The sequence below is a fragment of the Vibrio sp. Vb339 genome, from assembly GCF_902751245.1.
Taxonomy (GTDB): Bacteria; Pseudomonadota; Gammaproteobacteria; order Enterobacterales; family Vibrionaceae; genus Vibrio; species Vibrio coralliirubri.
In genome coordinates this window covers 1-115,343 of record NZ_CADDIS010000006.1, presented here as the reverse complement: position 1 = coordinate 115,343, position 115,343 = coordinate 1, and the positions used below count along the sequence as shown (strand labels likewise).

General features: G+C 45.8%; 98 protein-coding genes, 6 tRNA genes, 2 rRNA genes and 1 riboswitch (1 of these 107 running past the window's edge). Of the genes, 42 read left to right on the top strand and 64 right to left on the bottom strand.

Going from position 1 to position 115,343, the window contains the following annotated elements:
- The 3 genes from coaBC to lpxL form a co-directional block, all read left to right on the top strand.
- Positions 1-969, top strand: the 3' portion of a protein-coding gene (gene coaBC / locus HRQ85_RS21130; RefSeq protein WP_172380524.1) for a bifunctional phosphopantothenoylcysteine decarboxylase/phosphopantothenate--cysteine ligase CoaBC. It extends 273 nt beyond the left edge of the window; only the last 969 of its 1,242 coding nucleotides appear in the window; the start codon falls outside the window, past its left edge; it ends in the stop codon at positions 967-969.
- A 139-nt stretch (positions 970-1,108) separates the two neighbouring features.
- Positions 1,109-1,699 (top strand): nucleoid occlusion factor SlmA, encoded by a 591-nt coding sequence (slmA, locus tag HRQ85_RS21125; RefSeq protein WP_004741428.1) that lies wholly within the window; start codon positions 1,109-1,111, stop codon positions 1,697-1,699.
- 39 nt (positions 1,700-1,738) lie between these two features.
- A complete protein-coding gene (gene lpxL, locus HRQ85_RS21120) occupies positions 1,739-2,719 on the top strand; it encodes an LpxL/LpxP family Kdo(2)-lipid IV(A) lauroyl/palmitoleoyl acyltransferase (protein WP_048612461.1) in 981 nt (326 codons plus the stop codon).
- 93 nt (positions 2,720-2,812) lie between these two features.
- On the opposite strand, the gene pyrE is transcribed toward lpxL, so the two are convergent.
- On the bottom strand, positions 2,813-3,454 hold the full coding sequence (pyrE, locus tag HRQ85_RS21115; RefSeq protein ID WP_017059267.1) for an orotate phosphoribosyltransferase: 642 nt from the start codon (positions 3,452-3,454) through the stop codon (positions 2,813-2,815).
- A gap of 106 nt (positions 3,455-3,560) precedes the next feature.
- On the bottom strand, positions 3,561-4,277 hold the full coding sequence (rph, locus tag HRQ85_RS21110; RefSeq protein WP_019826449.1) for a ribonuclease PH: 717 nt from the start codon (positions 4,275-4,277) through the stop codon (positions 3,561-3,563).
- Positions 4,278-4,525: 248 nt separating this feature from the next.
- On the opposite strand from rph, the gene HRQ85_RS21105 reads away from it, so the two are divergent.
- Positions 4,526-5,392, top strand: coding sequence for a YicC/YloC family endoribonuclease (locus HRQ85_RS21105; RefSeq protein WP_048612459.1), 867 nt, complete (start codon positions 4,526-4,528; stop codon positions 5,390-5,392).
- 350 nt (positions 5,393-5,742) lie between these two features.
- Here the strand turns inward: HRQ85_RS21105 and cspE are convergent, their stop codons facing one another.
- The 3 genes from cspE to HRQ85_RS21090 form a co-directional block, all read right to left on the bottom strand.
- Complete coding sequence (gene cspE / locus HRQ85_RS21100) at positions 5,743-5,955, bottom strand: transcription antiterminator/RNA stability regulator CspE (RefSeq protein ID WP_017071067.1); 213 nt, start codon at positions 5,953-5,955, stop codon at positions 5,743-5,745.
- Between the two features lie 311 nt (positions 5,956-6,266).
- On the bottom strand, positions 6,267-6,692 hold the full coding sequence (locus HRQ85_RS21095; protein WP_017079068.1) for a phosphate-starvation-inducible protein PsiE: 426 nt from the start codon (positions 6,690-6,692) through the stop codon (positions 6,267-6,269).
- 208 nt (positions 6,693-6,900) lie between these two features.
- Entirely contained in the window at positions 6,901-8,271 is a 1,371-nt protein-coding gene (locus HRQ85_RS21090; protein ID WP_172380523.1) for an NCS2 family permease, read from the bottom strand.
- Positions 8,272-8,329: 58 nt separating this feature from the next.
- Positions 8,330-8,429: riboswitch (purine riboswitch) on the bottom strand.
- Positions 8,430-8,753: 324 nt separating this feature from the next.
- Here HRQ85_RS21090 and gmk point away from each other — a divergent pair.
- The 4 genes from gmk to recG all read left to right on the top strand — a co-directional run bounded on the left by gmk (position 8,754) and on the right by recG (position 14,256).
- Positions 8,754-9,377: a guanylate kinase gene (gene gmk / locus HRQ85_RS21085; RefSeq protein ID WP_017062466.1), complete on the top strand. Its 624-nt coding sequence runs from the start codon at positions 8,754-8,756 to the stop codon at positions 9,375-9,377.
- A gap of 116 nt (positions 9,378-9,493) precedes the next feature.
- Positions 9,494-9,766 carry a DNA-directed RNA polymerase subunit omega gene (rpoZ, locus tag HRQ85_RS21080; protein WP_009848003.1) on the top strand — a complete coding sequence of 91 codons (273 nt, stop codon included), beginning with the start codon at positions 9,494-9,496 and terminating at the stop codon, positions 9,764-9,766.
- A 39-nt stretch (positions 9,767-9,805) separates the two neighbouring features.
- A complete protein-coding gene (gene spoT / locus HRQ85_RS21075; RefSeq protein ID WP_048612458.1) occupies positions 9,806-11,932 on the top strand; it encodes a bifunctional GTP diphosphokinase/guanosine-3',5'-bis pyrophosphate 3'-pyrophosphohydrolase in 2,127 nt (708 codons plus the stop codon).
- A 245-nt stretch (positions 11,933-12,177) separates the two neighbouring features.
- Positions 12,178-14,256, top strand: coding sequence for an ATP-dependent DNA helicase RecG (gene recG / locus HRQ85_RS21070; protein WP_172380522.1), 2,079 nt, complete (start codon positions 12,178-12,180; stop codon positions 14,254-14,256).
- A gap of 259 nt (positions 14,257-14,515) precedes the next feature.
- On the opposite strand, the gene envZ is transcribed toward recG, so the two are convergent.
- Positions 14,516-15,811: a two-component system sensor histidine kinase EnvZ gene (gene envZ, locus HRQ85_RS21065; RefSeq protein ID WP_172380521.1), complete on the bottom strand. Its 1,296-nt coding sequence runs from the start codon at positions 15,809-15,811 to the stop codon at positions 14,516-14,518.
- Positions 15,812-15,964: 153 nt separating this feature from the next.
- Positions 15,965-16,684, bottom strand: a complete 720-nt coding sequence (gene ompR / locus HRQ85_RS21060; protein WP_008218409.1) for an osmolarity response regulator transcription factor OmpR — start codon at positions 16,682-16,684, stop codon at positions 15,965-15,967.
- Between the two features lie 178 nt (positions 16,685-16,862).
- Here ompR and greB point away from each other — a divergent pair, with 178 nt between their 5' ends.
- Positions 16,863-17,345, top strand: coding sequence for a transcription elongation factor GreB (greB, locus tag HRQ85_RS21055; RefSeq protein WP_048607646.1), 483 nt, complete (start codon positions 16,863-16,865; stop codon positions 17,343-17,345).
- A gap of 674 nt (positions 17,346-18,019) precedes the next feature.
- Entirely contained in the window at positions 18,020-20,350 is a 2,331-nt protein-coding gene (locus HRQ85_RS21050) for a Tex family protein (RefSeq protein WP_172380520.1), read from the top strand.
- A gap of 124 nt (positions 20,351-20,474) precedes the next feature.
- On the opposite strand, the gene HRQ85_RS21045 is transcribed toward HRQ85_RS21050, so the two are convergent.
- Complete coding sequence (locus HRQ85_RS21045; protein WP_048618565.1) at positions 20,475-20,948, bottom strand: hypothetical protein; 474 nt, start codon at positions 20,946-20,948, stop codon at positions 20,475-20,477.
- A 339-nt stretch (positions 20,949-21,287) separates the two neighbouring features.
- Positions 21,288-22,064: a pimeloyl-ACP methyl ester esterase BioH gene (bioH, locus tag HRQ85_RS21040; protein ID WP_050633877.1), complete on the bottom strand. Its 777-nt coding sequence runs from the start codon at positions 22,062-22,064 to the stop codon at positions 21,288-21,290.
- 93 nt (positions 22,065-22,157) lie between these two features.
- Here bioH and HRQ85_RS21035 point away from each other — a divergent pair, with 93 nt between their 5' ends.
- From HRQ85_RS21035 to cysQ, 4 genes are all read left to right on the top strand, one after another.
- Positions 22,158-22,871, top strand: a complete 714-nt coding sequence (locus tag HRQ85_RS21035; RefSeq protein WP_172380519.1) for a ComF family protein — start codon at positions 22,158-22,160, stop codon at positions 22,869-22,871.
- A gap of 109 nt (positions 22,872-22,980) precedes the next feature.
- A complete protein-coding gene (nfuA, locus tag HRQ85_RS21030; protein WP_029405734.1) occupies positions 22,981-23,565 on the top strand; it encodes a Fe-S biogenesis protein NfuA in 585 nt (194 codons plus the stop codon).
- Between the two features lie 298 nt (positions 23,566-23,863).
- The gene (gene nudE / locus HRQ85_RS21025; RefSeq protein ID WP_019826462.1) at positions 23,864-24,415 is read left to right on the top strand and encodes an ADP compounds hydrolase NudE; all 552 of its coding nucleotides are present in this window, start codon (positions 23,864-23,866) and stop codon (positions 24,413-24,415) included.
- A gap of 36 nt (positions 24,416-24,451) precedes the next feature.
- The gene (cysQ, locus tag HRQ85_RS21020; RefSeq protein ID WP_172380518.1) at positions 24,452-25,279 is read left to right on the top strand and encodes a 3'(2'),5'-bisphosphate nucleotidase CysQ; all 828 of its coding nucleotides are present in this window, start codon (positions 24,452-24,454) and stop codon (positions 25,277-25,279) included.
- Between the two features lie 101 nt (positions 25,280-25,380).
- Here cysQ and HRQ85_RS21015 read toward each other — a convergent pair whose 3' ends face one another.
- The 12 genes from HRQ85_RS21015 to gspC form a co-directional block, all read right to left on the bottom strand.
- Positions 25,381-26,160, bottom strand: coding sequence for a type II secretion system protein N (locus HRQ85_RS21015; RefSeq protein ID WP_172380517.1), 780 nt, complete (start codon positions 26,158-26,160; stop codon positions 25,381-25,383).
- Between the two features lies 1 nt (position 26,161).
- The gene (locus HRQ85_RS21010) at positions 26,162-26,650 is read right to left on the bottom strand and encodes a type II secretion system protein M (RefSeq protein WP_172380516.1); all 489 of its coding nucleotides are present in this window, start codon (positions 26,648-26,650) and stop codon (positions 26,162-26,164) included.
- A gap of 20 nt (positions 26,651-26,670) precedes the next feature.
- Entirely contained in the window at positions 26,671-27,900 is a 1,230-nt protein-coding gene (gene gspL / locus HRQ85_RS21005; protein ID WP_172380515.1) for a type II secretion system protein GspL, read from the bottom strand.
- Positions 27,869-28,918 carry a type II secretion system minor pseudopilin GspK gene (gene gspK, locus HRQ85_RS21000; RefSeq protein ID WP_172380514.1) on the bottom strand — a complete coding sequence of 350 codons (1,050 nt, stop codon included), beginning with the start codon at positions 28,916-28,918 and terminating at the stop codon, positions 27,869-27,871. The genes gspL and gspK overlap by 32 nt, the downstream gene beginning before the upstream one ends.
- On the bottom strand, positions 28,902-29,669 hold the full coding sequence (gene gspJ, locus HRQ85_RS20995) for a type II secretion system minor pseudopilin GspJ (protein ID WP_172380513.1): 768 nt from the start codon (positions 29,667-29,669) through the stop codon (positions 28,902-28,904). Before gspJ ends, gspK begins: the two co-directional genes overlap by 17 nt.
- Entirely contained in the window at positions 29,656-30,051 is a 396-nt protein-coding gene (gene gspI / locus HRQ85_RS20990) for a type II secretion system minor pseudopilin GspI (protein ID WP_172380512.1), read from the bottom strand. The genes gspJ and gspI overlap by 14 nt, the downstream gene beginning before the upstream one ends.
- Positions 30,038-30,631, bottom strand: a complete 594-nt coding sequence (gspH, locus tag HRQ85_RS20985; protein WP_172380511.1) for a type II secretion system minor pseudopilin GspH — start codon at positions 30,629-30,631, stop codon at positions 30,038-30,040. Before gspH ends, gspI begins: the two co-directional genes overlap by 14 nt.
- 64 nt (positions 30,632-30,695) lie before the next feature.
- Positions 30,696-31,139: a type II secretion system major pseudopilin GspG gene (gene gspG / locus HRQ85_RS20980; RefSeq protein ID WP_172380510.1), complete on the bottom strand. Its 444-nt coding sequence runs from the start codon at positions 31,137-31,139 to the stop codon at positions 30,696-30,698.
- Positions 31,140-31,227: 88 nt separating this feature from the next.
- Positions 31,228-32,448 (bottom strand): type II secretion system inner membrane protein GspF, encoded by a 1,221-nt coding sequence (gene gspF, locus HRQ85_RS20975; RefSeq protein ID WP_048661299.1) that lies wholly within the window; start codon positions 32,446-32,448, stop codon positions 31,228-31,230.
- 1 nt (position 32,449) lies between these two features.
- A complete protein-coding gene (gene gspE / locus HRQ85_RS20970) occupies positions 32,450-33,952 on the bottom strand; it encodes a type II secretion system ATPase GspE (protein WP_172380509.1) in 1,503 nt (500 codons plus the stop codon).
- On the bottom strand, positions 33,952-35,976 hold the full coding sequence (gene gspD / locus HRQ85_RS20965; protein ID WP_048618586.1) for a type II secretion system secretin GspD: 2,025 nt from the start codon (positions 35,974-35,976) through the stop codon (positions 33,952-33,954). Before gspD ends, gspE begins: the two co-directional genes overlap by 1 nt.
- Before the next feature lie 41 nt (positions 35,977-36,017).
- On the bottom strand, positions 36,018-36,899 hold the full coding sequence (gene gspC / locus HRQ85_RS20960; protein ID WP_059021855.1) for a type II secretion system protein GspC: 882 nt from the start codon (positions 36,897-36,899) through the stop codon (positions 36,018-36,020).
- 331 nt (positions 36,900-37,230) lie between these two features.
- Between gspC and hslR the strand changes: the two genes are divergently transcribed.
- The 4 genes from hslR (at position 37,231) to HRQ85_RS20940 (ending at position 42,617) form a co-directional block, all read left to right on the top strand.
- Positions 37,231-37,617 (top strand): ribosome-associated heat shock protein Hsp15, encoded by a 387-nt coding sequence (gene hslR / locus HRQ85_RS20955; RefSeq protein ID WP_048607611.1) that lies wholly within the window; start codon positions 37,231-37,233, stop codon positions 37,615-37,617.
- Positions 37,618-37,635: 18 nt separating this feature from the next.
- Complete coding sequence (gene hslO / locus HRQ85_RS20950) at positions 37,636-38,529, top strand: Hsp33 family molecular chaperone HslO (RefSeq protein ID WP_019826486.1); 894 nt, start codon at positions 37,636-37,638, stop codon at positions 38,527-38,529.
- Positions 38,530-38,866: 337 nt separating this feature from the next.
- The gene (gene pckA / locus HRQ85_RS20945) at positions 38,867-40,492 is read left to right on the top strand and encodes a phosphoenolpyruvate carboxykinase (ATP) (protein ID WP_172380508.1); all 1,626 of its coding nucleotides are present in this window, start codon (positions 38,867-38,869) and stop codon (positions 40,490-40,492) included.
- A gap of 154 nt (positions 40,493-40,646) precedes the next feature.
- Entirely contained in the window at positions 40,647-42,617 is a 1,971-nt protein-coding gene (locus tag HRQ85_RS20940; RefSeq protein ID WP_172380507.1) for an AsmA family protein, read from the top strand.
- A gap of 37 nt (positions 42,618-42,654) precedes the next feature.
- On the opposite strand, the gene HRQ85_RS20935 is transcribed toward HRQ85_RS20940, so the two are convergent.
- Genes HRQ85_RS20935 through HRQ85_RS20925 form a run of 3 tightly spaced genes read right to left on the bottom strand, consistent with a single transcriptional unit; the run spans position 42,655 to position 44,954 of the window.
- Positions 42,655-43,590, bottom strand: a complete 936-nt coding sequence (locus tag HRQ85_RS20935) for a bifunctional GNAT family N-acetyltransferase/hotdog fold thioesterase (protein WP_048612442.1) — start codon at positions 43,588-43,590, stop codon at positions 42,655-42,657.
- A gap of 16 nt (positions 43,591-43,606) precedes the next feature.
- Positions 43,607-44,041 (bottom strand): D-aminoacyl-tRNA deacylase, encoded by a 435-nt coding sequence (gene dtd / locus HRQ85_RS20930; protein ID WP_004735590.1) that lies wholly within the window; start codon positions 44,039-44,041, stop codon positions 43,607-43,609.
- A complete protein-coding gene (locus tag HRQ85_RS20925) occupies positions 44,013-44,954 on the bottom strand; it encodes a virulence factor BrkB family protein (RefSeq protein ID WP_019826491.1) in 942 nt (313 codons plus the stop codon). Before HRQ85_RS20925 ends, dtd begins: the two co-directional genes overlap by 29 nt.
- A gap of 221 nt (positions 44,955-45,175) precedes the next feature.
- Here HRQ85_RS20925 and HRQ85_RS20920 point away from each other — a divergent pair, with 221 nt between their 5' ends.
- Positions 45,176-45,817: a DUF2959 domain-containing protein gene (locus HRQ85_RS20920; RefSeq protein WP_029235679.1), complete on the top strand. Its 642-nt coding sequence runs from the start codon at positions 45,176-45,178 to the stop codon at positions 45,815-45,817.
- A 31-nt stretch (positions 45,818-45,848) separates the two neighbouring features.
- Complete coding sequence (locus HRQ85_RS20915; RefSeq protein ID WP_172380506.1) at positions 45,849-46,379, top strand: AAA family ATPase; 531 nt, start codon at positions 45,849-45,851, stop codon at positions 46,377-46,379.
- A 342-nt stretch (positions 46,380-46,721) separates the two neighbouring features.
- Here the strand turns inward: HRQ85_RS20915 and typA are convergent, their stop codons facing one another.
- A complete protein-coding gene (typA, locus tag HRQ85_RS20910) occupies positions 46,722-48,554 on the bottom strand; it encodes a translational GTPase TypA (protein WP_172380505.1) in 1,833 nt (610 codons plus the stop codon).
- Between the two features lie 562 nt (positions 48,555-49,116).
- Between typA and glnA the strand changes: the two genes are divergently transcribed.
- From glnA to HRQ85_RS20885, 5 genes are all read left to right on the top strand, one after another.
- Entirely contained in the window at positions 49,117-50,526 is a 1,410-nt protein-coding gene (gene glnA / locus HRQ85_RS20905) for a glutamate--ammonia ligase (protein WP_019826498.1), read from the top strand.
- A 226-nt stretch (positions 50,527-50,752) separates the two neighbouring features.
- The gene (locus HRQ85_RS20900) at positions 50,753-51,316 is read left to right on the top strand and encodes a DUF4124 domain-containing protein (protein ID WP_172380504.1); all 564 of its coding nucleotides are present in this window, start codon (positions 50,753-50,755) and stop codon (positions 51,314-51,316) included.
- Positions 51,317-51,484: 168 nt separating this feature from the next.
- Positions 51,485-52,561 (top strand): nitrogen regulation protein NR(II), encoded by a 1,077-nt coding sequence (gene glnL / locus HRQ85_RS20895; RefSeq protein WP_019826501.1) that lies wholly within the window; start codon positions 51,485-51,487, stop codon positions 52,559-52,561.
- Positions 52,562-52,681: 120 nt separating this feature from the next.
- Positions 52,682-54,085, top strand: a complete 1,404-nt coding sequence (glnG, locus tag HRQ85_RS20890; RefSeq protein WP_017059224.1) for a nitrogen regulation protein NR(I) — start codon at positions 52,682-52,684, stop codon at positions 54,083-54,085.
- Between the two features lie 108 nt (positions 54,086-54,193).
- Positions 54,194-56,776: an EAL domain-containing protein gene (locus HRQ85_RS20885; protein ID WP_172380503.1), complete on the top strand. Its 2,583-nt coding sequence runs from the start codon at positions 54,194-54,196 to the stop codon at positions 56,774-56,776.
- A gap of 83 nt (positions 56,777-56,859) precedes the next feature.
- On the opposite strand, the gene hemN is transcribed toward HRQ85_RS20885, so the two are convergent.
- The 5 genes from hemN to HRQ85_RS20860 all read right to left on the bottom strand — a co-directional run bounded on the left by hemN (position 56,860) and on the right by HRQ85_RS20860 (position 61,400).
- Complete coding sequence (hemN, locus tag HRQ85_RS20880; RefSeq protein ID WP_050648426.1) at positions 56,860-58,251, bottom strand: oxygen-independent coproporphyrinogen III oxidase; 1,392 nt, start codon at positions 58,249-58,251, stop codon at positions 56,860-56,862.
- Positions 58,252-58,534: 283 nt separating this feature from the next.
- The gene (locus HRQ85_RS20875; RefSeq protein WP_017060164.1) at positions 58,535-59,023 is read right to left on the bottom strand and encodes a DUF2489 domain-containing protein; all 489 of its coding nucleotides are present in this window, start codon (positions 59,021-59,023) and stop codon (positions 58,535-58,537) included.
- 6 nt (positions 59,024-59,029) lie between these two features.
- Positions 59,030-59,587, bottom strand: coding sequence for a Der GTPase-activating protein YihI (gene yihI, locus HRQ85_RS20870; protein WP_017060163.1), 558 nt, complete (start codon positions 59,585-59,587; stop codon positions 59,030-59,032).
- On the bottom strand, positions 59,587-60,225 hold the full coding sequence (locus tag HRQ85_RS20865) for a class I SAM-dependent methyltransferase (RefSeq protein ID WP_019826511.1): 639 nt from the start codon (positions 60,223-60,225) through the stop codon (positions 59,587-59,589). Before HRQ85_RS20865 ends, yihI begins: the two co-directional genes overlap by 1 nt.
- A 557-nt stretch (positions 60,226-60,782) precedes the next feature.
- Positions 60,783-61,400 carry a c-type cytochrome gene (locus HRQ85_RS20860; protein ID WP_012602993.1) on the bottom strand — a complete coding sequence of 206 codons (618 nt, stop codon included), beginning with the start codon at positions 61,398-61,400 and terminating at the stop codon, positions 60,783-60,785.
- A gap of 148 nt (positions 61,401-61,548) precedes the next feature.
- Between HRQ85_RS20860 and yihA the strand changes: the two genes are divergently transcribed.
- Entirely contained in the window at positions 61,549-62,208 is a 660-nt protein-coding gene (yihA, locus tag HRQ85_RS20855) for a ribosome biogenesis GTP-binding protein YihA/YsxC (RefSeq protein ID WP_172380502.1), read from the top strand.
- A 218-nt stretch (positions 62,209-62,426) separates the two neighbouring features.
- Complete coding sequence (locus HRQ85_RS20850; RefSeq protein WP_172380501.1) at positions 62,427-63,026, top strand: GTP-binding protein; 600 nt, start codon at positions 62,427-62,429, stop codon at positions 63,024-63,026.
- 266 nt (positions 63,027-63,292) lie between these two features.
- On the opposite strand, the gene HRQ85_RS26500 is transcribed toward HRQ85_RS20850, so the two are convergent.
- The 4 genes from HRQ85_RS26500 to hemB form a co-directional block, all read right to left on the bottom strand.
- Entirely contained in the window at positions 63,293-63,340 is a 48-nt protein-coding gene (locus tag HRQ85_RS26500; protein WP_438356636.1) for a hypothetical protein, read from the bottom strand.
- A gap of 193 nt (positions 63,341-63,533) precedes the next feature.
- Entirely contained in the window at positions 63,534-66,332 is a 2,799-nt protein-coding gene (gene polA, locus HRQ85_RS20845) for a DNA polymerase I (protein WP_172380500.1), read from the bottom strand.
- Positions 66,333-67,011: 679 nt separating this feature from the next.
- On the bottom strand, positions 67,012-67,446 hold the full coding sequence (locus tag HRQ85_RS20840) for a GNAT family N-acetyltransferase (RefSeq protein WP_048617757.1): 435 nt from the start codon (positions 67,444-67,446) through the stop codon (positions 67,012-67,014).
- 76 nt (positions 67,447-67,522) lie between these two features.
- Positions 67,523-68,566: a porphobilinogen synthase gene (gene hemB, locus HRQ85_RS20835; protein ID WP_050644470.1), complete on the bottom strand. Its 1,044-nt coding sequence runs from the start codon at positions 68,564-68,566 to the stop codon at positions 67,523-67,525.
- A gap of 208 nt (positions 68,567-68,774) precedes the next feature.
- Between hemB and HRQ85_RS20830 the strand changes: the two genes are divergently transcribed.
- The gene (locus tag HRQ85_RS20830) at positions 68,775-69,536 is read left to right on the top strand and encodes a TatD family hydrolase (RefSeq protein ID WP_172380499.1); all 762 of its coding nucleotides are present in this window, start codon (positions 68,775-68,777) and stop codon (positions 69,534-69,536) included.
- Positions 69,537-69,824: 288 nt separating this feature from the next.
- On the opposite strand, the gene tatC is transcribed toward HRQ85_RS20830, so the two are convergent.
- From tatC to rmuC, 7 genes are all read right to left on the bottom strand, one after another.
- The gene (gene tatC, locus HRQ85_RS20825; RefSeq protein WP_050644468.1) at positions 69,825-70,580 is read right to left on the bottom strand and encodes a twin-arginine translocase subunit TatC; all 756 of its coding nucleotides are present in this window, start codon (positions 70,578-70,580) and stop codon (positions 69,825-69,827) included.
- Positions 70,581-70,728: 148 nt separating this feature from the next.
- A complete protein-coding gene (gene tatB, locus HRQ85_RS20820; protein ID WP_048612432.1) occupies positions 70,729-71,136 on the bottom strand; it encodes a Sec-independent protein translocase protein TatB in 408 nt (135 codons plus the stop codon).
- 3 nt (positions 71,137-71,139) lie between these two features.
- Positions 71,140-71,394 carry a Sec-independent protein translocase subunit TatA gene (gene tatA, locus HRQ85_RS20815; protein WP_017060154.1) on the bottom strand — a complete coding sequence of 85 codons (255 nt, stop codon included), beginning with the start codon at positions 71,392-71,394 and terminating at the stop codon, positions 71,140-71,142.
- A gap of 54 nt (positions 71,395-71,448) precedes the next feature.
- Positions 71,449-73,083: a ubiquinone biosynthesis regulatory protein kinase UbiB gene (gene ubiB / locus HRQ85_RS20810; RefSeq protein WP_172380498.1), complete on the bottom strand. Its 1,635-nt coding sequence runs from the start codon at positions 73,081-73,083 to the stop codon at positions 71,449-71,451.
- Entirely contained in the window at positions 73,080-73,685 is a 606-nt protein-coding gene (locus HRQ85_RS20805; RefSeq protein ID WP_017631979.1) for a ubiquinone biosynthesis accessory factor UbiJ, read from the bottom strand. The genes ubiB and HRQ85_RS20805 overlap by 4 nt, the downstream gene beginning before the upstream one ends.
- Before the next feature lie 98 nt (positions 73,686-73,783).
- Positions 73,784-74,563: a bifunctional demethylmenaquinone methyltransferase/2-methoxy-6-polyprenyl-1,4-benzoquinol methylase UbiE gene (gene ubiE, locus HRQ85_RS20800; protein WP_026012235.1), complete on the bottom strand. Its 780-nt coding sequence runs from the start codon at positions 74,561-74,563 to the stop codon at positions 73,784-73,786.
- Between the two features lie 65 nt (positions 74,564-74,628).
- A complete protein-coding gene (rmuC, locus tag HRQ85_RS20795; protein ID WP_017063049.1) occupies positions 74,629-76,161 on the bottom strand; it encodes a DNA recombination protein RmuC in 1,533 nt (510 codons plus the stop codon).
- Between the two features lie 138 nt (positions 76,162-76,299).
- Here rmuC and HRQ85_RS20790 point away from each other — a divergent pair, with 138 nt between their 5' ends.
- Positions 76,300-77,193 carry a DMT family transporter gene (locus HRQ85_RS20790; protein WP_048612429.1) on the top strand — a complete coding sequence of 298 codons (894 nt, stop codon included), beginning with the start codon at positions 76,300-76,302 and terminating at the stop codon, positions 77,191-77,193.
- A 137-nt stretch (positions 77,194-77,330) separates the two neighbouring features.
- Here HRQ85_RS20790 and HRQ85_RS20785 read toward each other — a convergent pair whose 3' ends face one another.
- From HRQ85_RS20785 to ftnA, 3 genes are all read right to left on the bottom strand, one after another.
- A complete protein-coding gene (locus HRQ85_RS20785; RefSeq protein ID WP_172380497.1) occupies positions 77,331-78,524 on the bottom strand; it encodes an NAD(P)/FAD-dependent oxidoreductase in 1,194 nt (397 codons plus the stop codon).
- Positions 78,525-78,773: 249 nt separating this feature from the next.
- Positions 78,774-79,097, bottom strand: coding sequence for a universal stress protein UspB (uspB, locus tag HRQ85_RS20780; RefSeq protein WP_009848060.1), 324 nt, complete (start codon positions 79,095-79,097; stop codon positions 78,774-78,776).
- A 68-nt stretch (positions 79,098-79,165) separates the two neighbouring features.
- Positions 79,166-79,693: a non-heme ferritin gene (gene ftnA / locus HRQ85_RS20775; protein ID WP_017066029.1), complete on the bottom strand. Its 528-nt coding sequence runs from the start codon at positions 79,691-79,693 to the stop codon at positions 79,166-79,168.
- Between the two features lie 189 nt (positions 79,694-79,882).
- On the opposite strand from ftnA, the gene uspA reads away from it, so the two are divergent.
- Both uspA and HRQ85_RS20765 read left to right on the top strand, forming a co-directional pair.
- The gene (gene uspA / locus HRQ85_RS20770; RefSeq protein WP_017060149.1) at positions 79,883-80,317 is read left to right on the top strand and encodes a universal stress protein UspA; all 435 of its coding nucleotides are present in this window, start codon (positions 79,883-79,885) and stop codon (positions 80,315-80,317) included.
- A 52-nt stretch (positions 80,318-80,369) separates the two neighbouring features.
- Positions 80,370-81,248 (top strand): carboxylate/amino acid/amine transporter, encoded by an 879-nt coding sequence (locus tag HRQ85_RS20765; RefSeq protein ID WP_017060148.1) that lies wholly within the window; start codon positions 80,370-80,372, stop codon positions 81,246-81,248.
- Between the two features lie 112 nt (positions 81,249-81,360).
- Here HRQ85_RS20765 and HRQ85_RS20760 read toward each other — a convergent pair whose 3' ends face one another.
- The 3 genes from HRQ85_RS20760 to HRQ85_RS20750 all read right to left on the bottom strand — a co-directional run bounded on the left by HRQ85_RS20760 (position 81,361) and on the right by HRQ85_RS20750 (position 86,107).
- Positions 81,361-81,951 carry a hypothetical protein gene (locus HRQ85_RS20760; protein WP_048607554.1) on the bottom strand — a complete coding sequence of 197 codons (591 nt, stop codon included), beginning with the start codon at positions 81,949-81,951 and terminating at the stop codon, positions 81,361-81,363.
- Between the two features lie 141 nt (positions 81,952-82,092).
- The gene (locus tag HRQ85_RS20755; protein WP_017060146.1) at positions 82,093-82,872 is read right to left on the bottom strand and encodes a class I SAM-dependent methyltransferase; all 780 of its coding nucleotides are present in this window, start codon (positions 82,870-82,872) and stop codon (positions 82,093-82,095) included.
- Between the two features lie 112 nt (positions 82,873-82,984).
- On the bottom strand, positions 82,985-86,107 hold the full coding sequence (locus HRQ85_RS20750; protein WP_172380594.1) for an EAL domain-containing protein: 3,123 nt from the start codon (positions 86,105-86,107) through the stop codon (positions 82,985-82,987).
- A 126-nt stretch (positions 86,108-86,233) separates the two neighbouring features.
- Between HRQ85_RS20750 and asnC the strand changes: the two genes are divergently transcribed.
- Positions 86,234-86,698, top strand: coding sequence for a transcriptional regulator AsnC (asnC, locus tag HRQ85_RS20745; protein ID WP_008218581.1), 465 nt, complete (start codon positions 86,234-86,236; stop codon positions 86,696-86,698).
- Between the two features lie 102 nt (positions 86,699-86,800).
- Here asnC and prlC read toward each other — a convergent pair whose 3' ends face one another.
- Positions 86,801-88,843, bottom strand: a complete 2,043-nt coding sequence (prlC, locus tag HRQ85_RS20740; protein ID WP_172380496.1) for an oligopeptidase A — start codon at positions 88,841-88,843, stop codon at positions 86,801-86,803.
- 279 nt (positions 88,844-89,122) lie between these two features.
- Here prlC and HRQ85_RS20735 point away from each other — a divergent pair, with 279 nt between their 5' ends.
- From HRQ85_RS20735 to HRQ85_RS20720, 4 genes are all read left to right on the top strand, one after another.
- The gene (locus tag HRQ85_RS20735) at positions 89,123-89,962 is read left to right on the top strand and encodes a 23S rRNA (adenine(2030)-N(6))-methyltransferase RlmJ (RefSeq protein WP_172380495.1); all 840 of its coding nucleotides are present in this window, start codon (positions 89,123-89,125) and stop codon (positions 89,960-89,962) included.
- A gap of 188 nt (positions 89,963-90,150) precedes the next feature.
- Positions 90,151-91,506 (top strand): glutathione-disulfide reductase, encoded by a 1,356-nt coding sequence (gene gorA, locus HRQ85_RS20730; protein ID WP_172380494.1) that lies wholly within the window; start codon positions 90,151-90,153, stop codon positions 91,504-91,506.
- A gap of 202 nt (positions 91,507-91,708) precedes the next feature.
- On the top strand, positions 91,709-93,391 hold the full coding sequence (locus tag HRQ85_RS20725; protein WP_172380493.1) for a hypothetical protein: 1,683 nt from the start codon (positions 91,709-91,711) through the stop codon (positions 93,389-93,391).
- A gap of 41 nt (positions 93,392-93,432) precedes the next feature.
- Positions 93,433-93,786 carry a DUF6482 family protein gene (locus HRQ85_RS20720; RefSeq protein WP_301540145.1) on the top strand — a complete coding sequence of 118 codons (354 nt, stop codon included), beginning with the start codon at positions 93,433-93,435 and terminating at the stop codon, positions 93,784-93,786.
- Between the two features lie 92 nt (positions 93,787-93,878).
- Here the strand turns inward: HRQ85_RS20720 and HRQ85_RS20715 are convergent, their stop codons facing one another.
- The 11 genes from HRQ85_RS20715 to HRQ85_RS20665 form a co-directional block, all read right to left on the bottom strand.
- A complete protein-coding gene (locus HRQ85_RS20715) occupies positions 93,879-95,120 on the bottom strand; it encodes an NADH:ubiquinone reductase (Na(+)-transporting) subunit B (RefSeq protein ID WP_172380491.1) in 1,242 nt (413 codons plus the stop codon).
- 198 nt (positions 95,121-95,318) lie between these two features.
- Positions 95,319-96,287, bottom strand: a complete 969-nt coding sequence (locus tag HRQ85_RS20710; protein WP_172380490.1) for an SPOR domain-containing protein — start codon at positions 96,285-96,287, stop codon at positions 95,319-95,321.
- A gap of 186 nt (positions 96,288-96,473) precedes the next feature.
- On the bottom strand, positions 96,474-97,412 hold the full coding sequence (locus HRQ85_RS20705; protein WP_048607511.1) for an ABC transporter permease: 939 nt from the start codon (positions 97,410-97,412) through the stop codon (positions 96,474-96,476).
- 2 nt (positions 97,413-97,414) lie between these two features.
- Positions 97,415-98,392 carry an ABC transporter permease gene (locus HRQ85_RS20700; RefSeq protein ID WP_048612413.1) on the bottom strand — a complete coding sequence of 326 codons (978 nt, stop codon included), beginning with the start codon at positions 98,390-98,392 and terminating at the stop codon, positions 97,415-97,417.
- Between the two features lie 178 nt (positions 98,393-98,570).
- Positions 98,571-100,124, bottom strand: a complete 1,554-nt coding sequence (locus tag HRQ85_RS20695) for an ABC transporter substrate-binding protein (protein ID WP_048607508.1) — start codon at positions 100,122-100,124, stop codon at positions 98,571-98,573.
- Between the two features lie 94 nt (positions 100,125-100,218).
- Positions 100,219-101,946: a dipeptide ABC transporter ATP-binding protein gene (locus tag HRQ85_RS20690; protein ID WP_172380489.1), complete on the bottom strand. Its 1,728-nt coding sequence runs from the start codon at positions 101,944-101,946 to the stop codon at positions 100,219-100,221.
- A 950-nt stretch (positions 101,947-102,896) separates the two neighbouring features.
- A tRNA-Pro gene (locus HRQ85_RS20685) sits at positions 102,897-102,973 on the bottom strand.
- Between the two features lie 55 nt (positions 102,974-103,028).
- Positions 103,029-103,104, bottom strand: a tRNA-His gene (locus HRQ85_RS20680).
- A gap of 44 nt (positions 103,105-103,148) precedes the next feature.
- Positions 103,149-103,225 (bottom strand) — tRNA-Pro (locus tag HRQ85_RS20675).
- Positions 103,226-103,302: 77 nt separating this feature from the next.
- Positions 103,303-103,378: transfer RNA gene (locus HRQ85_RS20670), tRNA-His, on the bottom strand.
- A gap of 48 nt (positions 103,379-103,426) precedes the next feature.
- Positions 103,427-103,503 (bottom strand) — tRNA-Arg (locus HRQ85_RS20665).
- Between the two features lie 298 nt (positions 103,504-103,801).
- Between HRQ85_RS20665 and HRQ85_RS20660 the strand changes: the two genes are divergently transcribed.
- Complete coding sequence (locus tag HRQ85_RS20660) at positions 103,802-104,215, top strand: c-type cytochrome (RefSeq protein WP_017063036.1); 414 nt, start codon at positions 103,802-103,804, stop codon at positions 104,213-104,215.
- 81 nt (positions 104,216-104,296) lie between these two features.
- Here HRQ85_RS20660 and rep read toward each other — a convergent pair whose 3' ends face one another.
- A complete protein-coding gene (gene rep, locus HRQ85_RS20655) occupies positions 104,297-106,315 on the bottom strand; it encodes a DNA helicase Rep (protein WP_172380488.1) in 2,019 nt (672 codons plus the stop codon).
- Between the two features lie 180 nt (positions 106,316-106,495).
- Between rep and HRQ85_RS20650 the strand changes: the two genes are divergently transcribed.
- The 4 genes from HRQ85_RS20650 to ubiK all read left to right on the top strand — a co-directional run bounded on the left by HRQ85_RS20650 (position 106,496) and on the right by ubiK (position 111,707).
- Positions 106,496-107,077, top strand: coding sequence for a TetR/AcrR family transcriptional regulator (locus HRQ85_RS20650; RefSeq protein WP_017629442.1), 582 nt, complete (start codon positions 106,496-106,498; stop codon positions 107,075-107,077).
- Between the two features lie 18 nt (positions 107,078-107,095).
- Complete coding sequence (locus HRQ85_RS20645; protein ID WP_017629443.1) at positions 107,096-108,202, top strand: efflux RND transporter periplasmic adaptor subunit; 1,107 nt, start codon at positions 107,096-107,098, stop codon at positions 108,200-108,202.
- 11 nt (positions 108,203-108,213) lie between these two features.
- Positions 108,214-111,336: a multidrug efflux RND transporter permease subunit gene (locus HRQ85_RS20640; RefSeq protein ID WP_172380487.1), complete on the top strand. Its 3,123-nt coding sequence runs from the start codon at positions 108,214-108,216 to the stop codon at positions 111,334-111,336.
- 119 nt (positions 111,337-111,455) lie between these two features.
- On the top strand, positions 111,456-111,707 hold the full coding sequence (gene ubiK, locus HRQ85_RS20635) for a ubiquinone biosynthesis accessory factor UbiK (protein ID WP_017103425.1): 252 nt from the start codon (positions 111,456-111,458) through the stop codon (positions 111,705-111,707).
- A 274-nt stretch (positions 111,708-111,981) separates the two neighbouring features.
- On the opposite strand, the gene ilvC is transcribed toward ubiK, so the two are convergent.
- On the bottom strand, positions 111,982-113,466 hold the full coding sequence (gene ilvC, locus HRQ85_RS20630) for a ketol-acid reductoisomerase (protein WP_017061965.1): 1,485 nt from the start codon (positions 113,464-113,466) through the stop codon (positions 111,982-111,984).
- Positions 113,467-113,612: 146 nt separating this feature from the next.
- Between ilvC and ilvY the strand changes: the two genes are divergently transcribed.
- Entirely contained in the window at positions 113,613-114,503 is an 891-nt protein-coding gene (ilvY, locus tag HRQ85_RS20625) for an HTH-type transcriptional activator IlvY (RefSeq protein WP_102315369.1), read from the top strand.
- 117 nt (positions 114,504-114,620) lie between these two features.
- Here ilvY and HRQ85_RS20620 read toward each other — a convergent pair.
- The 3 genes from HRQ85_RS20620 to HRQ85_RS20610 all read right to left on the bottom strand — a co-directional run.
- Positions 114,621-114,711: transfer RNA gene (locus HRQ85_RS20620), tRNA-Ser, on the bottom strand.
- A gap of 69 nt (positions 114,712-114,780) precedes the next feature.
- Positions 114,781-114,896 (bottom strand): 5S ribosomal RNA (gene rrf / locus HRQ85_RS20615).
- 91 nt (positions 114,897-114,987) lie between these two features.
- A 23S ribosomal RNA gene (locus tag HRQ85_RS20610) occupies positions 114,988-115,343 on the bottom strand; the annotation flags it as partial.

Below are 115,343 nucleotides of genomic sequence, written 5' to 3'. Positions count from 1 at the left end.
GCAAAGTGGGCTGACCTCGTGCTGTTAGCACCAGCAACCGCTGATCTGATTGCTCGTATGACAGCTGGCATGGGTAACGACCTGCTGACCACTTTGGTTTTAGCAACCGATGCGCCAGTTGCGGTATCTCCAGCAATGAACCAACAAATGTACAGCCACCCTGCGACTCAAGAGAACATCGCGACACTAAAACGTCGTGGTTGTGAGATCTGGGGGCCAGCGGCAGGCGAACAAGCGTGTGGTGATGTCGGTATGGGTCGTATGTTAGAGCCAATGCAGCTCGTGCATCGCTGTGAAGACTTCTTCCAACCTAAGCCGCTTACTGGCCGTTCTGTGTTGATTACTGCAGGCCCGACTCGTGAAGCCATTGACCCTGTGCGTTACATTACTAACCACAGCTCAGGAAAGATGGGCTATGCACTGGCTGAAGCGGCCGCGAAACAAGGCGCAACAGTCACTCTAGTCAGTGGCCCTGTATCACTCGCGACACCAAATAAGGTTAATCGTATCGATGTCGACAGCGCTCAGCAGATGTTTGATGCGGTTGCAGCAAACGCTTCTCAACATGATATTTTCATCAGCTGCGCCGCGGTTGCCGATTATCGCCCTGAGACCATTGCAGACCAAAAGCTTAAAAAGGTTGATGGTAAAGACGACATGACCATTCAAATGGTTAAGAACCCAGACATCGTCGCTTCTGTCGCTTCGATGACGGAAGGACGCCCATTTACTGTCGGCTTTGCAGCAGAAACTCAAGATGTTGAGAAGTACGCACGCGGTAAACTGGAAAGAAAGAGCCTCGATATGATCTGCGCCAACGACGTCTCTGTAGAAGGTCAAGGCTTCAATAGCAATAGCAATGAACTACACCTTTATTGGAAAGGCGGCGATAAATCTCTGCCACTGGAAAGCAAAGACACACTTGGTTTCCAGATCCTCGATCAGATCCAACAGCTTATTGATGCATAAACGCACAAATTTGCTCTGACAATCTGCTGACACCTCTCGATTCTGTTGACCTAGGGCTCACAAAACTAGGAAACAGAATTGAATGGTGTTTATAATCCTTCTTCACTCAATCCTCATCTTTAGGAAAGGAAGTAAATAGATGGCTGGTACTCGAAAATCAAACCGTCGTGAAGAAATCCTACAAGCTCTCGCACAAATGTTGGAATCGACCGAAGGTGCTTCTCGTATCACAACGGTAAAGTTGGCCAAGCAAGTTGGTGTTTCTGAAGCTGCGTTATACCGCCACTTCCCAAGCAAAGCCCGCATGTTTGAAGGCCTGATCGAGTTCATTGAAGAAGCGTTGATGTCTCGAATCAACCGTATTCTGGATGAAGAGAAAGACACGCTAGAGCGCATACGCCTAGTACTACAACTTATCTTAGTTTTCTCAGAACGTAACCCAGGCCTGACTCGAATTTTATCTGGTCATGCTCTAATGTTTGAAAATGAACGCCTGCGTGATCGCATCAACCAACTTTTCGAACGCATTGAGACGCAACTTCGCCAGATCCTGCGTGAAAGAAAGCTTCGTGAAGGGAAATCATTCCCGGTTGATGAGAAAATCTTAGCCGCTCAACTGCTCGGTCAAGTTGAAGGCAGCTTGAATCGATTTGTTCGCTCAGACTTCAAATATCAACCAACAGAAAACTTTGATGCTTATTGGGCTCTGCTAAGCGCTCAGATTAAGTAACAATCAAATTAAGTAGCAATCAAATCTTAAGTGATGGTTATGACGACGAAAACTTCTCCGACAAACAGCACTGCACAACACGTTATTACTAAGCCACCCTTTACTCTGGCGTTACTCCACCCTAAATACTGGGGAGTATGGTTCGGTTTTGGGTTATTGGCGCTTATCGTTAATGTTCTCCCTTATCGCCTCTTACTGCTGTTAGGCCGATCGTTAGGCTCTTTGGGTGCTCGCTATGGTAAAAAGCGCGTCGCGGTAGCAACACGTAACTTGGAGCTCGCCTTCCCAGACAAGCCAGCAGATGAAGTCGCGGCAATGGTCAGTGAGAACTTTAAGAACACCGGTATGGCACTCATCGAAACCGGTATTACCTGGTTTTGGCCGACGTGGCGTTTCAAGCGAATCCTAGTAGATAAAGATACCCAAGCACTGCGTACGCACAAAGCCAACGGTAAAGGTGTTCTTCTATGCTGTGTGCATGCCTTAAACCTAGAGATCACTGCGCGAGCAATGGCTGTTCTTGGTATTTCTGGTTTAGGTGTTTATCGCCCGCACAACAACCCAGCTTACGAGTTCATTCAATACCGTGGTCGTACTCAGAACGGCAATCGTCTGATTCACCGTAAAGACGTGAAGCGTATGATTCGAATCCTGCGTCAGGGTGAGATCCTTTTCTACCTACCGGATCATGACTACGGTCGTAACAAGTCTGTGTTTGTGCCTTTCTTCGCGGTAGAAGATGCATGTACCACAACAGGCACCAGTATTCTGGCTTACACTAGCCGATGTGCACTTGTTCCGGGGTCTGGTTTTAGAAATGCCGATGGCAAGTATGAGATCATGGCCGATGAGTCAATTGAAGATAACTATCCACAAAAAGATGAGAAAGCCGCCGCTGCCTACATGAACAGCTACCTTGAGAAGATTATCTTAAGAGCACCAGAACAGTGGATGTGGCTACACAAGCGCTTTAAGACCATGGAAGACCCAGAAGCTGAGCGCGGCATTCGTTATAAGTAGAGTCGCCGCTACCAGTAAATACTTCTGAACCAAAAGAAAAGGGGCTGATGATTCATCAGCCCCTTGTGCATTCTATAGCTATAACAAATTGTATTAGATGCCGTATTGAGCGCGGTAGGCTTTTACAGATTCTAGATGCGCTGCGTCGGTGCCTTTCTCTTCAAGGAAAGTCACCAAGTCAGTCAGGCTAACGATTGAGATAATCGCACAACCGAAGTCACGCTCAACTTCTTGAATCGCAGACAGTTCGCCTTTGCCCTTCTCTTGACGGTCGATAGCAACAAGCACACCCGCTAAATCAGCGCCGTTAGCTTGGATGATTTCCATCGACTCACGAATCGCAGTACCTGCCGTGATCACGTCGTCCACTAACATGATGCGACCTTCAAGCGCGCTACCGACAAGGTTGCCACCTTCACCGTGGTTTTTCGCTTCTTTACGGTTAAAACAGTAAGGCGTGTCTACATCGTGGTGATCCGCCAGTGCAACCGCTGTCGTCGTTGCAATTGGGATACCCTTGTATGCAGGACCAAATAGTACATCAAACTCAATACCTGAATCTGCCAATGCTGCTGCGTAGAAGCGACCTAAGCGTGCTAGGTCACGACCTGTATTAAACAATCCAGCATTGAAGAAGTAAGGGCTCTTACGGCCAGACTTTAAAGTAAACTCACCAAACTTAAGTACTTCTTTCTCTAGTGCAAATTCAATAAATTCACGTTGATATGCTTTCATGTTTTTCCTCTACGTTTATTCAATAAAACTTAACTTACGCTCTGCACTACTCTTTCGAGTTTTACAGACAAAAAAATAGCCCCTTAAAAAAGGAGCTATCTAATAATTATTCTGCTAACGCCGACTTCTGCGCTTCAACAATATCAGCAATACCCTTATTCGCCAGGGCTAAAAGCTGCATCAGCTCTTCGTGGCTGAACGGTTCGCCTTCTGCTGTGCCTTGAATCTCAATCATCTTACCGTCTTCCGTCATTACAACGTTCATATCGGTATCGGCTGCTGAGTCTTCAACGTACTCAAGGTCACACAGTGCTTGTGCACCAACGATGCCCACTGAAACTGCCGCTACGTGGCCTTTCATTGGGTTCTTTTTAAGTTTGCCGCTTGCTAGTAGGCTATTGATAGCATCAGCCATTGCAACGCTTGCACCTGAGATAGACGCAGTACGAGTACCGCCGTCTGCTTGGATAACATCACAATCGACAGTGATCATGATTTCACCCATTACTTTCAGATCAACAACAGCACGTAGGCTACGAGCGATTAGACGTTGGATTTCCATCGTACGACCACCTTGCTTGCCGCTCGCCGCTTCACGACGGTTACGAGTGTGCGTTGCACGTGGCAGCATGCCGTATTCAGCGGTTACCCAACCCTTTCCTTGGCCTTTTAACCAACGCGGTACATTTTCTTCTACCGTCGCATTACATAGAACTTTAGTGTTGCCGAACTCAACTAATACAGAACCTTCAGCATAAGCTGTGTAGTTACGAGTAATTTTAATTGGACGAATTTGATCTACAGCGCGGTCATTTGGACGCATTGGTATCTACCTTATTAACAGTCTGAAGTGATTTACTATCGAAAGAGTGCATCACCTAAGAAAGGGGTGAGACAGTTTTGATTGGGGCAAGATTATATAGCAGTTTACCGTGCAAATCTATTTACCGTTCAAAGCTATTTGTCACGAAAGGCTATTTATAGTGAAAAGCGACAGGCTTCGAGAGCACACCATATCGTGATACTATGCGTGCGCGTTATTTTCAGAATGATAAAAGACAGGAAAATTCGATGATTTATAGTATGACCGCGTACGCACGCAAAGAAGTAAAAGGCGATTGGGGCACGGCAGTATGGGAAATCCGTAGTGTAAACCAACGCTACCTAGAAACTTACTTCCGTATGCCTGAACAGTTCCGTGGTTTAGAGCCAATCTTGCGTGAGCGTTTTCGTAAACGTCTTGCACGCGGTAAGGTTGAATGTAACCTACGCTTTGAAGCAAACCCTGCTGCAAAGGGCGAACTAAGCATTAACGAAGGTTTAGCTCAGCAAGTAATCAATGCGGCGAACCAAGTAATGACGATGACTGGCGAAGACAGCCGTTTGAACCCATTCCAAGTCATGAATTGGCCTGGTGTGATGGAAACGCCAGAGCAAGACATGGATGCCATCAACAAAGACCTGCTAGACGCATTCAACGATGCTATCGCAGAGTTCATTGATGCTCGTGCTCGTGAAGGTGAGAACATGAAGGCGCTAATCGTACAGCGCTTAGATGCAATCACTGAAGAAGTCGTGAAAGTTCGTGCGCGTATGCCTGAAATTCTAGAGTGGCAACGTGAGCGTCTTCTTACCAAATTTGAAGATGCGAAAATCGAACTTGAAGGTTCTCGTGTTGAGCAAGAGCTTATCCTACTGGCACAGAAGTCAGACGTAGCAGAAGAGCTAGACCGTCTAGACTCTCACGTGAAAGAAGCGAATGCAGTACTGAAGAAAGGTGGTGCTTGTGGCCGTAAGCTAGACTTCATGATGCAAGAGTTCAACCGTGAGTCAAACACGCTAGCGTCTAAGTCTATCAGCACAGACATCACTGCATCAGGCGTAGAGCTTAAGGTTCTTATCGAACAGATGCGTGAGCAAATTCAAAACATTGAGTAACAGTCTGTAAGCTAAACACGATAAAGAGTAATCAGCCTAATCTGTGTTGATTAACTAACAGTGTTGATTAGATCAAAATGAGCTCCTAGTTTTTTAGGGGCTTTTTTTATAGGTACAGTAATGACAATCAGGATGACTAAGTGAGCAGGTTATTACTTAGGAGATGTACTTAGCACAAAAGATAGATACAGCGATAGATAGAACGAGATAACGGACGTAAGACAGGATTTTTGAATATTTAGAGAGGGTATTGCAAGTGAAGGAGAGTATTACGGTAAAGCTGAGGGGAAAACAGATTTGAGAGAGAAAGTGACGCAAGTTGCTAATGCAACCTGCGCCGACTTAAAATCTTATAGAGCTACAACGTTTGCAGCTTGAAGACCTTTTTGGCCTTGCTCTACTTCGAAAGACACTTGTTGGCCTTCTTTAAGAGTCTTGAAACCTTCAGAAGCGATTGCACGGAAGTGTACGAATACGTCAGCGCCGCCGTTGTCTTGAGTTAGGAAACCGAAGCCTTTCTCTTCGTTAAACCATTTTACTACGCCGTTTACTTTGTTAGACATGATGTGTCCCTTATATAAAAATAAAAAATTAATCGCCAAAAGTGCGATGCGCTGAAAGCTTGAATTATTTAATGTATCTATGAAGCTAAGGGAAACACTGAGAATAACAATGAAGCAATACTAAGGGTTTTACTTTACAACTGGATGTTTCATTTAATAACCCTGAGAACAGAGCGACGCCATTCTTGGTGATCTGAGCCTGCTTGTAAAGCGTTATTTGGACAATTTGATGTTTTTTTGTTCAACCGGCTTAAATTAAAAGCCCAACGATATCGTTGGGCTTCATTTATAAAACTTTAACCTTCAAAGTGTTACTCATCTGGCTGCTTAGTTCTGAGGTCTACATACGGCCAATAATGATGTCCAACACGAATCAACAATGTCGCCGCGGCCAAGATAAATGCAGCTAAAGATAACCAAACGATCAATACCGCATCGAGTTCTTTCATGCCCAAAGTGATGTAACGAGCAATCGCCATCATCGCGATATAGATTGGGTATCGCACAGGGATCTTACCGTTCATCACAAACTGCTGAACCATTGCCAACACTTCTAAATAGATAAACATCAGCAGAATGTCGGTCAATTGCACTCGGCGTTCAGCGAAGACATGCATGAACTCTTCGACCATCGCAAACAAGGTCGCCAGCGTGATCGCCACCAGCAATACCGCTTCCATAATGTGGAATACTTTTAAAAACGGCTTACTAAAAGATTTAGGTAAGTTAGAAGGCATAGTCACTCTTCAAGAAATAATTAATCCAGTCTCTACAATAGCATGCATCAATATAAGTCGCGTACTGTCAAAGCACCGACTTTAGGGGAAAGCGATCTATTCATCAGTAACCAACCGTAAGAAGCAACAGATACAAAAACGGCCCCGCATTCACTGCAGAGCCATCTGTTTGTCTTTTACTTAGCAACTTGTTAGTGGCTAATTAGCCTTAAAGCAGAATCAGGTAAGTTAAGAACACCACACACAGTCCGTAGATAAGCGGGTGTACTTCTTTGCGCTTACCTGCCACAACCATTGTGAATGCGTAACTGATAAAGCCCATTGCCATACCGTTCGCTGGAGAGAAACTTAGCACTGTGAACATGATGGTAAAGAAGGCTGCAATGCGTGACTCTTTCTTTTCCCAATTGATCTGACCAAGGCGACCTACCATGTAAATACCCACTACTACCATCGCCGGTGCAACCATTGCAGCCGAGAAGATAGAGAAGATTGGGTATAGGAATAGCGAGATTAGGAACAAACCAGCAACCATCACCGCCGCTAAGCCCGTTTTTGCACCTTGAGAAGAAGCGATGCCAGACTCAGAGAAAGCAGTGATCGATGTGGTACCAAGAATTGAACCAATAACAGTACCGCCCGCATCTGCTACTAGAGCCGATTTCGCGTTTGGCACCTTGCCGTCTTTATCGATGATACCCGCATCGCGGCCAACGCCGACAATGGTGCTCAAGCCATCAAAGAAATCGACAATCAGGAAGATAAGTACAATGAACAGTAGGTCAAACATTTTCTCTGGCGTGAAAGCTGAGAAATCAAAGATAGCGCCAAAGCTGCCAGTCATGCTTGGTGGCATAGCAATAAACTGTTCTGGGATTGGTGCGTTTGAAGTGCCCATGAAGACGTCAGCAAGAATCGTCAACACGATAGCTGAAACAAACGAGATGAACGTTGCTAGCTTGATGTCGCGAACCATACAACCCAGTGCGATGAAGATGCTCACGTAAGCGATGATCACTTTTGGATCGGAAATATCGCCTAAGCCAACCAATACGAATGGGTTAGAAACGATAATGCCCGCATTCTTAAGACCTAAGAAAGCAATGAACAGTCCAAGAGACACGGTAATCGCCAACTTCAAATCTTCAGGAATCGATTCAATCATTGATTTACGAATATTGGTCAACGAGAACGCGAGGTACAGGATACCTGACAGGAAGATGCCGAACAGCGCCTCATTCCAAAGTACCGCGACTGAACCACTCAATAGTAAGCCTTTGAAGAAGCCATTCATGCTCATGCCCGGCGCAAGCATCACTGGATAGTTGCCCCAAATGCCCATGATGAGGGTTGCGATAGCCGCAGACAGAGCCGTTGCAGTAAACACGGCACCTTTGTCCATGCCTGGAATATCACCCAAAATTGCTGGGTTAACCGCCAGAATGTAACTCATCGCCAAGAAAGTAATGAAACCCGCGTACAGCTCAGTGCCAATCGTGGTTTTTCTTTCAGTGATTTTAAACATCGAATCAAGCGAGCCAGAGGTGTTCTGGGCTTTCAGGGTGGAATCGGTACTCACAACAAAACCTATGCAATAAATTAAGAATTTGGTGATTCAAATGCTGTGAGAATAGAGAGGTCTCTACACTAAAAACTGTAGTCACCAAGGTAGGCTCGGTAGTAGAAACATCTAGTCCATATCACTAGATATATACAGCATTTAATCGTTTGCGCGGATTGTAAGGATTGAGATTAAAACTTCAACAAGTTTTGTCCAGATCACATAAAAAAGTACCGATGATGAGTCATTACATTTATACAAAGATCCTTGGGAAGATCATTTGCTAATAAATAACGATCAAGCCAGTTGTTCTCAATCATCTAAATATGCTACTCTTCGCCTCCATTTTTCTGACCTAATTTTCACCAGTTGCTTCTATTAGTTTTACTCGTTATCTCTTTATAGACGTAACCAACGGAACAACAATTAGAGTCAGTGCTATCTTTTAAAGTGTAGGTTTATTGCCTTCACTCAATCCAACCAACAGTGGAAATATACAGATGGGCAAAGGTACTCTTTACATCGTATCTGCACCTAGTGGCGCAGGTAAGTCGAGCTTGATCTCAGCAATGCTAGAAACCAATCCAACCTACGCAATGAAGGTATCTGTTTCACACACCACTCGCGGTATGCGCCCTGGTGAAGAAAATGGTGTTCACTACCACTTCGTAGAGAAACATCATTTTGAAGACCTTATTACTAAAGGTGAGTTCCTAGAGTACGCTGAAGTGTTCGGCAACTACTACGGTACTTCACGCGTTTGGATTGAAGAAAACCTAAACCGCGGTATCGATGTATTCCTAGATATCGACTGGCAAGGTGCTCGTCAGATCCGTGAACAAATGCCTCAAGCGAAGAGTGTCTTCATTCTTCCACCATCAAATGGTGAACTAGAGCGTCGTTTGAATGTTCGCGGTCAAGACAGCGACGAAGTTATTGCGAAACGCATGAGCGAAGCAAAATCAGAGATTTCTCACTATGCAGAATATGATTATGTGATCGTGAATGACGACTTTGATGCAGCCCTAATGGACTTCAGAGCTATCATTCGTGCGGAGCGCTTAAAAGAAGATAAGCAAGCAGCGAAATACAGCGGCATGCTTACAGCACTACTGGCGGAATAATCTAGAACTAGATTTTCCATTGAGATAAGTATACGGTGATCTAGAAAGTCTCTAGTTAAACTTGTATACTTTCTCGTCATCAAAAATTTATTAGTTAATTACTATTTGGAGTCCTCATGGCACGCGTAACTGTTCAAGACGCTGTTGAAAAAGTTGGCAACCGTTTCGACCTAGTTCTTATTGCGGCTCGCCGCGCACGTCAAATGCAAACTGGCGGTAAAGATTCACTAGTGCCTGAAGAAAACGATAAGCCAACGGTTATCGCTCTTCGCGAAATCGAAGAAGGTCTTATCACTAAAGACGTGCTAGATGCTCGTGAACGTCAAGAGCAACAAGAGCAAGAAGCGGCTGAACTTGCAGCAGTAAGCAGCATCGCTCACACTCGTTAAGAACGTCATTCGAACTAATTAACCTTCCGGGCCTTTAATTTGTATCTATTCGATAGCCTCAAAGACGTTGCCCAAGAATACCTAACAGAGCCTCAAATTGAGGCTCTGCGTCAATCTTATGTGGTAGCGAGAGACGCCCATGAAGGGCAAACCCGCTCAAGCGGTGAACCATACATTATCCACCCTGTAGCTGTTTCAAGAATCCTGGCAGAAATGCGTCTGGATATCGAAACCCTGCAAGCTGCTCTGCTTCATGATGTCATCGAAGACTGTGATGTCACTAAAGAAGATCTAGAGGAAAAATTTGGCAATACCGTTGCTGAATTGGTTGATGGTGTATCTAAGCTGGATAAGCTTAAATTTCGTGATCGCAAAGAAGCGCAAGCAGAGAACTTCCGCAAGATGGTTCTCGCCATGGTGCAAGACATCCGCGTTATCTTGATCAAATTAGCTGACCGTACTCACAACATGCGCACGCTTGGGGCACTTCGTCCTGACAAAAAGCGTCGTATTGCTCGTGAAACCCTAGAGATTTATTCTCCACTAGCTCACCGTCTTGGTATTCATAACATCAAGACCGAACTAGAAGAGTTAGGCTTTGAAGCCCTCTATCCTAACCGTTATCGCGTACTTAAAAACGTAGTGAAAGCTGCGCGTGGTAACCGTAAGGAAATGATCCAACGTATCCATAGCGAAATTGAAGGCCGCCTTGAAGAGGTCGGTTTGCCTGCTCGCGTACTTGGTCGTGAAAAGAACCTGTTCTCCATCTACAACAAGATGAAAACCAAAGAGCAGCGCTTCCACACCATTATGGACATCTACGCTTTCCGCGTGGTGGTTGATACCCCAGATACTTGTTATCGCGTACTTGGTCAGGCTCACAGCCTGTACAAGCCTCGCCCTGGCCGCATGAAAGATTACATTGCGGTACCAAAAGCCAACGGCTACCAATCTCTGCACACATCAATGATCGGCCCTCACGGGGTGCCAGTTGAGGTTCAGATCCGTACTGAAGATATGGATCAAATGGCAGACAAAGGTGTCGCGGCGCACTGGTCTTACAAAGGCAATGGCTCACGCAGCAGTAACGGCACAACCGCACAGGTTAAAGCACAACGTTGGATGCAGAGCTTACTTGAGCTGCAACAAAGCGCGGGTAACTCATTCGAATTCATTGAAAACGTTAAGTCTGATCTGTTCCCAGATGAGATCTTCGTGTTCACGCCGAAGGGTCGCATTGTCGAACTTCCTGCAGGCGCAACAGCGGTTGATTTTGCTTACGCGGTGCATACCGATGTCGGCAACATGTGTGTAGGTGCTCGTGTAGACATGAACCCTTACCCACTCAGCAAGTCGCTGAAGAACGGTCAAACCATTGAGATCATCAGTGCTCCGGGCGCACGTCCGAATGCAGCATGGCTCAACTACGTGGTGACATCACGTGCACGTACTAAGATCCGTCAGGTTCTGAAAACCATGCGTCGTGAAGAATCGATCACGCTAGGCCGTCGTCTACTGAATCATGCACTTGGCGAACACTCTATTGCCGATATCGGCCAAGAGAATCTAGAACATGTATTGTCTGACTTACGTCTAGAAAGCGTTGAAGACTTACTGGCGTCGATTGGTCTTGGTGAGCTGATGAGTATCGTGATTGCACGTCGCCTGCTTGGTGATGCTGACGAACTGACTGAAGTAGAAAACAACAGCGACACACCGAGGAAGAAACTTCCGATCCGTGGTGCTGAAGGTCTACTACTGACGTTCGCTAACTGTTGTCACCCGATTCCAGATGATCACATCATTGCCCATGTATCTCCAGGTCGTGGCCTTGTGGTTCACCGTGAAACGTGTCCAAACGTTCGTGGTTACCAGAAAGAACCAGACAAATACATGGCAGTTGAATGGTCTGACGATTACGACCAAGAGTTCACCGCTGAACTTCAGGTTGATCTGCAGAATCACCAAGGTGCACTGGCTGAGCTAACTAACGTTATCTCGAAAACAGGCTCTAACATTCACGGTATTTCAACCGAAGAACGTGATGGGCGCCTGTACACAGTGACAATCTTGCTGACCACCAAAGATCGTGTTCACCTTGCAAGTATTATGAAGAAGCTACGTGTGATGCCACACGCACTGAAAGTAAGACGTCGTAAGAACTAGATCTAAAAGCAGACAAATAAAGCAGATGAGAGATACGAGTCTCGAGATGCGAAGAGCAAAAGCTTTTCACCACTCAACCTTTCGTATTTCGAGTCTGCTTTGATTTTTTATACCACCCTATTCTTTTCGTATCTCGATTATCCGCATCCCGCATCTGCTCCTAATCTGCTCTTACGCTTTATCCTGTACAAAAATCCAGTAAAATGCTTGAATAGATTATCTCTCTTACGTTTATGAGCCTTGTTATGTCACAGCTTTTATCTGCTATCCCTCTCAACTCTCTATCTGGAGTCGGCGCAAAAGTCGCAGAGAAACTGGAGAAGGTTGGGCTTAACAACGTACAAGACTTGCTGTTTCACCTCCCCTTACGCTACGAAGATAGAACACGCATCTATCCGATCGTAAAACTACACGCAGGCTTATGGGCTGCGGTGCAAGGCAAGGTGATGCACGTCGATACCATTTTCGGTAAACGTAAGATGCTCGCAGTAAAGATCAGCGATGGTAACGGCACTATTACGCTGCGCTTTTTCAACTTTACTGCAGGAATGAAGAATAACTTTGCCGAAGGCAAACAAGTACATGCCTACGGTGAAATCAAGCGCGGCAATATGGGGCTTGAGATTGTTCACCCTGACTACAAGTTCTTTGCACCAAGGCAGAAACCAGATGTGGAAGCGAACCTAACTCCGGTGTACCCAACCACCGAAGGGCTAAGGCAAGTCACACTGCGCAACCTCACTGACCAAGCGCTCGACCTAATAGACAAAGCGGCGGTTAACGAACTTCTTCCGTCAGGTTTATACGACCACCAAATCACCCTAGCGCAAGCACTGCATACCATTCACAGACCACCTCCGGGCATCGACCTAGAACTGTTTGATGAAGGTAAACACCCTGCGCAGCTGCGCCTGATTATGGAGGAACTGCTAGCTCAAAACCTGTCGATGCTGTCTGTTCGAAGCAAAGGACAGCAAGACAAGGCGATGCCTTTTCCTCCAGTAAATACTCTGAAAGATAAGTTATTGGCTCAGCTGCCGTTTTCGCCAACCAATGCTCAAGCTCGAGTAACTAAAGAGATCGAAGCTGACTTAGAAAAACCGCACCCTATGATGCGTTTAGTGCAGGGTGATGTGGGCTCAGGTAAAACCTTAGTCGCTGCACTCGCGGCGGTTCGCGCACTGGAACACGGTCAGCAAGTAGCACTGATGGCACCAACTGAACTACTCGCAGAGCAGCACGCAATCAACTTTGCTAACTGGTTTGAAGCAATGGGCATTCAAGTCGGTTGGCTGGCAGGTAAACTCAAAGGCAAAGCTCGTGAAACCGAACTGGCGCGTATTGCCAATGGCGAAGCGCAAATGGTGGTCGGTACTCATGCCCTATTCCAAGAGCATGTCGAGTTCAAAAACCTTGGTTTAGTCATCATTGATGAGCAACACCGATTTGGTGTCCACCAGCGACTAGAACTACGTGAGAAAGGCGCTAAGCAGGGCTATTACCCACATCAGTTGGTGATGACGGCAACGCCGATTCCGCGAACGCTGGCCATGACCGCCTATGCCGATCTCGAAACCTCAATCATTGATGAACTACCACCGGGACGAACACCGATTCAAACCGTAGCCATTCCTGATACTAAACGTGATGACATTGTCGAACGAGTGCGTAATGCGTGTCTCAATGAAGGCAAGCAAGCGTATTGGGTGTGTACACTGATTGATGAATCCGAAGTATTAGAAGCTCAAGCTGCTGCAGACACTGCAGAAGAGCTGCAACGCAAACTGCCTGACGTCAAAATTGGTCTAGTGCACGGGCGAATGAAACCTGCCGAGAAACAGGCGGTGATGCGAGAGTTCAAGGAGAACAAGCTGCACCTGTTGGTCGCGACTACCGTGATTGAAGTGGGTGTGGATGTGCCGAATTCGAGTTTAATGATCATCGAGAACCCAGAACGTCTCGGCCTAGCGCAACTGCACCAATTACGTGGCCGTGTTGGCCGTGGCTCGGTCGCAAGCCACTGTGTACTGCTGTATCACTCACCATTGTCTAAAACTGCTCAGAAACGCTTAGGTGTGCTACGCGAAAGTAACGATGGCTTTGTGATTGCACAGCGTGACTTAGAGATTCGCGGCCCTGGGGAACTGCTTGGTACTAAACAGACGGGTTTAGCGGATTTCAAGATTGCTGACTTGGTACGAGATCAACGTTTAATCCCAGAAGTGCAGCGTATTGCGCGTCATATTCATGATAGCTACCCAGACAACGCCAAGGCGATCATCAACCGCTGGCTGGGTGAACGCGATGTTTATTCGAAGGCTTAGTTAGCCCTCATATTCCGGCTTAAAACGCAAAAAGGCTTCCATCAGGAAGCCTTTTTCATACGCGTTACTTTCATCAATCAAGAGCGAGATTCCCTACTCGTTCGTTCCTCACGATAGAGAATGACGATCAAAGTAAACTTCCGTCATCAAGATCCATGGTTAGCAATTCGTCATCCCCGAGAGGGAAAAATGACCGACTCGGGGATCTCTTAACCATTCCCCGAACCGAACTTATCGTCGGCACACGGACCGATGGCAACTAGGGCTTAACCGGGAAACTGATCTGCGCCTTCAAGCCACCTTCACTGCGGTTATTGACCACAACGGCACCTTGGTGCTGGCTGACAATACGCTTAACAATTGCCAAGCCTAAGCCCGTACCTTCGCTGCCACGAGCCGTGTCACCACGCGTGAAAGGTTCAAACAGCTTACCAATCTGATCTTGCGGGATGCCCGGGCCATTATCTTCTACCGTCACCCAAGCAAGCTTGTTATCCGCCGTCATGCCAGTTGATACCTTGACCCAACCATTACCGTAACGCAGCGCATTCACCACCAAGTTACTCACCGCACGCTTCATCGCGATCGGGTTACCTAGCGCTGGCTTCATTGACTCTGGAATATCGGTTTCAATCTGAACCTCGTAGCCACCCTCAGAGCCTGATACCTCACGAGCAATATCATCGACAAACACCGCTTGGAATGAATCTCGGTCGACAGGCTTTAGGTAATCCATGAACTGACTGATGATCTCATTACATTCTTCGGTATCACTGATGATCCCCTCAGCTAAGTAGGCATCCTCTGGTGACATCATCTCAGTCGCTAAGCGAATACGCGTTAACGGAGTACGCAAATCATGGCTGATACCCGCCATCAACAAAGCGCGGTCTTCTTCTAGCTCTTGGATGCCTTTCGACATTTGGTTAAAGGCTCGAGTTACCGAGCGAATCTCTTGTGCGCCTTGAACTGGCAATGGCGGTGGAATATCACCTCGCCCGACACCTTGCGCCGCTTTCTCTAGCGCTATCAACGGCCGGTTTTGCAAACGAATAAACAACCAACCACCCGCAACAATCAACAACGCCATGATCAGGCTGTTACGAAATAGCGGGGCAAAGTCTTCTTCTTGCAGCTCAGACAGCGGAATACGAATCAAAGAGTTAGGCAGCTGCTCAATGTCCATCCACAACACATAGCTTTCATTGCCCAAGATCAGCCGCACTTCAGTTTCAGAGCCCAGCTCTTTGGTCATCTCCTCACTCATTAAGTCGATTGCGACCGCATGGTAATACTCACCCGCCGCTTCGCTGTCCTTGGCGTGAACGGTTACCCCAAGCTGTTCAAGCACACGCTGACGCAATGGCGCATCAATCTCGATATCACTGCCTTGGTCCAATACTAGGTTTAGCTCGTGAGCCAAAATCTTATTAAACTGCTGCAAACTTGGCATCAACGCATAGTTAAACACCGCGTAATAAGAAAAAATTTGGCTAGCGACCAATAGCGTTAAGAAAAGCACTATCGACTGAGTAAAGGAGCTACGTATACGCATGGGGTACCCGAGATGTAGAAAGATAAAGAAAGTGTTATATGACTATAACTCTAAACCATTGTGCTGAATAGAAAACGGGCCATCGCATATTAATGAGATGACCCGTAAGATTCACAGAATCGATAAAGCTGCTGTAGAGCTTATTAAGCTGAATTACACAGCTTTGCCATCTGGAACGAATACATAACCCAAGCCCCACACCGTTTGGATGTAGCGAGGTTTACTTGGATCTTCTTCAACTAGACGACGTAGACGTGAAATCTGAACATCGATAGAGCGTTCCATTGCTGAATACTCACGGCCACGCGCCATGTTCATCAGCTTATCGCGAGACATTGGCTCACGAGCATTCGTTACCAATGACTTAAGTACCGCAAATTCACCCGAAGTAAGAGGCATTGGTTCTTCACCGCGGAACATTTCGCGAGTACCTAGGTTCAAACGGAATTCACCAAATTCAACCACAGACTCTTCTGTGCTTGGTGCGCCCGGCGCTTCAATGACTTGGCGACGCAGTACCGCTTTAATACGAGCAAGCAGTTCACGTGGGTTAAATGGTTTTGGCAGGTAATCATCAGCACCCACTTCCAAGCCCACAATGCGATCCACTTCATCACCCTTTGCAGTAAGCATCAGGATTGGTAGCGAGTTGTTTGCGTTTCGTAGACGACGACAGATCGATAGACCATCTTCGCCCGGCAACATTAAATCCAATACCATCAAGTGAAAATTTTCACGGGTTAACAGGCGGTCCATCTGCTCACTGTTTGCCACGCTACGCACTTGAAAGCCCTGCTCTGACAGATAGCGCTCTAACAGTGCACGTAAACGAGCATCGTCATCGACCACTAAAATTTTGTAGTTTTCTTGCATGTAATGGTTCCACCTATTAAAGCTTAAACCTAAGGTTAAGCATTCTTGGTAAATTGTATATTGGTATAAGACATTAAAAATGTAACATTATTGGAGAAAAAGTCGCCTAAATAATTGTTAACGTATGTTGCCTTTCTATATATTCTATCTTAGATCATCATTTCATTAAGTAAGATTTATGAAAACCAAACTTATCACCCGAGAAGGTTATAACAAACTCAAAGCCGAACATGACCACTTGTGGCACGAGAAACGCCCTGAAATTACTAAGATAGTCACTTGGGCTGCAAGCCTTGGGGATCGTTCAGAAAACGCAGATTACACCTTCAATAAGCGTTTGCTTCGACAGATTGATCGCCGAGTGCGTTTCTTAAGAAAGTTCCTACCTGATGTCACGATCGTGGATTACTCACCACAACAAGAAGGTAAGGTATTTTTCGGTGCTTGGGTCGAAATTGAGAATGATGATGGGGAAATTAAGAAGTTTCGAATTGTCGGCCCAGAAGAGATCTACGGCGATGCTAAAGGCTATATCTCTATCGACTCACCAATGGCTAGAGCTCTGCTCAAGAAAGAAGTGGATGATGAGTTTACGGTAAAAACACCGGAAGGCGACAAAGAGTGGTTCATTAACTCGATCAGCTACGCAGACAACGAATAACCACACTGAATAAACACTGAATAAACACTTAGCGATGAGCTGCGTGTTCAGAAAACCCAAACTCCAGAAAAAAGAAAACCCCGCAAGGCTTTCGCCTAGCGGGGTTAAGTCTCTATCGCAGCAATCCGGCTACTGTTTATCTCTTCGAGATAAGGTGCTCCCTGCATCTTTCCTTGATAGTGGCTAAATCCTTTAACCAATTTCCTTTTTGTTCATCGCCATCCTAGCGGTGTCCATTCTAGCCTGTCATCCTGACTGGCGAATCTCATCCAGAGATTATCACTTCCTTGCTGACCACTCATCCTAAGTAATCAAATCTTCATCCTGAAGATACCTAGTCCATTAGGCTTTTTCCTGTTCCTGCCAACTCCCTGTCGACAAGTTAAATATTACGGTAATTGAGCGAGTTTCCTAGATAGTCGCAAAAAACATTTCAGGTGGGAAATACGCCCACAAACACACAATCAAATAAAATCAGTCACTTAGATTAACTTTGAGACGATTTCATCGGTTTAAAGCGACTTAGTCTCACATCACTTGTAAGAGATCTCGCACAAAGCAGGTATCAGAAACGGAAATTCGACTTCTGACAGGATAATTACACAGCCAAAGCTAGAAAAAGCGTACGCTCACCCCCATGTATTTGTCATGATATTAAATAAGAGATTCATCGGATGAGCCAAGCTATCTGTCGACTGATCGCTGAAGAACTGAATGTCCGTTCTGAGCAAGTCACTGCCGCAGTAAACCTAATTGACGACGGTAACACCGTTCCCTTTATTGCCCGCTACCGTAAAGAAGTTACGGGTGGCTTAGACGATACCCAACTACGTAACCTTGATAGCCGCCTTTCTTATCTTCGCGAGCTAGACGATCGTCGCCAAACGATTCTTAAGTCGATTCAAGACCAAGGAAAACTCACGCCAGAACTCGAGCGTGATATCACTCAAGCAGACAGCAAGACTCGCCTAGAAGATTTATACCTGCCATACAAACCAAAGCGCCGTACCAAAGGTCAGATCGCGATTGAAGCGGGCTTAGAGCCACTTGCCGATACGTTATGGAATGAACCACAGCACGATCCGGAAACGGAAGCCACTAACTTCATCAGCAACGATAAAGGCATTGCCGATACCAAAGCTGCACTCGATGGCGCACGTGCGATCATCATGGAGCGCATTGCGGAAGACGCAAACCTGCTTGAAAAGATTCGCCAACACCTAAACCGTAATGCAGAGCTTGGCGCTCGTGTTGTGGCGGGCAAAGAGAACGAAGGTGAGAAGTTCAAAGACTACTTCGAGCATAACGAAGCTCTGAGCAAAGTACCGTCTCACCGTGCACTTGCCATGTTGCGTGGCCGTAATGAAGGCTTCCTAACACTGGCAATGAATGCAGACCCAGAACAAGAAGAAGGTGTGCGTGGTTCTTACTGCGAGAACATCATCTCTGATCACTACGGTATTACCTTAAGCAGCGCACCTGCGGATGCATGGCGTAAGCAAGTGATTAGCTGGGCATGGCGCATCAAGGTTTCTATGCACATGGAAACCGAATTGATGGGCGCAATGAAAGAGCGTGCAGAGATCGAAGCGATTGAAGTATTCGCAACCAACCTAAAAGACCTGCTGATGGCGGCGCCTGCTGGCCCTCGTGCAACTTTAGGCTTGGACCCGGGTTTACGTACCGGTTCGAAAATAGCTGTCGTGGATTCAACCGGTAAGGTTCTGGCAGCAGAAACGATTTACCCTCACCCACCGCAAAAGCAATACGACAAATCGGCACACGTGGTTGAGCAGATGGTTCGTCAATACAATGTTGATTTGATTGCGATTGGTAACGGTACGGCTTCACGCGAAACCGACAGCTTTGTGGCTGATGTAATTAAGCGTGGCAACCTAAAAGCGCAAAAGATCATTGTTAGCGAAGCGGGCGCATCGGTGTATTCTGCGTCTGAACTAGCCGCAAAAGAGTTCCCGAACATGGATGTATCAATTCGTGGTGCGGTGTCTATTGCTCGTCGTCTACAAGATCCACTAGCAGAGCTAGTGAAGATTGACCCTAAATCGATCGGTGTGGGCCAATACCAACACGATGTGAGCCAAACCATGCTTGCTAAGCGCCTAGATGCGATTGTCGAAGACTGTGTAAACGCGGTTGGTGTTGATGTGAATACCGCTTCGGCTGCGCTACTGACTCGTGTTGCTGGCCTGTCTAGCACCATCGCTCAGAACATCGTGGACTTCCGTGATGAAAATGGTCGTTTTGAAGCACGTACTACACTGAAAAAAGTCGCTCGCTTGGGGCCAAAAGCCTTTGAACAGTGTGCCGGCTTCCTACGTATTATGGATGGCAAAAACCCACTGGATGCATCATCGGTTCACCCAGAAGCTTACCCAGTAGTGAAAAGCATCGCTGAGAAAAACCACAAAGACATCAAATCTCTGGTGGGTAACACAGACTTCTTACGCGGTTTACACGCCATTGATTACACCAATGAGAACTTCGGTGTACCAACGGTAAGCGACATCATTAAAGAGCTCGATAAACCGGGCCGTGACCCTCGCCCTGAATTTAAGACAGCAACCTTCGCCGATGGCGTAAACAGTGTTTCAGATCTAGAACCGGGCATGATTTTAGAAGGTGTGGTATCGAACGTAGCGAATTTTGGTGCCTTCGTTGATATTGGTGTTCACCAAGATGGTTTAGTGCATATTTCAGCGCTCACCGATCGCTTTGTCTCTGACCCGCGTGAAGTGGTGAAAGCCGGTGACATCGTCAAGGTGAAGGTAATGGAAGTCGATGTTCAGCGTAAGCGTATTGCGCTAAGCATGCGTATGAAAGATGAACCAGGCCAAGACAACCGCGCGCAACGTTCAAGTGCACCTCGCACGCAAAACCGCCCGAACCAAAATTCACAAGGTGGACAACGCCGTCGTGAGGAGCCGCAACAAAACGCGGCGATGGGTGGTGCGTTCGCTGCTGCATTTGCTAAAGCGAAAAAATAATCCGTTAGCTCATCTAAAAAACGGATTCGCCTAAAACAAAAAACCTGCATCCCTTAGGGTATGCAGGTTTTTATTATGTGTTCAAAAAAGACATCGAAGCTTGGTTGGGTCATAAGTTTTCGATTTACAACACGACCAGCATCTCTGATGGAGCATGAGGCGCAACAGCATGACCATAATGATATTTTATGACCTTACGTCGTTTCTCCATCTGTCCCTCCTGAATCGCCGCATCTAAAACATGCTTTGGCAGGCGAAAACGCATGGTATAGCCCTTTCCTTGGTCAGCACTGTATGTTCTCAGTGCCAACAAGCTGAACAACCTATCAAAAGGATCTTGTGGCTCTTCTTGGCTAATCGAATTGGCCTCTGACTCGTTCTCCATTTCATAACCAGGATGGTCTGAAGGATCCCAAGCCGACTGCTGCCTTCGCTTATCGTCCGACTTTACCTTTCGCTCTGCATTGGTTTTCGCCAACGCTACTGCGGGAGCTACAGGCTCTCGAACTCTATTATCACGCGCAACTTGCTCTGTTTGCACATTAACGGACGGGGCGATAAGTGGCACACTCACTGCAGTTGCAGGTGACACAATCATCGCGAACTCCTCAAGAATCGCCCATCGTTATTGCTATAACACTGTTGTACTGTGAGTCAGCACAACAGGCATAGCCCAACTTACTGCAATCAGCTCAGGAGAGAGTTAGGTCTGAGTATCATGCAACACGTTGGTGTTATACCAATCGTAGTAAATAACTGCTCATCCTAGCTTGTTAAAATGCTCGATAACGGCGTTAGAGCTTTTGATTGTAGAATAACTACTTATCAAAAAGCTCTGCCTTGTTCTCAAGCCTTTTTCCTACGCTATTTTTGAACACTTACTTACTTTGATTGGTATTAGGTTATATATCGACCAAGCCGGATATAAATTTAGCGATTATTTTTGGGCGAAGCTGACCAGTTCACTGCAAAAGGCATCCGCTTCAGTCATAAACGGTGCATGTGAAGACTGAGTAAAGATATATTGCTCGGTATGAGGCAAGGCTGTGCCTAAGTCTTTTGCAACCTTGATTGGCACCAATCCATCTAATCGACCATACAAGCGCAGCATTGGCACTGAAATCTCAGGCAGTTGCTCACGCAGATCGACATCCGACAACATTTTTAATCCTGCCAATAATGATTCAGGGTTCGGCAACGGGCGAGACAGCACCGCTTGCTTGAGCTGTTTTACATCTTGTCTTGCTGAAGGGCTGCCCATCGCTTGCAATGCCATAAAGCGTTCGATGGTAGTTTGGAAATCTTCAACCAGTTGTTCGGTGAATGCGGTTAATACGTTGGGCTGGATGCCTCGCCATAATACGGGCTCTTTAGCGGCCGCGAATTTCGGAGAGCTGGCGACAGTCACCAGCTTGCTCACGTAATCTGAGTGATGGAGAGCCATGTGCGTTGCGACCAAACCTCCAAGTGACCAACCTACCCAAATCGCTTGCTTTGGTGCTTCGGCCAACAGTTGCTGAGCAATCTCTTCAAGATCTTGAGCGTGGCAGTGCGCGCTGTGTCCATACCCTGGCAAATCGACAACATGCACTCGAAAATCAGCTTGTAATGCATTAACGGTTTGTTGCCATACCGCACCGTTCATTCCCCAGCCGTGAACCAGTACTAAATCAGGCCCTTGCCCAGAAACATGCCAATATAACGCGTCACTCATTCTCAATATTCCCTACTTTTTCCATCAGCGATAATCCGCGCTTTTCAGTATGGTTAGCAAAAGGAACACCATAACCCAAAAGCATCGCGAGCTATGTTATCCGATTGGCTACAAAAACACACACCACGTCTGGTCACACCTCAATGCCACCTGTGCAAACTCGATAAACTGCCCAGTGATACACACCCTCGATGGTGCAATTCTTGTCTCAAACTCTTTGAGCCAGTGCCACGCTGTCAGCGATGTGGCTTACAAACAATAATCACTGTCGATCAGTGTGGTGAGTGTTTATCTCAACCTCCACCGTGGCATCGCCTCTACTGTGTCGGCGACTACACCTTCCCTACAGCAGGTTACATTCAGCAAATGAAGTACGCTGATAAGTTTTGGTTTGCACGTGATCTATCTAAGCTATTGGCATCACGTATCGAACATCCTGCTCCGCTGATCACCAGCGTGCCGCTGCATTGGCGCCGATACACTCATCGCGGCTTTAATCAAAGTCAGCTGCTAGTCAACTACACGGCTCAAGAGCTTGGCGTTAAAAGTGATGTGATCTTTCGTCGAATTCGCTCAACTGCTTCCCAGCAGGGGCTGACTAAATCCGCACGATCACACAATCTAAAGAGCGCTTTTGCGCTGAGAAAACAAGACTTTCAAGGAACTATTCCCTCTCACGTCGCGATAATTGATGATGTTGTAACCACCGGCAGTACTGTGTATCAATTATGCCAATTACTACTTGAAGTGGGCGTTAAAAGGATTGATATTTACTGCATCTGCCGCACTCCTGAGCCCTCTGGATAAAAGCTGTGAATCACTACTTGTACAGCAATCCAACAAAAAAGGGCTGAATTACAAATCTGACAGGAGTAGAATGGCGCTAATAACCTACAAATCTACTCAGGTATTCGTCGTGTCAAATATTACTATTACAGAAACAGCTCAAACTCACTTTGCCAATCTGCTGTCACAGCAGCCTGAAGGTACAAACATTCGTGTGTTCGTGGTAAATCCAGGCACACAAAACGCTGAGTGTGGTGTTTCTTACTGCCCAACAGATGCTATCGAAGCGTCTGATACAAAGCTTTCTTTCGAAGCATTCTCTGCATACGTAGATGAGCTAAGCCTACCATTCCTAGACGAAGCTGAGATTGACTTCGTGACTGACAAAATGGGCTCTCAACTAACGCTTAAAGCACCAAACGCTAAAATGCGTAAAGTATCTGATGATGCACCACTTGTAGAACGCGTTGAATACGCAATCCAAACACAGGTTAACCCACAGCTTGCTGGTCACGGTGGTCACGTTAGCTTGGTAGAAATCACTGAAGACGGCGCTGCTATCGTTGCATTCGGTGGCGGCTGTAACGGTTGTTCTATGGTTGATGTAACGCTAAAAGAAGGCATCGAGAAAGAACTTCTTCAACAATTCGAAGGTGAACTGACTGCTGTTCGTGATGCAACTGAGCACGATCGTGGTGAGCACTCTTACTACTAATTACTCAGCTAGTATGTATGACTGATTAAAAGGTTGATGCGCAAGCATCAACCTTTTTTGTTTTAGGGCTAAACAGATACGCTCGAACACGATCTCACTATGCTCTTGTATTCCTGAACGAAATAACCCGAATTCTCGGTTGGTTACCATCTTGAGTAAGGTATTCAAGTGATCGCAATCGGTTCCTGCTCTAATAATTCTAGGATATGAAAACTCGGATCTAGGAACTCAACGTCATTTCCCCTATATTAGAATGACTTTATAAGAAAGAATTCCAATGAGCTAAGGAGCGAGCGCAATGACAAAAAGGACCAAGCCAGAGATTTTGGCTCAGCAAACTGTCGCTCAATCAAAACTATTCTCTATCGAGTCTCTCGATTTACGCTTTTCAAACGGCGAACAGCGCACTTACGAACGCATGAAGCCTAGCGGCCGCAACGCAGTAATGATGGTTCCGATTACTGAACAAGGCGATATTCTGTTGGTGCGTGAATACGCAGCGGGCACAGAACGCTATGAACTGGGCTTTCCGAAAGGGCTTATCGATCCAGGTGAGCAGCCAAACGAAGCCGCCGTTCGCGAACTCAAAGAAGAGATTGGCTTCGGTGCCAACAAGCTTACTCCGCTAAAGGAAGTGATCCTTGCGCCCTCTTACTTCTCTAGCAAAATGACGCTGTTTATCGCAGAAGACCTCTACCCAGAAAAGCTAGAAGGTGACGAACCAGAGCCACTCGACATTGTGCGCTGGCCACTTGCTCAAGCCGAAGAACTGTTAACACATCTCGATTTCTGTGAGGCTCGTAGTATTACAGCCCTGCTTTTAAGCCTTCGTGTATTAAACAATAACTAGAACATTCAGGCTCGCTCTAAGAGTAAGAGAACATTTATGCCAATAACAAAAGATTTGTCTCACCTCCTACCCTCTGTCATTGAGATTGCTCGCTCTGCTGGCCAACTCATCTTAGAGATCTACGAGAAAAAAGATTACGAAGAGTTCACCAAGAGTGACGACACACCTGTCACCAGTGCCGATCTAGCAGCGCATAAGCTGATCTCGAAAAAACTCAGTGAGCTCACGCCTGACATTCCAGTGTTGTCTGAAGAAGCCGCGGATATCAGCCTAGAGCAACGTTCTCAATGGGATCGCTACTGGTTGGTTGACCCACTGGATGGTACCCAGGAGTTCATCGCACGAAGTGGTGATTTCGCGACAATTATCGCCCTAATCGAACATAACAAGCCAGTAATGGGAGTGGTATACGCACCCGTTTCTGGTGTGAGCTATTACGCTTACAGTGGCAAAGGCGCTTGGAAGATCCCAGACCTTAATGACAATGTGAAAATCAAAACGCATCGTCACGAACTGCCAAACCAGTCAATCGCCATGGCGATCAGCCGTCGCCAAGACATCAATCGCATCACTAGCCGTATGAGCTCAGCCTGGAATTATGATTTGGTTCCTCTAGGCTCAGCAGCGCTTAAGGCATGTTTAGTAGCAGAAGGTGCTGTGGATTGTTATCTGCGCCTTGGACCAACCGGAGAGTGGGATACAGCAGCAACGCAGTGCATTGTTGAAGAAGCTGGCGGACGTATCTTAAGTACTCAGCTAGAGCCGCTTTCGTACAATGAAAGAGAAACGCTAGAAAACCCGAACTTCATTGTACTCGGTGATGCAGATTTACCGTGGGCAGAGATCTTACAAGGCAAAGACTAAAGCCAACTGTCTTTATAGCCATAGGATATTCAAACAAAACGGGCACCTCAATGAGGCGCCCGTTTTTATATCTCGTAATTTAGCGACCCTTAGCTGTTTAGCTAAAAACGACCTTGATAAGTAAACTGGTACTTACCTTGGCTATCAGGGTTACCCAACCACTTAAGCTGACTCTGCATCGCTGGTGGGAATTCCGCCCCCGGCTTAAACCATGCTGCCGACGTGTAGCGTTGGTTAGGTGTTAGGCTCGCTGAGAACTCACTGTCTACCTGTTCGCTCTTCTGAGTGCCTTTCGCTGCAATTGTGCTGTCTTCACAGGTTATGTCCGCAATCACAGGGCCAAGGTCTAACGAACCAACAGGAGAGTCGACTGCGGCACCAGACCAAGCCAGTGTACCTTCGCCAGATTGACACCAAGGCTGAGCGTGAACCGCATGCTTAATCGTCAGTTCAACTTGCCCACCAATAGAAACCGGTACTGGAATGGCTGGAGCGTATTTCATCACGTTCATAGCAGGCATTGAAGCTACTAAGTTCTCTGCGTACGCGCCGCTCATGCTGTACCCGACACGCCCTTTACCTGATAAGTTCATGTCGCTGTTACGACCAAAACGAACCGCCAGTTCTGCTTTGGCTTGAAATAGCTTGGAAAACTGGAAGTCCCACTGCACTGAACCGTAATTGATGCGCTGCCACACGATATTGTTGGCGCTGCCTTGCCAAACGGTGCCCTCAACGCCTTCGATACTCAAACCGCGCACAGCAGGAGCCTGCTTGAGAGCAAAAGAAGCCGGCAAGTGCAGCAACAAACTGACCGAGAAAAAGACGATAAAGATGCCACTGAAGAGCAGGCCATACTTAAAAGATAAACCGCGTTTCACATTAACCTCGTTTAAACTGTAGTCGGTTGACGTCAATAACCCCAGAGTTATCAGAGCGATCAATATCCATAAACTCAACTTCAACACCCTGTTTTTCTTTCAGGTATGTAAGCCAGTCAACGAACTTATTAAAAGGCACAGGTTTTACCCACACTTGCAACATCTCGCCACGTGGTTGTACACGTATAAGCTCGATATTAAAGCGACGCATAGAAGCAGGCACAGATTGATTCAGAGGTTGACTGGCACTGATGCCACCGCTGCCTCGTAGCTCAACCACTTCATTGGCTTTGTTGGTTACCCAAGCCAGTAGTTGCTTCTCACTTTGAATACGGGTCTGCGCAAGTTCAGCTCGCTGACTGAGTGGCTGGATTAGCCCCCAATAAACGACACCGACCACCAACAGAATTGAGCAACCAATAACTAATCGTTGCTCTCTTTGACTTATTGAAGTCCACCACGCTTGGAGTGGCTCAATCATATTTCTCATCACTGATCTCCTTACGCAGGTTATTGATGGGGTTTAAGAGTAAAGCTGCCAAATACGGCATCGCCATTACGGTTTAATGGACCTTGTTCGACGGTAAACTTCTCTTCGAGCTTCACTCTCGCGGTCTCAAAATGTTGGAAGTCAGAGCTTTTCGCCTGTAGTCGAATCTCAGAACGATTACCATCGTAACGAATGCTTTCAACTTCGATTGATTTCACCTGACCTAAGGTTTCAGGTAGCAATGCTAACCAACCCAATAAAGAATCACCATCGCCTGAGCCGCCATATTTCTTGGCTTCATCGTTCATCTGGCGCTTAAGGTAGCTGACTGTCGGAATGCGTTGTTTACCTGGCAGCACAGCTCTAAAGATACGCTCACTCTCCATGCGGTAAGCTTGTGCTTGAGCTTCGAATTGCTGAACCTTCAACACTTGTTGAGTCACGATCACAGCCACCAGCAAACAAGCAGCAATCGCGACTTTCTGCCATACGCGCCAATATTTACTGAATGAAGATTTGGTTTTAAAGGTGCCAGTCAGTAAATTTACGCCGCTTGTGATCGCTTGCTGGCTCAGCAAAGACATCACCAATTCCGCAGGCTTTGCTTGCCAATTCGCGCCGCTTTGCTGTTGAACGTCTTCGTTCGGCATCGCGGTATAGCTGAAGATAGTCGTCGCTTGCTCTTCATCATCAGCAACAACCCAATCACTTTGCAAAAACATCGGTAACCATGCTTCGCTGATCGATACCGCTTGATAATTGCCTTGACGTAATAGCCAATGCTGGTCGATCTGTAATGCACTAATGCCTTGCTCTTCAAAAGGCACGGCCAGTGTATCTGGCAACACCTTACGGAAGATAATATTGGCTTCGCGAAACAGGTCTAACGCTTGCTTTAACCATTCACGATCGACACCACACACTGTCGCGTGCGTTGCGTCTTTATCTAAAATAGTCAGGTGTAAGTCTTCGATATCTTGTGCGACTTCGTCTTCTAATAAAAACGGCAGCATAGAGTCGAACTGGCGAGCAGCACCTTTCGGGATCTCAACACGCTTAATTAAGCATTCATTTCCCGGCAATAAAGCGATACAGCTGCGCTTTTCAGCGTAAGGCGTTAACTCATCAAGCTGCTCCCAGCTAGACAGTTCGCCACTTGCTATCACTTCTTGTTGGCTTGTCGACCAAACTAACCACGGCACAGGGCTTTGTGGTTCGCTACTCAGTCGAACGGTCAGAAACTCGCTCACTGATTCCTCCAAAACGACGGCGTACTACCGTCACTGTTTCTCGATTACTACTATAGAAAAGCGTCCGTATACGTACACGTGACTGCTCAACTAATACCTCTGCATCTAGCTCAAAATAGGCGCTATCTACAGTTAAATATGCTTTCGCTTTTTTGCTGACTTCGGCACTCACACCCACAATGGCCGATTCAGCCATAAACGCATCCACCGTATCCCAACCATCAAATGGGCGTTTGTCTATCAGCTGTTTGGCATCCGATTCACTTAAGCCGGGGGCAAACATCGCTTCCAATAACGGCGCCTGCTTTTCCGTAAGAGTATTCACATTCAAACGAAAATCGTCACTCGGCAGAGCACAAACAAAGGGGCGAACCTTATTCATCACCTCACCGGTAACTTGATAAACCGCTCGTAGTTCGGACTCATCGGCCATTAAGCCATTCGCCGCCAAATAAGGTGGCTTCATCGCCTCATAAGTACTGTCTTCTACACCTGCTGAAGAGGTGGTTCGGGTATCGCTATCAACAAATTCCCAGCTTGAATGCGCGATAACCTCGGCCTGATAAGGCTCAACATCTTGGTTTTCTAATAAGGTTTGCCAAACCGAGATCAAATAAGGTGTCTGGTTACTTGAAGTGGTCGTCACTCCCGCTAATGCATTGAGATTAAAGCAAGCCTGAGCATCAACGATGCGTCCCCTAACTTGACCGTAATCCAATGGGTATACCTGTTCTTCTAACGCCCATGGTTGACTTAGGTTCACGGTATCACTGTCTTTGTAGCTTTGCCTAATGCCGTCTTGCACCAGCGCTTCTACGCCAATGCTGTACCAATAAGCCTGTTGGTAATTCAGTTGATTACCAACGCGCTTGAATTGCGTAAACAGACGTTCCGACATACTGCCAGCGATAGTTGCCATGATCGCCAATAGCATCAGGATAATGATCAGCGCGACACCACGCTGCTTACGACCCATAGCAGACCTTGTCCGTGCAAGCTTGTTAGTTCGATGAGTCATTATTCCCCTCATTACTGCCTGAAGAGTCACTGTTTGAAGCATCATCGGCCTGATCTAGCGTGCCACCGAGAGTGAGATAAACACGCTCTATCTCACCATAATCTTTCAAGGTTAGCTTTAACCTTACCGCTTTCGGTAGTGATTTGTCGGTTTGCCACTCTTTCCCCCAGCGGCTTCCGTCATAAAACTCGAATTCCAAGCTTTCAACATCATCAAGCAAAGGCGTAATCACACCTTCTTGACCTGCAGGGGTATCGGGGTAACGCCACCACACACGCTCAAGTGTTTCTTCTTTAATGCGGTAACCCACTTTGGTGACTTCTCCGCGAGGAAACTGCTGCTGTGGGTTATGCCAGCCAAGGCGAGTAAACATGATGCCAACGCTGTCGGAATCCAGTAAATACTCTTTAATTAAGATCAGCTTAGATGATGCTTCTTCACCGTTGGTACGAAATTGTCGTACCGCCATCTGGCGAAAATCATTATCTAAAATGACTAAGCTACGTTGCAGTTGATTTAAACGAGCACTGCGCTCGATTGAAAGCTCGTTGCTGCGCTGAACCTGATTGACTACCTGATAAGCCGCCATGCTTAACGTGGCAAAGATAGCGATCGAGACCAAAACCTCAATTAAGGTAAAGCCTCTCCCTTTCGAAGATAGTCCTTGTTTACGAGGCACACGTTTATTGGCGGACATGCTCTTACTTAGCGACTTGCTCTGAGCTAACGACACGCTTTTAATTAACCACATAACTGCGCACCGTGACCACTGGAGAAGCTTGTTTACTGGTTGCCACACTCACATCAAACGCCTTTAATAAATCATCGCTAGTATCGATTGGCGTGACCTTCCAAAACCACTCTCTCTCGGCCAACTCTTGTGTGCCCTGCGCTTTTTTTAGCTTCTCAGGATGCAGCATCACCAAAGCCATTTGATTATCAACGACCATCGCCGCGAAGGTTTTTTCTTCTAGATAACTGAGGGTATTGATGTGCTGAGTAACAGCACGAATCACACTGATCGCCGCAGTCGCAAAGATAGCGAGCGCAACCAATACCTCAAGCAGCGTCATTCCTCGAGAACCAAGGGGCATACCACGAGAACGATAAGAAGAACGGTTATTCCTCTTCATCTTCTTCTCCCGGTTCTAGCAGTCGAATCACACCATTGTCCAATACTCGAATACGCCAACCATCTTGTACGGTGTCTCCGGTATTTGGATAAAACGACAATACAAATGGCGTCATTTCAGCACTCGACAAGATGTAGATCTGTGGTGGTTTCGGCTTCTTTTCCTCTTCAAGATCAGCAAACATATCTTCATCAAACAAGCTTCCTGGATTGAACAACCGATCATCGTCTTCCCATGCGCCACCACCTAGGGTCAGTGACAAGGCGAGTTCTTCCGGTAGTTCAGTTAAAGAGGGGATTTTTTCAAAATCGACTTCTTGCCAGCCTTCAGACTTAAGCGCCATCAGTACATAGGTCGATTTCTTTTCATCAACACGAACGCCAAAATCTAAGCCGCTCAAAATCGCCTCTTCATTGAGTAATTGAACTCGCTGATAAAAGCTTTGAGCGTATTTTTTAGCAACATCTTTGCTATTGGTAGGAATGGTCGCGATCACCGCAACCGCCGTTACTGACAGTAATACCAACACCAAAAGAATCTCAATCAAGGTGAAACCTGGCTGTGTTTGCTTAGTTTTCACCTTGTAGACTCCATCTGTTTACGTCCTACCATCAATAACGTATCAAGCAACAATAAGCAGAAGCTTATTGGAAATCCTGCATGTTCCAGTTGCCGATATCCGCAGCAATACCTTCACCACCTTCTTGGCCATCAGCACCAAGAGTGAAAATATCGATAGTGCCGTTATCACCAGGGCTTAGGTATTGGTACTCGTTGCCCCATGGGTCGTTTGGCAGACGCTTGATGTAGCCACCGTCACGGTAGTTGCGAGGCTCTGGGCTGCTTGGCTTAGAAACCAATGCATCAAGACCTTGGTCCGTTGTTGGGTAAACGCTGTTATCCAGTTTGTACATATCTAGCGCGTTCTCTAACGCCACGATATCAGTGATCGCTTTTTTTTGGTCAGCCTTTTCTTTGTTACCCAATAGGTTAGGTACAACAAAGCTCGCCAATACGCCAAGGATAACCACAACAACCATCACCTCGAGTAGAGTAAAGCCTGATTGTTTCTTCATTCTGTTTTTCATTATTTTCTCCAAATTACAGACAGCGAGTTGAAGGTAATAATGTCCTTCTTCTCGATAATCCAAAAACTAACGTCATATAAGCGGTAGGTTAGCCGCTCATTAAATTATTCATTTCAAGCATCGGCATCAGAGTCGCCATCACAATGAACAGCACTAGGCCTGCCATCAAAGCGATAAGTGCAGGCGTAAAGATACCTAACGCGATATTCACGGTCGATTCAAAGCTTTGATCCTGGTTATCTGCCGCTCTTGTCAGCATTTGCTCCAATTGACCACTCTGCTCACCACTGGCGATCATATGCAGCATCATTGGAGGGAAGAGTTTGGTTTGATCGAGCGCTTTACGCAGGCTTGCCCCCTCTCTAACACTGTCTGACGCCTGCAGTACTTGCTGCTTCACATGGTGATTCGACATAACATCTACCGCAACCTTCATCCCTTCAAGGATAGGAATCGCACTCGAGGTACAGATAGAGAGTGTTCGTGCAAAACGAGAAGTATTAATCCCTTTCGCGATCTTGCCGATCAGTGGAATGCTTAATAGCTTGCGATCCCAACTCATGCGAACACCCGGCTTTTTCAGCGCGGTCTTAATCAACACAATCACACCAATGATCAACAACAGTAATTGGATGCCCCAATTCTGGATAAATTCACTCGATGCTAATAAAAATTGTGTCGATTGAGGAAGTTCTTGGCCCATTTGGATAATAGGCTCAACGATCTTAGGTACCACGGTTGCCAGCAGGAACGAAACAATCGTCACCGCAAACACCACCAGCACAACCGGGTAGATCATCGCTTGTAGCAACTTAGAGCGCATCTTCTGACGGTTTTCTGCGTAATCAGCCAGTCGCTCCAATACCGCATCTAAGTGACCCGATTTCTCACCAGCTGCGACCATGGCTCTAAACAGTTCATCAAAGATGTGAGGGTAATCAGCCAAACTATCCGCTAGCGAATAACCTTCCGTTACCTTCGAACGAACCGCCAGTAACATGGTTCGAATACGAGGTTTTTCAGACTGTTCGGCAACGGCTTTCAAGCACTCTTCTAGCGGCATGCCTGATTGCACCAAGGTGGAAATTTGGCGAGTAATCAAAGCAAGGTCTGGCGTGCTGATACCACGCTTAAAGCTGGTCGAAGGCTGAGCACCTTTCGCTGTTTTGGCCTTGGCTTCGGTCATCTCAACCGGCATCAAGCCTTGTTCCTTTAAGCGTTGGCGAGCCTGACGAGCGTTATCCGCTTCAATCGAGCCCTTTTTACTTTTACCCTTGGCATCCAGTGCTTTGTATTCAAATGCCGCCATACTAGACTTCCTTGGTCACGCGCATCACTTCTTCTAGGGACGTTACCCCTTTCAGAACTTTGCTCAAGCCATCATCTCGAATACTTGGTGTTGTGCCACGAATTGCTTTCTCAATTGCCTGTTCACCCGCTTCACTGTGAATCAGCTCTTGTACTGAGTCATCAATCATCAGCAGCTCATGAATACCGGTACGACCTCGATAACCCTTATGGCCACACTCTTCACAACCTTTGGCATGGTAAAGCGTCAGGCTGTCTTTCTTCTTCAATCCAAACAGTTTTTTCTGCTCTTTGTCCGCTTCATAAGGTTGTTTACAGTCGTTACACAGTGTGCGAACCAAGCGCTGAGCCAAAACACCCAGCAGTGAAGAAGAGATCAAGAAGGGTTCGATGCCCATATCACGTAGACGCGTAATCGCACCGATTGCCGTATTGGTATGCAGAGTCGACATTACTAAGTGACCGGTCAAAGAGGCTTGAACAGCGATCTCTGCGGTCTCTAAGTCACGTATCTCACCAATCATTACCACATCGGGATCTTGACGAAGAATGGCACGTAAACCACGCGCAAAGGTCATATCAACCTTAGGGTTTACCTGCGTTTGGCCAATACCATCAATATCAAATTCGATTGGATCTTCAACGGTTAAGATATTGCGCTCGTTGCTGTTGAGCTCTTGCAGGCCAGCGTACAAAGTCGTTGATTTACCAGAACCCGTAGGACCAGTAACCAAAATAATGCCGTGTGGGCGCTGAATAAGCTTACGGAAGTTTTCGTGGTTCTCTGCGGTCATACCTAAACTGTGCAAGTCTAGACGAGTAGCGTTCTTATCCAACAGACGCATTACCACACGCTCACCGTGCGAAGACGGCATGGTTGAAACACGAACATCAACCGCTCTACCACCAATACGCAGAGAAATACGACCATCCTGTGGCACGCGTTTTTCCGCAATGTCTAACTTAGCCATAACCTTCACACGCGAAACTAACAGCGGAGCCAATTTACGACTTGGCGCTAACACATCACGTAACACACCATCAATACGGAAACGGATAGACAGTGACTTCTCGAAGGTTTCGATATGAATATCCGAAGCGCCTTCTTTAATCGCCTCACCCAACATCGCATTGATTAACTTGATGATTGGCGCATCGTCTTCCGATTCGAGCAAGTCTTCATCTTGTGGCAACTCTTCTGCTAATGAGAAGAAATCGTCGTTGTCGGCACCAATGTCTTCCATTAGCTGACGAGCTTCCGACGAGTCACGCTGATACGCATCGGTTAATTTTTTATCAAATTCGTCTGCGCTGATCGCTTGTGGCGTGAAGCCATTTTTCACCACACGGCTTACTTCAATGATCGCCGCCGATTTTAGAGGCTCCACGTAATAAAGTACCGGCGCACGCTCTGGGTGCTGATATTCCAACACCATCTTGTAGCGATTCGCAAAGCTAAACGGCAAGCGCTGATAAGTACGTGCCGCCCCTACCAATTCAGCCATTATTCTGTTTCCATTTGATCGATGAAGGCTTGGATTTCAGCCGGGTGATTCATATCGGCACCAAATTTAGGCAATACCGGGATGTTATCGTCATCCAACAGTTTCAGACCTTGCTCTGCCTTGTACAACTGTTCCGCTCGGATGAAGTTGTATTTACGCTGAGTGATACCATCCGCCGTCATGCCATCACGAATGATGGTTGGCTTAATGAATACCATTAGGTTCTTTTTCTCAACCTGAGTGCTGGTAGATTTGAATAAGTGCCCTAGCACTGGGATATCACCCAAGAATGGCACCTTAGATTCACTCTCTAATGCGCGCTCATCGATCAGACCACCAAGCACTAACATTTGACCATCTTGAACTATTACTGATGTATTCAATTGACGCTTAGCAAAACGCACATCAACCGCGCCATTCGCGCCCAGTACGTTCGACACTTCTTGTTCAATATTTAGCTGAACCGAATCGCCTTCGTTGATTTGCGGCACGACTTTAAGCTTGATACCCACTTCTTTACGTTCAACCGTTTGGAATGGGTTATCGTTACTTGAACCCGCCGTCGAGCCAGTTAAAACCGGAACTTCTTCGCCAACGATAAACGATGCTTCTCCGTTGTCCATTACGGTAATACTTGGAGAAGATAGGATGTTTGAATTGGAGTCGGTTGCTACCGCACTGATCAAGGCAGTCCAGTCACCCATTACCACGCTCATGGCTGCGCCATTAACGCCAGAAAGAGCGGTGGCTAAGGTTGAGTAGTCACCGTCTTCAGTAGTCGTTTCGTTTCGTAGGAAGTTATTATTCTCATCATAAACCGCAGTTGTCGTTTCAGTATCTTTAGCTTCTTCTAAACCAACCATGACACCACCAATCGATGCACCAGTATTGCTGTACTGAATCATAGAACCCGTTTCTAGGTTACCCCATTGCACACCAAGGTTTACGCCGTCGCCTTCTGCCATTTCAACAATCAGCGCTTCAATCAATACTTGAGCACGACGGATATCGAGTTGAGCGATCACATCTTGCAGCGCGTTCATGATGTCTGGCTGTGCAGTAATAACCAAAGAGTTGGTATCACTGTGAGCTGAGATCATTACTTGGTTACGTTGCGATGAGCTGCCTTTGGTTGAAGATTGTTTCTCCGACTGTAGGTTGTCCGACACGCCTTTCAGTACATCGACTAAGTCTTCTGCTTTTGCGTATTTAAGGTAGATTACCTGGTTGTTGCCTTTGGTCGCCATTTCGACATCAAGCTGCTCGATAAGCTTTCTTAGACGGCTACGAACCTTAGGGTCACCAGAAATAAGAATCGCATTGGTACGCTCATCGGCCACCAGCTTAGGCTGAAGGAATGCAGGCGTATTCTTTGCATCTGTTGTTTTGCTTAGAGCGTCAACAATACGCACCATTTCTGCCGCTGATGCATTCTTTAGCTCAACGACTTCAATCTCTTTATCACCCGCTTGGTCAACACGCTTGATGATTTCAGCTAAACGGTTTACTACCGCCGCTCGGCCTGTAATAAGGATGATGTTGGCTGGGTCGTAGTGCACAACGTTACCCGCGCCAGCATTGTCGTTCAGTTGACGAAGCAGAGGAGAAAGTTCACGAACCGAGACATTACGTACCGTCACAACACGCGTGACTACGCTATCACCAGTGATCGAATCACGGTCACCAACAACAGGGATTGCCGAAGTTTTCGAATCTTTAGCTTTGATGATCTTAAGAACACCCGAATCCATTTCAACGACCGCGTAGCCATACACCTCTAATACGTTTAAGAAGAAGCTGTAATATTGCTCTTCATTCAATACGTCGTAGCTGCGTACATCGATTTTTCCGCGCACAGATGGATCAACGATGATGGTCTTCTCTAAGTTACGACCAACAATATTAATAAACTCTTGAATATCAGTGCCTTTAAAGCTGGCACTAAAATCACTCGCGATGGCTGCGGGTGTGCAGATTAAGCTTCCTGCCAATAACCATGCACTTTTCTTAAACCAATGCTTCACGTACTTCTCCTACACTTTCGTCCTTCGTTAGACGCAAAGTTTTAAAATTCAATAAACACTTCATGTTGTTGACCATCTCTCTCGACGACGAGGTTTAGCTCTGTCAGCTCGGAGATAGAACGGAATATGTTGCCCATAGCGGCGGGGTCAGTCAGGTCTTGACCATTTAACTGAGTAGCAATATCTCCGTTTTGGAGCCCTACTGAGTTAAAAAGTTCTGAATCTTTGCCAGGGCTCACACGATAACCAATAACGCTATCGTCGCGCTTCACCTGAGACAGTCGAACATATTGGAAGATTTGTTGCGGATCTTTCATTATCTTCGCTTTAATTTCATCAAGCTTCTCTTCTGCAGAAGCCGGGTTATTACCACGAACTGAAGAAGAGCTACGAGGTGCTGCGGGCGCTGATACGGCCAAACGCTTGTACTCGATACCTTCGAGCATCAAGGTTTCGTCTCGTCCTGAGTTATCAATGATCACGCGATCGATTAATACCGCTTTGAGCTTAGCTCGGGTGCCTTCAATCTCTTCATTAATTCCGTAGGTCGCTTGCGTGCCGCGATTGGCGATCACCGCTAAGCTCAGTTTTGGATTAGAACTGGCTACTGCACCCACTAAAACGAGGTTTAATCGCGTCTTAGGCGCATCTTGGATAACTTGCTGTTCAACCACAGCGGGCGTGCTTGGGTTATAAGCACCAAACATGTTGCTCTGCTGCAAAGAAGAGATATCAAGGGTCGATTGAGGTGCTGAAGACGATGAAGCGGTTGCAGCCCAAGGCGCGACAGTTTGCTCGGCAGGTTCGATAAACCATGCAAGCTGTCCTAAGATCCATGCGGAAGCTGCAATCAATACACAACAGGTCGCTAAGCTTAGTTTCTGCTGAAGTACAAACCCATTCTCTAATAAGCGGCTCAACATAGGAGAATTCCCTACGCGATTTTTGAGCTCTAAAAAGTTCACTTTCCTAGTCCCTTTTCATGACGACAAACGCTGCAAATCATTAAACTTTCAGCTTTTTTATTCATTCGTTCGATACCAAGCTTATTTAAGCAATAAGATCCTGAACTATATCATAGCAAATCGATAAATCGGCATAACATGGCTATTTTGTATTATGACTTGAAAAAAATGCCAACCGCCTCCACTTTAAGCTTCTACTTAATGTGATAAGCATCATCAAAAACATGTTGCGCACTGTTCATTACAGTTAAACCGCATTCATTTCTCACTTAATAAGGCACAGCCCTATATGAAAACTGCTAATGAAGCTGTCAGACTCGATAAATGGTTGTGGGCAGCTCGTTTTTACAAAACCCGGTCTATTGCTCGCAACATGGTCGATGGTGGCAAAGTCCACTATAATGGTCAGCGCAGCAAGCCAAGTAAAATTGTCGAACTTGGGGCTGTGATTACACTGCGCCAAGGTAATGAAGAAAAGACGGTAACGATCGAGAAAATCTCTGCCCATCGCGGTGGAGCTCCAATCGCTCAAACCCTCTATGAAGAAACCACCGAGAGCTTGGCAAAAAGAGAAGAGTTTGCGACACAGCGTAAACTGAATGCTCATAACCCAGCTCCAGAGCGTCGCCCTGATAAGAAGCAACGTCGTGACATCATCAAGTTCAAGCATCAATAAGCTAGAAGGAATAGCCAAATGGCAGACCCAATGTCTACAAGTAATGTTTTAAATCGCTACCTATTTGAAGACCTATCAGTACGTGGTGAATTGGTACAAATGGATGAAGCGTACCAACAAATTATTTCTAGCAAGGAATACCCAGCACCAGTGCAAAAGCTACTGGGTGAGCTATTGGTATCAACAACGCTATTAACTGCGACCCTAAAGTTTGAAGGTTCTATCACGATGCAATTGCAAGGTGACGGCCCAGTATCTCTAGCAGTTATCAATGGCGATCACGATCAGAAGATCCGTGGTGTTGCTCGCTTTGAAGGCGATATCGCAGACGACGCAGGTCTACACGACCTAATGGGTAAAGGTCACCTAGTGATCACCATCGATCCTAAGAAAGGTGAGCGTTACCAAGGTATCGTTGGTCTTGAAGGTGACACGCTGGCACAAGTGCTTGAAGGCTACTTCGCTAACTCTGAACAGCTTAAGACTCGTCTATGGCTGCGCACTGGCGAGCATGAAGGCAAAGCACACGCTGCAGGTATGTTGCTACAAGTAATGCCTGATGGTACTGGTACTCCAGATGACTTCGAACACCTAGAGCAACTAACAGATACAGTGAAAAACGAAGAGCTATTCACTCTAGAAGCGAACGAACTGCTTTACCGTTTGTACAACCAAGAGAAAGTACAGCTATTCACACCACAACCGGTTGAGTTCTTCTGTGGCTGTTCACGTGATCGAAGTGCAGCAGCAATCATTACTGTTGCTCAAGAAGAGATCTACGACATCCTAAGCACCGAAGGAAGCGTTGGTCTACACTGCGATTACTGTGGCACAAACTACTCGTTCGACAAGAATGATGTTGATGCACTGTACGCAGAAGCAGCAGATAAAGGCAGCAATACGGTTCATTAATTTACGGCGTACCAAAAACACGTAATTTACCCCAAAAAGGTCAGCACTCAGCTGGCCTTTTTTGTGATCAAAATAGCGCAAACTCCGTAACATCTCGTAATAAAATCACCGCTTAATTTTAATCAATTAATAATGTTCTCGCCCCTAGCGCAAAGGTTTGCGTACAGGATAGACTAGTTGGGCCAATATGTGACGAGACGCTTAAAACCCCATGGTTAATATGGATATTTTTTGAGCTGTATCCCTGTTTCCCCCGAGTCTCGTTGCTAGCATGGTGAGCAGATAACAATAAAAAATTAATACAAAATCCCTACAAAATATCCTACAAGGAGCACCTATGACCGTTATGGAACATACAAAGGCTGCACAAATTGATCTAACTAAGCACGGACTGACTGGCGTTACTGAAGTTCTTCGTAATCCTAGCTACGAGCAGTTATTCGTTGAAGAAACACTGCCAGGTTTGGAAGGCTACGAAAAAGGCGTAGTAACGGAACTAGGCTCTGTTGCGGTAGACACTGGTATCTTTACTGGCCGCTCACCAAAAGATAAGTACATTGTTAAAGATGACACGACCCGCGATACCATGTGGTGGTCAGATCAAGGCAAAAATGACAACAAACCGATTACAACTGAAGTATGGAATGAGCTGAAAGAGCTTGTGACAACTCAGCTATCTGGCAAGCGCCTGTTTGTCATCGACGGTTATTGTGGTGCTAACCCTGATACGCGCTTAAGCGTGCGTATTATCACTGAAGTAGCGTGGCAAGCACACTTCGTTAAGAACATGTTCATTCGTCCAACAGACGAAGAGCTAGCAACGTTCGAACCTGATTTCGTGGTAATGAACGGTGCTAAAACAACTAACCCTAACTGGAAAAAGCAGGGTCTAAACTCTGAAAACTTCGTTGCTTTCAACCTAACAGAGCGCGTTCAAATCATCGGTGGTACTTGGTACGGCGGTGAGATGAAGAAAGGCATGTTCGCAATGATGAACTACCTGCTTCCTCTGCAAGGCATTGCTTCAATGCACTGTAGTGCAAACGTCGGCGAGAAAGGCGATGTAGCGATCTTCTTCGGTCTATCTGGTACAGGTAAAACTACGCTTTCAACCGATCCTAAGCGTGAGCTAATCGGTGATGATGAGCACGGTTGGGATGACGATGGTATCTTCAACTTCGAAGGTGGTTGTTACGCGAAGACGATTCGTCTATCTAAAGAAGCAGAACCTGAAATCTACAATGCAATCCGTCGCGATGCACTACTAGAAAACGTAACGGTTCGTGGTGATGGTTCTATCGATTTTGATGACGGTTCAAAAACTGAGAACACTCGTGTTTCTTACCCGATTCACCACATCGACAACATCGTTAAGCCAGTATCAAAAGCCGGTCACGCTCAAAAGGTTATCTTCCTGACTGCTGATGCATTCGGTGTACTACCACCCGTTTCTAAACTGACTCCAGAGCAAACGAAGTACCACTTCCTATCTGGCTTCACTGCGAAACTAGCGGGCACTGAGCGTGGTATTACTGAGCCAACACCAACGTTCTCTGCGGCATTTGGTGCGGCATTCTTAACTCTTCACCCAACTCAGTACGCTGAAGTGCTAGTGAAGCGTATGGAAGCGGCTGGCGCTGAAGCTTACCTAGTGAACACAGGTTGGAACGGTACTGGTAAACGTATCTCTATCCAAGATACTCGCGGCATCATCGACGCTATCCTAGATGGCTCAATCGACAACGCTGAAACTAAGGTTATCCCTATGTTTAACCTAGAAGTACCGCTAGCGCTGCACGATGTTGACCCAGCGATCCTTGACCCACGCGATACGTACACTGACCCTCTACAATGGGAAAGCAAAGCGAAAGATCTAGCAGAGCGCTTCATCAACAACTTTGATAAGTACACTGACAACGCTGAAGGTAAATCACTGGTTGCGGCTGGCCCTCAACTGGACTAACCCAATCATCTGCTCGGGCTTAGCCAAAAGCGAACGCCCAATTTAAAGTGATATTTTTGTAGCAAGCCCCTCTTTTGAGGGGCTTTTTTGTTGCTGCTTGCCCCTTTTTGTTCCACTCTGTTTTGAGACTATTGAAATTTAAGGCTTTCAGGGAATGAAAAAGGTATTCATGGTGTTCGGCATTGTGTTAGCTATCGCCGTTGCAACTATCGCAGCGTTGCTATTAAGCCTGCAGACCCAATACCGTGCGGATGTTGCTAACTTTTTTATCAAACATACGATTGAACAACCTGTACTCATTGAAGATGTTGAGTATCAGGCGCCTTATCACATCACCTTAATGGGCATTACCCAAAGCCAACCAGAAAAGCAGACACCTCTGTATATCGACAAGATCGAGCTTTGGTTCAGCCCCAGCTCGATTACAGAAACCAAACTGGTCTTTGACTCTGTTTTGATCAGTGGCCTGCAGTTAGAAGCAAACGATCTAAAAACACTGACATTTTTATTTACCCAGCCAAACATCAAGCTCCACCAGCTGGCCATCAACAATCTCGACTTTTCGACGCCAGAGTTTAATGCGCGAGGCATCGACCTGCAGATCTCCGACCCAAAATGGAACAACGACAATTCACTTCTCCCTTATGGAAAAACCCAACTCTCTGCCTCACAACTGTATTGGCAAGGTGAGGCATTCGATAATCTGTTGATTGACCTAGAACTCAAGCCGAGTGACAGCACCCTTTATGGTGCTTCATTTGACTGGCGTGGCGCCAAGATATCCGGCCAAGCAGAGCAGTATCAACAAGATTGGTCGTTAGTGAATGTGACCGTCGATGGCTTACGACTCAATCAGGAACAGACTCAAAGCCTACTAAGCAAAGAGTGGGATGTAGCAGGTATTCAGATCAATCACATCAATAGCTTAGATATTCTACGCAGCGACGTAGAGTGGCAAGATGGCCACCTTGCAGCCTTTGATGCCTCACTAGAAAATATCCAATTGCCTTTTGAAATCTGGAAGCAGCAGAAAGCCATTTTCTCTCTGCAAGCAGAAGGAGTGACCATTGATGATGACATGTTCATCGAGCCAAGCCTCAAGCTCAACCTAGAACCAGACCAAATTTTGATTGAGGATTTCTATACTCAATTCCTACAAGGCACTGTTCAGCTCAATGGCGAAGTCACCCCTAGCAGCATTCAATTAGCGCAGCTCGACCTGCAAGGCATCAAGTGGATTACCGAAAACCAAGATAGCCCTCTCCCGGCCGCTCGCCTATTACCTTGGCTCACACAACTCCAGAACGTCGAGATTAACCGGCTTAATATAGAACGCAGTCAACTCATCCAACTCGCACAACAACCTTACTGGCAGGTCTCTGGATTACATGTCGAGGGGCATCAAGTTCAGCTGCTGCAAGATAGAAAACTGGGCTTGTGGCAAGGGAAGCTGATGGCGAGCGCCAATGATGCCAGCTACCAAAATATTCTCAGCGCACAGCCTGTGGTTGAGATGAATAGCGAACAAGGGAAATGGACGCTAACACGTCTGTTTGCACCACTCAGGAATGGCTACATTGAAGCCAATGCAACACTCGACTTTAACCAAATCAGCAAGCCATGGAGCTTAGATATTTCTGCCGATGGGTTACCGATAGCGCCTATGCTGCAGCGACTTGAATTACCACTCGATGCAACCGGTTATGGCGAGTTTGAACTTCAAGCTGCAGGTTTATATGGCGACTCACTGATGCTCGGTTACTCAACCACAGGGCAACTCACTGGCAGCGTTCGCCAGGGTGTGATGACCTTTAATGACAAGCTTTCTGAAACATCGACTGATAACGTGTTTGAAATTCCAGAGCTTAATGCGCATTTTGACCGTGGGCGCTTCACTCTCGAACCGATGCACATTATTGGTGCATCAGCAGCAGAGCAAGGCGAACAAAGGGTTCAAACGCTCAATGGCGAGGCTTCTGGAGAACTCGACTTGCTTAAAGCTGAGCAACACACCCTCTCGATTACCCTATCGGACCCATGTCATCAAATCTCAGGAAAGCTCACCCAAGCTGAGTATTCGGAGATTAACGACTGCCAACAAAAAAGCGCCACTCCTCAGGAGTAGCGCTTTCAGTCAATATCGACAGCATTACCGGTGTTAGCTATTCGCTCACATTGGTATCTGTCGAGAGTACCTTTTTGTAGTCAGGGATCAGCATATAGGTTCCCGTAAACTCTACCGCTTCCACATCGCCGCTATGAATGGTCACGTGAATGATGATACGTGCCTTTCTTCCTGACGCAAGGCGATCCAAGTCGCCACTGATCCCATCCAATGAAGTAGAGGCAACAGGGTTTTGCTCAACCGGGTGACGATAACGAATATTACTGTCTGCCAGCACGATATCACCGGTCAGCCCGCGTTCTTTCATCAATAACCAAGTCATCCCCCAACCAGTTAAGGTCGCTAAGGTAAAGGCAGAGCCTGCAAACATGGTGTTATGAGGGTTCAAGTTGGGATTCAGCTGAGCACTACACTCAAATTGGTAACCCGTGTATTGGTTGATCTTGATGCCCATCTTGTCACTGATCGGGATCTGATGTTCCCAGCGCTGCTGAAGCTCATTACACCACTCAGGCTTGCGTAGAACGTCTGCCATTGGGTCAAGATGCTTAACCATCTGTTGGTGACGCACAGGGCCACGTTGATCGTTAATCTCACCGCGACGTTCAAATTCATTCTTCTCATAGAATGAGATCGCATCTTCCCGTGCATTACACACCAAGCGCTTAGCACCCTCTTGGCGAGCCAATGACTCAAGTGCGACTAGAATCAACGAACCCATGCCTTTACTTTGGCGAGATTTTTTCACCGCCATGTAGCGGATCTGACCTTCCAGATCTGGGGTGATATACAGACGACCAATCGCCATCGGGCGACCACGACCATCAACAATCATGCGATGGTGGCTCATTGGGTCATATTCATCGCGCTCAGAACCTACCGGCATTCGCCAAGGTTCACGGAGCATCTGCCAACGAAAATGGTAATACTTGTTTAGCTGATTTTCGGTGGTTGGTGTTATGAGTTTAAACATGCTTATTCCTTTAAGCCTAAACCTGCAGCCAGAATGTCACTGGGCCATCATTAACCAAAGACACTTTCATGTCGGCAGCGAATCGGCCACGTTCCGTTGGCAACACTGATTCACACTGGTCAGAGAAATAGTTGTAAAGACGCTCAGCATCTTCTGGGTGAGCACCACGAGAGAACCCTGCTCGAGTCCCTTTCTTGGTATCGGCCGGCAGAGTGAATTGAGACACCACTAATACCTTACCTTCTACCTGCTTCACGTTGAGGTTCATTTTATCGTCTTCATCTCCAAAGACACGATAAGTGGTCACTCGTTCCATCAAACGTTTGGCTTTGGCTTCGTCATCACCTTTTTCTACGCCTAACAGAACCAATAAGCCTTGCTCAATCTCACCAACTACTTCGCCATCAACACGGACGGCAGCTTCACTTACTCTCTGGATCAGTGCTATCACTGTTGTTTCCTTGCTCTGTGATTTTGTCTTTATCCGACGAGTGTACCATTTCTTTCGAGTCACTCCACTGTTCCTGCTCACCCAATGCAGCGGTCACCTCAGCACCCACCAGCACAATCAACCAGCACAAATAAACCCACACAAAAAGAATTGGTATTGCCGCCAATGCACCATAAATCAACTGGTAAGAAGGGAATTGAGTAATGTAGGCCGCGAAGCCTTTCTTACTGAGTTCGAACAACAGAGCCGCCACTAGAGAACCTGCAGCCGCATGAGAAAAGTGTATCTTTTTGTTGGGAACCAAAAGGTACAGACCGAAAAACGCAAAGAAAGAGAGAATCAAAGGAAGTTTGCGAATCACGGTATTAAAGGCGCCAGACACCACCTCGTTTTGCAACAAGCTCAATGATGTCACATAAGAAGTGGCTGCAATGCTCGCCCCAACTAGAATAGGTCCTAGCGTAAGCACCATCCAGTACATAGAAAAAGACAGCACTGCACGTCGCTTCTCGTCGACACGCCAGATGTAGTTTAAGTTCTTATCAATATTCGAGATCAGCATCAGCGCTGCAATAAATAAGAACACACTACCCACCGCCGTCATTTTTCCGGTATTGGCAACGAACTCTAACAAGGCGCCGTGCACCGCATCCCCAGACGCGGGAACAAAGTTGGTAATAACGAAGTTTTGAATCACGATACCAACATCAGCAAAGATGGAGAATGACGACAAGATAGAGAGCAGAACCGTCAGCATCGGTACGATCGAGAGCAAGGTAATGTACGCCAAGTAGCCCGCATTCACATTGACTCTATCGTGCGTCATCCGCGCTAAAAGGTAGCGAGAAAACTGAATACTGAGTGTGGCGACCTTTTTTATCTTCAACTTGTAACTCCCTTGTAACTCGTTCATAGTCCTAATTAATATTCCGACATATCCATCACAGTAAGAAAATGTTCAAAAATAGCGTAGGAAAAAGGCTTGAGAACAAGGCACCCCTTCTCGGCAAAGAATAGTTTTGATAAGTAGTTATTCTACAATCAAAAATTCTAACGCTGTTATCGAGCATTTTAACAAGCTAGGTTGAGCAGTTATTTACTACGATTGATATTATTTAACTATAGGAAACTAGGATGCCTTATTTAATAGTTATAGTCCTCTCTATTTTTACTCTTACTGGATGCCAGTCAGCTTATTACTCCGCCATGGAGCAAGTGGGCTATCACAAGCGTGACATTATGGTTGATAGAGTGGAAGACGCTAAAGAGTCGCAGCAGGATGCTCAGGAAGAGTTTACCAGCGCACTTGAAGCACTCAGCAGCCTGACTAACTTCAGTGGCGGCGATCTTGAAGACATGTACAACCAAATCAACGATAAATACCAAGACAGCGAGAAAGCGGCGCAAAATGTCAGTGACCGCATTGCTGCGATTGAAGATGTGTCGGATGCGCTGTTTGAAGAGTGGCAGAGTGAGTTAGATCTCTACACCAGTGATTCACTGCGCCGCTCGAGCGAGCAAAAGCTTCGTGAAACTAAATCGTCTTACCAAAAGATGCTGTCAGCAATGAAGCGCGCCGAGAAGAAAATGGACCCCGTGCTCAATACCCTTCGCGACAACACGCTTTACTTAAAACATAACCTCAATGCGAGCGCTGTCGGTTCACTGCAGGGCGAGTTTATGAGCTTAGAAAAAGACATCGCCTACGCGATAGAACAGATGAATGCTGCGATCGCCGAATCGGATAAATTCCTTGCTCAACTGAACCAGAAATAACGCCCGTAGACACAAATAAATATAAGCCCGTATGAACCCAATCATTATTACTGGCGGCCCTGGCGCCGGAAAAACCACATTGATCAATGCCTTGGGTGATGCGGGTTACCCCACCTTCGCAGAGTCCTCTCGTCAGTTAATCGAACAGCAGAGCCAACTTGAGAACGGTATCTTACCTTGGTTAGACCTTCCGGGCTTTGCTCGCCTATGTTTAACCGTCATGAGTGAACAAAAAGACCAAGCCAGTCAGCATCCAGTTGCCTTTCTCGATCGCGCCATTCCAGATATCTGTGGCTACTTGGCTCAGGCGAAACTAGAGATAAACACAACCTACCGAGAAGCGAGCCAAGGTTATCACCCCCAAGTGTTGTTCTGTCGCCCTGAAGCTTCAATTTATGTGCAAGATGATGTGAGACCTTATCCGTTTGAGGAGGCGCTAGAGATTCACCACGCTTTAGTAACAGTCTACCAAGAACTTGGCTATGAGGTGGTTGAAGTGCCGTTTATGCCAGTCGATGAGCGGCTTCAATTCGTTGAGCGTTACTTAGGTATCAAAAGCTAGATCCCCAACTCGGTAGTGCCTCCCTCTTGAGGATGACGAATACTTGAATACTCTTCGTATCTAACATCTCACTTACTTGTATCCAGCCAAACTTTCGTCATTCCCTACTGTGATAGGAAGTCTTTTAGATGCCTTAAAAGAAAGATTCCAGATATCTCGCCCCTCGATTCTGTAATGACGATTCAATGAGTAAATGTTGAACACGCTCTTCGTATCCCGCATCTCGTTTACTCGGATCTAAACAAACTAAAAAACAAAAGCCCCGAGCAGCTAGGCTACTCGGGGCTTTCTTACTTATTCTAAAACATATGGCTTGTTAGCTAGAAGCTAACCTGCAGACAATTAGTCTTTAGCAGGACGAGCAGCACGCTTACGTTCGTTTTCAGTAAGAAGTTTCTTACGGATACGTACGTTTAGTGGCGTTACTTCTACTAGTTCATCTTCATCGATAAACTCAAGAGCTTGCTCTAGAGTGTGCTTGATCGGTGGAGAAAGAACCTGTGCTTCATCAGTACCAGATGCACGAACGTTCGTTAGCTGCTTACCTTTCAGACAGTTTACTGTCAGGTCGTTTGAACGGTTGTGAATACCGATTACTTGACCTTCATAAACTTCATCCGCGTGCTCAGTGAATAGACGACCACGAGCTTGAAGGAAGAACAGTGCGTAAGTCAGAGCTTTACCAGTCGCGTTCGAGATTAGAACACCGTTGTTACGCTGACCGATTACGCCACCTTTGTAAGGACCGTAGTGATCGTACGAGTGGTAGATAAGACCAGAACCAGACGTCATTGTTAGGAATTCAGTTTGGAAACCGATAAGACCACGAGAAGGCATCATGAAGTCCATGCGAACACGGCCTTTACCATCTGGAGCCATATCAGTTAGCTCACCTTTACGCAGACCGATGCTTTCCATGATTGCACCTTGGTGCTCTTCAAGTACATCAATAGTAACCGTTTCAAACGGTTCCATTTTCTGACCATTTTCTTCTTTAATGATTACTTCTGGACGAGATACTGCAAGCTCGAAGCCTTCACGACGCATGTTTTCGATCAGGATAGATAGGTGAAGCTCACCACGACCTGATACACGGAAACGGTCTGGACTGTCAGTTTCTTCAACACGTAGTGCAACGTTGTGTACTAGTTCTTTTTCTAGACGCTCAAGAATGTTACGTGAAGTAACAAACTTACCTTCTTTACCCGCGAACGGAGAAGTGTTTACTTGGAAAGTCATTGTTACTGTTGGTTCATCAACAGATAGCGCTTCCATAGCTTCAACATTGTTTACGTCACAGATAGTGTCTGAAATTTTCAGCTCACCAAGACCAGTGATTGCAATGATGTCGCCAGCGTTAGCTTGTTCAACTTCGTGACGCTCAAGACCTAGGTAACCTAAAACCGTACCGACTTTACCGTTACGTTTTTTGCCTTCTGCATTCACGATAGTTACTTGTTGGTTTGGTTTAACAGAACCACGAGTAACACGAGCAACACCGATAACACCTACGTAAGAGCTGTAATCAAGTTGCGAAATTTGCATTTGTAGTGGACCGTCAAGGTCAACAGAAGGAGCATCTACTGTATCAACAACAGCTTGGAACAATGGTTCCATATCTGTGCCAACTTCGCCTTCTTCCATTGTTGCCCAACCGTTTAGAGCTGAAGCGTAAACAACTGTGAAGTCTAGTTGCTCATCAGTAGCACCTAGGTTGTCGAAAAGGTCGAATACTTGATCCATAACCCAATCAGGACGAGCGCCTGGGCGGTCAATCTTGTTGATTACAACGATTGGCTTAAGACCGTGTGCGAATGCTTTTTGCGTTACGAAACGAGTTTGAGGCATTGGACCATCAACTGCGTCAACGATAAGCAGAACAGAGTCAACCATAGACATGATACGCTCAACTTCACCACCGAAGTCCGCGTGTCCCGGAGTATCTACGATGTTGATGCGGTAATCATTCCAGTTGATTGCTGTGTTCTTAGCAAGGATTGTAATGCCACGCTCTTTTTCGATGTCATTCGAATCCATGACACGCTCTTCAGCTTCACCACGAGACTCAAGAGTGCCTGACTGTTGTAGCAGTTTATCAACCAAAGTCGTTTTACCGTGGTCAACGTGCGCGATGATCGCGATATTTCTTAACTTATCAATCTGTGGAGTAGACATGGATTCTCGATTCACTCATAAAAGTAGCCGTCACTTATCTCAAAAGTTTGGATAATAACCGCTAGCTTGATTTAAAAAACGGTCAATAATATACCAGATTCTAGACAAAAACCCAGAAATATGTGATCTGAACCAAGGCTTTTTTCTTTATTAGCGATTCATATCCGCTTAACTTTGATTCAGTACAGTGTTGAGCAGCCAAATTCGTAGGACTCTAAAAAAGTATCACCTGCGAGTGGCGAGCCAAATCTCCCGCAAAATAACAAAAGTGGATTGACAACTTAGGCAATTCATTGCTGAATGGTGCTCGCTTATGTCTCATATTGGTGCACAGACAAACGATTGCACCAATAAAGTGCAACTAGAGATCATTTTGGTGCAAAAACCAGATTAAGCAAAATCGCAAAACAAGTAAATCATTGAAATTAATGGAATAATTTTTTTGGCACGTTTTTGGCAATAGATAAATCAGCATCGATTAATGCACTTATAGACATTAATCAATGCTAGTTTCAACCGAATCGAGCTAATACCGAATTAATAACACTGGAGGTTATCCAAGATGTCAGTAGAAAATGTACTATCCCTGATCCAAGAGAACGAAGTTAAATTTATCGACTTACGTTTTACTGATACAAAAGGTAAAGAGCAGCATATCTCTATTCCTTCTCACCAAGTTGATGCAGACTTCTTCGAAGAAGGCAAAATGTTTGACGGCTCTTCAGTAGCTGGTTGGAAAGGCATTAACGAATCTGACATGGTAATGATGCCAGACGCAGCATCTGCTGTACTGGACCCATTCACAGAAGACGCAACGCTAAACATCCGTTGTGACATCCTTGAGCCTGCAACAATGCAAGGCTACGACCGTGACCCACGTTCTATCGCTAAACGTTCTGAAGAGTACCTACGCTCTACAGGTATCGCAGACACAGTTCTAGTTGGTCCAGAGCCAGAATTCTTCCTATTTGATGACGTTAAGTTCTCAAACGACATGTCTGGTTCTTTCTTCAAGATTGATGACGTAGAAGCAGCTTGGAACACAGGTTCTGACATCGAAGGCGGTAACAAAGGTCACCGTCCTGGCGTTAAAGGCGGTTACTTCCCAGTAGCTCCAGTAGATTCATCTCAAGACATCCGTTCAGCAATGTGTCTAGTAATGGAAGAGATGGGCCTAGTTGTTGAAGCTCACCACCACGAAGTAGCAACTGCGGGTCAAAACGAAATCGCAACTCGCTTCAACACGCTAACAGCGAAAGCTGATGAAACTCAAATCTACAAGTACGTTGTACACAACGTTGCTCACGCATTTGGTAAAACAGCGACATTCATGCCTAAGCCACTAGTTGGTGATAACGGTTCTGGTATGCACGTTCACCAATCTCTAGCAAAAGACGGCGTTAACCTGTTTGCTGGTGATAAGTACGGCGGCCTATCTGAAATGGCTCTTTACTACATCGGTGGTGTAATCAAGCACGCTCGTGCAATCAACGCGTTTGCTAACCCATCAACTAACTCGTACAAGCGTCTTGTACCTGGTTTCGAAGCACCTGTAATGCTTGCTTACTCAGCACGTAACCGTTCTGCTTCTATCCGTATCCCAGTAGTACCAAGCCCTAAAGCACGTCGTATCGAGCTACGTTTTGGTGACCCAGCAGCTAACCCATACCTATGCTACTCAGCAATGCTTATGGCTGGCCTTGACGGCATCAAGAACAAGATTCACCCAGGCGAAGCTATGGATAAAGATCTATACGACCTTCCTGCAGAAGAAGCAGCTGAAATCCCAACAGTTGCAGAATCTCTACAAGAAGCTCTAGCAGCGCTTAGCGAAGACCGTGAGTTCCTAACAGCTGGCGGCGTATTCTCTGACGATTTCATCGATTCTTACATCACTCTGAAATCTGACGACGTACAACGCGTGAACATGGCTACACACCCACTTGAGTTTGAACTGTACTACTCAGTTTAATCTCCTGTAGAGATAAGCTATTTCTTACTGCAACCTTGTAAGAATCGCTGACTAAATATTAGGCTCGCCTCGCAGGCGGGCCTTTTTTATATTCTCCCGACGCTCCCCTCCTCGTAACATACCTTAGACAAAAGCCCTCAGAGGCTGTCGCGCTAAATTCAAAAAAACCAATAACAAAACCAACGCCAAACGTGAAATCACCTAGCGGTGAAAAGAGGCTAAAGATATGAAAAACATACTGTTCCTGATCGGGTTAACAGTCACGCTCTCGTGCTCTGCTCAAACTGTGTATACCTGGGTAGATGAAGATGGCGTGCTCCACTTTAGTGATAACCCTAGTGCTCAAGATGCCGAGGCTCTTCGCCTGCCAGATGTGCAAGCTTCAGCACCCGCCCCTAAATTTGAGGCCTCGACTCCGGTTGACGCCGCTGCTTCCTCTACAACTAAAACACCAGCTAAAACCCAGGCAGAAACCGAAACCACAGAGCGCGAGGTTCCCACTCAATTAGCCCTCACCATGTTGACTCCAGTTCATGATCAAACCATTCGTAGTAATCGCGGCTTAATCCCGATTCAGATAGAACTCAACCGAAAACTTGGTATCGGGGAGCAATTACAATTGATACTCGATGGCCGTCGATATGGCGCCCCACAGACCCAACCTATTTGGGAATTAAAAGGTATCGATCGAGGTACTCACACCATTGCAATTCAAGCACATAGAAGCGGCAAGCTTATTGCATCTACTAGTCCAGTCACCGTGTATTTACATCGAGCGACGCTCAAGTAGGCCAATGTGTTAAAAGAGTCCAAATAAACTCTACTTTTCACCTAATCGAAGCAGCTTTCAGCGACTCTAATGAATTATCTTTAGCTTCTGGTTGATATGCGCCATACTTGAACTTAGCTGCGCACCAATTTGGTGCAGTGAGAAAAACACCAGTTCAAGGACGAAATAGTGAATCGATCAGCCAAAAGCGACAGCATAGATACACATCATCTTTCCAGCGCCATTCTCGACAATATGGTGACTTCGACATTGATGCTCGATGAGCAATTGTATGTCCGATACGCCAATCCGGCGGCTGAGCAGCTCTTTTCACAGAGCGCACGACGCATCGTTGATCATCCACTGAGCCAACTTATCCAACACGCTTCACTTGATTTGGCGCTTCTGACGCAACCGCTACAAAGTGGCCAGAGCATTACCGACAGTGACGTTACCTTCGTTGTTGATAACCGCCCACTGATGCTTGAAGTCACGGTTAGCCCAATATCTTGGCAGCGAGAGACGCTGTTATTGGTTGAGATGCGCAAGATAGACCAGCAAAGACGCCTTAGCCAAGAGCTCAACCAACATGCACAACAACAAGCAGCTAAGCTGCTGGTACGCGGGTTAGCACATGAGATCAAAAATCCACTCGGTGGCTTAAGAGGTGCGGCGCAGTTACTTGGGAAAATGCTTCCTGATCAGTCTCTTAATGAATATACGCAAATCATTATTGAGCAAGCCGACCGCCTAAGAGCATTGGTCGACCGTCTACTTGGCCCTCAAAAGCCAGGAACTAAGTCAGAAGAGAACCTTCACCAAATACTTGAGAAAGTCAGACAGCTCGTAGAGCTAGAATCGGGGTCAACGCTCGCCATCGAAAGAGATTACGACCCTAGCCTACCGGACATCTTGATGGATTCGGCACAGGTTGAACAAGCGATGCTCAATATCGTGAGCAACGCGGCACAGATTCTAAAGACTCAAGATTCTGGAAAAATCACCATTCGCACCAGAACGGTGCATCAAGCAAATATTCACGGGCAGCGACACAAACTCGCGGCTCGTATTGAGATCAGCGATAACGGTCCGGGCATCCCCGATGATTTAAAAGACACCTTGTTTTACCCAATGGTCAGCGGACGAGAAGGTGGAACAGGGCTGGGGCTATCGATTTCTCAAAACCTGATCGATCAACACAATGGGAAAATTGATGTTGAAAGCTGGCCGGGCAACACCACATTCACGATTTACCTACCGATTTAGGTCACAAGAACCTCGTGATTGGACAGCGAGATTAAAGGCTTAGCTCGGTACACAAAGATTAAGACATCATAAAAACAACAATGATTATCACAATAGATTTGGCTGCAAAGGAATTGAATTATGAGTAAGGGATACGTTTGGGTCGTCGATGACGACAGCTCTATCCGCTGGGTAGTAGAGAAAACACTTTCATCTGCGGATATTAAGTGTGAAACATTTGCTGATGCTGAGAGCGTACTACTTGCGCTTGAGCGCGAGACACCTGATGTATTGGTGTCTGATATTCGCATGCCTGGCATTGACGGAATTGAGCTGTTACACCAAGTTCACCAACGCTCTCCCGACCTGCCCGTGATCATTATGACCGCGCACTCAGACCTTGATGCAGCGGTGAATGCTTATCAAAAAGGTGCCTTTGAATATCTTCCAAAGCCGTTCGATATTGATGAAACACTGACTCTAGTAGAGCGAGCAATCGCGCACAGCCAAGAACAGAAACGCGAACAAGCCAGCGAAGTCGCTGAAGACACCAACGCGCCAGAAATCATCGGTGAAGCACCAGCAATGCAGGAAGTTTTCCGAGCGATTGGCCGCTTGTCTCGCTCATCCATATCCGTGCTGATCAATGGTGAATCGGGTACCGGTAAAGAATTGGTCGCGCACGCTCTACATCGCCACAGCCCAAGAGCCAAGAAACCCTTCATTGCCTTGAACATGGCTGCTATCCCCAAAGATCTGATCGAGTCTGAACTGTTTGGCCACGAAAAAGGTGCCTTTACCGGTGCTAACAGCGTTCGCCAAGGACGCTTCGAACAAGCCAACGGCGGCACCCTGTTTCTTGATGAAATCGGCGACATGCCACTCGATATTCAGACTCGCTTGCTACGTGTACTTTCTGATGGCCAATTTTATCGTGTGGGTGGACACTCTGCGGTTAAGGTTGACGTTCGTATCGTTGCTGCAACCCACCAAGATCTTGAGCGCTTGGTACATGAAGGCGACTTCCGTGAAGACCTTTTCCACCGACTCAACGTTATCCGAATCCATATCCCGGCACTTCGTGAACGTAAGCAAGACATTGAAAAACTGACTCATCACTTCCTAGCATCCGCCGCCGAAGAGCTCGGTGTTGAAGTAAAAACACTCCACCCAGAGACGATCCTAAAACTCAATCAGCTGAATTGGCCAGGTAACGTGCGTCAGCTTGAAAACATTTGTCGTTGGCTCACCGTGATGGCGAGCGGCAGCGAAATTCTCCCTTCAGACCTGCCACCAGAGCTGTTGGAAGAAAAAGTGGTGACAACCTCAGGAACTGGAGATAACTGGCAACAACTGCTCGCTAATTGGGCAAAGTGTGCGCTTGATTCAGGAGAAAAAGAGCTGCTGACTTATGCTCTGCCAGAGTTTGAACGTATACTGCTAGAGGCTGCACTCCACCATACTAATGGTCATAAACAGGATGCAGCTAAGGTTTTGGGATGGGGAAGAAACACCCTAACTCGTAAACTCAAAGAACTGTACTAGACCTTATATGACTCTCGATGCAGCTACTTTTTAACCAAAAAAGTGTCGCTTGGTTTGAATAGTGTCGGTACAATTACAGTACACTATTCACCAAAGTTGTAGCTAAAGATGTCTTTGAAAACACAAATTACTTTGAGAACCGCAGTGGTTCTGCCATTCGTGATGATTTTTCTGTTCACTATGGGCGTAATGGTTTTCACTCAAAAGCTAAGCTACAAAGAGATGGTGAGTGATGTTAGTGCACGCCAACTAACATCACTGACTGACAATGTTCATCAAAGCCTGTCTAATTTTTTAGAGAAGCCATTTCACGCGAACCTCTCACTCAGCCATAACATCGGCTACCACCACCTTTATCAGCCCGGTAATCTCAGTAAGGTCCAAGACTATATTTTTTATACGTTTTCAGACCATTACACAGCTGTACCTCAACTCGATGTGATCGGTTTTGGCTCTGAAGATGGTAACTACGTCGGTTTCCGCAAAGAAGCCAACAAAGGCTACACCTTGATGGTGCAAGACGAACGCACCAATGATCAGTTGGTCATTTACCGTGGTAGCAAGATTAGTGAAGACATTCGATCGGTAATTTCAGGTTACGACCCAAGAATCCGTCCTTGGTACACACCCGTTGCGACACAGAAAAAACCGTTGTGGTCACCAATTTATGCCAATGCTGACGAACGCCAAGAAATCACCTTATCGGCTCTCGCGCCTATCTATGATGATAACGAATTCAAAGCCGTCGTCGTCAGCGACATCAAGATCAATACCTTCAATGCGTTTCTCAGAAAGCTCAAAGATAGAACAGATGCCTCTGTTTACATCATCGATAAACAGCAACGTTTAGTCGCACACTCCGGCGGAGGCAGTGTCGTCTCATGGGGTACAGGAAAAACTAACAAAGGCCAACGCTTACTGGCAACAGAGAGTGCTAACCCCGTAATACGTGAAAGCGCCAGTTACGTAGACCAATTCCACCTAATCGATAATTTGGGCGAGCAGCGCTTTAGCTTTCGCCTAGACAACGAACGCTACTTCAACCAAATTACCCCTTACGAAGATGAACACGGCCTCACGTGGTTTATTGGAGTGTCGATTCCTGAAAGCAACCTGCTCGGTAAATTACCAGAAAATCAAAGAAACAGTTGGTTGCTCGGGCTAGCACTGAGTTGCCTTGGGGTCATTGCAGGATTAGTTGCCTTTAATCGCGTAACCCAACCCATCACCTCGACAGCAGATGCAGCCAAACGCCTTGCTAAAGGCGATTGGGACACGAGCATGCCAAAGACGGGGCATATCTATGAAACCAGCATGTTGGTGGAGTCATTCAATGAAATGGCCAACAACTTAAAGGCCTCGTTTCACGCATTACAGTCTCAGCTTACCTATGACTCATTAACCAAGCTATACAGCCGTGAAGGCTTTATTGATGCTGCCAAGAAACACCCTGACAACGAAAAAGGCACGCTGTATTTGATTGGTATTGATCGCTTCCGAGACATCAATGACAGCCTAGGTCATTACAATGGTGACCAACTGCTTATCATTGCGGCCGCTCGTTTAAGAGGCACACTGCCATCCGAATACCTATTGGCTCGCACTGGTGGTGATGAGTTTGCCATTTACGCACCAAACGTAACGCAAAGCGATGATGTTCAGCTGCTGACTAACCGCTTACTTCAAACCTTCGCTTCCCCATTTTCAATGGAATCAGAAAGCGTGGTGATCAAGGTATCGATGGGGATAGTGAATGTCTCGAATCTCTACGACATTACACTCCTGCTACGCAATAGCAGCATTGCATTGAGCAACGCGAAACAAGACAAAACCAGTGTCAGCATTTACAGCCCGGAGATGGGCAAAGCATCGAGACATCGCACCAAGATGCTAGCGCGAATGAGCCGAGCAATTGAGCTTCAACAGTTCGAACCGTTTTATCAGCCTATTATTGATCTGGAATCTGGCTCAACCATAGGTGCAGAAGCTTTAGCTCGCTGGATAACCGATGAAGGGGTGATCTCGCCGCTCGAGTTCATTCCTCTCGCGGAAGAGAGCGGGCTCATTTACGATATCGGAAAACAAATTCTGCATAAGTCCTGTCGAGATACAGCCATCGCTATTGAGTCAGGAAAATGGAGCAAAGACTTCTCGATTCACGTCAATCTATCAGTCGATCAGCTAAGCGAAAGTGGCTTTGTCGAACAGGTTAAGGGCACGCTAAGAGACACCAAACTGCCAGCAAGCAACTTGACACTAGAGATCACCGAATCACGCATCGTCGATAACGATCCGACCATCATCGATAACATGCTGACGCTCAAAGCGTTAGGGGTCTCAATCGCAATTGATGATTTTGGTACTGGCTACTCTTCCCTAGCCTATCTGCAAAAACTGCCATTTGATTGCCTGAAGATCGATCGTAGCTTCGTTAGTAAGCTCAGCAAAGAGAATCTCGACAGCTCCATCGTCGCGGCCATCGTTAACATCACTAAAGGTTTCAAAGTAAGCTTGGTCGCTGAGGGCGTTGAAACACAGCAACAGGCTGAACTTCTCAAGCAGCTGCAGTGCCCGCTTGCTCAAGGGTTCTTATACAGTCGCCCAGTTCCGTTTGATCAATGGCCTACTGACCTCAGTAACACCAATCAAAGTGCCAAGATCAAACAAAATACCACTGAGAACCTCACCTAAATCAGGCAGAAATCGAATGAGTCAGATACAAAAATGCCAGCATGATGCTGGCATTTTTTATTGTTCTATTCTCTATCGAGCGATTAGATCACACGAGAGAATTGCTGCTGGCGAGCCTTTGCACGTAAGTATTTATCAAAACACATGCAGATGTTACGGATCAGCAAGCGGCCACGCAGAGTAACGCGGATTTCTTTGTCATCGACTTCAACCAAATCATCGTTGATGAAGGTTTGTAGAAGCTCTAAATCTTCTTTGAAGTAGCGATTAAAGTTAACCGAGAACTCAGATTCGATCATGGTCTTATCAAGCTTGAAGTTACAGATAAGCTGCTTGATCACTTCACGACGCAGAAGGTCGTCACTGTCTAGTGCCACGCCTTTCCAAAGTGCATGGCGTAGGTCATTCACCTGAGCGTAGTACTTCTTCAGCTCTTTCTGGTTTTGAGCGTAAGCATCACCGACCATAGAGATAGCAGAAACACCGAAACCAATTAGGTCCGCTTCACCTTGGGTGGTGTAGCCTTGGAAGTTACGATGCAGAATGCCTTCACGTTGTGCTACTGCTAGCTCGTCTTCAGGCAGAGCAAAGTGGTCCATACCGATGAACTGGTAACCCGCCCCCGTTAGCGTCTCGATGGTATCTTGCAAGATAGCCATTTTCTCTTTCGCTTCAGGTAGGTCTTCGTCTTTAATCTTACGCTGCGCAGCAAACAGCTGAGGCATGTGTGCGTAGTTAAATACCGATAAACGACCTGGTTTCATCTCTAGCACTTGCTTCAATGTTTCAGCGAACAAAGCTTGAGTCTGCTTTGGTAGGCCGTAGATCAAATCAAGGTTGGTTGAACGGAAGCCTAGCTCTTTCGCACGCTGAACCATCGCAATGATGAACTCTTCATCTTGCTCACGGTTAACCAGCTTCTGTACTTCTTTATTGAAGTCTTGAACACCAATACTCAGGCGGTTGAAGCCTTCGTTACGCAGGTGGTCAAGTACGTCTAGCTCAATCTCACGCGGGTCGACTTCGATACTGATTTCAGCGTCAGCGGTGAAGTTAAACTCATCACGTAGAATCATCATCAAGCGAGTGATTTGTGTCTTGGTCAAGAACGTTGGCGTACCACCACCGAAGTGCAATTGCGTCACTTCACGGCCATTCAATAGAGAGGCGCGTTGGCGGATTTCATGTTCAATCACATCAAGATACTCATCCGCTTTATGCGAGTGACGAGTAATGACTTTATTACAACCACAGTAGTAACAAAGCTTGTGGCAGAACGGGATATGCACGTAAAGAGAGAGTGGACGCTCAGGATATTGAGTACACGCCATGTCGTAATCAGCGACGGTAAACGCTTCATGAAACTCCAACGCAGTTGGGTATGAGGTGTAACGAGGTCCCGAATAGTTGTACTTATTTAAGATCTCTTGATCCCAAACGATTTGCTGATTCGTTGTTACTGGCTTGCTCGACATAGCGGTATTTCCAATTTAGATCCGCGAGAACCTAAGGTCTCTCAAATCATTTCACATACATTAAAATATAGACGGGTTATTTTGCCACACGACCTGTAAGGTCGTTCCAAGACAAAATCAATTTTTTAGACAAAAACTCAGAACTGCTAGCTTGATCACTAACAAAGCGTCGGGATTAACGAGACGCAAAAGGTAAGAAGGCTCATTTAACACTATCTATAAAGATAAGGTGTCTCAAGAACACCCTGTATTAAACAAGCCTCTATTTTAAAAGTCTTAGCGACTAGATCATCTGAATGTTGATTTGGTTGTTGAGAGGTTTAACCTTCTCTTGCAACCTTTTCAGATCTTCAATGACCGCATCATTCAAGCGAGTCTCTGCCTTATGGCGCGTGAGATTCTGCTGCATACGTTCTTTCTTCGTCAGTTCCTGTCTTGCCTCTCCGCGAGCCATATCTTTTACGATATGGTACAGCTCAGAAAGAGCAGGATATTCAGAATCAAAATCGACACGCTCATCACCCTGAACATTATCCATAATGATACACACTCGGATACTGATCTCAGGTAAGTCACATTGCCCTTGAATGCCCGCTAAGCACAAAGTATTTACGTTTTCGTAAATCGTCGCGTTACGTTTTTCAATGGCTAGTGCTTGATGCTGCTTTTGCAACTCCGTCTGCTTCTTCACTTGAAGTAGAAGGTAACCTGCATAAGAGCCCAAGCCGAGAATGATAATTCCACCAGCAATTGCTAATAAGGTTACGTTCATTGGCTATTAACCTTTAAAGCTGTCTAAATCGAAATCTTCGAATTGAGATAGCAAGTCTTCGTCAGAGCTCGCTTTCTTCTTAGAGGCAACCGGTGCTTCTTCGAAGATCTCTTCTTCATCGTCTTCTGGCTCTAGTAGACCTAAGCGGCCCATTAGGTGTTCGATACGATCAAGTTTCTCATCAACAAACTTCTGTAGACCAGCACCTAGGTTTTCACCATTTTCGATACGATCTAGCAATGTGTTCAGTTGAGCATCATTCTCAAGCATCTCTAACTCTTGTTCGTTAGATAGCTTGCGCTCTTGTTTAGTCGGCTTCTTCGCTGGTTCAACGATCAGCGGAATTTTTTTCTTGCTGCCTAAACGAGGGTCACGAGCTTGTGCAGCTTTACGCTGTTTTGCTTCGCTACCATCTGAGTGACGGCTGCCAGACTTAAGGCCTTTACGCTTTTTAACACGCTTACGTTCACGACCTTCAACATCAGATTCACTACGGTTACGAGTAACCATAGGTTCCGGAGCGCCAAGTGCTCCCGGCTTTCTTGATTTCTTACTACGACCCATTACTGCACTTTCCTCAGTAAAATTACATCATTTCCAAAAAATTCTAGTTCGAGCTTATCCCGCTCTGCCAAAAACTGGAATGTTTGACGACTAAAGAAGACGACATGTGTCGGGTCATTCTTGTAGTGCCAACCAGCAAACGCGTCTACGTCTATTACTAGTTTAGTCATAAGACCAATCCAGCCCTTGGGTTTAACTAAATTCAACCATTGCTGCCACACTTTGTCTGGGTGATAAAGATGCTCTATCACCTCCGTGGCAGTCATAAAGTCATACGTTTTTTCCAACACAGAGGGTTCTGGGTGGTAATAGATATCGTACAACTCCATGGTGTGTCCGGCTTCTTCTAACATAATAGATAGCGTAGGGCCTGGGCCACAACCAAAATCCAACCCTTGTGAGTTAGATGAAATTTTGTCTGTTAGTGGATCCGCGATGCGAGATAAAAAGCGGCGATAGCCTGCATCACTAGGATCGTTCTCATGGAGATCATAGTGTGCTTTTTCTTCTTTTGCTTCTAACCTTTGTTCAGGTTTAACAAATACCAGTTCACATTGCTGACACTGCAGATAGGCTCTGCGTTTGTCTTCAAAATAGTGATTCACGCCTTGGTGATGGCATAAGGGACAAGTATACATAGCACATCCTTAAACAGGGATGCGAAACATACCAGAAACTGAGTTTATAGTGGAGAGGTATTGGGTGTTTTTTCATCAAATCAATAAAAAAAGCGATAGGAAAACCTATCGCTCTCTAAATCTGCCTATATCGGCCAAAATTTGCATACTCAACTTGGTACACAAATCTCCATTTGTTATTGGTGCTTTCCATGCCAAATTTGTTTGTTGTTCATCGTCCTGATGAGTTTTGGCTATCCTTTTCTAACACCTTGTTGCTGGGCTGTCCTAGCCTGATCCGTTTCTGTCTATACCGTTAGACTAGATGATCATCCATATCTAAGTCAGCTCCTAGCTGATGGCGGTTACTTTACCGTGTTACAAAAAGACTACAAGAGTGCGACTTCACACTTTTGTACACAAATCGATCACACATTGATAAATCAGACATAAACACAAAATGCATTAATAAAACCAATACAAAAGAAAACGCCCCGATCATTACTGATCGGGGCGTCTCTTCAATCTCGCTCGAACGTACATTCCTTTACTCTGGCTAAGAGCAAGAAACCGACAAATTAGTGTAAACCACCAACGTACTTCGATAAGGTATCAATATCAGCGTCTGTTAACTTTTTAGCTACATCACGCATCATCGCATTCATGTCGTTATTACGGTCACCATCGCGGAATTTCTCAAGTTGAGCCTTGATGTAATCTGCGTGCTGACCTGAAATCTTAGGGAAACCAGAAAGTTCGGTACCATTACCACGAGGGCCGTGACAAGCAATACACGCCGTTACGCCACGTTCTGCGTTACCCGCGGTGTAAAGAACCTTACCTTCATCTACTACATTTTCAGGAGTAGAATTACTAGAGATAGGTAGAGAGGCGTAGTATGCCGCTAGGTCAGCCATATCTTCTTCAGATAAAGGCATCGCCATTGCACCCATTACAGGTTCGTAACGACCTTGCTTACCACCACTTGTCATACCTAGCTTAAGCTCTTTTAACTGCTTCTCTAGATACTTCTCATGTTGACCGGCCAGCTTAGGGTACTGAGTGATCAGACTGTTGCCGTCAGCACCGTGGCAGGCAACACATGTTTGTGATTTGGCTTTACCAGCTTCAATACTACCTTGAGCCCATACTGAGCAGCTGGCTAAAAGACTCAAAATTAGCGCTAATTTCTTCATGACATTCCATTATAATTATCAAGCTTCCAGTACCACTCTATGTTGCCACTCATGGTACAATAGGCGACCTTATGCCGAGCACGGTTATTTTACACAAATTCACAAAAAAGTAATCAATCGACTACACAAAGTCGAGATGGAGTTAACAGTGAGCGTAAAAATTCATTATCAAAACACGCATTTCATTACCAGTGCACCTGATATTCGTCATTTACCAGAAGACGAAGGGATCGAAATTGCGTTTGCAGGACGCTCCAATGCTGGTAAATCTAGCGCGCTAAATCGCGTTACAAACCAAAAAAGCTTGGCGAAAACCAGTAAAACACCCGGTCGAACTCAGCTAATCAACCTATTTAAGGTAACGGACGGTTGTCATATCGTCGATTTACCTGGATATGGCTTTGCTCAAGTACCACTTGAGATGAAGAAAAAATGGCAGAAGTCGCTAGGTGAATACCTACAACGACGTGAAAGCCTGAAAGGTTTAGTGGTATTGATGGATATCCGTCACCCAATGAAAGACCTTGACCAACAAATGATCTACTGGGCTATCGATAGCCGCATCCCAGTACAGGTTTTGTTAACAAAAGCAGACAAACTGAAAAGTGGTGCGCGTAAAGCACAGCTACTGAAAATCCGTAACGATGCAAAATCTTTCGGTGGTGATGTTGCGGTTGATGTCTTCTCTTCAATGAAGGGCATCGGCGTCGACCAACTGCGTGCCAAGATGGATGAGTGGTTTGCTCCAGCGCTTGCTGATCAAATCCTTGATGAGTTAGCGGACGAAGAACATAACGACTCAGAGTAATTCCTCTACTTATCGCTACAGGTTAGAGCACTTACAACAGGTGATTTAGCCTTATCAATGCCCCTCCTTATATAGGTGGGGTATTTTTTTGCCCAAAAATTAGTGAGTTAAGCCTAAGTTTTTAGTGTTAAAGATCGGATTTAGCCACTAAAACCAATAGAAGTGAACCATACTAAAAGACACATCTAAATAATCAGAACAATGAGAAAGGAATACTCATGTGGAAAACACCATTGGCCATCATTGCACTTATGTTGGTCTCACTGACAGGGTTTGCCTCTGAAGCAGAACAAGAACAAGCCCCACTGATCAATGTCGATATGACATTAGACCTAGATGGCATGGAAAAGTACGCCCAAGATGCGAGTGAGTCTCTTGAGGTGATATCGCAATCTTTGCAGGCGATAGTCAACAACCCCAATCTAAGCGACGACCAGCAACAAGCCCTCAATCAAACCGTTGAAAGCATCAATAAGCTTGCGAGCTCCACCAAGACATCCCTCAATCAACTGCCACAGGCCTTAGACCAATCTCGCGTTGCCTTTAAGCAGACAAGCCAAACGCTGCTCGATGATATCCAAACCAAAGTCATCATTGCGTTGGTTGCTGTTATCTGTGTGATTATTATCGCCCTGACCGCTATTTATCTACTGATCTTAAAACCCATGCAGCAAACCTTGGTAAAAGCGACCAGCAATATCTCTTCGATGGCGCAATCCATCCAGATCACCGCCGAAGCACTGAAATACAGCACCGAGAAACAACAGAAAATCATAGATTACATTGAGCATTCACCGACTCAATACACTGATAAATAAGGCGTGGGCCATCAATCCTTTATCGATAACTTGTAAAATAAAAGTTATTTCAAGTGATAAAACAATCGACTTAGAGACGGATTTAAATTACCAAACGCTGATCGAATTCCAGATCTAAGGCAAATCAGGGGTTTATCACTGTGCTTGAGAAAGTGTAATAAAAGGCGCTAAAAATGAGAGGTTTTACGGGGGAATGGTAGGTTGGAAATATTTTTCTTTCGCACAAGAAAAAACGCCCCAGTCAAATACTGACTGGGGCGGCTGAATCAGCCTAATCCAATAACGTGAAACAAAAGGTCTGAAAGATAGAACATCTTACCTCTGTACCCTACGAGATTTAATGTACAACAATTGCTCAGAAATGAAAACAACTTTTGTAGTTTTTTTTCATGAATGTTTTATTAAAACACCTAAATTCTTATTGCGACTTAACTTTATTTGAGACAAAAAAAAGCCAGTGTTTGTGCACTGGCTCATACTAATTTGCTTATTAAGGTCAAAAACTGATTAGTGGGCTTGATCCCAGTTGTCACCGTGGCCAGCTTCCGCGACAAGCGGCACTTCTAGTTCTGCAGCGGATTCCATCAATTCTTGTACTTTACTTTCAATTTCGGCTAAAGATGACTCTTCCACTTCAAACACCAATTCATCGTGTACCTGCATAAGCAGTTTCACACGACCATCGCCTTCCGCTTGAATCCACTCATCCACCAACAACATCGCTTTCTTAATGATGTCAGCCGCTGTGCCTTGCATTGGCGCGTTGATCGCCGCGCGTTCAGCAGCCTTACGACGCATGCCATTACGAGATTGAATCTCAGGAAGGTGCAGACGACGACCGTAAATGGTTTCAACGAAGCCTTGCTCTGAAGCTGCACTGCGCGTGTCTTCCATATACTGCATTACGCCAGGGTAACGCTCGAAGTAAGTATCCATGTAGTGTTGTGCTTCACCACGAGGAATACCCAGTTGCTTAGCCAAGCCAAAGGCACTCATACCGTAGATAAGACCGAAGTTAACGGCTTTAGCACGACGACGTTGTTCAGTGGTCACACTCTCAATATCAACACCAATGATCTCAGCCGCCGTTGCCGCGTGGATATCTTTGCCTTGTTGGAATGCTTCCAGAAGCGCTTTATCACCCGAAAGGTGCGCCATGATACGCAATTCAATTTGAGAGTAATCGACCGCTAGAATCTTCCAGCCATGCTGTGCAACAAATGCTTGGCGGATACGACGGCCTTCTTCATTACGAATTGGGATGTTCTGTAGGTTTGGATCTGTTGAAGACAAACGACCCGTTGCTGTCACCGCTTGGTGATAAGACGTATGAACACGACCCGTTTCAGCGTTGATCATCTTCGGTAGTTTATCTGTGTAGGTCGACTTTAGTTTCGCAAGGCCACGATACTCAATGATCAGCTTAGGTAGCGGGTAATCAAGAGCCAACTCTTGCAGCACTTCTTCGTTGGTTGAAGGTGCACCTGATGGCGTTTTCTTAATAACTGGCAGGCCCATTTTCTCAAACAGGATCGCTTGCAGCTGTTTTGGAGAGTTCATGTTGAACTCTTGCTCTGCAATCTCGTAGGCTTTCTGTTCTAACTCATCCAGACGAACCGCAATCTCTTGCGATTGAGCGCCCAGCAGCATGTCATCGATGAATACGCCAGTACGTTCAATGCGAGACATTACAGGGATCAGTGGTACTTCGATTTCTTCATAGATGGCTTTTAGCTTTTCATCTTGCTCAATGTTTTCCATCAAACGGTTATGAAGACGTAGTGTCACGTCAGCATCTTCTGCCGCGTATGGAGACGCTTCACCCAGCTCAATCTGGTTGAAAGTAAGCTGTTTCTTACCTTTACCTGCGATTTGCTCAAATGAGATGCAGCTGTGCTGAAGGAAACGCAGCGCTAGGCTGTCCATATCATGCTTGCCACCTACGCTATTGAAAACGTAAGACGCCAACATGGTGTCGTGTTTGATGCCTTTCATCTCGATACCGTAGCGCGCTAGCACACTCATATCATACTTAAGGTTCTGACCTACTTTCGCTTGTGTATCATCTTCAAGAATCGGCTTAAGCTGTTCAAGTACCCAATCGCGATCCAGCTGCTGAGGTGCATCTAGGTAATCATGGGCAACCGGTACGTAAGCGGCAACGCCTTCTTCAGTCGCGAATGACAGGCCAACGAGGTTCGCCACCATGTAATCTAGGCTGTCTGTCTCGGTATCGAAAGCAAACACTTCAGCCGCTTTCAGTTTCTCTAGCCAAACATTGAATGACGCTTCATCGAGGATAGTTTCGTAGTTGCTACGATCAATCGTCACGGCAGAGGTGTTCATTTCTATGGTAGAAGTGGTTGATGCCGTATTGCTACGCACTGCGCCCGACTTTTCATCCGCCTCAACCACACCACTGCCACCTTCAAGTAGCTCGTTCAACCAAGACTTGAAGACCAGTTGACCATATAGCTTAATCAGCTCATCCGTGTTTGGTTGTGCTTTTACAAGCGACTCCGGTGTCTCTTCTAACTCGACGTCCAGTTTGATCGTTGCAAGCTCGTAAGACATCTCAGCGTTGTCTTTATTATCAATCAGCTTCTTAGCCATGGTTTTTGAACCACGGAAGCCAAGAGCGGCAATATCATCCAGGTTTTGATACAGCTTTTCGATGCTACCAATGCCTTGCAGCAGAGCAGTCGCTGTCTTATCACCGACACCCGGAACACCTGGGATGTTATCGACTTTATCGCCCATCAGCGCAAGGTAGTCGATAATCAGCTCTGGTGGAATGCCAAACTTCTCAATCACGCCTTCACGATCCATTACCACGTTGGTCATGGTGTTGATCAGAGTAACGTTGTCATCGACAAGCTGGGCCATATCTTTATCGCCAGTACTAATAAGCACAGGCATACCTATCGCAGAAGCTTGAGAAGCAAGCGTACCGATCACGTCATCCGCTTCAACGCCGGGAATAGAGATAAGTGGCAAACCCATTGCACGAATCACATTGTGCAAAGGCTCAATCTGGCAACGAAGATCATCAGGCATAGGTGGACGGTTTGCCTTGTACTCTGGGTACATGTCATCACGGAACGTCTTTCCTTTCGCATCAAAAATTACCGCAATACGATCAGAAGCAAATTGACGCATCATGCTGCGCAGCATGTTAACTACACCGTAAACAGCGTTAGTTGGGATATCACCATTGCTCATTGTGCCAGGGTAAGCATGGAACGCGCGATATAGGTAAGAAGAGCCATCGATCAGAATCAATGGATTATCAGGAATACGAGCCATAATGTTTGTGTATCCAGTAAGTACAGAAATTATCTGTTAAGAATGCCACGTCTGTTGGTTGGATTCCACGTTGTCGATCTGTATCCGTTCACTCGGTTGTGTTCGTTATAATCGATTTGTTGTTATTTTTTGTTCTTAGACGCAAGCGTTCTGTGGATAACTCTGTTTATATTATTTATCCACCCTGTTGAGAACTACGGTGAACAACTCAAAAAACACCAATAAACAACTGAAAATAAAGAATAATTTTACAGATCGAGCAGATGATCAACGATCTTTTCTCGATCTTGCGTTGTGGAAAAGAATGCTGATGGCGTTTTATTCATAAAAATACGTGCCACTAAATATGCATCTTGTTGAAATGGTAGGTATAAAAAAAGCGACACCCGAAGATGTCGCCTAGCAAAAACCGGTAAAGCCATTCAAATTGAATACCACAGCTTTACCTAAAAGCTATAAATTACACTGGAAGCAATGTGAGCAATGTCGTGTCAAAAAGAACTTAGTACAAGTTCGCGAGAATTCTGTTGGGTAACCAAGTAGATACTTGAGTACTTAACATCCTTGTGAACATTTCCTCATTCCCTAAGACGAAGTTAATAATAATGATTCTCATTTAATAGTCAACACTTAAATGATAATAAATCTCATTTAATTTATAAAACGTTAACAGCAGTGCTTAAATTTGCTTCAAAAAATGAATTCTGTGGTCATTAATGTCTTCTTTTTCTTCAAATTTTTCGATTAGGTAACCGTTTCTCAATAACAGGCGCAACATTGCAGGGAACTGGTTACGAGACTTAACCTTTAACTGTCTGTAGCCCTGCTCTTTCGCCCACTGTTCCTGAGCGTCTAATTGCGCCTGTGCAACGCCTTTGTTCCTCGCGAGCGGTGACACGCCACCAAACCAGCTGTAAAAAGTATCTTGATCCAATTCATAGCCGATCTTAAAACCGAGCAGCACGTCAGCTTCTTCAGCCACTAAAATAAGGTTCTTTTTTCCTGCCAGCCGCTCTGAAAGAGAAGCGACGCTCTCTTTTTTAGCGAACTCAGAGATCTGCTCGACCACAGACACCACTTCTTCTAACGAACCTTCACGTACGACAACTGACATCTTATTCATCCTTATAAACGAAAGGGCTGGCACAATGGCCAACCCTTTACTGATCACTTAAGTGAACCCTACACGATTACTTTTCTTTTAAGTGCTCTGCGGCTTGTGCGTTGTCTTCTGCAAGCCACTCAGCCACATCTTTAGCGAAGTAAGTAAGAATGCCATCAGCACCTGCGCGCTTAAAGCACAACAGTGATTCCATGACGGTTTCACGCTCTTTCAGCCAACCGTTTTGAATCGCTGCTTTGTGCATCGCATACTCACCAGATACTTGGTATGCAAATGTCGGCGCTTGAAGTTCATGCTTCACACGGCGCACGATATCTAGGTAAGGCATGCCAGGCTTAACCATCACCATGTCCGCACCTTCATTAAGATCCATCGCGACTTCGTGAATAGCTTCATCGCTGTTCGCAGGAGCCATCTGGTAGTTCTTCTTGTTACCACCTTTCAGGTTTGAAGCACTGCCGACTGCGTCGCGGAATGGACCGTAGTAGCACGATGCGTATTTCGCAGAGTACGCCATAATTTGAGTATGAATATGGCCTGCTTCTTCTAACGCTTCACGGATCTTACCAATGCGACCATCCATCATATCTGATGGTGCAACCACGTCAGCACCTGCTTCAGCGTGTGATAATGCTTGCTTGATCAAGACTTCAGTCGTCTCGTCATTCATCACGTAACCATCTTCATCGATGATGCCGTCTTGGCCGTGAGTGGTGAACGGGTCTAGTGCTACGTCAGTAATAACGCCAATGTTTGGCACATGCTCTTTTAGTAAACGTACAGCGCGCTGCACCAAACCTTCTGAGTTATGAGCTTCAGCTGCGCATAAACTTTTAGCATCTTGGTTCACGACTGGAAATAGAGCAATCGCAGGAACACCCAGTTTTGACAGGTAATCTGCTTCCTCGAGCATGTAATCGATCGACAAGCGTTCAACACCTGGCATTGACTCGACAGGCTCGCGGCGGTCTTTACCCATCAGGATAAACATTGGGTAGATTAGATCATCCACAGACAATTGATTTTCTGCCATTAGGCGACGGCTAAAGTCGTGCTTACGCATACGGCGCATACGGCGACCTGGGAATTGACCTTGAATTGAAACAGACACTAGATTCTCCTTGCCTAGTCTAAGCACCGAAATACTTAGATATGAAAAGTGCTAAATACAGGCAAAAGCATATCACTGATGGCTCAGGACGCTAGCAGTAAAATATGAAACCCACTCAAAAACAGGGATAAATGGCAAAAAATGACCTTCTCCTCACACTGCCGTATACTCATGACAACTCAGTAAAGACCGCTTTCAGGACAAAACAATGATCGACACCCATGCTCATATTTACGCTAGTGAATTCGATGAAGACCGCGAACAAGTCGTGCAGCGCGCACTGGCTCAAGGGATTGATACCATTCTATTGCCGAACATCGATTTAGAATCTATCGAGCCAATGTTAGCGACGGAAGCTCAGTTTCCTGATGTGTGCCGTTCAATGATGGGCTTACACCCTTGTTATGTGGATGCGAATATCGAGCAAACCCTCAAAACCATTCGAGCTTGGTTTGATAAGCATGACTTTATCGCCGTGGGTGAGATTGGTATCGACTTGTACTGGGATAAAACCTTCAAGGCTGAACAAGAGATGGCGTTTGTGACTCAACTGCAGTGGGCAAAAGAGCTTGATCTACCTGTGGTGATCCACACTCGTGATTCCATTGAAGAGACACTTGCCCTACTTCGTAAAGAACAAGATGGCAGCTTACGCGGGGTATTCCACTGCTTTGGTAGCAGCTTAGAGGAAGCTCAAGCGATCAACGAGCTAGGCTTTCATTTAGGTTTAGGCGGCGTTTCGACCTTTAAGAACTCAGGGATGGACAAGGTGATCCCACATCTTGATATGGATTACGTCATCCTAGAGACAGATTGCCCATATTTAGCACCAACACCAAATCGCGGTAAACGCAATGAACCAGCCTACACAGAATTAGTAGCAAAACGCATCGCTGAATTGCGCGGAATTACCCTTAAAGAAGTCGAAAACATAACGAGCACAAATGCTAAGGCATTGTTTAATTTATGATAAATCTATTAATAAGTAATTATTACGGATTTTTCCTGAATTTATTTGAGAAAGCTAAGTGACATGTATAGTATCAACCACCTGCATATGGAGGTAGTTGATTATGTGTGACCATTCACAACACTTACAACGTCAACATCGAACCCTATGGCATAAAATTTTGGGCATCAAAGAGCTCTATATATGTCAGAACTGTGGCTATCAGTTAAAGATTCGATAAACAGACATAATAAAAAAGCGGCCCTAGGCCGCTTTTTTATTATGTGATTTTTACTGAAGCATTCCGAATCAAGATTCAGCTTCTTCCTCTTCATCCGTATCTGGCTTACGCGTATAAAAACGTGCGAAGAACAGACCAATCTCAAACAGAATACACATTGGAATCGCCAACAGTGTTTGCGAGATCATATCTGGTGGTGTCAGCATCATACCTATGATGAAAGCACCCACAACAATGTAAGGACGCTTTTCAGACAGAGATTGAGGCGTTGTTGCCCCCGTCCAACACAGCAAGATAATCGCAACTGGCACTTCAAAGGCAATACCAAAAGCAAAGAACAGCGCGAGTACAAAATCAAGATAGCTTGAGATGTCGGTTGCGAACTCTACTCCCCCTAATGATATAGCTGTAAAAAAGCCAAATACCAACGGGAATACAATAAAGTAAGCGAACGCCACACCACAGTAAAACAGCAATGAACTTGAAGCCAATAGCGGCATGATCAAGCGTTTTTCATGCTTGTATAAACCCGGAGCAACAAAAGCCCACACCTGATACAAAATAAACGGAACCGCGAGGAATATAGACGCGATCAAGGTTAATTTCAGTGGTGTGAAAAATGGCGATGCAACATCGGTTGCGATCATCGTCGCCCCTTCAGGTAGACGATCTACCAAAGGTGCTGATACGAATTCATAAATATCATTAGCAAAATAAATTAGCCCGACAAATATCACTAGCACCGCGACAATCGCACGTAGTAGGCGATTACGTAGTTCTAGAAGGTGGCTAATTAAAGGCTGTGTCTGCTCAGTCGAAGACATGTCAAACCTCTTAAACAGGAAGATCGAAAAGGAGCCGCGCGTGTATCTATCCAGTTGAATTGGTATCCACTTGAATAGTTATTTACTTGAATAGCTATCTATTTAAACATCTAGCGACTCAAGTATCCGGCGACTCCTCCTTGCGAGACTATTCGGCTTTCTTATCTGACGGTGCTGAAGCTTCGCTGTTGACCTGAATGGTTTCAGATTCCACAGTTTCCGTGACACTAGGTTTAGTCTCACTTGGCTTATCAGACTCAGGCTTAGCATACGGACGTTGAACCTCAGCAGCGGCCTGCTTGAGTTCATCGACTGACGCTTTAAGGTCTGGAGATAAATCTTCCATTCCCATTTTTTCCGCCTTGCGTAGGTTTTCTTGCAGCTCTTGCACCTTAAGCTCATGAGAAAGTTCATCTTTCACACTATTTGCCATGCTTTTCGCTTGTCCAACAAACTTGGAAATACTGCGAATCGCCACGGGCAAACGCTCAGGCCCTAAAACCACTAACCCAACGACAGATATTAATACCAGTTCCCAAAAACCGATATCAAACACGATTTACGCCTGCTCTTTGTCTTTCTTTGTTTCAGCAGTTGTTTCAGCGTGAGCTTCTGTCTTCTGCTGTTCAATATTCTTTGGTTCGAAGTCTGCATCTTTCTTATCTGCAGGCTTGTCTTCATCGCTCATCGCTTTTTTGAAGCCTTTAACCGCTGAACCTAAGTCACCACCCATACCGCGCAGTTTCTTTGTTCCGAATAGCAAAATTACAATTACAGCAATGATTAGAAGTTGCCAAATACTGATACCACCCATTGTCATTGTCCTCGGGTCTGTCTACACATAAAAAATATTAAGAGAGTCTACTGTCTAACGACGGTAAGCTCGCCAACTAAGCAACCAAAATGTGACACCTGCGATGCCACAGCCCATAGATAGCTGCTCATAAGGGCTTGAAACTAATATTGCGGAGCATACGACTAAAGTGGCTCCAACGCCAAACAAAAACTTTCCAGTTGCTTGCTGACGCTTACTATCTCGGTAGCCTTGATAAAGCTGATCCATTCTGTGGTTCATCGCTTTACCTTGGCGCAAGCTGTCATAAAGTAGCTCTGGCAGCTCTGGCAGTTTTTCTGCCCAGAATGGCGCGCGCTCTTTTACTGCGTTGATCACAGCCTGCGGCCCCACCTGATTCATCATCCAGGTTTCAAGGAAAGGCTTGGCGGTTGCCCACAAATCAAGTTGCGGATACAACTGACGACCTAGGCCTTCCACATACAACAAGGTCTTCTGTAGAAGTACCAACTGAGGTTGAACCTCCATGTTGAAACGTCTTGCTGTATTAAATAAGTTTAGCAACACATGGCCAAATGAGATCTCGCCAAGTGGTTTTGCAAAAATTGGCTCACACACCATACGGATCGCGAACTCAAAATCATTGACGTTGGTGTCGTGTGGCACCCACCCCGAATCAACGTGCAGCTCAGCAACTTTACGATAATCTCGATTGAAGAAAGCCAGCAAGTTCTCTGCTAAATAACGCTTATCTTCGCTGTTGAGCGTGCCGACAATGCCACAATCCAAACCAATCCACTGAGGGTTATCTGGATTCTCTGGGTTAACAAATACGTTGCCCGGGTGCATGTCTGCATGGAAAAAGCTGTCTCGGAATACTTGGGTGAAGAATACCGTCACACCACGTTCCGCCAGCAGCTTCATGTTAGTGCCGTTGGCTTTTAAGGTCTCAACATCCGACACCTGAATACCGTAAATACGCTCTGACACCATTAGGGTTTCGCTGCTTAGATCAGGGATAACCTCTGGAACATACAGCTCTTCACTGCCTTCAAAATTACGTCGCAGTTGAATGGCATTGGCAGCCTCACGGCGTAGGTCGAGTTCATCGAGTAACGTTTTCTCGTACTCGTGAACCACTTCAACCGGTTTCAAACGACGTGCTTCAGGAAGCGACTTAGCGACTATACGCGCCATTCGGTGCATCAGTTTTAGATCTGCATCAATCACCGGGCGAATATCAGGGCGAATTACCTTGAGAACAATCTCGCGACCGCTCTCTTTGAGTTTCGCAGTATGCACCTGAGCAATAGAAGCTGAAGCCAAAGGCTCGATATCAAAGTCGGTAAACCAGTTATCTAGACTGCCACCGAGCGCCTTTTCCATATCTTGCTTAGCCAGTTCACCGTCAAATGGCGCCACTTGGTCTTGTAGCAGAGCAAGCTGATCCGCGATATGAGGAGGGAACAAATCGCGACGCGTCGACATCATCTGTCCGAACTTGATCCACACAGGCCCAAGTTCTTGCAGCGCGAGACGTAAGCGATGACCCAACTCTTTATCTTGATGCTTGTTCTTAAGCCAAAACAGTGACTTTCGCGCCAACAAAGGGGCTTTAGTCAGTTGGTGTTCCGGCATCAACTCATCAAGGCCGTACTCCAACTGTACCTTGATAATATGATAAAGACGTTTCAGTTCTGCTGGGGTCATGCTTTCTCCAACAGAGCGTTCAACTTAGCTTCAAGGCGTGCTGCTGAGCTTTTTACGTCATCAACCTGATCGCAAAAATGTGCCACTTCTAATGGCGCTGGAGCAATTTTCCACTCTTCCGTTAGTACCTGAGCGAGGTGATTTTGATGCTTAGTCGCTTGCTTAGCCACAAGGCCGCCAACATTCTTAACGCCTTGCACCAAGGTATGCGCTACCACATCACCCGTTACGCGCGATAACCACTCTTCCAAATCAGGCTTGCAGTCAGTCATCAGCTGAGCAAACTTCTGAGCCAGTTGAATATCACCCTCTAAAATCAGCTTATCTTGCTTGATCAGCTTGGTGATGTTCGATTGCTCACGCAGTTCAGGTAACACCGATAGGTTCAAAGATAGGTAGCAATCAGGCTGCCCTTCGTATTCCGACAACACATCGATTTGTTGGCTGAAAACGAAAGTGAGTGTTTTATTCAACTCTTTCAAATTAACTTGAATGATCTGCCCCTTTAAACGAGACAAACGACGAACCAAGGCTGGGTCATCGTTCACGAAAGTATTTAAAGAGGTTTCAATAACCGCGGTTACCAATGGATCAAATGGCATGACTGTCCTTACCTTTGAAAACGGATAAGCCTTAACCTATCCGTTCTGTCTTTATTCTTATTGTTTAGCACGCTCAGTGAGCCTGCTACCAAGTTCGACTAGAACTTGTAACCGCGGTGCAGCGCAACAATGCCGCCCGTTAGGTTGAAGTATTTTGTATTTTCAAAACCCGCTTCTTGCATCATGCCTTCCAAAGTCTCTTGATTTGGGTGCATGCGAATAGATTCTGCAAGGTAACGATAGCTGTCTGCATCGTTAGCAATCAGCTCACCCATTTTTGGCAACAGGTGGAAAGAGTATGCATCGTAAACCTTTGATAGTGGCTCAAGCACTGGCTTAGAAAACTCAAGAACCAACAGACGGCCACCCGGCTTAAGCACACGGTACATAGAACGCAGCGCTTGGTCTTTATCGGTTACGTTACGCAGACAGAAGCTGATGGTAATGCAATCGAAGTAGTTATCTGGGAATGGCAACTCTTCAGCATTCGCTTGTACGTAGTGTACGTTGCCAACAATGCCGCTATCACGCAGCTTATCACGGCCAACATTCAGCATTGAGTTGTTGATATCAGCAAGAACCACGTGGCCTTTTTCACCAACGATACGTGAGAATTTCGCAGTAAGGTCGCCAGTACCACCACCAAGATCTAGGATACGCTGACCAGGGCGAACGCCACTGCAATCAATCGTGAATCGCTTCCACAAGCGGTGAACACCACCCGACATTAAGTCATTCATGATGTCGTATTTAGCGGCTACAGAGTGAAATACCTCTGCTACTTTCGCGACTTTTTCGTCTTTTGCGACTGTTTCGAAACCAAAGTGTGTGGTTTCTGACTCTACTGCTGAATTTGTCTGCACGCTTGTGTCCATAATGCTGTTATCTACCATGGTAAGTTCTCATCGACAGCACACTCCGTGTTTAGAGGCGCTGCGGCCGATTAGTTTACTTTATCCTCAGCGGGTTGTCTTTCTACTAAGGAGGCATTTTCTGAAAAAGCCTCATTTTGCGCCATTTCGGCCAAACCAATCGAGATAGGTTTCTTCACCTCAACCCCAAGTTGCTTGAAGCTTTCAGCCTGACGAATCACGTTGCCCCGCCCTGTTACTAGCTTATTCATCGCACCTTGATAGCTTTGGTTAGCCCTATCTAACGAGCTGCCCAGGCCTTCCATATCATCAACAAACAAGCGCAGTTTGTCGTATAGCTTACTCGCACGTTCCGCGATAACTTGTGCATTTTGGTTCTGTCTGTCGTTGCGCCACAGATTATCAATGGTACGCAGTGCCACCAGCAGGGTGGTTGGGCTGACCAAGATGATGTTTTGCTCCATCGCATCTTTCACCAAGCTAGGATCAGCCTGAATCGCCACTTGGAATGCTGGCTCAACCGGGATAAACATCAACACGTAATCCAAGCTCTGTATGCCTTTGAGCTGATGATAATCTTTCTGGCTCAAGCCTTTAATGTGCGCTCGCAGTGACACCAAGTGATCACGCAGTGCGGCATCGCGTTGTTGGTCGGTTTCGGCATTAAAATAGCGCTCAAACGCCACCAATGCCATTTTCGAATCGACCACCACTTGCTTATCTTGTGGCAGATGAACGATTACATCCGGCTGGTAACGCTTACCTGCATCGTTTTGCAGGTTCACTTGCGTTTGGTATTCGTGGCCTTCTCGTAGCCCTGACTCAGCAAGCACGCGAGCCAGTACCACTTCGCCCCAGTTACCCTGCTGTTTGTTATCGCCCTTTAGCGCTTGAGTCAGGTTCACCGCTTCACGCGTCATACTCTCATTAAGACGTTGCAGGTTCTTAAGTTCGTGTACCAAGGTGTGACGCTCTTTGGCTTCTTGACTGAAGCTATCGTTCACTTGTTTCTTGAAGCCTTCCAACTGCTCTCTTAGTGGAGACAACAAACCTTCTAAGCTCTGCTTATTCTGCTGATCGACCTTAGCGGTTTTGGTTTCAAACAATTGGTTTGCTAATAGCTCAAACTGCTGCTTAAGTCGAGATTCCGCTTGTTCTAGCAACTGCAGCTTTTCGCTATTGGCGAGGTTTTCTTGGTCATGCCTTGCTTCTTGCTCGCGCAGCTCGGCTTCTAATTCAGACTTATGATCTTTAAGTACATTGATCTCATCGGCGTACTGCTGGCGCTCTTGCTTGACCGCCTCAAAGTAGCGCAGCTTTTCCATCGCAGCCATCACCTTACCGTGCGCCTGCTTGAGCTCGAATGCCGCTTTGTCTCGGTCATCATCTAACTCATCAAGCTCTTGTTGCGCCTCTGCGAGTGATGCTTTGAGCTGAGCTTGCTGAGATTCATGCAACAAACGATCGGACTCTAGCTGCTGCTCGAGCAATCGCTGCTGAAAAGAGAGCTTCTGTTTAATCCACCAACCCACGACACCGCCGCTGACGAGCGCACCAGAAATTGCAGCAATAAGCGTTGCTTGATGTTCGATAATCCATTGCATGATAATGATTTAGCCTAATTGGAAATAACTCGTTAAATGGTATTTTGATACTGGATAAATGTCCAGTTTGCCGTATTAAAATTCGACAGATAGACTAGGCGCTCCGTATTCTGTCCCATCAAATTAGAATGAGTTGCCATGAACGAACGTCGTGCCTTGGGCTTTGGCCTTTCCGCAGTACTGCTGTGGTCAACGGTCGCTACTGCTTTTAAGCTGACCCTTGCTGAGTTTTCACCTATTCAAATGCTGACCATCGCTAGCATTGTGTCGTCGATTGCGCTGATCGCAGTCTGCGCTTTTCAAGGCAAGCTTTCTCAGCTGAGTACAACGTTCCTTTCAAACCCTTGGTATTACCTACTGCTCGGCTTGGTTAACCCATTGGCCTATTACCTGATTCTATTCAAAGCCTACGACCTGCTGCCTGCTTCTCAAGCTCAAGCCATCAACTACAGCTGGGCTATCACGCTAACCTTAATGGCGGCGGTTTTTCTGGGGCAAAAGATTCGTAAGCAAGATTGGATTGCTTGTACCTTCAGCTATGCGGGTGTGGTAGTTATTGCGACCAAAGGCGATGTGTTAGGCATGCAGTTCGATAGCCCACTCGGTGTGGCACTAGCACTGCTTTCTACTTTACTTTGGGCGGGATATTGGATTCTCAACACCAAAAACAAGGCTGATCCAGTGGTTGGCGTACTGCTTGGTTTCTTAGTGGCATTGCCATTCGCGATCGGTTTAACCCTTTACGAAGGTGAAAGCTTTAGCCAAATCACAGCGAAGGGTTGGATGGCGGTGACTTACGTTGGCCTGTTCGAGATGGGCATTACCTTTGTATTGTGGCTATCAGCACTCAAGCTAACCAACAATACGGCGCGTATCAGCAACCTAATTTTTGCCTCGCCATTTATCTCACTGATGTTACTTTCAACCATCATTGGCGAAGAGATTCACCCGGCGACACTGTTTGGCTTGGTACTGATCATTGCTGGTTTGGTGATTCAACAGATCAAGTTTTCAAAAAACAAAGCTGTGTAAATAATCGCTAAAAGATTCAATTGAGCACGAAAAGCTATCGATAAAGTCGAATCTAGAGCTAGAACACAATGTTAGATACAAAAATGGCGAGTCGTATGACTCGCCATTTTTATATAATTTAAAATCTATGGGAAAACTTAAACCCACTGACCTGCTGCAAAGCCAGAACTCCAACACCATTGGAAGTTATAGCCACCAAGCCAGCCCGTTACGTCCATTACTTCACCGATGAAATAGAGGCCAGAAACGCTCTTACATTCCATGGTTTTTGAAGATAGGTGATTGGTGTCTACACCGCCTAGAGTTACTTCGGCAGTACGGTAACCTTCGGTGCCGTTTGGCGCGATTTTCCAGTTTTCTAGATGCTCTACGATGTCATTCAGCTGTTTTTCATTGAACTGCTTGAGCGGCTTGTCTTCCAGCTCTTTGCGGTCAATCAACACTTCCACAAAACGCTTCGGCAGTGCTTTCGCCAAGGTGTTTTTCAGGCTCTGATTTGGGTGTTTCTCGCGAGAGTTAGCCAGCAGCTCAGCTACATCGACTTCTGGTACTAGATTAATCGAAACCGACTGACCCGCTTTCCAGAACGAAGAAATTTGCAGCACTGAAGGACCCGATAGGCCGCGGTGAGTAAACAGCAACGCTTCTTTGAACAAGGTTCCGTCTTGCGCGGTGATCTCGGCAGGAATTGCGATACCAGAAAGCTCTGAGAAAGCTTCTTTATCTTCTTTATGCAGAGTGAATGGCACTAAGCCTGCGGTAGTTGGCATCACAGACAAGCCAAATTGCTCGGCAATCTTATAGCCAAATGGCGTTGCGCCCAGCTTAGGCATCGACAAACCACCTGTCGCGACAACCAATGAGTCACACTCAACTTCGTCAGTGTTGAGGTGCATCTTGAAGCCAGAATCAGTCTTTTCGATAGAGTGAACATCACAACGGTAGCGTTGTTCGACTTTCGCCTGCTTGCACTCGTCAAGCAGCATACTCACGATGTCTTTTGCGGTATGGTCATTCACACAGAACAATTGGCCGTGGTCTCGCTCTTCGAACTCAATACCGTACTTGCTCACCATCGAGATAAAATCCCAGTTGGTGTATTGAGATAAAGCTGACTTCACGAAGTGAGGGTTGTTACACAGGAAGTTGTTGGCTGAAACATCATAGTTAGTGAAGTTACAACGACCGCCACCTGAGATTAAAATTTTTCTGCCTGGTTTCTTTGCATGATCAACCACCAGCACTCGTCGGCCGCGTTTACCAGCTTCCGCAGCACACATTAAGCCTGCGGCGCCCGCACCAATTACGATTACATCAAATTTTTCACTCATGTGGTTCTGCTTTTCTTCACTTTTGCAGCCCGAGTACACCCTGTTCTCGAAATGCCATCAATAAAAAAGGATGTGCATAAACAGCACATCCTTACTAATTGTTCGCTATTTTAGCGGCAATTTTAAACTTTGCAATTGATGTTCAATTGTACAGTTTGCAGACAGCAGCAAAACCACTACTTGGCTTAGCGAACCAACAACCAAGCTTCACACCAAAACCTAAGCTCTACTTCACACGTACTAAAAAACTTAGACGATGAAAGAAGACAGCAAGGTTACACCTAGCAGAGCGGAAGAGAGTATGAATAACTGTCTTACACGATCGCACTTCGAAGTAAAAACTTCGTCATGATGATGGTGATACTCTTTGCTTTTGATGTAACTGAACAGGCGAACCTGTTTGGTCATATTGCCATGGGTTGTGAAAAAACCACCTCCGTCTACTTGTTGATAAAGTAGAGGATGCGCTTCTCGCATAATATAAATGAGCGTTCTTAGCGCAGTAAAATAACGCGCCCAGTTCACGCAAGTCACAACCATTAGTGCAAATAGAATAGTGTCGCCGCTGATCATCCTTTCCTCCCTACATCTTCATAAGAAAACTCAAAAGAAAAAGATAATCAGTGTCTTTCTCGTACTACCTAAACGGCAGGAGCTTCCATAATTGAAGATGAACCATCTTTTGCCAATTGCGCTAGGTCTTTATCAATAAAGAACAGTGCTTTACCGTCTTCACCAACAAGTTCTAGCTTATCCAATACACCTTTAAACAACTTCTCTTCTTCATGTTGCTCTGCAACGTACCATTGCAGGAAGTTAAAGGTTGAGTAGTCTTGTGTGCTGAAAGCAACGTGAGCCAGTTTGTTGATCTTTTCAGTAATCATCTGCTCATGTTCATAAGTTTCACGGAACACTGCGCCAAGGCTTTCGAATTCGTGTTTTGGTGCTTCAATTGCACCCAGAATTGGCATTGCACCTGTTTCGCTTACGTAAGTGAAAAGACGCTGCATATGTTCCATTTCTTCTACTGCATGAACACGCAGAAACTCTGCTGCACCTTCAAATCCTTTGTCTTCACACCAAGCACTCATTTGTAAGTATAGATTGGATGAGAAAAATTCTAGGTTAATTTGATCATTCAGTTGCTCAACCATAGTTTTTGACAGCATTTAAGACTCCTAATTACATCCTCAATTTTCTCTACTATATCACTATTTAATGAATATCTCGCAGGCCATTAGTTAACCAATATTTCGAGCTGTCATTACGCAAGACAGTGGATATGAGATCACTTCAGCAAAAAAAGCCATCGCATAGTGCTAATCTTTAAACAGACAATGAATAAAGGAGGTAGCGATATGAGTTACAAACATATTTTGGTCGCAGTCGATTTATCAGAAGACAGCAAATTAATTGTGGATAAAGCGGTAGCATTGGCAAAGCCATTGGAAGCCAAAGTCTCTTTTATCCATATCGATATTAACTACGCGGAGCTCTACACTGGCCTGATTGATATCAACATGGCCGAGACCCAGCACAACGCGATGGAAGCGTCTCGTATTCAGCTGCAAAATTTTGCGGAGCACGCCCAATACCCGATCACCCATACCCTAGTAGGCAGTGGTGATTTGAGTCATGAGCTGTGTGACACCATCAACGAGTTCAATGTTGACCTCGTGGTTTGCGGTCACCATCAAGACTTTTGGAGCAAGCTGCTCTCTTCAACACGCCAACTGATCAACGCCTCTCCGGTTGATATGCTGGTCGTGCCTCTAAGAGATTCAGAAGACTAATGATTTAAGGTTAGGTAACATACAGCTCATATCTTATTAACGAAGTTTTACTATGAGCTATTTAGCTGGTGTTACCCTACTATGGGCCTTCTCCTTTAGCCTGATCGGCGTTTACCTTGCGGGTCAGGTTGATTCTTGGTTCTCTGTTTTAATGCGTGTTGCCCTTGCTGGCGTCGTATTTCTTCCTTTCCTAAAGTTTCGCGGCGTATCGCGTAAGCTGATCGCTAAATTGATGGCAATTGGTGGTATCCAGCTTGGCCTGATGTACTGCTTCTACTATCAATCTTTCTTACTGCTATCCGTTCCTGAAGTCCTTTTGTTTACCGTTTTCACGCCAATTTACGTCACGCTGATTTATGACTTTCTCAAAGGGCAATTCTCTCCGTGGTACTTAGTGACGGCGGCAATTGCGGTATTGGGCGCGGTATTCATTAAATTCGCAGGCATCAACGAAAACTTTTTAGTTGGCTTCCTCGTCGTGCAAGGCGCGAACCTGTGCTTTGCTATCGGTCAGGTGGGCTACAAGGTGGTGATGGAGAAGGAATCGACCGAGTTACCTCAGCGAACCGTATTTGGTTACTTCTACTTAGGGGCGCTATGTGTCGCTTCGGTTGCTTTCATGCTACTAGGTAACCCTGAGAAATTACCCACCACCACACTTCAATGGGGAATCCTGATCTACCTTGGCTTGATTGCGTCGGGGCTGGGTTACTTTATGTGGAATAAAGGCGCGTGCATGGTGAATGCTGGCGCGCTGGCAGTGATGAACAATGCCTTGGTTCCTGCTGGTCTAGTGGTGAATATCCTGATTTGGAACAGAGATGTCGATTTGGTTCGCTTGTCTATTGGTGGCGCCGTTATCTTGTTCTCTTTATTCGTCAATGAGACCTGGGTGAAGAAGCGCGTAGCAAGATCCGCAAGCAACGCTTAGCTGATTTGAACGAGCTGCATGAGTCAGCTCGGATAACCCCAAAAAGCAAAAGAGCGACCTTAGGTCGCTCTTTTTAAATCATCGCTGTAGCAATAAACCATTCAAATCAACTTCAGTGGATGTGATTGTGGCTCACTACCTGAGTCTTGGTTTCAGTGAAGGCAACATCATCAAGTTGTAGGTTGATGCGTTCAAGATCACTTTCCAGTTTCTGGCTTTTCTTAAACAGCTTTTGCTGCTTCTTAATCATCTTCGCGAGCTTTTTGTTGTACTTCTCTTGTTTCTTAGCTGCTTTCTTCGCTTGTTTGAGTTCAGCTTTCTCATCACCGCTCGCCTTCGCCATCAGTTTTTTCAGCTTGGCTTTTTTCTGTGCGGCTTCTTTTTTGGCAAGCTCAGGGGCAATATCAGCGGCGGCAGGATCGAACATTTGTACGCTCGGTTCAATTGCCTCGTTGATTTCCGCAAGCGATAGCTCTGGTGCAGGTAATGTTTCCGCTAGCAGGCCGCATGCGACTTTCTCTTCAACGGGTTTGTTTTGACAACCAAGAGGTGGAATTGCGGTTGGTTTGCATAGATTCGCTTGATCCGCCGAAGAACGCGCGCAAGAACGACACACGAACTTAGGTTCAGTCACCAAGCTGTGGATCTCGCCCAAGTGTTCAGTGATATCTCGACGGTTTAACTTACAAAAGCGTTTAGCCATGCTACAACTCCAGCTAAGAATAATAATGATTCTTAGTTAGATATACATCCGTAACGCGACTATCGCAAGTGTTAAATGGCAATTTATCGTATTTATGACGGGAAATTTTCTTAGCGTGTTGCTAAGTTATTGATGCTTCCGCTAAGTCATTGATGCTTTCACATAGACGTCAAAACGGTTCTTTTTGGTTTCGATCGCCATGCTCGGTTTTTGCTCGTCTAACCAAGCTGCGTAATCTGGTCTTTTAACCACAACTCGCTTCGATGCCAACTTCATCGCCGGCTCAAATAGACCATCAGCATCCAGATCAGCACCCACCAAAGATTGGAATACGCGCATCTCTTTTTTAACCAAAGCCGACTTCTTTTTGTTCTCTGGGTGTGGGTACATTGGGTCGAGGTACACCACGTCTGGCTGTTCGAAGTCAGGATCGTTACTGAGCTTGTCTAAAGCATCGTGACTGGATGCGTGAATCAACTTCATACGCTCACTTACCCAACCACCGATGTCTGGGTCTTGTTGCGCTCGTTGTAAGCCATCATCAAGCAGTGCGGCCACAACTGGGTGACGTTCGACCATTTGCACCTTACAACCTAGAGAAGCCAACACAAACGCATCACGCCCTAAACCTGCAGTGCCATCGAGGATAGTTGGCGTTGCGCCTTTGTTTAAACCAGCTGCTTTGGCAATTGCCTGACCTTTACCGCCACCAAACTTACGTCGGTGACCGACTGCGCCTCCCACTAAATCAACAAAGATAGCGCCAAGCTTAGGCTCATCGACTTTACGTAGCTCAAGTCGCTCACTGGTCAGTACCAAAGCAAAATCGCTGCTTTCATCATGAGATAAGTTCCAGCGGGTCGCTAAGTCATTCAAATGATCGATTTGGGTAGCATCTTCGCAAATCAGTTGTAGTTGCAAGGTCGTCTCCAACAGACTGTAGTATTCAAAACAAAAGAGGCAACCAGTTTACCTGATTGCCTCAACAATACATATTAGCGGTGAAAAGTATTCCCAGCTAAAGTCGGCTTACCTAAACCAATGACTCTGTCTCTCGTTCTTGTCTTAACTCTTCAACGAGCTCTGCGAGTGGCTTAGGTCGGCCTATGATGTAGCCCTGCGCGTAGTTCACACCCAGCTCAATCAGCTTATCGATGATCTGGGTATTTTCAACGAACTCAGCCACGGTGTGCTTGCCCATCTGCTTAGCGAGATCATTGATCGAGCGAACCATCACATGGTCCATCTCATTCACATCAATATCACGCACAAACAGGCCGTCGATCTTCACAATATCGACGGGCAATTTTTTCAGATAGCCAAATGACGATAGCCCTGAACCAAAATCATCCAATGCAATCATGCAGCCAAGCTCTTTAATGCGAGTGAAGAACTTGATCGCCTGCTTCATGTTACTCATGGCGGCCGTTTCGGTGATCTCTAAACAAATCTTATGACACGGTATCGATGAATCGCTCAGGCTATCTATCAAGAACTCGACAAACTCACGGTTACCCATCGAGTGACCGGAAAGGTTGATTGAACACATCCCGAGTTCCTCAATAACCTCAGGGCGTTGTTCCAACCAACTCAAGGTTTGACTGACGACTTGGCGATCAATCAAATGCGCGATGTTATAACGCTCTGAGGCTGGCATGAAGATCCCCGGGGAGATGTATTCCCCTTGGATGTTCTTGATGCGCACCAAGATTTCAAAGTGCATTTTATCGCTGTCTTCATCTAGGCCAAGAATTCGCTGAGCAAACAGCTCTAAGCGATCATTAGACAAGGCCTCATGCACGAGGTTGACGCACTCCATCTCTAGATGACGACGACGCAGGTCTTCATCATCTTGATGGTAAAGATGATAGCGATTGCGACCTTCTTCTTTAGCGGCATGACAAGCTGCATCCGCCTGAGCGTGCACCATCTGCGGTGAAGCCGCAGTATGGTCAATCAATCGAATACCGATAGAACACGTCAGGTTGAGTCGAATATCATCCCACAAGAATGGATTCTCACTCATCATCGAGATAATACTGCGACACACATTCACCGCGTCTCGCTCAGTACAGTCTTTCATTAATACTGCAAACTCATCACCACCCATTCGTGCTAACACCGCATTGTAAGGCAGTACGTCTTCTAGAAGTTTGGCGCTAAACAAGATCGCAGCATCACCCGCTTCATGTCCTGCGGTGTCGTTCAAGACCTTCAACTGATCCAAGTCTAAGAACAACATCGCGTGAGTTCGCATATGACTCTCAACCTCTTTCAGCGCTTTTTGCAGCTCTTGCTCAAAGTGGTTGCGGTTAAAGGTGTCAGTCAGCAGGTCATAGCGAGCCTGATACTCTAGCTTTTCAGAGAGCTCGTGCGTCTCGGTGATATCTTCACCCACAATCAACAGCTGATCAGACTCGACCAGCGGGCGGATATTTTCACGAATCCAGATCTTGCTGCCGTCGGCATGACGATATTCGATATCACGACGCCACACACCACGAATCTTATGCTGTGGCTGCAGCAAGATGTGGCGAGGAATCATCGCGTTTTCATCAACATAGAACTCTCTAGGGCGATGACCCAACAACTGATTGAGTGGGTAACCTAAAAGCTCTTCGGCAAACTGGTTCACTTGTTGAATGCGATTATTGCCATCGAGCGTAATCATCATCACCGGCTGTTTGTCGTAATACAGCTTCAAGTTTGCTTCACGTTGGAACAGCTTATTCTCAGCAAGCTTACGCGAGGTCACGTCGCGCGCCTCAAAGAGAAACTGAATGTCTTCTTCTTCACTGCCCGGCATCGGCTTCAATGAAATATCCAACACCATCGCACCGCGATCTCGACACCACACTTCGGCTTCAAATCGTAACGCTGGGTGCTCACTTTTTGTGATGAAATAGTCGGCTAGTACTTCTCGCGCAGAACTTTCCCAATGTTGGTGTTGTTGCAGTGGCGTTCCCAGCTTATAGCCTTGATTATAAAGCAGCTCATGCAGCTTGCTGTTACTAGACAGCAGCACGCCACCCTTATCAATGATCCCCATGAACTGCAGGCTTTGGTCGAATATCGATTCCAGTAACAACTGACTTTGTCGGCTAGCACGTTCACTTTTTTTAAGACGATTAAGGTAGTACACCAAGGTCGCGATGACACACGACATCACCAAAAACAGCAAACCTATGGTGCGAATTTCATCGCGGTAACGTACTAAAAATGACTTCGGCTTATTGAGGAAGGTCACCGAGGCTTCATTCTCTGCGCCCAGATCCCAACGTGAGATCTGTTGGTAATCGAGTTTGATTTCTGGCGCGCCAGCAACCACCAATGGCAATGGAGCCTTAGGATTGTTCAGTACGCTCAACAATACGCGTCCTGTATCTCGACCTTGCGTTTCACCACTTTGAATTACACCACCAATCGCACCAAAACCTAGCCCGAGATCGTGCACCATGTACAGTGGCATTTGGGTCTTGATGTTCAGCTGTCGCCAATCTTCATCGCTACTCACTCTACCTTGCGCATCGCGGTAGTACGCCCAAAACAGCAAGCTCTTGCCTAGGTCAGCACGTTGAGAAAAGGCCATTAACTCTTGGTAGGAATCAGGCACATAGTGCTCAACGAGGTCAGAAAAATCCGGATGGGTTTTGATGAACAGATCGATTTGAGAACGAATGGCCTCACCTGTAACTGAATGATCGGTAACAATGTAGATCTTCTTTACGGTCGCTTGAAGGCGCTTGATCAGCTCGATGTTGCCAACCAAATCTATGTCTTCGGTAATACCGGTCGCATTTAAGCCTTCAATCATTTGAGGAGAGAAATTGTTGATACCGCCAAAGATGACGGGCGTATCTTTGAGATCGGGCGCGAGACGCTTCATTAGATTGAGCGCGTTATTATCACTCACCACAACTGCAGCGAATTCTTCATGCATTAACTTGGTGTGATAAAGCTGGTAGACACGCTCAAGGTATTCAGGATTTTGAGTACGTTTGCTATCAAGGTAAACGACACGATACGACAGCCCGTCACGATCGAGCTCATCAGATAATCCTTTATGGAAATCATCTGTCCAGAAAAAGCCTTGATGATAAGAGTGAATAACCAACACATCTTTTGCCTGAGCTGAAGCAAAAACACTCCAACACATCACAATAAAAAATAACGAAAATCGCACTGAATTCACCCTAACCCTATAGTTACTGCTAATATTATCACCCTTGGCTATGATGTGTACTCAAGCCGGTATGTTTTTCATTCAACCTAAGGATTATGCATGTCCACAACCACAGCTCGTCTAGATGATCTAGACCGTGCCATTCTCAAAACCTTGATGGAAGATGCACGTACTCCTTATGCTGAAATGGCAAAGCAGTTCGATGTCAGCCCTGCGACGATTCACGTTCGCATCGAAAAGATGAGATCGGCAGACATTATTGAGCGAACAGAAGTTGTGGTAAACACCAAAAAGCTGGGTTACGACGTGTGTTGCTTTATTGGCATCAACCTTAATGCTGCCAAAGATTACCACTCGGCGATCGCTAAGCTGAATGCCTTAGACGAAGTGGTTGAGGCGTACTACACCACTGGTGCTTACAATATCTTTGTAAAGCTGATGTGTAAGTCGATAGAAGAGCTGCAGTTTGTATTGATCGATAAGCTGCAAGCGATCGATGAAGTTCAGTCGACAGAGACACTGATTTCATTGCAGAACCCTATCAACCGCAATGTGAATCCATAACATTCATTCGCCTTGCTTGGCATTAAGCACAGACAAAAAAAGAGCCTCTAACTAGAGGCTCTTTTCGCAATTATCTCGCAATAAACTAGATAGTTACCGTGATTATGCGTTGATTCCCGCGTGATGCAGCATTGCGTCGATTTGTGGCTCACGACCACGGAAGCGTTTGAACAGCTCCATTGGCTCTTCACTGCCACCCATTTCAAGGATGTTATTCAAGAAACGATTACCGGTTTCAGTATTGAAGATACCTTCCTCTTCAAATGCTGAGAACGCATCTGCCGATAGCACTTCTGCCCACAGGTAGCTGTAGTAACCGGCACTGTAGCCACCAGCAAAGATGTGACCAAAGCTGTGTGAGAAACGGTTCCAATCTAGGCTTGGCAGTACCGATACCTTAGACTTAACATCCGCTAGCGTTTCTAGTACGCGCGCACCCACTTCAGGGTCGTACTCTGTGTGTAGCGTGAAATCGAACAAACCAAGCTCTAGCTGACGCAGGATAAACATCGCAGATTGGAAGTTCTTCGCCGCTAGCATCTTCTCTAGCATCTCTTTTGGTAGCGCTTCACCCGTTTCGAAGTGACCGGAGATGAACGACAGCGCTTCTTCTTCCCAACACCAGTTTTCTAGGAACTGACTTGGCAATTCAACCGCATCCCAAGGCACGCCATTGATACCCGCAACTGCGCCCGCTTCTACTTGCGTCAGCATGTGGTGGATACCATGACCGAATTCGTGGAATAAGGTCACCACTTCATCGTGAGTAAACAATGCAGGCTTATCACCGACTGGCTTGTTGAAGTTACACGTTAGGTAAGCAACTGGCGTTTGCAGCTCGCCAGATTCAGTAATACGACGACCACGACAGTCATCCATCCAAGCACCACCACGTTTGTGTTCACGTGCGTATAGATCTAGGTAGAAGCTACCACGCAATGTTCCAGTCGCATCAAAGATATCAAAGAAGCGAACTGACTCATGCCAAGTGTCTACGCCTTCACGCTCTGTTACCGACATACCAAACACACGTTTTAGTACCTCAAACAGGCCTGAAACCACATTAGATTCTGGGAAGTAAGGACGAAGCTCTTCATCAGAGATCTCGAACAGGTTCTGTTTTTGTTTCTCGCTGTAGTAAGCGATGTCCCAAAGATTCAATTCAGAAACACCAAACTCTTTCTCAGCAAATTGGCGTAGCTCTTCAACTTCGCGCTCACCTTGCGGTTTGGCTTTTACTGCTAGGTCGTTTAGGAAGCCAAGTACTTGGTCTGGCGTTTCTGCCATCTTAGTCGACAGAGATTTTTCGCTGTAAGTGCTAAAGCCAAGCATGCGTGCAATCTCGTGACGCAGTTTAAGTTGCTCAGTGATGATCTCAGTATTGTCCCACTTTCCTGCGTTTGGACCGCGATCTGAAGCGCGCGTTACGTATGCTTCATAAAGCTCTTTACGCAGTTCTTGGTTATCACAGTAAGTCATCACAGGTAGGTATGATGGGATATCTAAAGTCAGTAGGTAGCCTTGTTGCTCTTTAGACTCAGCCGCCGCTTGAGCTGCCGCCAGTGCTGATTCAGGCATACCGGTCAGTTCAGCTACGTCCGTGATCTGCTTGCTCCAACCCATGGTTGCATCAAGCACGTTATTTGAGAATTGAGAACCTAGCTCAGACTGGCGCTTGCTGATCTCGCCGTAACGATGCTGTTCGTCTGCAGGTAAGCCAATGCCCGACAATTCGAAGTCACGCAGTGCGTCGGTAATGGTTTTTTGTTGAGCTCGGTTCAGTGCAGAAAATGCTTCACTCGCCTTGATCGCTTTATACGCTTCGAACAAGCCTTTGTGTTGGCCAACCCAAGTGCCGTATTCAGATAGCACAGGTAAGCAGCTCTCATACGCTTCACGCAGTTCGTCACTGTTCACGACAGAGTTCATATGGCTTACAGGTGACCAAATACGACCTAAACGATCATCCACTTCTTCAATTGGAGCAACCAGGTTGTCCCAGCTTGGTGAAGTATTACCTTCAAGTACTTGTTCTATCTTGTTGCGACACGCTTCAATCACTTGCTCAACTGCAGGCTTTACGTGCTCTGGCTTGATCTGTGAAAACGGAGGTAAGTCCGTGAAGGTTAATAGCGGATTAGACATATAAACATTCCTTTGGCTTTAGAGACTTTCGTCTTTTTTGTAATGAGGTCGTCTTACAGTCATCAGGCTAAAGTTCGCCCTAAAAAATCACCTGCGAATAGTTATTAAATAGTGCCCAGCAAGGCAAATTTCAATAGTAGAACCAATAACTAACTGCATATTGCTAGCGACTGTTCCTGAATTGTTCGAGAATTTATGGTCCATTGAGGGTTATAATAGTCTGATTAACCCCACCTACACTAACCACACTCTAATTCGAGAGTGTTACGAGAGTTTAATTTGTTAAGTTATCGCCACAGCTTCCACGCAGGTAACCATGCCGACGTAGTAAAGCATATCGTACAGAGCCTTATTCTTAATTCTTTGAAACAGAAGGATAAGCCTTTTGTTTATCATGACACTCACTCTGGTGTAGGTCGTTACGACTTAACGCATGAATGGTCTGAAAAAACGGGCGAATATAAACAAGGTATCGCTCGCGTTTGGGAACAGCAAAATCTTCCTGAAGACATTCAAAGCTACCTTGAGTCTATTTCCATTCTAAATAATGGCGAGAAACTGCGTTACTACCCAGGTTCTCCACGTGTTGCACGTGCACACCTGCGTGACCAAGACCGCATGGTACTGACTGAGCTTCACCCAGCCGATCACCCTCTGCTTGAGCAAGAATTCCACCGTGATCGTCAGGTATCTATCTACAAAGAAGATGGGTTTAAGCGCTTAAAGGGCAGCCTGCCACCAAAAGAACGTCGTGGTTTAGTACTGATCGATCCACCTTACGAGCTAGCAAAAGAGTATCGTGATGTCGTGACAGCAATCGCTCAAAGCCACAAGCGCTGGGCAACTGGTATCTACGCAATTTGGTACCCGGTAGTAAACCGCTGTGATATCGAAGATATGATCGAAGGTCTCGAAGGCTTAGGCATCAACAAGATTCTACAAATCGAACTTGGCGTATCACCAGACACCAACGAGCGTGGCATGACAGCATCAGGCATGATCGTGATTAACCCGCCTTGGAAGTTAGAAAGCCAAATGCAAGAGATTCTTCCATTCTTGAAGGAAGCAATTGCTCCGGCGACCGGTCACTTCAAAGTAGAGTGGATCGTACCCGAATAATCTCGAACTTAACGTCATGCTCTGACGAATATTCAGCAGATTGTGACGTACACGAATAAATTTTAAACAGGGAGATTGAGTTCAACCGATCTGCCCTCAATATAATAATTAGACAATTTAAGAATCTATAGGACGTAGGTGTTCAGTGCGCTCACTGTACCCACAGCCTTCAATAAATGGAGAAAGTAATGGCGACTCATTTTGATTACATCTGTATCGGCGGCGGTTCAGGCGGCATCGCATCAGCAAACCGCGCAGCAATGCACGGTGCAAAGGTTGCACTTATCGAAGCTCAAGACCTTGGTGGTACTTGTGTAAACGTTGGTTGTGTTCCTAAAAAAGTAATGTGGCACGGCGCTCAAGTTGCTGAAGCTATCAACCTATACTCTGAAGATTACGGCTTCGACGTTGACGTAAAAGGCTTCAACTGGAGCAAATTGGTAGAAAACCGCCAAGCGTACATTGGCCGTATCCACCAATCTTACGATCGTGTTCTTGGTAACAACAAAGTAAATGTAATCAAAGGCTTTGCTAAGTTCGTTGACGAGAAGACTGTTGAAGTTAACGGTGAGCACTACACAGCTGATCACATCCTGATCGCGGTTGGTGGTCGTCCAACCATTCCAAACATCCCTGGCGCAGAATACGGCATCGATTCAAACGGCTTCTTCGACCTAATGGAGCAACCTAAACGTGTTGCTGTTATCGGCGCAGGCTACATCGCAGTAGAAATCGCAGGCGTACTAAGTGCACTTGGCACAGAAACACATCTATTCTGCCGTAAAGAGTCACCACTTCGCAGCTTCGACCCAATGATCATCGAGACATTGGTTGAAGTAATGGAAGCGGAAGGCCCAACACTGCATACACACTCTGTTCCAAAAGAAGTAGTGAAAGAAGCTGACGGCACACTGACTCTACACCTAGAGAACGGCAACACTCAAAACGTTGACCACCTAATCTGGGCTATCGGTCGCCACCCAGCAACTGACGCTATCAACCTAGCATCAACTGGCGTTGCAACTAACGACCGTGGCTACATCAAAGTCGACGAGTTCCAAGCAACCAACGTTCCTGGTATCTACTGTGTTGGCGACATCATGGAAGGCGGTATCGAGCTAACTCCTGTTGCTGTTAAAGCAGGTCGTCAACTTTCTGAGCGTCTATTCAACGGTCAAACCAACGCGAAAATGGACTACAAGCTAGTGCCTACTGTCGTATTCAGCCACCCACCTATCGGCACAATTGGTCTAACGACTCAAGAAGCTGAAGAGCAATACGGCAGAGACAACATCAAGGTATACACGTCTGGCTTCACTGCGATGTACACAGCAGTAACCAAGCACCGTCAACCTTGTAAGATGAAGCTAGTATGTGCTGGCGAAGAAGAGACTGTAGTTGGCCTACACGGCATCGGTTTCACGGTTGATGAAATGATTCAAGGCTTCGGCGTTGCAATGAAGATGGGCGCAACCAAAGCAGACTTCGACTCTGTTGTGGCAATTCACCCAACGGGCAGCGAAGAGTTTGTGACCATGCGTTAAACCTTTGTAAGTCAAAGAAATATTATGAAAAAGCCGACATCTGTCGGCTTTTTGTGTTTTTTACCGTATGGTTTGAATATTTATTAACCGAACAGCATTTTACACACTTAACTTGGAAGAAAGATCACACTACAATCGCGCGCTATAAAATTACACGCATAAAAATAACAAATAGCTCTATTACATAAAGGATGTACGAGTAATGAAAAAAGTGAGTATTCTCGCAGCGGCGATTGCAGTGGCTTTAACAGGTTGTGGTAGCGACAGTTCTAATTCAGGTGTCACTACACCGACAGAACCATCAACAACAACCAACAAATTTATCGATGCCGCTGTTGAAGGTATCTACTACAACACCAGTTCTGGCTTAAACGGTGTTACAAATAGCGAAGGCGAATTTACCGCTAAAACTAACGACACTGTAACCTTGTTCATTGGTGGTGAAAACGGCTTAAAAGTAGGTGCAGCATCAAACCGTGATGTACTTACTCCATTTGAAGCGGCAGGTAAATACGCTCGCGCACTTAACCTAGCAATTTTACTTCAATCTCTGGATAACCAGTTTGGTAACACTTCAGATGAAGTACTGACAGTTCCGGATATGCTGCGCGAACCTGATGCTGCTACGTTAGCGAAGATGAAAGATCTAAGCCTAGACGATAGTACAAGCGTAACGGATTTCCTAAAAGCGGTTGGTGTAGAAGCTGCAAATATCACTTCAGAAAGCGACGCTCTAACGCATATGCAGTCTGCGTTTGGCTCAATGAAGCGTGGTGATGGTTCAGTAAACCCATTTGCAGAGAAAAACGGCCAATTTATTCGTTACATTGACGTAACCCAAGAGCGTTTAGATGGCAACTTCACCTTTGTTCATGCTGATAAAACTCTACCAAATGACTTGTTTGAAGCGACACGTGGCATGGTTCAAATGGACTATCAAGTAAACACCTCGAGTTTAGCTTATTTAAAAGGGTCTAATGACTCTCAGTTAACGGAAGGCTTTGCCCAGGATTACCTGAACTGCTTGGCTGGCGACCCTAGTAATACTTTCACAGCTCCAAACACATGTAGTGGTGTCCCTGCTTCTCATTACGCTTTGGGAGGCAACTTTAAATACTTGCTCGTTGATCCTGATGGTGAAGAAGATGCTGATGAATCAATGGACTGGGAAACTGTAGGCAACTTCCTTCCGTTCTCAGTAGCCACTGTTAACGAACTCAATCACTTTACCGCAGATGAAAAGTTCAACGATAACGACGATGGTGGTCATTCATGGGTCAACCAAAACATTTCTGGCTCCTACGATCCTGTCACTAAGATTTATACTGAAATCACTGAAAAAGAAGAGTTAGAAGATAACACTGATTGCAGTTCTACAAACTGTTCAGTAGACAGAAAAACAAAGCGTGTTGCTTACTACTACGAGATTCCAACAAAAGATTCTGAACGTTACGTGGATTTCACTGGTACATGGGAAACAAAAGAAATCTGTGAAAATGGCGAAATTGCAGTAAGCACCATGAAATTTGATTCATCCGGTGCAACGACCACAGGACAAGAGTGTGGCTCAACATCACCAGAGGATATGGAAGATTCTGGTATCCCTTACACTTATAAACAACTAGCTAATATAGATTACTGGTGGTTTGGTCAAACAGACCGAGTTTCTAAAGCGACACTGACAGAACTGAACACAGTAGTCCGTTTCTGCGACCAAGACAATTACGTTGCAGGCGCTGCTTGTGACTCAAACGATGAATATTTCGTTAAGTGGGAATACCAACCAGCGGGCACCAACTGGGATGAAGGCCTACTTATCCGCCGTAAGATGGATAACACAGGTAACACCGATGGTCGTGTTAGCATCATGCAGAAAATCAACTAATCACTGAGTTAGTTTGATGACCTAATCAGAAACCAGAAGCATTGCTTCTGGTTTTTTTCATTTTTACCCCACATGAACCTTCAAACAGCTATCAACGTAGATACCAAAACAAAGACCTATCTAGAACAGCAATGGAGTTTGTTATGAATCTACTAATTGAATCATTTGAAGGCGGGATCTACTTGGCTTACCAAGTTATTGGCGAGCAAAAACAGTTAATCAAAGATGACCACCAGCATCCTATGAAGTTTTTGAGTGTTAACCATGCACGTGATCACTTTAGCGACCAAGGCGTGGCATCAGCTATGCTGGTTCACAACAGTGCTTACGACGAAATGTGTGGTGAACACTGTGGTAGTACACAACCTTTCGAGATTGATTTGAAGTGGAGTTAAATCAACCTCAAATCAATCGCGATAAAAATGGAAAGGCTTGCATCAATGCAAGCCTTTCTTATGGGAGTCACTTTCACTTTTAACCACTTAGATTAGCGCGATGTCCGTTTAAGTCTTCGTTTGATATTCTGCTCTTTCACTACAAAGTCGAATAGCGGAGCGAACAGGTTGGCGAACAAGATAGCCAGCATAATGCCCTCAGGGTAGGCTGGATTAAGCACTCGAATACCAACCGTCATCACACCAATCAAAATGCCATAGGCCCATTTACTCTGATTGGTAAACGCGGCAGATACCGGGTCTGTCGCCATGAAGAAAGTACCAAACGCTACACCACCCAACACAAAGTGCCAGTAGAACGGCATCGAAAACATCGAGTTGGTTTCTGACCCTATCCAATTCATCAAGCTAGATGTCACAACAAGACCAACAATCACACCTGCCACAATACGCCAAGAGGCTATCTTCATCACAATTAAAATCACACCGGTCAGCATAATCAGTAGTGAAGACACTTCGCCCATCGAACCTGGAATATTACCGATAAAAGCATCCATCCAAGTGATCGCCTCGCCAGTCATGTTATTGATCAGTGACGTGCTGCCGCCTTCATACCATTGACTCAGCGGTGTCGCGCCTGAATAGCCGTCAGCGGCAACCCACACAAGCCCACCCGACATGTTGGCTGGATAGGCGAAATAGAGAAACGCGCGCCCTGCAAGGGCTGGGTTCAAGAAATTTCGCCCTGTACCACCGAACAGCTCTTTGGCGACAACAATACCAAAGGTGATACCTAAAGCGGCTTGCCATAACGGGATGGTTGGCGGAAGAATGAGTGCGAATAGTACCGAGCTAACAAAGAAGCCTTCATTAACTTCGTGCTTACGTACAACGGCAAATAAAACCTCCCAGAAGCCACCTACCACAAACACCGTGGCATAAACGGGTAGAAAATAGAGTGTACCAAGCAACATCTGACTTGCCCAGCCACTTGCCATCAATGACTGCGCATCACCAAATGCCCACGACAGACGCCAACTGCTTTCAATAACAGAGGTAAGTTCGTTAAGTTGATAGCTGGAGGTTAATGCAAGGACGCTTTGGTGTCCGACGTTATACATCCCCCAGAACATTGCCGGGAAAGTCGCCTGCCACACCAGAATCATGATGCGCTTTAGGTCAATGCTGTCACGAACATGGGTTATACCGCGGTTTACGTTTCCGGGTGTATAGAATATTGTCGCGAAAGCTTCATACACTGGGTAGAGCTTTTCGTACTTCCCTCCGGCTTCAAAGCGTGGAGCCACGTCTTCTAATCGTTTTTTTAAACTCATAATCCCAATCACCTTATTGCTTGAGTTATGGTTTTCTACGCATCAACCGTGCTATTTGAACAATTTTTAGCGATTTTTAATCAAATTCGTCTTGAAGAACGAGTGTCTAAAAGTCGAACTGATGTTGAAAAAGAAGGGTGTATAAACAACAAAGCCCCAGCAATGGCTGAGGCTTATTTGGTATAACAACGGTCGTCGCTACTTAACGCACATCACGTTGAGCAATGAAGAACCTTTCAATTGGTTGACGTTACCGTTGGTAAACAGACCTTTCTTATCTGCGCCCCAATAAGGGAGATGCATTGGCCAGTTCTGTTTTTCCATAACCTTTGAGTTCAAGATGCTCTGCCATTGCTTTTCACTCATCAGCTTCATGTTGACCTGATTACACACCAATTCAGCGCTATCGTAATCTAGGCGGCTCCAAGGCTTACCTTGCTCCATGTAGAACTGTTGTTGATGGTCTAGAAGGTAAGGAATCGCATATTGGCTACCCGCAACGTCTGCTTTCACGCGAATCTCGATCTCGAGATCATTGTCTGAGCTCGCATTACCGCTTGGTAATGTCTGAATAGCAGCAGCACTCGTTAGCGCCGCCGCTTGCTTAGCAGCCACAGGTTTCGGTGCAGGCTTAGCTTCTACTTTTGCTTTTACAGGAGCCTTAGGCTTCACCGCTTTTGGTTCTGCCGCTTTTGCCACAATAGGCTGTGATGAGGTTTTCGACTTGTCGACCATGCGAATAAACGCTTCACCGTAACCAGGAACCTTACGTACCTGAGTTAGATCCTTTCTCGCATCCGAGAAGGTAGAGTAAGGTCCGATTAAGCAACGGTAGTCTCCGCCTTCCGGCTTCATCCAAACGTTGGTTGAGATCTTCTCATACAGAGGTTTTGCTCGGCTCAGTGACAGAGGCTTATTCAGCAGGCCACATTGAACCCAAAACAGCTCGTTATCTGAATGACGTTTAGGCGCTTTACTGCCCCACACACCCTTACCGATCGGACATGATTGCTCTAGCTGTGGTAATTGGTTGGTGCTTGCCTGAGTTGCATCACATAGAACCGACTCTGCATTCACTTGGCTCGATACCAAAAGAGATGCAGCGATAAGCCCCATACGATAATTTCTCGTCACAGCACGACATACAGCATTCATTGTCAATTTCATAACCACCACTTAAACCCTGCGGGCTAATTATTACCGAATCTATATCGATAAAACATGAATTCCATTTTAAGTATTATTGACACTGTCAATAATACTAAGTTCCAGATCCATTAAGCAAAAAAAGAGCCGTAATTGCTTACGGCTCTTAATTTAGTGACTTTTTTTACTAAAAATCAAACCGGGCTATCACCCTTTATAAATTTTCGGGTTAAACACGTCACGTAACCAGTCGCCTAATAGGTTAATAACTAGAACCAATGTTACCAAAAGCACACCTGGGAATGCTGTGATCCACCATGCTCCTGAGAAAATGTAGTTAAAACCAGTACTGATCAGGGCACCGAGTGACGGTTGGTCTACCGGAAGACCTAAACCTAGGAAAGAAAGTGCCGCTTCTGACATGATGGCATTTGCCACCTGTACCGTAGAGATAACCAAAATCGGTGATAAACAGTTAGGCAGAATATGACGGAACATGATGCGAGGCGCTCTAAAGCCCATCACACGTGCCGCTTCTACGTACTCTTTCTTCTTCTCTGCCAATACCGATGCACGAATCGTACGAGCGTACTGCGGCCATTCAGCAATACCGATGATCACCACCAGCATAACAACGGCATATTGCGCGTAGAAGTCACTACCGAAACTCGCCTTAAAGATGGCCGAGACAATGATCGCAACCATCATGGTTGAGAACGAAAGCTGAACATCGGCAAAACGCATCAGGAAGCTATCAATACGACCACCGAAGTAACCTGCAGACAGACCAATGATAATACCGAGAGTCAGCTGAAGACCTACCGCTAGGAAACCGATCGTCAATGACAGACGCGAGCCGTAAAGCATCGTAGATAAGATGTCACGACCTTGCTCATCAGTACCCAGTAGGAAGCGTTCTTCGCCGTCTTCCATCCAAGATGGTGGCAACTCAGAATCCATGATGTCGATAGACGTCACGTCATATGGGTCTGTTGGCGCTAGAATCGGTGCCGCTAATGCCATCACAAGGAAAGCTGCAAAGATAGCAAAGCTCACCATTGCCACTTTATCGCGTAAGAAGTAGTACAGAATGTCTGACTGCTTGAATCGCTCCCAACGAGATGGAGCTGTTGTTGTGTGTTCCATGATTATGCTCCTTTCCCTGTAATGTTCACTGTTGGGTTAATGATGCCGTAAAGCAGGTCAACAATGGTGTTCGTTACTACGAAGATCAGGCCAACGAAAATAACGTATGCGGTAATCAGTGGAGTATCCACTCGGTTAATCGCTTCAAGGAATAGGAAGCCGGTACCCGGCCACTGGAATACAGTTTCAGTCAGAATGGTGTAAGCCACCATGGTACCGATTTGAACACCACCTACCGTTAGTACAGGTAGCATTGTGTTCTTCAAAGCGTGTTGGTAGTAAATCTTGTTCAGCGCTAGGCCTTTTGCTTTACCAAACTTGATGTACTCAGAGCTCAGCACCTCGAGCATTTCAGAACGTACTAGACGAATGAACAGCGGCAGCATGATAGATGCCAGAGCAATACTCGGCAGCACTAAGTGCGCAAGGCCATCTAGTGTTAAGAAGCCAGACTCCCAACCAAACCAGTTTGCGGTATCACCACGTCCGAATGACGGCAGCCAACCGAGTTCAATAGAGAACACATACATGAGCATGATTGCGGTTAAGAAAACAGGTACCGAGATACCGATACTACTGCCCGCCATCACCAGTTTAGTGAAGAAACTTTTTGGGTGTATTGCAGAATAAACGCCGAGTGGAATCGACAGACAAACAATGATCAGAGAAGCGCCAAACACAAGTTCAAGCGTCGCGACCAATTTGTCTAAGATTACGTCCACAGCAGGGCGTTTAAAGAAATATGAAGTACCAAGATCACCTTGTAGAGCTGCGCCCACAAAGCGAGTGTATTTTGTAATGAAGGGATCATTTAAGCCGAGTTCATCACGCAGCGCTTGACGCTCCGATTCTGAAACAGATTGACCGACTAACTCACGCAACGGGTCGCCCAGGTTATCCTGAATGGCAAACGCCACCAAACTGATCACAAACATCACTATCAGTGCCTGAAACAGGCGCTTGACCAGAAACGTAACCATTCCTTGCCCCTTATCTATCCATGACTATCTAATCGAAATCCGCGACTAGATAACAAAATTCAGTCTTAAAAAAGGTATTTAGCCAGACTGAAGGAAGACCAAATACCGAAACTTAAATCTATTTCTTAATAATTTGAGAGCCTGAAAAGCTTCAGGCTCTCGATTCTAGCAAGCTAGATTATTTTACAACTAGGTCGCCGAAGTAAGGCATAACCATTGGGTTTACTACGTCTGCTGCACCTACGTTAGACTTCGCGCCCCACGCTTCACTCTGCCAGTGTAGAGGTACGAATGCTGCGTCGTTGTACAGTGTTGCTTCAACGCCTTTCAGCATTTCAGCACGCTTAACTGGGTCAGTTTCAGTGTTAGAAGCTTCTACAATCGCATCCATTTCTGGGTTTGAGTAACCAGAACAGTTGTATTGACCACGGCCAGTTTCTTCGTTACGAGTCATAGTTAGGAACTCGTTGAAGTTAGCTGAATCTTCTGTATCTGAGTGCCAGCCGATCATCATCATGTCTGCTGAACATAGGTCAAATTCAGGCCAGTACTGTGCTTTAGGCATAGTCTTAAGATCAACTTTGATACCAATCTTAGATAGCATTGCCGCAGACGCTTGCGCTACTTTCGCATCGTTCACGTAACGGTTGTTTGGTGCCATCATAGTTAGCGTAAAGCCATCTTCGTAGCCCGCTTCTTTCATCAGCTCTTTCGCTTTTTTCAGATCGTAACGAGGAACTAGGTCTTCGTTGTGACCCGCGTAGCCTGTTGGGCTTTGCTGACCAGCGGCTGTTGCGAAGCCTTTCATGATCTTCTTAACGATACCTTCGTTGTTGATTGCGTGAACAATCGCCTGACGAACGCGAACATCTTTAAGAGCTTCGTTGCTGTTTTGGTTCATTTGGAACGTGATGATACGAGTACCAGGTAGCGTTACTAGATCGATGTTCTTAGCGTTTTTAACACGCTTATGATCGTTTGGTGCTACTGGGTGAATCATATCAACGTCGCCAGAAAGAAGTGCTGCAACACGTGTTGCGTCTTCTTTGATTGGCACAAGTGTTAGCTTGTCTACGTTGCCTTCAGTTTCTGTGTCCCAGTAATCGTTGAAACGCTCGAACGTTACTTTAACGCCTTGCTCACGCTGCGTTACGATAAATGGACCAGTACCTGAAACGTTAGTCGAAGCGAACGAGTTACCGTGCTTAACTAGCTCAGACTTGTCTTTACCTTCCGCTGTTTGGCCAGAGTAGAACTTGCTGTCCATTGGGAAGATGTACGTTGCTGTTTGTAGTACTAGTGGGTAAGCCGCTTTAGAAATAAGCTCAACTGTGTAGTCATCCACTTTTACCATTTTTTCGTATGGCGTGAAGATAGACTTAAAGTCTGGAGAAGCTTGTAGACGTTCAAAAGTCCACACAACATCATCAGCAGTCAGTTCGTTACCAGAGTGGAATTTCACACCTTTACGTAGGTTGAAGCGGAAAGTCGTTTCATCAACACGCTCCCAGCTCGATGCTAGGCGGCCTTCAAAATCCATCTCTTTTGTGAAACGTACTAGAGGGTCAAACACCATGTGAGACATTTGCAGTGTGCCACCAGACAGCTGCTCGTGCGGGTCAAGTGATACAGGGTCAGCTGCGTAGCCAACGGTAATATCTGCTGCTGCTGCACTAAAGCTTAGGCCAGCTGCCATTAAAGCTACTGCTAATTTGCTTTTCATGGTTTTCATTGCATAACTCCTTCATGCGGGAATCCAGATCCCTAGTTGTTGTATTTGCGTCTGTTTATTGTTTTTAGCAAGCTAAACTCCAGCCTGCTGATTTTTATACCGCGGCTTGTGCCACTGCTTTTTCTTCTCTTAAACCTGTAAATTCAGGCATTAAAGAAATTAGGTGTTTGCTGTATTCATGCTGAGGCGATTGGAATAGCTGCTCGGTTGGCGCGACTTCCAATAGTTCTCCCATTTGCATCACACCAACACGATCACACATTTGGCGAATAACCGGTAAATCGTGACTGATGAACAACATAGTTAGGTTTAGCTCGTCTTGTAAGTCTTTTAATAGGTTGAGGATCTGAGCCTGTACCGACACATCCAGTGCCGAGGTAGGTTCATCACAAATCAAAAGACGCGGGCGAGTTGCCAAAGCGCGAGCGATAGAAATACGCTGACGTTGGCCACCTGAGAATTCGTGTGGGTACTTAACCCCGGCCATTACGCCCAAACCAACGTGCTCTAGCAGGTCATTCACGATCTGACGAGTTTCATTCTCGTTGCGCGTCAGTTTATGGAATCGGATAGGCTCAGCAATGATGTCGAATATCTTCATTCGAGGGTTCATTGATGTGTAAGGGTTTTGGAAAACCATCTGCATTTGGCGGCGCATTGGGCGACGCTCTTTTTCAGATTTCAGACCAGTAAGGTCAACGCCTTCAAACGTTACCTTGCCTGAATTAGGTGCGTACAAGCCAGCAATCACACGCGCAATCGTTGATTTACCTGAGCCTGACTCACCTACTAAACCAAACGTCTCACCTTCATGCACTTCAAAGCTCACGTTGTTTGATGCTTGAACGTACTCACGACGGCTCTCAAAGAAAGAATCTTTGGTGGTAAAGCGTAAGTTTACGCTCTCAACGTTCAACAGTGGGCCAGTGTAATCACGGTGATCTTGGCTTTGACCTAACCAGTGGTTCTTCACATCCAATGGTTCCATCTCTTGTGCTTCTTCGATGTAGCTCACAAGAGGGAAACGATCGAGTTTGCGATCCGAACGGGGAACCGCAGAGATAAGACTGTGTGTATATGGGTGCTCAGGAGTACCCAGAACTTTCGCTGTTGGGCCAAACTCAACTAAGTCACCACGATACATAACGGCTACGCGGTCGGTAACGTTAGATACCACGCCCATGTCGTGCGTGACCAACATGCAACCTACGTTCTTCTTAATACATAGGTCGCGAATCAAACCCAAGATCTGGTCTTGGATAGAAACATCCAATGCTGTTGTTGGTTCATCTGCGATGATTAGGTCAGGTTCACCTGCCAATGCGATCGCGATAACCACACGCTGACGCATACCGCCAGAGAATTGGTGTGGGTACTGCTTTAAACGGTTTTCTGGTTGTGGGATGCCCACTTGGTTCATTAAGTCTAATGAGCGCTGGTAGGCTTCTTGATCCGAAACCTTCATGTTGGCATGAATCGTCTCTTTTAACTGCTGTTCTACTGTGAATAGAGGGTTAAGAGAAGTCATTGGGTCTTGGAAGATAAAACCAATCTTTGAGCCGCGAACAGAACGCATCTGTTCAGGAGATAAACCAGAGACTTTTTCGCCGTCCAGAAATACCTCGCCGCTAGCAATGCGGCCAGGAGGGCTCAATAAATCGATCACAGCATTACCTACTGTTGATTTACCTGCACCAGACTCGCCTACAACACCAACAATCTCACCACGTTCAATGTTGAACGAAAGTGATTTAACTGCGGCGTGAACTCCATGACGAGATGGGTATTCGATACGAAGATTTTTTACTTCTAAAAGTGACATTACCAGACCTCTACTGCTTTGGCAGCTTTCTGCCCTGTCTGCAAAATTGAATCCATTCTTACCAGAATATTGTTCTGATATTTTATACGGTTGACAATTTGGCAAATAATTCACAGAAAAGCAACAAAAATAGGATAAAAAGTCGACATTAAACGCTTAGCAAGCAAAAGTACCAAATAACTATTCACCTAAAGAGCATATAGTAAGAAAAATCAATATTATATTATCGGCAAGAAATACTCACAAACTCCTTACCACTACTTACTTGTAGAGTTAATGCCATGCTTCAAAGCAGATCTCACTACCAGTCACTAAAAACAAATAATTATTCTAAAAAACAATTAACACTATAGAAACAAACGCTGATTTTGTTAATTTGAACAAATAAAACAACCAGATACACGTTAATTAACCATACATTTAACCATTTGTATTATTTTGGTAAATACAAAACAGATAAACGAAAGGCCTAATAAATCAGAGGAGTTTTTGAACGACCAAATGCGTAGAAAGCTGTCAAATTCAGGCCTTAGTGAGCAAATTTAGGGTTAGATTTCATTTTTCATAAAAGTCTTTAGACCAAACCCATTAATATGTCGAATTATTGAGTGCGTCACTTATATAAAATTAGATATAGATCTACACATTTGATAAAGAAAGCAACTCCGTATCAGTACCATAATCAAGCAGATCGATAAGAATCTGTCTTATATAAGAAGGGGGATACAGAGGCGACACCAGACAAGGTGCCGAAGCAGGTAAGATCTCAGCATTCAAAATCGATAAAAACTAAAACGACAGATGTAAAAAAGCCCCAATCTTTCGACTGAGGCTTCTTAAGTGATCGGTGAAGAGACATTCTTTGAACATCAGGCGAACCCCACTCTGTTCAAGTTATCTAAATTTCAGATGTAAAAAAGCCCTAGTCTTTCGACTAGGGCTTCTTAAGGTGGTCGGTGAAGAGGGATTCGAACCCCCGACCCTCTGGTCCCAAACCAGATGCGCTACCAAGCTGCGCTATTCACCGAGACGTTTCGTTTGATTTCTCAAACTGGGAACTTCAAAGAAGCTACCAAAATTAATGGGGTGGCTAACGAGATTCGAACTCGCGACCACCGGAATCACAATCCAGGGCTCTACCAACTGAGCTATAGCCACCACTAATTTTTTATATAACCGCTTAAAAGCGATTATTGAAATAGTGGTCGGTGAAGAGGGATTCGAACCCCCGACCCTCTGGTCCCAAACCAGATGCGCTACCAAGCTGCGCTATTCACCGACTAGTTTTGTATCGACTCTTGGGAATAATGAATCAACACTGGAAGCCGAAGCTACCGATATTTTGTAAAGAAAGAATGGGGTGGCTAACGAGATTCGAACTCGCGACCACCGGAATCACAATCCAGGGCTCTACCAACTGAGCTATAGCCACCATTGTTTCTTTTTGCCAATTTCTCGCTTACCGAAGTAAGAGACCGGATGGCGCGCCTGAAAGGATTCGAACCTTCGACCTTTGGCTCCGGAGGCCAACGCTCTATCCAGCTGAGCTACAGGCGCATGCCCTGTCGGCGGAGTGGAATAATACGTATATCACCCAATGCCGTCTAGTACTTTTTTAACTTTTTTTTCTGTTTGGTCTCTTTTTCGACAGTTAATATGTGATAAACCCCTTATTTGAGTACTACAACCCGCCACAGCTTATAAGTTGTTGTTTATTGCAACAACTTATCGGGATATAATCACCCATTATTTACATTGGTTTAACAGTTGCTCTTTGCTGGTTAAAGCCAAAACACCCTTCCAACACTATAAATTGGTAAGCATGTACTTACCTTGGGAATGTAAAGTGAGTTTAATGGATATGTCTCGTCGAATTTTAAGCGTTGTCATCGCAGTTTTAACCTTTTCAACTGGCGCAATGGCTGCAGGCCTTAGCGAAGCAGAGCACGATGCAATTGCTGAACGCATCAAACCAGTTGGCCAAGTTTACCTAGTCGGCAGCGAGCCAGTAGCCGCAGAACCAACAGGCCCTCGTGATGGCGCAGCAGTTTACGGTACCTTTTGTATCGCTTGTCACGCATCTGGCGTAAGTGGCGCACCTAAAACAGGTGATGCTGGTGACTGGGGCCCTCGTATTGCTCAAGGTCGCGACATCCTAGCTGACCACGCAATCAACGGTTTCAATGCGATGCCAGCGAAAGGTTCATGTATGGACTGTTCAGACGACGAAATCAAAGATGCTATCGAGCACATGATTGCCGGTCTGTAATTAAAAATGCCAGATTCGAAAAAGGTGACCTCATGGTCACCTTTTTTATTGGCTTCTATATAGTGCTGTAAAAGCAGAGCATTACTTTTTGTTGAACATCGCGCGAATATTCGCAATGTGCGCCTGCCCTTTCTCCATTCTTTCTTCAGCGGATTGAGGCTTCTTAACGCTTTCCCACTCCACATCATCATGCGGCAACTCATCAAGGAAGCGGCTTTGTGTTGGCTTTATTAATTCACCATATTGACGACGTTCACGACACTTAGTAAAAGTCAGCTCTTTCTGCGCTCGAGTAATCCCCACATACATAAGACGACGTTCTTCTTCTACGTTGCCTTCATCAACACTGGTTTGGTGCGGCAAGATGCCCTCTTCTGCTCCCATCAGGAATACATACGGGAACTCTAGGCCTTTCGATGCATGCAATGTCATTAATTGGACTTGATCTGCATCGTCATCATCCTCACCACGCTCCATCATGTCGCGCAGCGTTAAACGTTGAACCACCTCGCGCAGGGTTTTCTCTTCTTTGTCGTAATTGTCACCCTCAAGATCGGCCACAATCCAGCTATACAGATCAGAGACGTTCTTCATTCGCATTTCAGCGGCTTTCGGGCTCGCTGAGGTTTCGTACAACCAATCTTCATAGTTGATGTCACGAACCAAAGAACGAACGGCTTCAACCGTATTACCACGCTCTGCATTGTCTGAGATACGAACAATCCAGTCACCGAAGCGGCGCAGGTTCTCTAAGCCTCGGCCTGTTAGGGTTTGCTCTAAACCCATCTCAAAGCTGGCTTCAAAAAGACTCTTACCACGCATATTGGCGTAACTGCCTAACTTCTCAAGCGTCACCGGACCAATCTCACGACGCGGTGTGTTTACAATACGTAGAAACGCGTTGTCATCATCAGGGTTCACCAACACACGCAGGTAAGCCATGATGTCTTTAATCTCGGCTCTCGCAAAGAAAGAGGTACCGCCAGAGATCTTGTAAGGCACACGGTTCTGCATCAAGGCTTTCTCTATCAAGCGAGATTGGTGATTACCACGGTAAAGCACTGCGTAATCTTTGTATTCAGTACGGTTCAAAAACTTGTGGGCGATGATCTCGCCGGTAATACGCTCTGCTTCATGCTCTTCATTCTTAGCATTCAATACCTTGAGCTTTTCACCGTCCGGGATCTCTGAGAACAGTGACTTTTCATAAACGTGTGGGTTGTTGGCGATCAAGATGTTAGCCGCACGTAATATTCGGCTGGTTGAGCGATAGTTTTGCTCGAGTTTGATCAAGCGAAGATTTGGATAGTCCTCACCCAGCAACACCAAGTTTTGCGGTTTTGCACCACGCCAGGAATAGATAGATTGGTCATCGTCACCTACTACCGTTAAACGACCACGCTCTCCCACCAGTAAGCGAACCAACTCATATTGGCTGGTGTTGGTATCTTGGTATTCATCGACCAGTAAATAGCGGATACGCGACTGCCAGCGCTCACGTACCTCTTGATTGGTTTTCAGTAACAATACAGGCATCGCGATCAGATCATCAAAATCAAGCGCGTTGTATGCCTTCATCTGTTTCTGGTACATCTCAAAACAGAATGCAAACAACTGCTCTTGTTCGCCTTGAGCACGTGCTTTCGCCTGATCTGGCGTCAGCATGTCATTTTTCCAATTCGAAATGGTGCTCATTAAAGCGCGTAGCAAATCCTTATCACCATCGATCTGCCTCTCTGTTAGCTCTTTTAATAGCGCTAATTGGTCTTGGTCATCAAACAGAGAGAAGCCCGCTTTCAAACCCAGCGCTTTGTATTCACGACGAATGATGGTTAAGCCCATAGTATGAAAAGTCGAAACAATCAGCCCTTTCGATTCGCCCTTACCTAGAGTTTGCCCAACACGCTCTTTCATCTCGCGTGCCGCTTTATTAGTAAAGGTCATCGCCGCAATATTACGCGCCTTATAGCCACACTCCTGAACCAGATAAGCAATTTTATTGGTGATAACACGTGTTTTACCGGATCCAGCGCCCGCTAATACTAAGCAGGGGCCCGAAACATATTTCACGGCTTCATCTTGTCTTGGGTTCAGTTTCATTTGATTCTCAGTTTGGTCTAGAGGGGCGAATTCAATTGCGCGCCTATAATAATGCTGCAACAGCACGAATGCTACGTTCTCTTATACAAGATTTTTACGCTGAATATGTAAAACTTTGTTGCACATGTGTGTGGTTATTAGGCTATAATGAATGAACGTTCATTCATTGGTGATTGAAATATGACAACTCATGCACCTCGGGATAAACGCCAGCAAATACTTTCTGCAGCTGAAAAGCTAATTGCAGAGGTCGGTTTCCAAGGCCTTTCAATGCAAAAATTAGCCAAAGAAGCGGGAGTGGCTGCAGGCACTATCTATCGCTACTTCGATGATAAAGAGCATTTGATAGAAGATGTTCGAATGCTCGTGACTCAAAGAGTAGCTGATGCTGTTCAAGAAGGGGTTAATGATTCGGATCCAATTAAACAACGCTACCGTACTATGTGGTTGAACATATGGAACTTAGCAGGAACGAATTTAGCCGCAATAAAAAATCGGGTTCAGTATGACTCTCTACCCATCACAAATAGCCTAAACTTCAGGGAACTAGAACGTAAAATGTTTGCCCAAGTTGAGCTGCTATTTAATGAGGGGAAAGAACAAGGATTGTTTAAACCACTTAACAATGAAGTATTAGGTGGATTGAGCTTGGCGGCTAGTGTTTCTCTAGCACGCAAGCATTCTTTAGGATTTTACCAACTTGATGAGGCAGAACTAGAATCTGCAATCGAAGCTAGTTGGGACGCAATAATTAAACACTAGATCGGAGTTTTGACCATAATGAAAAAGTGGACTTTCTTCATGTTACTCATCGCTGTACTACTTTTCGGCAGCGTTATTGGGTTTAACATGTTCAAACAACAAAAAATTGCTGAGTATATGGCCAACCGCCCTGAACCAGAGTTTCCAGTAACGGTAACTGAAGTTCAGCCGATCGACTGGGTTCCAGTGATTGAAGCTATCGGCTTCATCGAACCTAACCAAGGTGTGACACTAGCGAACGAAACCAGCGGTGTTATTGACCAGATCTCTTTCGAGTCAGGTACTGATGTTAAGAATGGTCAGCAACTGGTACGTCTTGATTCTGACGTAGAGAAAGCAAACCTAAAGAGTTCTGAAGCTCGTTTGCCTGCTGCGAAAGCAAAATACAAGCGTTACCAAGGTCTATTCAAGAAAGGTTCTATCTCTAAAGAAGCGTACGATGAAGCAGAAGCGAACTACTTCTCTCTATCTGCTGACATTGAAAGCCTAAAAGCATCGATCGAGCGCCGTGAAATTCGCGCGCCATTCGACGGTACTGTTGGTATTCGTAATGTATACCTAGGCCAATACCTACAATCGGGTACCGATATCGTTCGTTTAGAAGATACCAGTGTCATGCGCCTGCGCTTCACGGTTTCTCAAACAGATATCTCTCGAATCAATGTTGGTCAGGCTATCGACATCTTTGTTGATGCTTACCCAGAGACACCGTTTGAAGGCTCTATCAGTGCAATTGAACCCGCAGTAAGCATCCAAAGTGGTCTTATCCAAGTTCAAGCAGACATTCCAAATAATGATGGCAAGCTTCGTAGCGGTATGTTCGCTCGCGCTAACATCATTCTGCCTAAACTAGAGAACCAAGTAACTCTGCCTCAAACAGCGATTACTTTCACTCTATACGGTGACAATGTTTACATCCTGACTGAAGAAGACGGCGTTCAACGTGTTGCTCAACATGTTGTAAAAGTAGGTGAGCGTACAGCTGATATTGCACACATCCTTGAAGGTGTTAAAGCCGGCGATACGGTTGTAACTTCTGGCCAAGTACGTCTAAGTAACGGTGCCAAAGTTAAGGTTGTTGAAAGTGATGCAATCACTCCACCATCTGAAACACCTAAGCTGTAACTGGAGGCACAATGCGCTTTACTGATGTTTTTATTAAACGTCCAGTTCTAGCGGTATCCATCAGCTTTTTGATTGCGCTGCTTGGCTTACAAGCAATCTTCAAAATGCAGGTGCGTGAATACCCTGAAATGACGAATACCGTCGTAACCGTAACCACGAGTTACTACGGTGCAAGTGCTGATCTTATCCAAGGCTTTATCACCCAGCCCCTCGAACAGGCTGTGGCTCAAGCGGATAACATCGACTATATGACTTCTTCTTCTGTGCTCGGTAGCTCTACTATTACCGTTAACATGAAGTTGAACACCGACCCGAATGCGGCGCTGTCTGACATACTGGCCAAGACTAACTCGGTGCGTTCTCAGCTTCCTAAAGAAGCCGAAGATCCAACCGTAACCATGTCTACCGGTTCAACGACGGCTGTACTCTACATTGGTTTTACCAGTGATGAGTTGGTGTCGAGCCAAATTACCGACTATCTAGAGCGTGTAATCAACCCGCAACTATTCACGGTAAATGGTGTTTCTAAAGTTGACCTATATGGTGGTATGAAATACGCACTGCGCGTGTGGCTAGATCCATCAAAAATGGCGGCGGTAAACCTAACTGCAACTGACGTTATGGCGGTATTGGATGCGAACAACTACCAATCAGCTACGGGTCAAGCAACGGGTGAATTTGTTCTTTATAACGGCAGTGCCGACACGCAAGTATCGAACACTGAAGAGTTAGAGAACTTAGTCGTTAGAAGTGGTGAAGGTGAGATTATTCGTCTGTCTGACATCGCTAAGGTTTCTCTAGAGAAAAGCCACGACGTTTACCGTGCAAGTGCAAACGGTCAGGAAGCGGTTGTTGCAGCAATTAATGCGGCACCAAGTGCGAACCCAATCAACATCGCTGCAGATGTACTTGAGCTTCTTCCTCAACTAGAGAAGAACCTACCAAGCAACATCTCTATGAACGTAATGTACGATTCAACCATTGCGATTAACGAGTCAATTCAAGAGGTTATCAAGACCATTCTTGAAGCGGCATTAATCGTATTGATCGTAATTACCTTGTTCCTGGGTTCATTCCGAGCGGTACTGATTCCTATCGTTACTATCCCACTGTCTTTGATTGGTGTGGCAATGGTAATGCAGGCAATGGGCTTCTCTTGGAACCTGATGACGCTACTGGCAATGGTACTCGCCATCGGCCTGGTGGTGGATGATGCGATCGTAGTACTTGAGAACGTCGACAGGCATATCAAGCTCGGAGAGTCCCCTTTCCGCGCGGCGATCATTGGTACTCGTGAAATTGCGGTGCCTGTTATCGCAATGACACTAACGCTAGGTGCGGTATACGCTCCAATCGCGATGATGGGTGGTATCACGGGCTCGCTATTTAAAGAGTTCGCACTAACCCTAGCCGGTTCTGTATTTGTATCGGGTATCGTGGCACTAACGCTATCGCCAATGATGTGTTCAAAAATGCTTAAAGCTCACGCTGAGCCGAGCAAATTTGAGCAGAAAGTTCATAGTGTTTTGGATGGCATGACTAACCGTTACGAGCGTATGCTTGGCGCAGTTATGAACCACCGTCCAGTGTTCATTGGTTTTGCGATCATCGTATTTGCAAGCTTGCCGATGCTGTTTAAGTTCATCCCTAGTGAATTAGCACCTTCAGAAGATAAAGGTGTAATCATGCTGATGGGTACTGCACCGTCGAATGCAAACTTAGACTTCATGCAAAATACCATGAACGACGTAAACAATATTCTGTCTGATCAGCCAGAAGTAGCTTACGCGCAGGTATTTACAGGTGTGCCTAATGCAAACCAAGCGTTTGGTATCGCATCGATGGTGCCTTGGAGTGAACGTGAAACGAGTCAATCAGAAGTAGCAAACCGTGTCGGTGAGCTTGTTAAAGATGTCCCAGGAATGGCAGTAACCGCCTTCCAGATGCCAGAACTACCAGGTGCAGGTTCAGGTCTTCCAATTCAGTTTGTTATTACAACACCAAACAGTTTTGAGAGCTTGTTCCAGATCACCACTGACATTTTGACTGATGTAGCGACAAACCCACTGTTCGTATACTCGGATCTCGATCTGAACTACGACTCAGCAACGATGAAAGTACACATCGACAAGGATAAAGCGGGCGCATACGGCGTGACCATGCAAGATATCGGTATCACGCTAGGTACCATGATGTCAGATGGCTACGTAAACCGTATCGACTTGAATGGTCGTTCTTACGAGGTTATCCCTCAGGTTGAACGTAAATTCCGTTTGAACCCAGAATCGATGAATAACTACTACGTACGTGCTGCGGATGGCAATGCTGTACCACTAGGCAGTTTGATTACGATTGATGTTGTGGCAGAGCCTCGTTCTCTTCCTCACTTCAACCAATTGAACTCAGCTACGATTGGCGCAGTACCAGCTCCAGGCGCTGCAATGGGTGATGCAATTGCATGGTTTGAAGACACGGCGGCGAATAAGCTTCCAAGTGGCTACAACCACGATTACATGGGTGAAGCGCGTCAATACGTAACTGAAGGTAGCGCACTTTACGCGACCTTTGGTCTAGCACTGGCTATCATCTTCTTGGTACTAGCGATTCAGTTTGAATCTCTGAAAGATCCACTGGTTATCATGGTATCTGTACCACTGGCGATCTGTGGTGCCCTAATCGCTCTGGCTTGGGGTGCAGCAACGATGAACATCTACTCGCAAGTAGGTTTGATCACCTTGGTCGGTCTGATTACCAAGCACGGTATCTTGATCTGTGAAGTTGCAAAAGAAGAACAGTTGCATCATCACAAAACTCGTATCGAAGCGGTAATGGAAGCTGCGAAGGTTCGTCTTCGTCCAATCTTGATGACAACAGCAGCAATGATCGCGGGTCTAATTCCACTGATGTACGCAAGTGGTGCGGGTGCAGCTCAGCGCTTTAGTATTGGTATCGTAATCGTTGCAGGTCTAGCGATTGGTACTATCTTCACGCTATTTGTACTGCCAGTGATTTACAGCTACTTGGCTGAAAAACACAAACCTCTACCTGTATTTGTTGAAGACAAAGATCTAGAAAAGCTAGCTCGCGTCGATGAAGCAAAAGCAGCACACAGAGAATTAGCTGATAATAAGTAATCGCTAAGTCGTATTAACAATAAAAAGGCCACTTCGGTGGCCTTTTTTTATACGCCATAGGCGACATCTCAAGTGTGATTAAATAGAATAGTGGTAAATATTCAGGAGTTTTAATTGATATGTTTGATCCAAAAAAACTAGAGCAGATTGCTAAGCAGATCCACGATTCTATGCCTCAACCAGTAAAAGAGCTTGGTTCAGACGTAGATCAAAAAGTTCGCCAGGTTATCCAAGGCCAACTAAACAAGCTAGACGTTGTGAGCCGTGAAGAGTTTGATGTTCAAACACAAGTACTACTGCGCACTCGCCAAAAGCTAACTGAAATGGAACAAAAGCTAGCGAACTTAGAAGCAAAGATTGCCGACAAGTAAACGTAAAGCAAGAAAACTGAAAGGGTTGGTGTGAAAGCACCAACCCTTTTGTATTTCTGAGGATCAATCAAGAACTGCAAGTCGACGAAGACCTATCAAGCAATGTTCATTCAATTGACTTATAAGGCTATGTTCCTAAAAGCAAAAAGGCTTGGTCAACGGCGACCAAGCCTTTCTATTAGATGTTGTGTTGCTTATTTATAACTCCAACCAGTAAGGAGCTAATGATACTGCTTCGCTTTTTCTGCAAATTTGTCAGTATCTAAGCGACTCATTAACCGCCTACAGCGATACGCTTCATGTCGCTCATGTAGCTACGTAGCTCTTCACCAATGTACTCTACAGGGTGGTTACGGATAGCTTCGTTAACTTCAATTAGCTTAGCGTTATCAACTTGGTTAGATGTTTCACCTAGACCACGGCCGATTACGTCTGTCGCTACTGAAGGCATGAACTTCTCACGTAGTAGCGGTGTAGCTACGTTAGCGAATAGGTAGTTACCGTACTCAGCAGTATCAGAGATTACAACGTTCATTTCGTAAAGACGCTTACGAGCAACTGTGTTTGCGATTAGTGGAAGCTCATGTAGAGATTCGTAGTAAGCAGACTCGTCGATGATGCCTGATGCTGTCATAGCTTCGAATGCTAGCTCAACACCGGCACGAACCATAGCAACCATTAGGATACCGTTGTCGAAGTACTCTTGTTCTGAGATTTCTACGTCAGAAGCTGGGTAGTTTTCGAATGCAGTTTCGCCTGTCTCTTCACGCCAGCCTAGTAGGTTCACGTCATCGTTAGCCCAGTCAGCCATCATTGTGCTAGAGAAGTGACCAGAGATGATGTCATCCATGTGTTTGTTGTAAAGCGGACGCATTAGGTCTTTAAGCTCTTCAGAAAGCTCAAACGCTTTAACTTTAGCTGGGTTAGATAGGCGATCCATCATGTGAGTTACGCCACCAAACTTAAGTGCTTCAGTGATCGTTTCCCAACCGTATTGTAGAAGCTTGCCTGCGTAACCAGGTTCGATGCCGTCAGCGATCATCTTCTCGTAAGATACGATAGAACCCGCTTGTAACATGCCACAAAGGATAGTTTGCTCACCCATAAGGTCAGATTTAACTTCCGCTACGAAAGAAGACTCTAGGCAACCTGCACGGTGACCACCAGTACCAGCAGCCCAAGCTTTAGCGATATCCCAACCTTCACCTTTAGGGTCGTTTTCTGGGTGAACAGCAATAAGTGTTGGTACACCGAAGCCACGCTTGTACTCTTCACGTACTTCAGAACCTGGACACTTAGGTGCAACCATTACCACAGTAAGGTCAGCACGTAATTGCATGCCTTCTTCAACAACGTTAAAGCCGTGAGAATAACCAAGAGCAGCGCCTTGCTTCATTAGAGGCATTACTGTTTCAACAACGTTTGTGTGTTGCTTATCAGGAGTAAGGTTGATTACTAGGTCTGCTTGAGGGATTAGCGTTTCGTAGCTACCCACAACAAAGCCATTTTCATCAGCATTTTTGAATGATTGACGCTTTTCATCAATTGCCGCTTGGCGTAGAGCGTAAGATACGTCTAGACCTGAATCACGCATGTTTAGACCTTGGTTTAGGCCTTGAGCACCACAACCAACAATTACGATTTTCTTACCTTCAAGGTATTCAGCTTCTGTCGCGAATTCTTCACGATCCATAAAGCGGCAACGACCTAATTGGTCTAGTTGTTCACGAAGGTTTAATGTATTGAAATAGTTAGCCATTCTAGGGCACTCCTTTAAAAATAAGTCCGTAAGGTCGATATCTCTCTATCGAATGACTTCATACTAAAACAGACACTCCGTTGCTGAAAGTGATATATTCACAATTAGTTATTGCAATAAATGCAACATGGAAACGATCGCAGAACATGAACATAAAATCTCTACAATTATTTATACATTTATGCGACAGCAAGAGTTTCAGCAAAACCGCTGCTGCTATGCACGTCAGTCCTTCAGCGCTGAGCCGTCAGATACAAAAGCTTGAAGAGGAAACAGGGCAAGAACTGCTTATCAGAGACAACCGCAGTGTTGATCTGACCCCTGCAGGAAAACACCTATTGCCTGTAGCATTGAGCATCGTGGGAGAGTGGCAGCAATATAACCTTCACCTGAAGGGCGGAGAGCAAGAGCTTAAAGGTGAGATACGTATATTTTGTTCAGTAACGGCTAGCTATAGTCACCTACCTGAACTCATAACCGAATTTAGGGCTATTCATCCGTATATTGAATTTAAGCTCTCTACTGGCGATCCAGCTCAATCCATCGACAAGATCTTAAACGATGAAGCGGATATCGCGATTTCAGCAAAGCCAGATATCCTTCCTTCAAGGTTAGAATTCGAAACGATTAGCGATATTCCACTGTCAGTCATCATTCCATCTGGCGTGAGTAGCTTTAGCCAACAACTGCAATCTGATAAACCAAACTGGAATGAAGTGCCTTTTATCATTCCGGAAGCAGGGACTGCGCGAGAACGTGCGAACGCATGGTTCAAAAAGATGAAGATAAAACCCAATATTTACGCTCAAGTATCAGGTCATGAGGCAATTGTAAGTATGGTTGCTCTAGGATGTGGGGTTGGTATCGCACCCGATGTGGTCATAAACAACAGTCCAGTAAGAGATAAAGTTGACCGCTTAAAGATAGAGCCCATCAAACCATTTGAATTAGGCGTATGTTGTAAGCGAGCGCAGCTAGATAACCCTCTAATTCGAGCGTTCTGGCAAGTCGCAGAAGGGAAATATTTAGCTGACTAGTCATCATTGTTTTAAACACAAAAAAGGGAAGAGCACGTCAGTGCTCTTCCCTTTTTTATTTATGTATATCGCAGATAAGAAAAAAGCCCGCTGATTTCTCAGCGGGCTTTCTAATGGTGGTGGAGGGATAGGGATTTGAACCCTAGAACCGCTATTAACGGTTGCCGGTTTTCAAGACCGGTGCTTTCGACCACTCAGCCATCCCTCCAACAAATTGTCATCAACAGATTAGTACACTGTTGAGGTTGTTATTTGCTACGCAAATAACGAATTTAAAGCCTGGCGATGTCCTACTCTCACATGGGGAAGCCCCACACTACCATCGGCGCTATTGTGTTTCACTTCTGAGTTCGGCATGGAATCAGGTGGGTCCACAATGCTATGGTCGCCAAGCAAATTTTAAAATTCGGAAAACTGATTTAAAAGTCTCTTTCAAACTCATTCAAGGTCTGTCTTTGAGTCCACAAAACCCCTTGGGTGTTGTATGGTTAAGCCTCACGGGCAATTAGTACAGGTTAGCTCAATGCCTCGCAGCACTTACACACCCTGCCTATCAACGTCGTAGTCTACGACAACCCTTTAGGACACTTATAGTGTCAGGGAAAACTCATCTCAAGGCTCGCTTCCCGCTTAGATGCTTTCAGCGGTTATCGATTCCGAACTTAGCTACCGGGCAATGCCATTGGCATGACAACCCGAACACCAGAGGTTCGTCCACTCCGGTCCTCTCGTACTAGGAGCAGCCCCTTTCAATTTTCCAACGCCCACGGCAGATAGGGACCGAACTGTCTCACGACGTTCTAAACCCAGCTCGCGTACCACTTTAAATGGCGAACAGCC

Coding starts and splice junctions, on each gene's coding strand:
- slmA (WP_004741428.1), top strand. CDS start 1,109: ATGGCTGGTACTCGAAAATCAAACCGTCGTGAAGAAATCCTACAAGCT.
- lpxL (WP_048612461.1), top strand. CDS start 1,739: ATGACGACGAAAACTTCTCCGACAAACAGCACTGCACAACACGTTATT.
- pyrE (WP_017059267.1), bottom strand. CDS start 3,454: ATGAAAGCATATCAACGTGAATTTATTGAATTTGCACTAGAGAAAGAA.
- rph (WP_019826449.1), bottom strand. CDS start 4,277: ATGCGTCCAAATGACCGCGCTGTAGATCAAATTCGTCCAATTAAAATT.
- HRQ85_RS21105 (WP_048612459.1), top strand. CDS start 4,526: ATGATTTATAGTATGACCGCGTACGCACGCAAAGAAGTAAAAGGCGAT.
- cspE (WP_017071067.1), bottom strand. CDS start 5,955: ATGTCTAACAAAGTAAACGGCGTAGTAAAATGGTTTAACGAAGAGAAA.
- HRQ85_RS21095 (WP_017079068.1), bottom strand. CDS start 6,692: ATGCCTTCTAACTTACCTAAATCTTTTAGTAAGCCGTTTTTAAAAGTA.
- gmk (WP_017062466.1), top strand. CDS start 8,754: ATGGGCAAAGGTACTCTTTACATCGTATCTGCACCTAGTGGCGCAGGT.
- rpoZ (WP_009848003.1), top strand. CDS start 9,494: ATGGCACGCGTAACTGTTCAAGACGCTGTTGAAAAAGTTGGCAACCGT.
- recG (WP_172380522.1), top strand. CDS start 12,178: ATGTCACAGCTTTTATCTGCTATCCCTCTCAACTCTCTATCTGGAGTC.
- envZ (WP_172380521.1), bottom strand. CDS start 15,811: ATGCGTATACGTAGCTCCTTTACTCAGTCGATAGTGCTTTTCTTAACG.
- ompR (WP_008218409.1), bottom strand. CDS start 16,684: ATGCAAGAAAACTACAAAATTTTAGTGGTCGATGACGATGCTCGTTTA.
- greB (WP_048607646.1), top strand. CDS start 16,863: ATGAAAACCAAACTTATCACCCGAGAAGGTTATAACAAACTCAAAGCC.
- HRQ85_RS21050 (WP_172380520.1), top strand. CDS start 18,020: ATGAGCCAAGCTATCTGTCGACTGATCGCTGAAGAACTGAATGTCCGT.
- HRQ85_RS21045 (WP_048618565.1), bottom strand. CDS start 20,948: ATGATTGTGTCACCTGCAACTGCAGTGAGTGTGCCACTTATCGCCCCG.
- bioH (WP_050633877.1), bottom strand. CDS start 22,064: ATGAGTGACGCGTTATATTGGCATGTTTCTGGGCAAGGGCCTGATTTA.
- HRQ85_RS21035 (WP_172380519.1), top strand. CDS start 22,158: ATGTTATCCGATTGGCTACAAAAACACACACCACGTCTGGTCACACCT.
- nudE (WP_019826462.1), top strand. CDS start 23,864: ATGACAAAAAGGACCAAGCCAGAGATTTTGGCTCAGCAAACTGTCGCT.
- cysQ (WP_172380518.1), top strand. CDS start 24,452: ATGCCAATAACAAAAGATTTGTCTCACCTCCTACCCTCTGTCATTGAG.
- HRQ85_RS21010 (WP_172380516.1), bottom strand. CDS start 26,650: ATGAGAAATATGATTGAGCCACTCCAAGCGTGGTGGACTTCAATAAGT.
- gspK (WP_172380514.1), bottom strand. CDS start 28,918: ATGACTCATCGAACTAACAAGCTTGCACGGACAAGGTCTGCTATGGGT.
- gspJ (WP_172380513.1), bottom strand. CDS start 29,669: ATGTGGTTAATTAAAAGCGTGTCGTTAGCTCAGAGCAAGTCGCTAAGT.
- gspI (WP_172380512.1), bottom strand. CDS start 30,051: ATGAAGAGGAATAACCGTTCTTCTTATCGTTCTCGTGGTATGCCCCTT.
- gspG (WP_172380510.1), bottom strand. CDS start 31,139: ATGAAAAACAGAATGAAGAAACAATCAGGCTTTACTCTACTCGAGGTG.
- gspF (WP_048661299.1), bottom strand. CDS start 32,448: ATGGCGGCATTTGAATACAAAGCACTGGATGCCAAGGGTAAAAGTAAA.
- gspE (WP_172380509.1), bottom strand. CDS start 33,952: ATGGCTGAATTGGTAGGGGCGGCACGTACTTATCAGCGCTTGCCGTTT.
- gspC (WP_059021855.1), bottom strand. CDS start 36,899: ATGTTGAGCCGCTTATTAGAGAATGGGTTTGTACTTCAGCAGAAACTA.
- hslR (WP_048607611.1), top strand. CDS start 37,231: ATGAAAACTGCTAATGAAGCTGTCAGACTCGATAAATGGTTGTGGGCA.
- hslO (WP_019826486.1), top strand. CDS start 37,636: ATGGCAGACCCAATGTCTACAAGTAATGTTTTAAATCGCTACCTATTT.
- pckA (WP_172380508.1), top strand. CDS start 38,867: ATGACCGTTATGGAACATACAAAGGCTGCACAAATTGATCTAACTAAG.
- HRQ85_RS20940 (WP_172380507.1), top strand. CDS start 40,647: ATGAAAAAGGTATTCATGGTGTTCGGCATTGTGTTAGCTATCGCCGTT.
- HRQ85_RS20935 (WP_048612442.1), bottom strand. CDS start 43,590: ATGTTTAAACTCATAACACCAACCACCGAAAATCAGCTAAACAAGTAT.
- HRQ85_RS20925 (WP_019826491.1), bottom strand. CDS start 44,954: ATGAACGAGTTACAAGGGAGTTACAAGTTGAAGATAAAAAAGGTCGCC.
- HRQ85_RS20920 (WP_029235679.1), top strand. CDS start 45,176: ATGCCTTATTTAATAGTTATAGTCCTCTCTATTTTTACTCTTACTGGA.
- HRQ85_RS20915 (WP_172380506.1), top strand. CDS start 45,849: ATGAACCCAATCATTATTACTGGCGGCCCTGGCGCCGGAAAAACCACA.
- typA (WP_172380505.1), bottom strand. CDS start 48,554: ATGTCTACTCCACAGATTGATAAGTTAAGAAATATCGCGATCATCGCG.
- glnA (WP_019826498.1), top strand. CDS start 49,117: ATGTCAGTAGAAAATGTACTATCCCTGATCCAAGAGAACGAAGTTAAA.
- HRQ85_RS20900 (WP_172380504.1), top strand. CDS start 50,753: ATGAAAAACATACTGTTCCTGATCGGGTTAACAGTCACGCTCTCGTGC.
- glnG (WP_017059224.1), top strand. CDS start 52,682: ATGAGTAAGGGATACGTTTGGGTCGTCGATGACGACAGCTCTATCCGC.
- HRQ85_RS20885 (WP_172380503.1), top strand. CDS start 54,194: ATGTCTTTGAAAACACAAATTACTTTGAGAACCGCAGTGGTTCTGCCA.
- hemN (WP_050648426.1), bottom strand. CDS start 58,251: ATGTCGAGCAAGCCAGTAACAACGAATCAGCAAATCGTTTGGGATCAA.
- HRQ85_RS20875 (WP_017060164.1), bottom strand. CDS start 59,023: ATGAACGTAACCTTATTAGCAATTGCTGGTGGAATTATCATTCTCGGC.
- yihI (WP_017060163.1), bottom strand. CDS start 59,587: ATGGGTCGTAGTAAGAAATCAAGAAAGCCGGGAGCACTTGGCGCTCCG.
- HRQ85_RS20865 (WP_019826511.1), bottom strand. CDS start 60,225: ATGTATACTTGTCCCTTATGCCATCACCAAGGCGTGAATCACTATTTT.
- HRQ85_RS20860 (WP_012602993.1), bottom strand. CDS start 61,400: ATGAAGAAATTAGCGCTAATTTTGAGTCTTTTAGCCAGCTGCTCAGTA.
- HRQ85_RS20850 (WP_172380501.1), top strand. CDS start 62,427: ATGTGGAAAACACCATTGGCCATCATTGCACTTATGTTGGTCTCACTG.
- polA (WP_172380500.1), bottom strand. CDS start 66,332: ATGGCTCGTATTCCTGATAATCCATTGATTCTGATCGATGGCTCTTCT.
- HRQ85_RS20840 (WP_048617757.1), bottom strand. CDS start 67,446: ATGTCAGTTGTCGTACGTGAAGGTTCGTTAGAAGAAGTGGTGTCTGTG.
- HRQ85_RS20830 (WP_172380499.1), top strand. CDS start 68,775: ATGATCGACACCCATGCTCATATTTACGCTAGTGAATTCGATGAAGAC.
- tatC (WP_050644468.1), bottom strand. CDS start 70,580: ATGTCTTCGACTGAGCAGACACAGCCTTTAATTAGCCACCTTCTAGAA.
- tatA (WP_017060154.1), bottom strand. CDS start 71,394: ATGGGTGGTATCAGTATTTGGCAACTTCTAATCATTGCTGTAATTGTA.
- ubiB (WP_172380498.1), bottom strand. CDS start 73,083: ATGACCCCAGCAGAACTGAAACGTCTTTATCATATTATCAAGGTACAG.
- HRQ85_RS20805 (WP_017631979.1), bottom strand. CDS start 73,685: ATGCCATTTGATCCATTGGTAACCGCGGTTATTGAAACCTCTTTAAAT.
- rmuC (WP_017063049.1), bottom strand. CDS start 76,161: ATGCAATGGATTATCGAACATCAAGCAACGCTTATTGCTGCAATTTCT.
- HRQ85_RS20790 (WP_048612429.1), top strand. CDS start 76,300: ATGAACGAACGTCGTGCCTTGGGCTTTGGCCTTTCCGCAGTACTGCTG.
- HRQ85_RS20785 (WP_172380497.1), bottom strand. CDS start 78,524: ATGAGTGAAAAATTTGATGTAATCGTAATTGGTGCGGGCGCCGCAGGC.
- uspB (WP_009848060.1), bottom strand. CDS start 79,097: ATGATCAGCGGCGACACTATTCTATTTGCACTAATGGTTGTGACTTGC.
- ftnA (WP_017066029.1), bottom strand. CDS start 79,693: ATGCTGTCAAAAACTATGGTTGAGCAACTGAATGATCAAATTAACCTA.
- uspA (WP_017060149.1), top strand. CDS start 79,883: ATGAGTTACAAACATATTTTGGTCGCAGTCGATTTATCAGAAGACAGC.
- HRQ85_RS20765 (WP_017060148.1), top strand. CDS start 80,370: ATGAGCTATTTAGCTGGTGTTACCCTACTATGGGCCTTCTCCTTTAGC.
- HRQ85_RS20760 (WP_048607554.1), bottom strand. CDS start 81,951: ATGGCTAAACGCTTTTGTAAGTTAAACCGTCGAGATATCACTGAACAC.
- HRQ85_RS20750 (WP_172380594.1), bottom strand. CDS start 86,107: ATGTGTTGGAGTGTTTTTGCTTCAGCTCAGGCAAAAGATGTGTTGGTT.
- asnC (WP_008218581.1), top strand. CDS start 86,234: ATGTCCACAACCACAGCTCGTCTAGATGATCTAGACCGTGCCATTCTC.
- prlC (WP_172380496.1), bottom strand. CDS start 88,843: ATGTCTAATCCGCTATTAACCTTCACGGACTTACCTCCGTTTTCACAG.
- gorA (WP_172380494.1), top strand. CDS start 90,151: ATGGCGACTCATTTTGATTACATCTGTATCGGCGGCGGTTCAGGCGGC.
- HRQ85_RS20725 (WP_172380493.1), top strand. CDS start 91,709: ATGAAAAAAGTGAGTATTCTCGCAGCGGCGATTGCAGTGGCTTTAACA.
- HRQ85_RS20715 (WP_172380491.1), bottom strand. CDS start 95,120: ATGAGTTTAAAAAAACGATTAGAAGACGTGGCTCCACGCTTTGAAGCC.
- HRQ85_RS20710 (WP_172380490.1), bottom strand. CDS start 96,287: ATGAAATTGACAATGAATGCTGTATGTCGTGCTGTGACGAGAAATTAT.
- HRQ85_RS20705 (WP_048607511.1), bottom strand. CDS start 97,412: ATGGAACACACAACAACAGCTCCATCTCGTTGGGAGCGATTCAAGCAG.
- HRQ85_RS20700 (WP_048612413.1), bottom strand. CDS start 98,392: ATGGTTACGTTTCTGGTCAAGCGCCTGTTTCAGGCACTGATAGTGATG.
- HRQ85_RS20695 (WP_048607508.1), bottom strand. CDS start 100,124: ATGAAAACCATGAAAAGCAAATTAGCAGTAGCTTTAATGGCAGCTGGC.
- HRQ85_RS20690 (WP_172380489.1), bottom strand. CDS start 101,946: ATGTCACTTTTAGAAGTAAAAAATCTTCGTATCGAATACCCATCTCGT.
- HRQ85_RS20660 (WP_017063036.1), top strand. CDS start 103,802: ATGGATATGTCTCGTCGAATTTTAAGCGTTGTCATCGCAGTTTTAACC.
- rep (WP_172380488.1), bottom strand. CDS start 106,315: ATGAAACTGAACCCAAGACAAGATGAAGCCGTGAAATATGTTTCGGGC.
- HRQ85_RS20650 (WP_017629442.1), top strand. CDS start 106,496: ATGACAACTCATGCACCTCGGGATAAACGCCAGCAAATACTTTCTGCA.
- HRQ85_RS20645 (WP_017629443.1), top strand. CDS start 107,096: ATGAAAAAGTGGACTTTCTTCATGTTACTCATCGCTGTACTACTTTTC.
- HRQ85_RS20640 (WP_172380487.1), top strand. CDS start 108,214: ATGCGCTTTACTGATGTTTTTATTAAACGTCCAGTTCTAGCGGTATCC.
- ubiK (WP_017103425.1), top strand. CDS start 111,456: ATGTTTGATCCAAAAAAACTAGAGCAGATTGCTAAGCAGATCCACGAT.
- ilvC (WP_017061965.1), bottom strand. CDS start 113,466: ATGGCTAACTATTTCAATACATTAAACCTTCGTGAACAACTAGACCAA.
- ilvY (WP_102315369.1), top strand. CDS start 113,613: ATGAACATAAAATCTCTACAATTATTTATACATTTATGCGACAGCAAG.